The 115,343-nt window shown below is 45.2% G+C and carries 98 protein-coding genes and 5 pseudogenes (2 of these 103 cut by a window edge); 78 read left to right on the top strand and 25 right to left on the bottom strand.

Features of this window, described 5'->3' with window-relative positions; all coding sequences use genetic code 11:
• Window positions 1–1,888, bottom strand: the 5' portion of a protein-coding gene (locus IGJ05_RS10895; RefSeq protein WP_081116702.1) for a glycoside hydrolase family 65 protein. It extends 740 nt beyond the left edge of the window; only the first 1,888 of its 2,628 coding nucleotides appear in the window; its start codon is at window positions 1,886–1,888; its stop codon lies beyond the left edge, outside the window.
• Window positions 1,889–2,224: 336 nt separating this feature from the next.
• On the opposite strand from IGJ05_RS10895, the gene treP reads away from it, so the two are divergent.
• On the top strand, window positions 2,225–4,204 hold the full coding sequence (gene treP, locus IGJ05_RS10890) for a PTS system trehalose-specific EIIBC component (RefSeq protein ID WP_081116701.1): 1,980 nt from the start codon (window positions 2,225–2,227) through the stop codon (window positions 4,202–4,204).
• A gap of 120 nt (window positions 4,205–4,324) precedes the next feature.
• On the opposite strand, the gene IGJ05_RS10885 is transcribed toward treP, so the two are convergent.
• The gene (locus IGJ05_RS10885) at window positions 4,325–5,698 is read right to left on the bottom strand and encodes an MFS transporter (RefSeq protein ID WP_438725197.1); all 1,374 of its coding nucleotides are present in this window, start codon (window positions 5,696–5,698) and stop codon (window positions 4,325–4,327) included.
• A gap of 258 nt (window positions 5,699–5,956) precedes the next feature.
• Here IGJ05_RS10885 and IGJ05_RS10880 point away from each other — a divergent pair, with 258 nt between their 5' ends.
• Entirely contained in the window at window positions 5,957–6,442 is a 486-nt protein-coding gene (locus IGJ05_RS10880) for a DUF2798 domain-containing protein (protein WP_081116699.1), read from the top strand.
• A gap of 292 nt (window positions 6,443–6,734) precedes the next feature.
• On the opposite strand, the gene IGJ05_RS10875 is transcribed toward IGJ05_RS10880, so the two are convergent.
• Genes IGJ05_RS10875 through IGJ05_RS10865 form a run of 3 tightly spaced genes read right to left on the bottom strand, consistent with a single transcriptional unit; the run spans window position 6,735 to window position 7,799 of the window.
• Window positions 6,735–6,899, bottom strand: a complete 165-nt coding sequence (locus tag IGJ05_RS10875) for a hypothetical protein (RefSeq protein ID WP_005226470.1) — start codon at window positions 6,897–6,899, stop codon at window positions 6,735–6,737.
• The gene (locus IGJ05_RS10870; RefSeq protein ID WP_081117611.1) at window positions 6,896–7,486 is read right to left on the bottom strand and encodes a DUF1700 domain-containing protein; all 591 of its coding nucleotides are present in this window, start codon (window positions 7,484–7,486) and stop codon (window positions 6,896–6,898) included. The genes IGJ05_RS10875 and IGJ05_RS10870 overlap by 4 nt, the downstream gene beginning before the upstream one ends.
• On the bottom strand, window positions 7,473–7,799 hold the full coding sequence (locus IGJ05_RS10865; RefSeq protein WP_081116697.1) for a PadR family transcriptional regulator: 327 nt from the start codon (window positions 7,797–7,799) through the stop codon (window positions 7,473–7,475). The genes IGJ05_RS10870 and IGJ05_RS10865 overlap by 14 nt, the downstream gene beginning before the upstream one ends.
• A 319-nt stretch (window positions 7,800–8,118) precedes the next feature.
• Between IGJ05_RS10865 and IGJ05_RS10860 the strand changes: the two genes are divergently transcribed.
• From IGJ05_RS10860 to IGJ05_RS10805, 12 genes are all read left to right on the top strand, one after another.
• Complete coding sequence (locus IGJ05_RS10860) at window positions 8,119–8,733, top strand: TetR/AcrR family transcriptional regulator (protein WP_266166285.1); 615 nt, start codon at window positions 8,119–8,121, stop codon at window positions 8,731–8,733.
• Window positions 8,734–9,078: 345 nt separating this feature from the next.
• A complete protein-coding gene (gene pulA, locus IGJ05_RS10855) occupies window positions 9,079–11,100 on the top strand; it encodes a type I pullulanase (RefSeq protein WP_081116695.1) in 2,022 nt (673 codons plus the stop codon).
• Between the two features lie 117 nt (window positions 11,101–11,217).
• Window positions 11,218–12,225 (top strand): LacI family DNA-binding transcriptional regulator, encoded by a 1,008-nt coding sequence (locus tag IGJ05_RS10850; protein ID WP_016608965.1) that lies wholly within the window; start codon window positions 11,218–11,220, stop codon window positions 12,223–12,225.
• 169 nt (window positions 12,226–12,394) lie between these two features.
• The gene (locus IGJ05_RS10845) at window positions 12,395–12,682 is read left to right on the top strand and encodes a hypothetical protein (protein ID WP_010748502.1); all 288 of its coding nucleotides are present in this window, start codon (window positions 12,395–12,397) and stop codon (window positions 12,680–12,682) included.
• A 31-nt stretch (window positions 12,683–12,713) separates the two neighbouring features.
• The gene (locus IGJ05_RS10840; protein ID WP_081116693.1) at window positions 12,714–14,132 is read left to right on the top strand and encodes an L-fucose/L-arabinose isomerase family protein; all 1,419 of its coding nucleotides are present in this window, start codon (window positions 12,714–12,716) and stop codon (window positions 14,130–14,132) included.
• Window positions 14,123–14,959, top strand: a complete 837-nt coding sequence (locus IGJ05_RS10835; RefSeq protein WP_005231740.1) for a transketolase — start codon at window positions 14,123–14,125, stop codon at window positions 14,957–14,959. Before IGJ05_RS10840 ends, IGJ05_RS10835 begins: the two co-directional genes overlap by 10 nt.
• The gene (locus IGJ05_RS10830; RefSeq protein WP_438725196.1) at window positions 14,946–15,887 is read left to right on the top strand and encodes a transketolase family protein; all 942 of its coding nucleotides are present in this window, start codon (window positions 14,946–14,948) and stop codon (window positions 15,885–15,887) included. The genes IGJ05_RS10835 and IGJ05_RS10830 overlap by 14 nt, the downstream gene beginning before the upstream one ends.
• Before the next feature lies 1 nt (window position 15,888).
• Window positions 15,889–17,337, top strand: a complete 1,449-nt coding sequence (locus IGJ05_RS10825) for an FGGY-family carbohydrate kinase (RefSeq protein WP_081116691.1) — start codon at window positions 15,889–15,891, stop codon at window positions 17,335–17,337.
• A gap of 110 nt (window positions 17,338–17,447) precedes the next feature.
• Window positions 17,448–18,908: a DUF1593 domain-containing protein gene (locus IGJ05_RS10820; protein ID WP_081116690.1), complete on the top strand. Its 1,461-nt coding sequence runs from the start codon at window positions 17,448–17,450 to the stop codon at window positions 18,906–18,908.
• 18 nt (window positions 18,909–18,926) lie between these two features.
• Window positions 18,927–20,117, top strand: coding sequence for an MFS transporter (locus IGJ05_RS10815; RefSeq protein ID WP_081116689.1), 1,191 nt, complete (start codon window positions 18,927–18,929; stop codon window positions 20,115–20,117).
• Between the two features lie 35 nt (window positions 20,118–20,152).
• Complete coding sequence (locus tag IGJ05_RS10810; RefSeq protein WP_159161167.1) at window positions 20,153–21,058, top strand: ROK family protein; 906 nt, start codon at window positions 20,153–20,155, stop codon at window positions 21,056–21,058.
• Window positions 21,059–21,485: 427 nt separating this feature from the next.
• Window positions 21,486–22,928 (top strand): glycoside hydrolase family 1 protein, encoded by a 1,443-nt coding sequence (locus IGJ05_RS10805; RefSeq protein WP_266166283.1) that lies wholly within the window; start codon window positions 21,486–21,488, stop codon window positions 22,926–22,928.
• Between the two features lie 108 nt (window positions 22,929–23,036).
• Here IGJ05_RS10805 and IGJ05_RS10800 read toward each other — a convergent pair whose 3' ends face one another.
• Entirely contained in the window at window positions 23,037–23,393 is a 357-nt protein-coding gene (locus IGJ05_RS10800; RefSeq protein WP_010748512.1) for an MmcQ/YjbR family DNA-binding protein, read from the bottom strand.
• Window positions 23,394–23,648: 255 nt separating this feature from the next.
• Between IGJ05_RS10800 and IGJ05_RS10795 the strand changes: the two genes are divergently transcribed.
• The 5 genes and pseudogenes from IGJ05_RS10795 to IGJ05_RS10775 all read left to right on the top strand — a co-directional run bounded on the left by IGJ05_RS10795 (window position 23,649) and on the right by IGJ05_RS10775 (window position 28,074).
• The gene (locus IGJ05_RS10795) at window positions 23,649–23,978 is read left to right on the top strand and encodes an AbrB/MazE/SpoVT family DNA-binding domain-containing protein (protein ID WP_081116686.1); all 330 of its coding nucleotides are present in this window, start codon (window positions 23,649–23,651) and stop codon (window positions 23,976–23,978) included.
• A pseudogene (locus IGJ05_RS10790) lies at window positions 23,968–24,258 on the top strand (type II toxin-antitoxin system RelE/ParE family toxin). Before IGJ05_RS10795 ends, IGJ05_RS10790 begins: the two are co-directional and overlap by 11 nt.
• Before the next feature lie 149 nt (window positions 24,259–24,407).
• Window positions 24,408–25,214 carry a MurR/RpiR family transcriptional regulator gene (locus IGJ05_RS10785; protein ID WP_061053535.1) on the top strand — a complete coding sequence of 269 codons (807 nt, stop codon included), beginning with the start codon at window positions 24,408–24,410 and terminating at the stop codon, window positions 25,212–25,214.
• 110 nt (window positions 25,215–25,324) lie between these two features.
• A complete protein-coding gene (locus IGJ05_RS10780; protein ID WP_015508710.1) occupies window positions 25,325–26,596 on the top strand; it encodes a PTS sugar transporter subunit IIC in 1,272 nt (423 codons plus the stop codon).
• A 38-nt stretch (window positions 26,597–26,634) separates the two neighbouring features.
• Window positions 26,635–28,074: a glycoside hydrolase family 1 protein gene (locus IGJ05_RS10775; RefSeq protein WP_081116684.1), complete on the top strand. Its 1,440-nt coding sequence runs from the start codon at window positions 26,635–26,637 to the stop codon at window positions 28,072–28,074.
• Between the two features lie 78 nt (window positions 28,075–28,152).
• Here the strand turns inward: IGJ05_RS10775 and IGJ05_RS10770 are convergent, their stop codons facing one another.
• Together IGJ05_RS10770 and IGJ05_RS10765 are read right to left on the bottom strand one after the other, a co-directional pair.
• Window positions 28,153–28,905 carry an ABC transporter permease gene (locus tag IGJ05_RS10770; protein WP_086338870.1) on the bottom strand — a complete coding sequence of 251 codons (753 nt, stop codon included), beginning with the start codon at window positions 28,903–28,905 and terminating at the stop codon, window positions 28,153–28,155.
• Complete coding sequence (locus IGJ05_RS10765) at window positions 28,902–29,843, bottom strand: ABC transporter ATP-binding protein (RefSeq protein ID WP_015508713.1); 942 nt, start codon at window positions 29,841–29,843, stop codon at window positions 28,902–28,904. Before IGJ05_RS10765 ends, IGJ05_RS10770 begins: the two co-directional genes overlap by 4 nt.
• Window positions 29,844–29,938: 95 nt before the next feature.
• Here IGJ05_RS10765 and IGJ05_RS10760 point away from each other — a divergent pair, with 95 nt between their 5' ends.
• The 5 genes from IGJ05_RS10760 (at window position 29,939) to cydC (ending at window position 37,003) form a co-directional block, all read left to right on the top strand.
• The gene (locus IGJ05_RS10760) at window positions 29,939–30,898 is read left to right on the top strand and encodes a helix-turn-helix domain-containing protein (RefSeq protein ID WP_438725195.1); all 960 of its coding nucleotides are present in this window, start codon (window positions 29,939–29,941) and stop codon (window positions 30,896–30,898) included.
• 187 nt (window positions 30,899–31,085) lie between these two features.
• The gene (locus tag IGJ05_RS10755) at window positions 31,086–32,516 is read left to right on the top strand and encodes a cytochrome ubiquinol oxidase subunit I (protein ID WP_015508715.1); all 1,431 of its coding nucleotides are present in this window, start codon (window positions 31,086–31,088) and stop codon (window positions 32,514–32,516) included.
• A complete protein-coding gene (gene cydB / locus IGJ05_RS10750) occupies window positions 32,513–33,532 on the top strand; it encodes a cytochrome d ubiquinol oxidase subunit II (protein ID WP_005226530.1) in 1,020 nt (339 codons plus the stop codon). The genes IGJ05_RS10755 and cydB overlap by 4 nt, the downstream gene beginning before the upstream one ends.
• Entirely contained in the window at window positions 33,529–35,250 is a 1,722-nt protein-coding gene (gene cydD / locus IGJ05_RS10745) for a thiol reductant ABC exporter subunit CydD (RefSeq protein WP_225000671.1), read from the top strand. The genes cydB and cydD overlap by 4 nt, the downstream gene beginning before the upstream one ends.
• On the top strand, window positions 35,243–37,003 hold the full coding sequence (gene cydC, locus IGJ05_RS10740) for a thiol reductant ABC exporter subunit CydC (RefSeq protein ID WP_225000670.1): 1,761 nt from the start codon (window positions 35,243–35,245) through the stop codon (window positions 37,001–37,003). The genes cydD and cydC overlap by 8 nt, the downstream gene beginning before the upstream one ends.
• 54 nt (window positions 37,004–37,057) lie before the next feature.
• Here the strand turns inward: cydC and IGJ05_RS10735 are convergent, their stop codons facing one another.
• Window positions 37,058–38,038: a polyprenyl synthetase family protein gene (locus IGJ05_RS10735; RefSeq protein WP_005226544.1), complete on the bottom strand. Its 981-nt coding sequence runs from the start codon at window positions 38,036–38,038 to the stop codon at window positions 37,058–37,060.
• 93 nt (window positions 38,039–38,131) lie between these two features.
• On the opposite strand from IGJ05_RS10735, the gene IGJ05_RS10730 reads away from it, so the two are divergent.
• From IGJ05_RS10730 to IGJ05_RS10720, 3 genes are all read left to right on the top strand, one after another.
• Window positions 38,132–39,034 (top strand): prenyltransferase, encoded by a 903-nt coding sequence (locus IGJ05_RS10730; RefSeq protein ID WP_005226546.1) that lies wholly within the window; start codon window positions 38,132–38,134, stop codon window positions 39,032–39,034.
• A 31-nt stretch (window positions 39,035–39,065) separates the two neighbouring features.
• Window positions 39,066–40,274 (top strand): NAD(P)/FAD-dependent oxidoreductase, encoded by a 1,209-nt coding sequence (locus IGJ05_RS10725; protein WP_005226547.1) that lies wholly within the window; start codon window positions 39,066–39,068, stop codon window positions 40,272–40,274.
• A 136-nt stretch (window positions 40,275–40,410) separates the two neighbouring features.
• Entirely contained in the window at window positions 40,411–41,352 is a 942-nt protein-coding gene (locus IGJ05_RS10720; RefSeq protein WP_225000669.1) for an FAD:protein FMN transferase, read from the top strand.
• Window positions 41,353–41,413: 61 nt separating this feature from the next.
• On the opposite strand, the gene IGJ05_RS10715 is transcribed toward IGJ05_RS10720, so the two are convergent.
• Entirely contained in the window at window positions 41,414–42,328 is a 915-nt protein-coding gene (locus IGJ05_RS10715; protein ID WP_010748521.1) for a LysR family transcriptional regulator, read from the bottom strand.
• A 263-nt stretch (window positions 42,329–42,591) separates the two neighbouring features.
• Between IGJ05_RS10715 and IGJ05_RS10710 the strand changes: the two genes are divergently transcribed.
• The 7 genes from IGJ05_RS10710 (at window position 42,592) to IGJ05_RS10680 (ending at window position 51,570) form a co-directional block, all read left to right on the top strand.
• Window positions 42,592–43,197, top strand: coding sequence for an NADPH-dependent FMN reductase (locus IGJ05_RS10710; protein ID WP_005226550.1), 606 nt, complete (start codon window positions 42,592–42,594; stop codon window positions 43,195–43,197).
• An 18-nt stretch (window positions 43,198–43,215) separates the two neighbouring features.
• The gene (locus IGJ05_RS10705; RefSeq protein WP_225000668.1) at window positions 43,216–45,642 is read left to right on the top strand and encodes a flavocytochrome c; all 2,427 of its coding nucleotides are present in this window, start codon (window positions 43,216–43,218) and stop codon (window positions 45,640–45,642) included.
• Window positions 45,643–45,732: 90 nt separating this feature from the next.
• Window positions 45,733–46,962 (top strand): L-lactate MFS transporter, encoded by a 1,230-nt coding sequence (locus IGJ05_RS10700; RefSeq protein ID WP_005226552.1) that lies wholly within the window; start codon window positions 45,733–45,735, stop codon window positions 46,960–46,962.
• A gap of 221 nt (window positions 46,963–47,183) precedes the next feature.
• Window positions 47,184–49,286 carry an SH3 domain-containing protein gene (locus IGJ05_RS10695; protein ID WP_225000666.1) on the top strand — a complete coding sequence of 701 codons (2,103 nt, stop codon included), beginning with the start codon at window positions 47,184–47,186 and terminating at the stop codon, window positions 49,284–49,286.
• A gap of 241 nt (window positions 49,287–49,527) precedes the next feature.
• Window positions 49,528–50,031 (top strand): general stress protein, encoded by a 504-nt coding sequence (locus IGJ05_RS10690; protein WP_266166277.1) that lies wholly within the window; start codon window positions 49,528–49,530, stop codon window positions 50,029–50,031.
• Window positions 50,032–50,299: 268 nt separating this feature from the next.
• Entirely contained in the window at window positions 50,300–50,866 is a 567-nt protein-coding gene (locus IGJ05_RS10685) for a hypothetical protein (RefSeq protein ID WP_438725191.1), read from the top strand.
• Between the two features lie 290 nt (window positions 50,867–51,156).
• Window positions 51,157–51,570, top strand: coding sequence for a phosphate-starvation-inducible PsiE family protein (locus IGJ05_RS10680; RefSeq protein ID WP_195265596.1), 414 nt, complete (start codon window positions 51,157–51,159; stop codon window positions 51,568–51,570).
• Between the two features lie 33 nt (window positions 51,571–51,603).
• On the opposite strand, the gene IGJ05_RS10675 is transcribed toward IGJ05_RS10680, so the two are convergent.
• The 3 genes from IGJ05_RS10675 to IGJ05_RS10665 are packed head-to-tail and all read right to left on the bottom strand — an operon-like array spanning window position 51,604 to window position 54,931.
• Complete coding sequence (locus IGJ05_RS10675) at window positions 51,604–53,475, bottom strand: fructose-1,6-bisphosphatase (RefSeq protein WP_213356306.1); 1,872 nt, start codon at window positions 53,473–53,475, stop codon at window positions 51,604–51,606.
• Entirely contained in the window at window positions 53,465–54,283 is an 819-nt protein-coding gene (locus IGJ05_RS10670) for a pyruvate, water dikinase regulatory protein (protein WP_005226564.1), read from the bottom strand. The genes IGJ05_RS10675 and IGJ05_RS10670 overlap by 11 nt, the downstream gene beginning before the upstream one ends.
• A 12-nt stretch (window positions 54,284–54,295) precedes the next feature.
• Window positions 54,296–54,931, bottom strand: coding sequence for a helix-turn-helix transcriptional regulator (locus IGJ05_RS10665; protein WP_005232817.1), 636 nt, complete (start codon window positions 54,929–54,931; stop codon window positions 54,296–54,298).
• Between the two features lie 189 nt (window positions 54,932–55,120).
• Between IGJ05_RS10665 and ppdK the strand changes: the two genes are divergently transcribed.
• Window positions 55,121–57,754 carry a pyruvate, phosphate dikinase gene (gene ppdK, locus IGJ05_RS10660; protein ID WP_266166275.1) on the top strand — a complete coding sequence of 878 codons (2,634 nt, stop codon included), beginning with the start codon at window positions 55,121–55,123 and terminating at the stop codon, window positions 57,752–57,754.
• Between the two features lie 81 nt (window positions 57,755–57,835).
• Here ppdK and IGJ05_RS10655 read toward each other — a convergent pair whose 3' ends face one another.
• Window positions 57,836–58,228 carry a YbaN family protein gene (locus IGJ05_RS10655; protein ID WP_225000663.1) on the bottom strand — a complete coding sequence of 131 codons (393 nt, stop codon included), beginning with the start codon at window positions 58,226–58,228 and terminating at the stop codon, window positions 57,836–57,838.
• A gap of 172 nt (window positions 58,229–58,400) precedes the next feature.
• Here IGJ05_RS10655 and IGJ05_RS10650 point away from each other — a divergent pair.
• From IGJ05_RS10650 to IGJ05_RS10485, 34 genes and pseudogenes are all read left to right on the top strand, one after another.
• Window positions 58,401–59,208 (top strand): annotated as a pseudogene (locus IGJ05_RS10650) (aldo/keto reductase family protein).
• Window positions 59,209–59,492: 284 nt separating this feature from the next.
• Window positions 59,493–61,538 carry a methyl-accepting chemotaxis protein gene (locus tag IGJ05_RS10645; RefSeq protein WP_115231519.1) on the top strand — a complete coding sequence of 682 codons (2,046 nt, stop codon included), beginning with the start codon at window positions 59,493–59,495 and terminating at the stop codon, window positions 61,536–61,538.
• 116 nt (window positions 61,539–61,654) lie between these two features.
• A pseudogene (locus IGJ05_RS10640) lies at window positions 61,655–62,071 on the top strand (EscU/YscU/HrcU family type III secretion system export apparatus switch protein); the annotation flags it as partial.
• 19 nt (window positions 62,072–62,090) lie between these two features.
• On the top strand, window positions 62,091–64,166 hold the full coding sequence (gene flhA / locus IGJ05_RS10635; RefSeq protein WP_266166273.1) for a flagellar biosynthesis protein FlhA: 2,076 nt from the start codon (window positions 62,091–62,093) through the stop codon (window positions 64,164–64,166).
• Window positions 64,167–64,196: 30 nt separating this feature from the next.
• The gene (locus tag IGJ05_RS10630) at window positions 64,197–64,904 is read left to right on the top strand and encodes a sigma-70 family RNA polymerase sigma factor (RefSeq protein ID WP_015508736.1); all 708 of its coding nucleotides are present in this window, start codon (window positions 64,197–64,199) and stop codon (window positions 64,902–64,904) included.
• Window positions 64,901–65,602 carry a flagellar hook-basal body protein gene (locus tag IGJ05_RS10625; RefSeq protein ID WP_266166272.1) on the top strand — a complete coding sequence of 234 codons (702 nt, stop codon included), beginning with the start codon at window positions 64,901–64,903 and terminating at the stop codon, window positions 65,600–65,602. Before IGJ05_RS10630 ends, IGJ05_RS10625 begins: the two co-directional genes overlap by 4 nt.
• 10 nt (window positions 65,603–65,612) lie before the next feature.
• On the top strand, window positions 65,613–66,395 hold the full coding sequence (locus IGJ05_RS10620; RefSeq protein WP_005226625.1) for a flagellar hook-basal body protein: 783 nt from the start codon (window positions 65,613–65,615) through the stop codon (window positions 66,393–66,395).
• 12 nt (window positions 66,396–66,407) lie between these two features.
• Window positions 66,408–67,118 (top strand): annotated as a pseudogene (locus IGJ05_RS10615) (cell division ATP-binding protein FtsE).
• A 154-nt stretch (window positions 67,119–67,272) separates the two neighbouring features.
• Window positions 67,273–68,568, top strand: a complete 1,296-nt coding sequence (locus IGJ05_RS10610; RefSeq protein ID WP_005226627.1) for a methyl-accepting chemotaxis protein — start codon at window positions 67,273–67,275, stop codon at window positions 68,566–68,568.
• An 18-nt stretch (window positions 68,569–68,586) separates the two neighbouring features.
• The gene (locus IGJ05_RS10605; protein ID WP_081117656.1) at window positions 68,587–69,090 is read left to right on the top strand and encodes a chemotaxis protein CheW; all 504 of its coding nucleotides are present in this window, start codon (window positions 68,587–68,589) and stop codon (window positions 69,088–69,090) included.
• Window positions 69,062–69,571: a chemotaxis protein CheD gene (locus IGJ05_RS10600; RefSeq protein ID WP_005226629.1), complete on the top strand. Its 510-nt coding sequence runs from the start codon at window positions 69,062–69,064 to the stop codon at window positions 69,569–69,571. Before IGJ05_RS10605 ends, IGJ05_RS10600 begins: the two co-directional genes overlap by 29 nt.
• Before the next feature lie 15 nt (window positions 69,572–69,586).
• Entirely contained in the window at window positions 69,587–70,600 is a 1,014-nt protein-coding gene (cheB, locus tag IGJ05_RS10595) for a chemotaxis-specific protein-glutamate methyltransferase CheB (RefSeq protein ID WP_266166269.1), read from the top strand.
• Window positions 70,601–70,605: 5 nt separating this feature from the next.
• Window positions 70,606–71,379, top strand: a complete 774-nt coding sequence (locus IGJ05_RS10590) for a CheR family methyltransferase (RefSeq protein WP_225000658.1) — start codon at window positions 70,606–70,608, stop codon at window positions 71,377–71,379.
• Window positions 71,380–71,400: 21 nt separating this feature from the next.
• The gene (locus IGJ05_RS10585; protein ID WP_266166267.1) at window positions 71,401–73,452 is read left to right on the top strand and encodes a chemotaxis protein CheA; all 2,052 of its coding nucleotides are present in this window, start codon (window positions 71,401–71,403) and stop codon (window positions 73,450–73,452) included.
• Entirely contained in the window at window positions 73,449–74,036 is a 588-nt protein-coding gene (locus IGJ05_RS10580; protein WP_005226634.1) for a chemotaxis protein CheC, read from the top strand. The genes IGJ05_RS10585 and IGJ05_RS10580 overlap by 4 nt, the downstream gene beginning before the upstream one ends.
• Before the next feature lie 14 nt (window positions 74,037–74,050).
• Window positions 74,051–74,413, top strand: a complete 363-nt coding sequence (locus tag IGJ05_RS10575; RefSeq protein WP_266166266.1) for a response regulator — start codon at window positions 74,051–74,053, stop codon at window positions 74,411–74,413.
• A 19-nt stretch (window positions 74,414–74,432) separates the two neighbouring features.
• Window positions 74,433–74,822, top strand: coding sequence for a chemotaxis protein CheW (locus tag IGJ05_RS10570; RefSeq protein WP_005232757.1), 390 nt, complete (start codon window positions 74,433–74,435; stop codon window positions 74,820–74,822).
• 17 nt (window positions 74,823–74,839) lie between these two features.
• Window positions 74,840–75,850: a flagellar motor switch protein FliM gene (gene fliM, locus IGJ05_RS10565; protein ID WP_266166265.1), complete on the top strand. Its 1,011-nt coding sequence runs from the start codon at window positions 74,840–74,842 to the stop codon at window positions 75,848–75,850.
• Window positions 75,847–76,905, top strand: a complete 1,059-nt coding sequence (gene fliY / locus IGJ05_RS10560) for a flagellar motor switch phosphatase FliY (protein WP_266166264.1) — start codon at window positions 75,847–75,849, stop codon at window positions 76,903–76,905. The genes fliM and fliY overlap by 4 nt, the downstream gene beginning before the upstream one ends.
• Window positions 76,906–77,000: 95 nt before the next feature.
• Window positions 77,001–77,276, top strand: a complete 276-nt coding sequence (flgM, locus tag IGJ05_RS10555) for a flagellar biosynthesis anti-sigma factor FlgM (protein WP_266166263.1) — start codon at window positions 77,001–77,003, stop codon at window positions 77,274–77,276.
• Complete coding sequence (locus IGJ05_RS10550) at window positions 77,277–77,633, top strand: hypothetical protein (protein ID WP_016609029.1); 357 nt, start codon at window positions 77,277–77,279, stop codon at window positions 77,631–77,633.
• A gap of 11 nt (window positions 77,634–77,644) precedes the next feature.
• Window positions 77,645–79,168 carry a flagellar hook-associated protein FlgK gene (flgK, locus tag IGJ05_RS10545; RefSeq protein ID WP_266166262.1) on the top strand — a complete coding sequence of 508 codons (1,524 nt, stop codon included), beginning with the start codon at window positions 77,645–77,647 and terminating at the stop codon, window positions 79,166–79,168.
• A gap of 3 nt (window positions 79,169–79,171) precedes the next feature.
• Window positions 79,172–80,092, top strand: coding sequence for a flagellar hook-associated protein FlgL (gene flgL / locus IGJ05_RS10540; RefSeq protein WP_005226641.1), 921 nt, complete (start codon window positions 79,172–79,174; stop codon window positions 80,090–80,092).
• Between the two features lie 136 nt (window positions 80,093–80,228).
• On the top strand, window positions 80,229–81,311 hold the full coding sequence (locus IGJ05_RS10535; protein WP_005226642.1) for a flagellin: 1,083 nt from the start codon (window positions 80,229–80,231) through the stop codon (window positions 81,309–81,311).
• Window positions 81,312–81,413: 102 nt separating this feature from the next.
• On the top strand, window positions 81,414–81,827 hold the full coding sequence (locus IGJ05_RS10530; RefSeq protein WP_005226643.1) for a flagellar protein FlaG: 414 nt from the start codon (window positions 81,414–81,416) through the stop codon (window positions 81,825–81,827).
• Between the two features lie 4 nt (window positions 81,828–81,831).
• A complete protein-coding gene (gene fliD / locus IGJ05_RS10525) occupies window positions 81,832–83,253 on the top strand; it encodes a flagellar filament capping protein FliD (protein WP_438725186.1) in 1,422 nt (473 codons plus the stop codon).
• Between the two features lie 73 nt (window positions 83,254–83,326).
• Entirely contained in the window at window positions 83,327–83,656 is a 330-nt protein-coding gene (locus tag IGJ05_RS10520; protein ID WP_005226646.1) for a hypothetical protein, read from the top strand.
• 13 nt (window positions 83,657–83,669) lie between these two features.
• Window positions 83,670–84,038, top strand: a complete 369-nt coding sequence (gene fliS / locus IGJ05_RS10515; RefSeq protein ID WP_008376567.1) for a flagellar export chaperone FliS — start codon at window positions 83,670–83,672, stop codon at window positions 84,036–84,038.
• Between the two features lie 165 nt (window positions 84,039–84,203).
• Entirely contained in the window at window positions 84,204–85,955 is a 1,752-nt protein-coding gene (locus IGJ05_RS10510) for a hypothetical protein (protein WP_266166260.1), read from the top strand.
• A gap of 166 nt (window positions 85,956–86,121) precedes the next feature.
• Window positions 86,122–86,562 carry a MarR family winged helix-turn-helix transcriptional regulator gene (locus IGJ05_RS10505; RefSeq protein ID WP_010748552.1) on the top strand — a complete coding sequence of 147 codons (441 nt, stop codon included), beginning with the start codon at window positions 86,122–86,124 and terminating at the stop codon, window positions 86,560–86,562.
• The gene (locus IGJ05_RS10500; RefSeq protein ID WP_266166259.1) at window positions 86,559–88,301 is read left to right on the top strand and encodes an ABC transporter ATP-binding protein; all 1,743 of its coding nucleotides are present in this window, start codon (window positions 86,559–86,561) and stop codon (window positions 88,299–88,301) included. The genes IGJ05_RS10505 and IGJ05_RS10500 overlap by 4 nt, the downstream gene beginning before the upstream one ends.
• Window positions 88,267–90,033 carry an ABC transporter ATP-binding protein gene (locus IGJ05_RS10495; RefSeq protein WP_074934300.1) on the top strand — a complete coding sequence of 589 codons (1,767 nt, stop codon included), beginning with the start codon at window positions 88,267–88,269 and terminating at the stop codon, window positions 90,031–90,033. The genes IGJ05_RS10500 and IGJ05_RS10495 overlap by 35 nt, the downstream gene beginning before the upstream one ends.
• 167 nt (window positions 90,034–90,200) lie before the next feature.
• Window positions 90,201–91,637 (top strand): glycoside hydrolase family 1 protein, encoded by a 1,437-nt coding sequence (locus tag IGJ05_RS10490; RefSeq protein WP_005226667.1) that lies wholly within the window; start codon window positions 90,201–90,203, stop codon window positions 91,635–91,637.
• Between the two features lie 262 nt (window positions 91,638–91,899).
• Window positions 91,900–94,362 (top strand): heavy metal translocating P-type ATPase, encoded by a 2,463-nt coding sequence (locus IGJ05_RS10485; RefSeq protein ID WP_266166258.1) that lies wholly within the window; start codon window positions 91,900–91,902, stop codon window positions 94,360–94,362.
• A 73-nt stretch (window positions 94,363–94,435) separates the two neighbouring features.
• On the opposite strand, the gene IGJ05_RS10480 is transcribed toward IGJ05_RS10485, so the two are convergent.
• Both IGJ05_RS10480 and celB read right to left on the bottom strand, forming a co-directional pair.
• Window positions 94,436–95,152 carry a GntR family transcriptional regulator gene (locus IGJ05_RS10480; protein WP_005226669.1) on the bottom strand — a complete coding sequence of 239 codons (717 nt, stop codon included), beginning with the start codon at window positions 95,150–95,152 and terminating at the stop codon, window positions 94,436–94,438.
• A 108-nt stretch (window positions 95,153–95,260) separates the two neighbouring features.
• Window positions 95,261–96,532, bottom strand: a complete 1,272-nt coding sequence (celB, locus tag IGJ05_RS10475; RefSeq protein ID WP_266166256.1) for a PTS cellobiose transporter subunit IIC — start codon at window positions 96,530–96,532, stop codon at window positions 95,261–95,263.
• Between the two features lie 159 nt (window positions 96,533–96,691).
• Here celB and IGJ05_RS10470 point away from each other — a divergent pair, with 159 nt between their 5' ends.
• From IGJ05_RS10470 to IGJ05_RS10460, 3 genes are all read left to right on the top strand, one after another.
• Window positions 96,692–98,080, top strand: coding sequence for a glycoside hydrolase family 1 protein (locus IGJ05_RS10470; RefSeq protein WP_015508750.1), 1,389 nt, complete (start codon window positions 96,692–96,694; stop codon window positions 98,078–98,080).
• Between the two features lie 247 nt (window positions 98,081–98,327).
• Window positions 98,328–99,608, top strand: a complete 1,281-nt coding sequence (locus IGJ05_RS10465) for a PTS sugar transporter subunit IIC (protein WP_005232725.1) — start codon at window positions 98,328–98,330, stop codon at window positions 99,606–99,608.
• Window positions 99,609–99,799: 191 nt separating this feature from the next.
• Window positions 99,800–100,540 carry a GntR family transcriptional regulator gene (locus IGJ05_RS10460; protein ID WP_008376546.1) on the top strand — a complete coding sequence of 247 codons (741 nt, stop codon included), beginning with the start codon at window positions 99,800–99,802 and terminating at the stop codon, window positions 100,538–100,540.
• Window positions 100,541–100,614: 74 nt separating this feature from the next.
• On the opposite strand, the gene uvrC is transcribed toward IGJ05_RS10460, so the two are convergent.
• Both uvrC and IGJ05_RS10450 read right to left on the bottom strand, forming a co-directional pair.
• Window positions 100,615–102,405, bottom strand: a complete 1,791-nt coding sequence (uvrC, locus tag IGJ05_RS10455; RefSeq protein WP_266166255.1) for an excinuclease ABC subunit UvrC — start codon at window positions 102,403–102,405, stop codon at window positions 100,615–100,617.
• Window positions 102,406–102,637: 232 nt separating this feature from the next.
• Window positions 102,638–103,489: a LysR family transcriptional regulator gene (locus tag IGJ05_RS10450; protein WP_034870186.1), complete on the bottom strand. Its 852-nt coding sequence runs from the start codon at window positions 103,487–103,489 to the stop codon at window positions 102,638–102,640.
• Window positions 103,490–103,554: 65 nt separating this feature from the next.
• Here IGJ05_RS10450 and IGJ05_RS10445 point away from each other — a divergent pair, with 65 nt between their 5' ends.
• Complete coding sequence (locus IGJ05_RS10445; protein WP_266166254.1) at window positions 103,555–104,577, top strand: YeiH family protein; 1,023 nt, start codon at window positions 103,555–103,557, stop codon at window positions 104,575–104,577.
• Here IGJ05_RS10445 and IGJ05_RS10440 read toward each other — a convergent pair.
• From IGJ05_RS10440 to IGJ05_RS10410, 7 genes are all read right to left on the bottom strand, one after another.
• Window positions 104,503–105,060, bottom strand: coding sequence for a GNAT family N-acetyltransferase (locus tag IGJ05_RS10440; RefSeq protein WP_121260357.1), 558 nt, complete (start codon window positions 105,058–105,060; stop codon window positions 104,503–104,505). The genes IGJ05_RS10445 and IGJ05_RS10440 overlap by 75 nt on opposite strands.
• Window positions 105,061–105,265: 205 nt before the next feature.
• Window positions 105,266–106,705 (bottom strand): 6-phospho-beta-glucosidase, encoded by a 1,440-nt coding sequence (locus tag IGJ05_RS10435; RefSeq protein WP_306569459.1) that lies wholly within the window; start codon window positions 106,703–106,705, stop codon window positions 105,266–105,268.
• Window positions 106,706–106,737: 32 nt separating this feature from the next.
• Window positions 106,738–108,048 (bottom strand): PTS sugar transporter subunit IIC, encoded by a 1,311-nt coding sequence (locus IGJ05_RS10430; RefSeq protein ID WP_008376519.1) that lies wholly within the window; start codon window positions 108,046–108,048, stop codon window positions 106,738–106,740.
• Window positions 108,049–108,207: 159 nt separating this feature from the next.
• A complete protein-coding gene (locus tag IGJ05_RS10425) occupies window positions 108,208–108,966 on the bottom strand; it encodes a MurR/RpiR family transcriptional regulator (protein ID WP_010748570.1) in 759 nt (252 codons plus the stop codon).
• 57 nt (window positions 108,967–109,023) lie between these two features.
• Window positions 109,024–109,950, bottom strand: a complete 927-nt coding sequence (locus IGJ05_RS10420; RefSeq protein ID WP_015508756.1) for an ROK family protein — start codon at window positions 109,948–109,950, stop codon at window positions 109,024–109,026.
• Between the two features lie 75 nt (window positions 109,951–110,025).
• Entirely contained in the window at window positions 110,026–110,577 is a 552-nt protein-coding gene (locus IGJ05_RS10415) for a GNAT family N-acetyltransferase (RefSeq protein WP_266166252.1), read from the bottom strand.
• 166 nt (window positions 110,578–110,743) lie between these two features.
• Complete coding sequence (locus tag IGJ05_RS10410; RefSeq protein WP_015508761.1) at window positions 110,744–111,397, bottom strand: GntR family transcriptional regulator; 654 nt, start codon at window positions 111,395–111,397, stop codon at window positions 110,744–110,746.
• A 142-nt stretch (window positions 111,398–111,539) separates the two neighbouring features.
• Here IGJ05_RS10410 and IGJ05_RS10405 point away from each other — a divergent pair, with 142 nt between their 5' ends.
• From IGJ05_RS10405 to IGJ05_RS10385, 5 genes and pseudogenes are all read left to right on the top strand, one after another.
• On the top strand, window positions 111,540–112,460 hold the full coding sequence (locus tag IGJ05_RS10405; RefSeq protein WP_015508762.1) for a phosphate/phosphite/phosphonate ABC transporter substrate-binding protein: 921 nt from the start codon (window positions 111,540–111,542) through the stop codon (window positions 112,458–112,460).
• Between the two features lie 2 nt (window positions 112,461–112,462).
• Window positions 112,463–113,281, top strand: a pseudogene (gene phnC, locus IGJ05_RS10400) (phosphonate ABC transporter ATP-binding protein).
• Window positions 113,268–114,062 (top strand): phosphonate ABC transporter, permease protein PhnE, encoded by a 795-nt coding sequence (gene phnE, locus IGJ05_RS10395; protein ID WP_016609071.1) that lies wholly within the window; start codon window positions 113,268–113,270, stop codon window positions 114,060–114,062. The pseudogene phnC and the gene phnE overlap by 14 nt, the downstream one beginning before the upstream one ends.
• 15 nt (window positions 114,063–114,077) lie before the next feature.
• Entirely contained in the window at window positions 114,078–114,863 is a 786-nt protein-coding gene (locus IGJ05_RS10390) for a PhnE/PtxC family ABC transporter permease (RefSeq protein ID WP_266166250.1), read from the top strand.
• Between the two features lie 14 nt (window positions 114,864–114,877).
• Window positions 114,878–115,343: the 5' portion of a tyrosine-protein phosphatase gene (locus IGJ05_RS10385; protein WP_015508766.1), read on the top strand. Its footprint extends 251 nt past the window's final position; the window shows 466 of its 717 coding nt (coding positions 1–466); it begins with the start codon at window positions 114,878–114,880; its stop codon lies off the right edge, out of view.

The following is a 115,343-nucleotide window of genomic DNA, read 5'->3' as shown; positions in this document are numbered from 1 at the left end:
CTGCAGGGGTTAAAGCCGTTTTCTCTAATACCGCTTGGAAGCTCTCTGCTGAAAGTTGTTGTTGAAGGTTCTCGATCTCTTCAAACAACCATACTACCATCATATTGGTATAGGCGTTGTTTTTCAAGCCGCCTTGTTCACTATTTGGGTAGCTTTCATGAAATTCATCTGGTCCCATAACTTTATCGATAAAGTAACGTTGAGCAGCATCATCCCAGGTGGCAGCACTTTGCCAGAAATGAGCGACTTCTAACATCAATTCTAACCCATATTGTTCCATGAAGACTCGATCTTGCGTGTTGTGCCAGTATTGCCAAATGTTATAAGCGATCGCTAAGGAGACATGGCGTTGCAAGCGACTGTGATCTTCTTTCCATTCGCCGCTGATAGGGTTTAAATGCAGTTCTTGGGATTGCTCACTGCCATCCAATCCTGATTGCCATGGGAACATGGCGCCTTGGTAGCCAGCTTTTTGGGCATCTTTTTTGGCAGCAGCTAAGCGGCGGTAGCGATACAGCAGAATTTCTTTGGCGGTGTCAGGAAAATGTAGAATGTAAAACGGTAAGATAAACAGTTCATCCCAGAAAATATGACCGCGATAGGCTTCACCATGTAGGCCACGGGCAGTGATACTGGCATCTAAGGACTCCTGATAAGCATTCGGTGCTGCGGAGACCAGCAGATGATACGTATGCAGATTCAGCATTTTTTGCGACATTAAGTCACCAGTGACTTCGATGGCCGCTTTTGCCCATAATTCAGCCCAGGCTTGTTTTGAGGCGGTATACATCGTCGCAAAATCAGGTAATGCTAAGGAAGAAAACGTAAATGCCGGTTGCGGCTCTTCTTGGCGATAAGCGGCAACAGTGACTGATTTTTCGACCCGATAAGTTTGTCCTTCCGTCACCTCAAGGGTTACTTGCTGACGGACGACCTGGTCATTTGTTTCAGCTTGCAGCTCAGCCAATGGCAGGTCCTGTGAAAACAGTTGAGAGGATTGGACAACGGTAATCTGTGATTGGTTAGTGGTGACCACTAAATGCGCTTTGTTTTGTTCAGCTGCTGCCTCTTTCACGGTCAAATGCTGGTTAGTTAAACTACGGTAACGAGCGACGTTATAGTTATAGACCGATCCGTCGGCTTCACTGACGAAGGTAACGGTGCCAGAAAAGTTGAGCGGGGTAAACTGATAGACCAAGCTGTATTGGTGAACGTCTTGCATATTGGCGATCTTCTTCGTTTCGATTCGCAGACGCTTTTGTTTTTTGGTTTCAATTTCTGCCACTGATTGGAACAAGCCGGTCTTCAGATCCAATGTCCGTTTAAAGGAAAGGAGCTGATTGTTGGCGATATCGATCACTTCATCATCGATCTTTACGTACATTTTTTGCAGATTCGGTGCATTGACGAAGTCTTCATTGCTGATGGTATGACCAGAAACATCCGATTCCACCGTATTGTAAAGACTTGCTAAATACAGTCCTGGATAGTTCGCTTCACAAATGGTCATCTCAGGCGTTGTGCCTCGCAGCCCTAAATAGCCGTTACCGACGGTTAAAAGTGACTCCACCGAGTATTCATCTTTACCAGGGGTGTAGCCATAGTATTCGAGGCGCCAAGGAATTTCAGCACTTTTTTCTTCATACTGTTCTTTCGTAGTGCAAACAAAGGGACGATTCAATTTTTCTGTCAACCATTGGTCCAATGAAAAAGTCCCTTCTTCATTCGTAAACACCAGCGATTCAGAGACGATCCCGCCACCTTCCATTTGCTGCAGCTGCGCGGTCAGTGCGGCAACGCGCTCACTGTCAGTCCCAGAAAACGGATAGGTCGTACCAGTTTGATCCGTTAACAGCCATTGTTCCTTAGACAATATAATCGTATTCACAGTAGTTGTCCTCCTTTAAACTTGTCTATACATGCAAAATGATTATAACGTAAATTGTAAGCTATTTCAATTTATCTATCCTGTTTTTTTATTCTTTTTTGTCAAATAAACAGTAAATAAAGTTGTTGGCAATATTATTTTATATTAATGAAACATTTTAAAAAACGTTTATTTATAAAGGTTTTCATATGGTACCTTTGCTATTTGCTTGTATTGTTTATAGAAAAAGTGAAAAAAATTGGTTTGAAACGCTTGCAATATCAAAATTATCAAGTTATGATTAGTGCGTAATCAAAACATATATATACAAGTGGAGATGAAAGGGGTTTATTAATTATGGGAAAGTATCGTGATGATGCTGAGAAGCTGCTGGAATATGTTGGCGGCAAAGAAAATATCGCCGCAGTAACACATTGCGCGACACGGATGCGTTTTGTTTTGAACGATCAGTCAAAAGCAAACGAAAAGGCAATTGAAGAAATTCCAAGTGTCAAAGGAATGTTTACCAATGCGGGACAATTCCAAGTCATTATCGGCAATGATGTCTCAACGTTTTACAATGATTTTACCGATGTATCAGGAATAGAAGGTGTTTCTAAAGAACAAAGTAAAGCGATTGCAAAAAACAATCAAAATATCGTGCAACGAGCGATCGCTACGTTAGCTGAGATCTTTACCCCGTTATTACCAGCGATTATTGTCGGTGGTTTGATGCTAGGGCTGAGAAATTTCTTAGAAGGTGTACCGCTAGAAGCTCTAGGTGGACAAACCATTACGCAAGCTTCTACTTTTTGGAACGGTGTCAACGGCTTTTTATGGCTGCCCTGTGAAGCGATCTTTCACTTTCTACCAGTAGGGATTACTTGGAGTATTACACGTAAGATGGGAACCACGCAAATATTAGGGATTGTTTTAGGGATTACATTGGTTTCACCGCAATTATTAAATGCTTATTCAGTAAGTTCAACTTCTGCTGCAGAAATTGCTCAAAATTATACGTGGGACTTCGGGTTCTTCACTATTGATAAAATTGGGTATCAAGCACAAGTGATCCCAGCAATGCTGGCAGGTTTCTTATTGGTTTATCTTGAAAGATTCTTCCGGAAATGGATTCCAGAAGCGGTTTCAATGATCTTCGTTCCATTGTTCTCATTGCTGCCAACTATTTTAGCAGCCCACATGGTGTTAGGTCCAATCGGTTGGCAAATCGGATCAGGCATTTCTTGGGTCGTAAATGCTGGCTTGACCTCACCATTAAACTGGTTATTTGGTTTCATTTTCGGTGGCTTGTATGCGCCTTTGGTTATTACCGGATTGCATCATACAACGCTAGCGATCGACTCTCAATTAGTAGCAGATTTTGGGACAACCAACCTTTGGCCAATGATCATGCTGTCAAATATTGCACAAGGTACGGCAGTATTGGCGATTTGGTTCCTTCACCGTGGCAATAAAAAAGAAGAACAAGTCTCTGTTCCAGCAACGATTTCTGCTTACATGGGGGTTACTGAACCAGCGATGTTCGGGATTAATTTGAAATATGTTTACCCATTTGTCGCAGCAATGGTAGGTTCTGCCTTTGGTGGAATGCTGATCACTGCAACGAATACCCGTGCATTAGGTATTGGTGTAGGGGGACTGCCTGGTTTCTTATCATTTAAAATTGAAAACTATCCAATGGTCTTCATCTCAATGGCGGTGACGATTGCGATCACGTTTGTTTGCACCATCATCTTTAGAAAAGTTACCTTCTTAAATAAATTAGAACCGCAATTGGCTGCTGATACAGCTGCAGCAGCGGCTGTTGCACCAACGACGGCTGTACCGACACCTGCAGCCCCAGAAGCAGCACAAGTTTCAGAAGAAACCCTTTATGCTCCAGCTGATGGGAAAGTAGTTGCCATCACTGAAGTTTCTGATCCTGTCTTTTCTCAAAAAATGATGGGTGACGGCTTTGCTGTTCAGCCAACGAATGGAACGATTTATGCTCCTGTTGCAGGCACGATCTCTAGCATTTTTGAAACAAAGCATGCAATTGGGATTTTAACGCCTGGTGGCGCGGAAGTTCTTGTTCATATGGGCTTAGATACTGTGGAATTAAAAGGTGCGCCATTTGAGGTCCTTGTTTCTGAAGGTGACACGGTCACACCAGAAACGAAGATTGCAGTGATGGATCTAGAGGCTGTGACCGCAGCTGGCAAACAGACAGATGTTTTAACAGTCATCACGAATGCCGAAAAAGTGCGTCAGCTTTCATTGACGACCACAGGCACAGTGACAGCCAAAACAGCGGTTGGTTCCGCTGAATTAAACTAAAAAAATAATCCGTTTCCGAGAGCACCCTTTGACTAAGAAGGGGGATCGGAAGCGGATTTTTTTATGGCCGCCCTCAAGGGAGAGCGGCTTTTTCTTGGTTTTCAATGGGTAAAGCCGCAGTTAGCTGACGGCTTTTTTGTCGGTGCTTTTGCGGAAGTAGTTGATCGTTAATAGGAAAGTCAGTAAGACCAGGGCCCACAAAAAGAATAAGGCGATTTGAGAGCCGATGACCGTCCCTTGGGTGTAATCGGTCGCCGCATTTTGTGCCAAATTGATAATGGTCGCCACCACAGCCGTCGCCACTGCACCAGAAAATTGCTGTAGCGTATTAAAGATCGCATTACCGTCCGCGTACAATGCAGGAGTCAGCTTGTTTAAGCCGGTGGTCATCATATTGCTGTAGGCTAAGCCGATCCCGATCATGTAAAAGACATGTCCAGCAACTAGGCTCCAAATGAAAGGCGAACGCAAAACGAGGGCTAAGGCAAGCCAACCGATGGCAATCAACGTCAAACCAGACAGGATCGGTTTTTTCGGTCCAACTTTATCCAGCAACCGACCAGAGATCGGCGCAAGGATCGCCCCGATCGCCGCCCCAGGAAGCATAACTAATCCTGCAGTAAAGGCATCTTTTCCCAAGACGAGTTGGACAAAGTTCGGCAAGACAAAGGAAATGCCCAGTAAAAGGAACTGACAAACAAGAAAGCCAAACAGAAACAAACTGAAGCTACGGTTTTTCAAAACAGCCAAACGAATCAAAGGGTTCGGGCCTTTTGAGCGTTGATAAAACAAGCCAGCACCAATGAAACCGAAAAGCAGCGGCAGTAGACTCGCTAAGGTGCCTACTTGATTCAAGAACAATAAGAAGCCGCTGAACATCAAGACGATTCCTAATACACTCAGTAAATCCAGGGAAGTGTCTTTTGCCCCAGCCGTTTTAGGGATCGAGTAAAGGCCGAGTACTAGGGAGATCAGCAAGACTAGGATCAAGAAAAGAAAGATCGCATTCCAAGACCAATGGGCGGTCAATAAGCCCCCATATGTCGGTCCGATCGCTGGAGCGATGGAAGTGGTCAAATTCCCTAAGCCGATTGCCGCTCCCCGTTTTTCAAAGGGGGAGTAAGTCAAAATGATGTGGAACATCAAAGGCAGTGCGATCCCTGTGCTGGCACCTTGGAAAAAGCGGCCAATCAGCAAAATGGCAAACGTCGGCGATAAAAAGTCGATCACCAAGCCAACAAGGAAAAAGGCGTTGGCAGTTAGAAACAAGGTTCTCAATGAGAAGCGTTTCAAAAGGTAGGTCGATATTGGGACAATGATGGAGATGACCAGTAAGTAGATGGTCGTCACCCATTGAACATCGGATGTTGAAAGCGTAAATTGATCGATCAATGTCGGAAACGTTACATTCATGGCTGTTTCAATCAGCACACCTGCAAATGACATCAATCCGGTTGCGAGGATCGCCCCCACGAGTTTTTTGTTGTTTTCCATATTCTCACCTCTAAAAATTCGCAAAAAAAGAGACCGTTTCTATTCTCATAGAAACCGCCTCTCTCTCGACAAGCGAACCCGCTTGTTATCTGTACGATTTAATCTATCGCTATTCTACTGACTTCATAAGAAAGTGTCAAGAGAAGTGGATAAAAAAATAGCAAAAAACTTTTTTGAAAGTTTTCAAACTTTTACTTACACGAAAAATTTTCTTCTGCTAGAATAGTCGAGTACGAAAAAGAGAAAGGAAGTTGTTGCATGCCTATCAATAAAAAAGAAAGTTTGATCTATACGACACTTATGTGTATTTTCATGGTGTATTTTATGAGTGTTTATAACCTCATGTTTCAAGTCGGTGTTTCGGCATTGGCATTCCAATTGGCGTGGAATGAATTGCCCTTAGCCCTTTGTGTCGCCTTTATTTTGGATTGGTTCATTGTTTCGGGTCCGGCAAAAGGTTTGGCGTTTCGATTTTTGGACCATCAATCAGCTACTTGGAAAAAAATCGGGTTGATTTCTTCATTGATGATCGCCGGCATGGTGATCTGTATGTCACTCTTTGGTGCGTTGATGCACCCAAACCCTGATCAATCAGTGTTGGTCAATTGGCTAAGCAACATTGGGAAAAATGTGATCGTCGCATTGCCGTTGCAATTGTTCATTGCAGGTCCAATCGTTCGCCGAGTGTTTCGCGCCTTGTTTCCTATTGGCACTGTGCAAGAACAGCCAGTACTAGGGGAATAATCGATCATTAGAAAAAACGTACTGCAGACAGGTTCTGCCAAGGTTAGCTAAAACAGCTGGCTTGGCGATACCTGGACTTGCGGCACGTTTTTTTGCTTTTATAGACAGCAAAAAAACCCATAGGATGGTATGGGTTTTTCTGGTTACCCTATGAAATAGGATACAGGATGTACCTATATAGTAATATGGTTCCGTCAAAAAGAGAAGTTCAATTTTTTCACCGATGCATGAAATTAATGAAAATTGCTAGTTTTTCTGACGAAAAAATCAACTTATAATTATTTTCCGTCTGTTATTCCGTATAGAAACCAACGAGTTGATACCAGCGACGATGCTCAATATGGTAGGCATCAGGTGAGTAGCCTGACATTGAAAAACCGATAAAGGTGATGACCAGTCCGAGAATAATAAACAACAGACTGAGAAAAACGAAAAAGCGCTTATTGATTTTGATCATAGGACTGCCTTCTTTCGATAGTTTTGAACAAATGATTTCGGCCAAACGACAAGGGAGTGGGTAAGACGTGAAAAAGGTCGGCTCATACTATAAGTGGCGATCAGGCAAAGCAGCCCTAAACCAAATAAGAAAATCCCCACGCCTAACTGACTTAAAAAGAGATAGAAACCATCCGCCATCAGCATGGGACTTAAGACAACGCTGGCGATCCCACCGATAAACGTAGTGACACCAATCATGCCAGTGGTGAAAGGCACACACCAGATGATTATTAAAAAGCTTAGGATCAGCAAAGCGGCACTTAACAAGAGGCTGCCCCACAATGGGAAGCCCAGTACTAAAATCAAGAGCAAGAAGGGATGAAAGCGGCGGGGAATCTCTACTACGACCTCTTCCGTTTCGGTGACTGCTTGGATCAGTTCTTTTGGGGAGCCAAGGCGTGCCACGGCTTCTTCTTCGGTGTATCCTTCTTCCATCAAATCTTCGATCATCTCGTCATAATAGTTGATCAGCTGATGAATCTCGCTAGGTCTGACTTTTTCAGATAATTCCGCAGCCAATGCCTTGATAAAATCAACTCTGTTCATCTAATGTTCCTCCTTTAATAAATCGCTGGATCAATGTCAATTGGGGCCAGTCGTTGGTTAAAAAATCGTCGATCCGCTGTTTTCCGATTTTGGTCAAGCGGTAATATTTTCGGGTCCGTCCTTGATGGCTTTTAGTATAAGTCTCAACCGCTCGGCTGGCTTCTAAGCGCTTCAAGATAGGATAGAGCGTTGATTCTGAGATTGGCAGTAAAGAAGATATGTTTTTGACTAATTCATAGCCATAAGAGTCACCATGCTGCAAATAAGCCAAAACACAAATTTCCAATAATCCTTTTTTTAATTGGGCATCCAAAGGCTCTCCTCCTGTTCATATTCATACTATACATTACATAGTATCATTCCACAAGCAGCACCAGTCAAAATCAGCCTTAAGTCTGAGCACCATAAGACAACAAGAGTTTCTTTAATAAAATGGTCAAAAATGAAAAATAAAATTAAGAAAATCGGCGTAAAGTATAGGTTAACGTGCTCTTTTTTGTTAAAGTAGAAGTATAAAGATTACTTTCAGTAAGAAAATGGGCGTTGGTTGTGCTTCTAAAAGCTGCAAGTAGTCAAAGTGAATGAGACGAACATCAGCAAGAATTGGTGACGTCCAGAAAGGAAGGGGTATTATGAGAAAAGCAACGATTACGAAAAAATATTTGATCAATTGCTTAAAAAAATATCTGGTGGAATATCTTTATCGACCAATCACTGTCCGCGACATTGCTAAATATGCACGAACATCGACCCAACCGATCTATTTAAATTTTTCAAACATGCAAAATTATAAACAGGCGATGGTTGATGATGTGTTTCGCGACATTCACGAAACAAAAAAAGAGTCAGAAGAGACACTCGATTCCTTATACAGCTTTTGGCAGGACTATTACGTATTTGCCAGCCGCAATCGCAACCTCTTTTTCGCACTTTTTTTAAATGATATTGGCTGTGGTCCTTACATAAAAGAGCGTTCTTTTGCTTATTTTCAAGAAGCAATTGCTGAATCAGCTGTTTTTCAATGTGCGCATAAAAGCGATCTGAGAAAATATCATGAAGAAGCCTTGATCTTTTTTAATGGGTTGGTATTGCTGTTTATTCGTGAAGGAAATACGCAAGATAATGCTAATTTTTTGAAAGAGACACAAAATTATTGGCAGCGAGTCCTTCATGAACCAGTCGATTTTTATCAAGGTGATTTATCTAAAACCTTACTTGAATCAGGTCTAGCTGTAAGTGATCACTAGATAGCGAGAAAGAGAGGAAGAGATTTCAGAATATTGTGACAGCTATCATTGCCATTATTGATTTCTTCTTTTTCAACAATCCCCATCGGAGCAGTGATCTTAAAGATTAGAAGCAATAGCTATTCTTTAAGAGCCGTTCAACGAGTGGGGGTTTTTCTTTTGATAAAAAGAGGTGTGGAGTCGTTTAGCAAAATAAGAAAAGGGCTTGTCTGTAGTGTTAAAGCTTATTTTTAGGTCAAAGAAAAGGCGGCTTATTGTTGGCAATTTTCAAGAAATATGAGAAGGTAGAAATAGCAGAAAAGTAACTGGGTTTTATAGTTAGCAACGTTGAATGGAGGAATTTTGATGGGACAAAACACGCAGTATGGAGAAAAAAAGATTGCGATCGATCGCAGGATCGGTTTTTTAGAAGAACATACGTATCACGGGAATGATCTTGGTGTGACTTTTCAAGGACAGCAAACCACGTTCAAATGCTGGTCACCAGAAGCAGAGGCCGTTTCAGTATTGATTTATCAAAGCGGTGTCGCTGGGGCTGATGATCGCCTGCTGACGCTGCCAATGGTCCAAGAAGACAACTGTTGGCAAGTCACGACGGAAGAAACCGTCAAAGAGCTGTTTTATACGTTTGAATTTCAACGAGACGGTCAAAAAGTCGAAGCGGTGGATCTTTATGCCAAAGCAGTAGGGATCAACGGAAACCGTGGGGCCATCATTGATTTAAAGGAAACAGATCCTGAAGGCTGGCAGGAGACTCACGGCGTCAGTCAGCAATCGATCACAGATGCCTATATTTGGGAATTGCATGTCGAAGATTTCAGCGGCGCCGAAAACAGCGGGATTTCACCAGAAAATCGCGGGAAATATTTAGCCTTTACTGAAAAAAAGACCCATCTGACAGGGGATGAAAGTCAACCAACTGGTATGGCTTATTTAAAAGAGCTGGGGATCAATTATGTTCATCTGCTGCCGATCTTCGATTTTGACAATGATGAAACTTCGTCTGCCTACAACTGGGGCTATGATCCGAAAAATTACAATGTACCTGAAGGACGATACGCTTCTGATCCTAGTGATCCCAAGGCGCGGATTCGTGAATGCAAGCAAATGATCCAATCGCTGCATGAAGAAGCCATCGGCGTTGTAATGGATGTGGTCTTCAATCACACTGCGATCACAGAAGAATCGTGGTTTAATTTAACGGTGCCTGATTATTACTACCGCCAAGATGATGCGGGGAATTTTGCAGACGGTTCTGCTTGCGGCAATGAAGTGGCTTCTGAACGGAAAATGATGCGCAAATTTATCATTGATTCAGTTTTATATTGGGCGCAAGAATACAAAATCGACGGCTTTCGTTTTGATTTGATGGGCTTGATCGATGTGGAAACCATGAACCAATTGCGGCAACGCCTAGATGCTGCCGGCTTCAGCCATGTGATTTTATACGGCGAACCATGGGATGCCGGCAGCAATCAAATTATTCAGCCGAATATCCCAGCGAATAAAAGCAATGTTTGGGCACTGTCAGAAGGCGTTGCGGTTTTTAGCAATGATTTAAGAGACAGTATCAAAGGCGATGTCTTTGAAGAAACAGACGGCGCGTTTATTCAAGGAATGAATGGTCAACCGCAAGTCAAGCAAACCTTTTATGCGGCAAATTTGGCAACGGCGATTCAAGGAAATACGAAAGTTGCTGGACAAGAAGGCCCCGAGCGCTGGGCAAAATCGCCCCGTCAAGTGATCGCCTATGCTTCAGTCCATGATAATTTGACCTTGTGGGACAAACTGGTGGCAACCATGCAGGCTTCAGCGAAGGAAAGAAATTATGATTTTGAACCTGAGCTTTTAGCCCGTAACAAACTAGCAGCAGCCATTTTGTTTACTAGCCAAGGAGCCGTGTTGACTCAAGCTGGGGAAGAATTTGGCCGTACCAAAGAAGGCGATGAAAATTCCTTCCGTTCGCCACTGGCAGTCAATCAGCTGGATTGGGCACGTGCCAAAACCTTCAAAGAATTGCGCGAGCTGTATCGGGGCTTGTGGGCATTGCGGCAGTCCTATGCACCATTGAGAGATGCCACGACCCAAGCGGCTGAAAGCATGGTCTTTTATGAGACAAAGGATGAAAATCGCTTGGCGTATCAAGTACCCAATCGTGACGAACAGCATCCATGGCGTTCCTTGTTCGTTTTACTCAACAGCACGGAAGAAAGCTGGTCCTTTGACTTACCGACGGCAACAGAAAATACTTCTTGGCACCTCGTTGCTGACCCCAATGGAGCTGGGATCGCTTCTCGCGGCGTAGCAGCGCCAAGGATAACCATCGACCCATTGTCCTTCTGCATTTTGGCGGAACAAAGTAACTAATCAAAGTAGAAGCTAAAACAAACTAAAAATTTTAGTTTGTTTTAGCTTTTTTGGTAGTAAAAAAACAATTCTTTTGCTATACTTTTAACAGAATGAGAAGCAGAAAGCGGTGAGCAGATGAAAGTTGTGATCTCTGATATTGCCCGAAAAGCTGGCGTTTCCAGCGGAACAGTCTCTAATGCGATCAACAATCGTAAGGGGATCAGTGAACAAAAACGGCAAGCGATCTTGAAGATCGCTCGTGAGATGGGGTATTTTGATCAGCGAGAAATTAAAAAAACGGAAAGTCAAAAAATCAAATTTGTCGTAATGAACAAACAAGGAAATGTCGTAGGGGATACGCCTTTCTTTTCTGAATTGATCCGAGGAATCGAAATGGAGTGCAGTGCGTTAGGCTATGAACTGGTCATTTCCCATATCACACTGGCACCAGAAGAAGACCCGATCGAAAAGATCCGTCCAGAATTAGCAGATGGTTTGCTATTGTTAGGAACGGAATTGGAAAAACAAGATTTAGCAGTCTTTCGCCATTTGGAAGTACCGTTAGTGATTTTAGATACGGTATTTAATTCGCAGGACTTTGATTTTGTCGCCATCAATAATCGTGACAGTGCCTATGAGATCGTTGAAAAGATGATCGAAAAAGGCCACCGTGACATCGGCATCATCAATTCAACCTTTCAAATCAACAACTTCCGTGAACGCAAGCAAGGGTTCATCCAAGCGATCCAAGAGCATGATCTGATCCATTATGAAGAGACGGAAGCCTTAGTAGAACCCACCTTGGAGGGCTCCTATCAAGACATGAAGGTCTATTTGGAATCCTTGCGTGCCGATCAGCGACCGTTGCCAAGCGCCTTTTTTGCGGTCAATGACAATATCGCCATCGGTGCCATGAAAGCCATTCGCGAAGTGTTTCCCGATCATCCGTTGACCATTGTTGGGTTCGATGATATTCCTTTGGCGGAATTTTGCAACCCACCACTGACCACCGTCAAAGTAGATAAAGTGTACCTTGGTCGCCAAGCCGTGCGACGCTTGATCGAGAAAATCACGAGTGAAGATGAAAACCATCTGAAAATGCTGGTCGCCACGACGATCGTCGAACGCGAAAGCATCAATTAAGAGTAAAAATAATATGAAAAATAAGAAGAAGGACAAAACGTTTAGCAAGCGTTTTGTCCTTTTTTAGTTATTAAACAAAAATATTTATCTAAAACTATTGCAAAATATTTAGCTTGTGCTATATTTAAGGTGTAAAAAGTAAGGGATTACATTTTGAGGAAGTGAATAGATGACACAGATCGGTCTCTTTTGTGCCACTGGGCTCTCCAGTGCACTGCTCGTCAAAGCGCTCAAAGAGCAACTAGCGGATGAACAGCATTACCAAGTCAATTCCGCGCCTTTTTCAGAAATATTTATGGTGGGGAATGACTATGATTTTTTGATTTTAGCTCCTCAAACCCGCTTCAATCAAGCGAAAGTCGCCGCAGCCTTTCCTGATAAAAAAATCGTTTTACTGACGGATGAGGAATTTCTGAGCAAAAATGTAGCACGAATCGTCGAAGAAATAAAAATTTAGCTAAATATACTAAAACGCAAAGGGTGGTTTTATGGATAAAGTAACCATCGGGTTCGCCCCGACTAGAAGAAATTTGTTTAGTGCAGAAGCAGCCATTGAGTACGCCAATCTGACACGACAAAAAATGGACGAACTCGCCATTGATTATGTAGATATTTTAGATATCAACGAAGACGGCTTACTATACGATGATGAAGGGGTTGAAAAAATCGCCGAAAAATTCAAAGCAGCGAAGATCGACGGTCTTTTTCTAGCCAATGAAAACTTTGGTACGGAATATGCCTGTGCTCGTCTAGCCAAAAAACTAGATGTCCCCGTCTTACTGTGGGGACCTAAAGATGAGACGCCAGCCGCCGACGGTTCACGTTTGCGGGATACGCAATGCGGTCTTTTCGCTATTGGGAAAGTCTTGCGCCGTTTCAAGGTACCTTTCACCTATGTCAAAAATTCTGATATTGATTCACCAGAATTTGCCCGCGGCTTGCAAGACTTTATCAAAGTCTGCAATGTCGTCAAGACCTTCAAACAAACACGAATCTTGCAAGTTGGCCCACGCCCCTTTGATTTTTGGACTGTGATCTGCAACGAAGGCGAACTATTGGAGCGTTTCAATATTTCGCTATCACCAGTACCGATCCAAGAAGTGGTGCAAGAAATCAAGAAAGTCAAAGAACAGCAGCCAGATAAAGTGCAAGCAGTCATTGATTATTTCGAAACCAATACGGAAGTCCAAATTTCGGCGAAAGATTTGGAGATGGTGGCAGCCCTTAAAGTGGCCTTGCAAAACTTATGTGAAAGCTACGGCTGCAATGCAGGGGTCATCCAGTGTTGGACGGCCTTACAAGACGAAATCGGTATTTTACCGTATGCCTCCTTGTCGCTGTTACAAGAAAAAGGTTTGCCTTTTGTCTGTGAGACGGATGTCCATGGGGCGATCTCGGAACTGTTGGTCGAAGCCGCTTCGTTGGGGGAACACCGAGCAATCTTTGCGGATGTCAACTGCCGCCATCCAGAAAATGAGAATGGCGAATTGCTGCAGCACTTAGGAGTTTTTGCTTATTCCACCGCAGAGACCAAACCGATCTTGCCGCAACGACATTTTGTTTTTGACTATCCAGGATCAGTCGCTTTTCGGGCAATCAAAGACGAGTATACGCTGTGTCGCTTTGATGGGGACAACGGCGAGTACTCACTGCTGATGGGTACTGGTAAAGGGATCGATGGCCCATACAATCAAGGGACCTATCTCTATCTGGAATTTGCGAATTTGAATCGCTTGGAATTCAAACTCGTTGAGGGCCCTTATATTCATCACGTTGCGGCGGTCAGAAAAAATGTGGTGCCGATCTTGTATGAAGCGTGCAAATACATCGGTGTGCAGCCAGATTTTTATGATCCAATCGAAGAAGACGTCAAAGCATACTTGAGAGGGGATCAATCATGGAAATAAACGAGCTGGAGATGAAGGCTTTAACGATTCGAAAATCCGTGTTAGAGCTGATCTATCAAGCAAAAACGGGTCATACTGGTTCGGATCTTTCTTGTACCGATATTTTAGTGGCCTTGTATTATCGGATAATGAATGTCGATGCGAAAGATCCTCAAAAGCAAGATCGTGACCAGTATATCCAAAGTAAAGGACATGCGGCAGAAGTACTATGGGCCGTTTTAGCGGACAAAGGTTTTTTGCCGAAAGAAGAATTAGCCACCTTTTCACAATTTGGTTCACGACTGATCGGTCATCCAAACAATAAAGTAGCTGGTGTTGAAATGAATACTGGTTCGCTAGGCCACGGCTTACCTGTCGCAGTAGGGATCGCCTTGGCAGGCAAACTGGATCACCGCACGTATCAAACCTATACGTTGTTGGGAGATGGCGAATTAGCAGAAGGCTCGGTATGGGAAGGAGCCATGGCGGCTGCCAACTACCAGCTGGACAATTTGACCGCCATCATTGATCGCAACGGCTTGCAGATCACGGGCGCCTCGGAAGATGTGATGGCAGTGGAGCCGCTAGATGAAAAATGGCGTGCCTTTGGTTGGGATGTGCATATCGTTGATGGCAATGATATGGCTGCCTTGGTGGCTGCATTAGAAAAACCGCATCAGCCCAATCAACCGAAGCTGATCATTGCTAAAACCATCAAAGGCAAAGGCTATTCTGCAGCCGAAAATCAAGCGCAATGGCATCATAAAGTGCCAACGGCAGAAGAGCTTGCACAAGCTATTGCCGAACTTGATCAGCAAATGGAGGTTTTGACTCATGGGAAAAAATAATATTGCCAATCGCCAAGCGATGTGCGACGTATTGATTGAAGAAGGAAAAAAGAATCCTGCGATCACGGTGTTGACCAGTGATTCTCGTGGTTCCGCTTCGTTAGCAGCTTTTGCCAAGGAATTACCGACACAATTGGTGGAAGTAGGGATCGCAGAGCAAAACATCGTCAGTATTGCGGCCGGTTTGACCCATATGGGCAAACGCCCTTTCGTTGCCTCTCCAGCTTGTTTTCTCAGCATGCGCAGTATCGAGCAGATCAAAGTCGATGTCGCGTATTCGAATAAGAATGTCAAACTCGTAGGCATCAGCGGCGGTGTCAGTTATGGGGCATTAGGCATGAGTCATCATTCCTTGCAAGACATCGCAGTGGCACGAGCGATCCCTAATTTGCAAGTGCTGTTGCCAGCAGATCGCTTTGAAACGATCCAAATGTTTAAAGCCTTAGCGGCATCAAATCAACCGGCCTATATCCGTCTCGGTCGCAATCCTGTTGAAGATTGTTATGATTCTGCAGATTATCCTTTTGAGATCGGCAAAGCCATTGAGCTGAGAAGCGGCCAAGATGTCGCATTGATCGCCACCGGCGAAACCGTGCGCCAAGCGTTGGATGCTGCTGAGCTATTGGAAAAACAAGGTATCACTGCTACCGTTTTAAATGTTCATTCCTTGAAGCCCTTTGATTCAGAAACGGTCAAACGAGTGGCGAAAGAAACAGGCACCGTGATCACTGTGGAAGAACACAGCCAATACAACGGCTTAGGAGCTGCCGTGGCGGAAACACTGACAGAAGAAACGGACATTCGACAAAAAATTATTGCTTTTCCGGATGAAGCCTTGATTACTGGTTCTTCGTCAGAACTGTTTGCCCATTATGGCTTAGACGGTGCCTCCATAGCGAAAACAGCGGTTGCGTTTCTAGGAGCTTAAGATGGACAAGACCTATCAGCTGGTTTTAGATCAGAGTACATCCGGTACCAAGCTCTTACTGTTTCAAGAAGGGAAAATCCTGCAGCGTTACGATAAAAAACACCGCCAAATTTATCCAAAAGTCGGGTGGGTCGAACATGATCCCCTCGAGATTTGGCAAAATGTCCAAGAATTGCTGGCACAAGTGTTTCAAGAACAAGCGATCATTGCAGGTCAAATCGTTTCCTTGTCCTTGACCAATCAGCGAGAAACGATCGTTGCATGGGACCGATTGACTGGTAATCCCTTGTACAATGCGATCGTGTGGCAATGCAACCGCAGCGCCGCGATTTGTGAAGAATTGACGGCACAAGGCTGGGAAAGGACGATCAATCAAAAGACCGGTTTACGCTTAGACCCGTATTTTTCTGGCACCAAAGTGAAATGGCTGGCACAAGAATTATCGGCTATCAAGGAAAAGTCGGGAACTGGCGAGTTGGCGATCGGTACGATGGACAGCTGGCTGTTATGGAATTTAACGCAAGGGAAGGTATTTGCGACAGAAGCCAGCAACGCTTGCCGAACATTGTTTTACAATATTGAAGAGGGCCGTTGGGATGCAGAACTCGTCAAACTTTTTGGCATCCATTTAGCAGACTTGCCAGCGATCAAACCTGCTGATACGGTTTTCGGTAACTATCACGGAATCCCTATCAAAGGAATCTTAGCCGATTCACAAGCGGCATTATTCGGGGAAGGTTGTCAAAGCCTTGGGGATGTAAAAATCACGATGGGTACCGGTTGTTCGATCATGATGCAAGTGCAGCAGGAGCAGACGTTGCGAGATCGCCGCATTTTGACGACGGTCGGCTGGCAAACTAGCCAGGAAACAGCGTTTGCGCTAGAAGGCATCATCCGTTCCTGTGGTGACGCCATCAACTGGTTCAGTGAGCAAGTGGCTCCGCTACCAGATGTAGCTGAAATCTGTCAAGAAGTGCTGACCAATGACAGTCAAGAAGACATCTATTTTATCCCAGCATTGCAAGGAATGGGCGCCCCTTTTTGGGATAATACGATGACTGCCAGCTTTGTCGGCATGAAACGCACAACGACGACCCATGAGCTGTTGAAAGCCGTTTTAGAAAGCATCATTTTTCAAATCAAAGCAGTGATCGATGTGATGGAAGAAGTCGCTGAACGACTGATCAATCAGGTAATGATCGATGGCGGTGTTTCGAAAAACCGCGCCTTGATGAGCTTATTGGCGACTTTGATCAATAAACCCGTCATCGTCAGCGAAGTCGAAGAATTTTCAGCCATCGGCACGATGCTTGTTGCCAATCCAACCATGAATGAACCAGCTATTCATCAAACCACGATCGTTCCGCAAGCCGAACAGGCCGTGATCCGTTTGAAATATGAAAAATGGAAACGGTTCATTGAGAAATCAGCTACTTTTAGTGAAGGATAAAGGAAAATTATAGGAACAGGATGCCTCGTTTTGCTTTTTCGAAATGAACAGGATGGCTGAATTTTTAATAAAGCAAGACACTATTTTTGTAAGAAAAGGAGATGATAACAATGAATAACAAAGCCAGAACAATTATAACAACCGACGGTGAAGTCGATGATATGAATTCATTTTTACGCTATTTACTTTATAGCGACTGTTTTGATACCGAGGGGATTGTCCTGACAAGTTCAGTTTATCATTATGCGGGCGATCTAGCTAAAGACATTGAACCGTATCGGTGGACAGGAACTGAGTGGATCAATGAATTTATTGATCTTTATGCTAAGGTATATCCGAACTTGAAAATACACGCTGAGGATTATCCTTCTCCCGAATACTTGAAAAGTATTTACTATATCGGGAACATTGATTCACCGGGAGAAATGACCAAAGAAACCGAGGGCTCCAAATTCATTGAGGATTATTTGATGAATGATGAGGATCCACGGAAACTATACATTCAAACGTGGGGAGGAACGAATACAACGGCTAGGGCATTGAAGTCAATTGAGGAAAAATATGCCCATCAGCCAGATTGGCAGGCAATCAAAGAGCGAATTGAAAAAAAGGTGATTATTTATATCATTTTAGACCAGGATGTCACCTATAGCGAATACATTGAGAAAAATTGGTCGATTGAAGTCATTAATGATCGTTTCAATTTCTGGTATTTTGCCTATGCTTGGAAAATGGTGGAGTCTCAGTTAGCTACACGGTTACAGCCTAAATGGCAATTGAATCTAAGAGACAATCACGGTCCGCTATTAAAAAAATATGCATTGATCGGAGATGGCAATGTTTTAGAAGGCGAGCTTGAAGAAGAACAGCGTGGGATCGATCGCTATTTAGAAAAAAATCCAGACTATGCGCGCTTTGATTTTATCTCAGAAGGAGATTCCCCTTCTTACTTCTATTTCTTAAACAATGGGCTGCGAAATAGTGATGATCCCAGCTATGGCGGTTGGGGCGGCCGATTTGAAAAAGTGGCTGGTGCCCGTAAGTACATCAATAGTGCAATGGACTATAATCCTTATAACCAAAGGTATGAAGCACAATATACCTTAACGAGATGGTTCGATGACATTCAAGATGATTTTAAAGGTCGGGCAGCCTGGTGTGTTGCCGAAACGTATGATGAAGCGGCCCACTATCCGATTGTATCTATTAAAAAGGGGAACGATCAACAAGTTACTCCCGGAGAAACCGTCCAGATTCAAGCAAAAGCATTTGATCCAAATCAGCGAGATTTAGCGTTTAAATGGTGGCATTACTTTGAGGCATCAACCTATCAAACGGCACCTGTTCCCACAGGCGCTGAATTTGAATCAATGGGCTTATTGTTTGGCAAAGTATCTGAAAAGCTTGCTAAACCACCCGTTGATCCAATTAAGCTTGTTCGAGAAAACACAGAAACCGTCGAAGTGAAAATTCCAGAAAATATCCAATCTGGTCAAACAATTCATTTGATTTTAGAGGTAACGAATGGCACTTTGACAACGTATCAGCGAGTTATTTTAATCGCAAAATAAAATGATGGAGTGATAATTATGCAAACAAATAGAAAATCTGAACACTTCATGTTCAAAGTAGCCCTTCTTTCCTTATCATTGATGTTGACAACGAGTGGCGCAATTGCAGCAACTGTTAGCTTGATGCAAGAATCGTTTGTCGATCAAAGTGCAACGGCGGTAGAAGCATTAGTAACTGCCTCCAACTTCACAGTAATGATTTTCGTGTTGCTTAGTTCCTTTTTTGTTCGAATGATTGGGACACGAAAAACAGTGTTATTGGGATTGATTTTATCTTTTCTTGCAGGAATATTTCCTGTCTTTTCCAGCAGCTATTCATTGATCTATATCTCCCGTTTGGTCCTAGGTGCGGGCTTTGGTTTGTTCAATTCCCTAGCCGTTAGCTTGATTGGTGAATATTATGAAGGTGAAGAAAAAGCGCGCCTGATCGGCTTACAAAGTGCCGTTCAGAGTGCTGGACAAACAGCAGTTACCTTTTTGATCGGTATCCTGATGTTTAGCGGTTGGCAAATTGCTTTTGCTGCCAACTTTGTCGGAATCATTCCTTTAGTGCTTTATTTTATCTGGGGACCTCGAGATGATGAACCAAAACTTACTGATATCGTCGCGTCAGAGGAAGAAATTGGGAACAAAACAAAGCAATCCGTCAATTTACCAGTTATTTTACAAGCAATCGCATTACTGATCAGTTTTGCATTTTTGATGGTCTTTTTCCTAAAATCAAGTATCTTCGTCGCAGAAGAAAACTTTGCCAATCCCTCGTTCATTGGTATCGTCATGTCGATCTACACGTTTGTTTCGATCATTGCCAATCTGTTTTACAGTAAACTCGTCAAACATACAAAACATTTTTCTTTACCAATTAGCTATCTATTTCTGGGACTTGGGTTTATCTTTCTGAGTCAGACTACGAATTTTGTTACATTTACTCTGATCGTTGTTTTCTTAGGCTTTGGCGGATCCTTGCTACTGCCTTATTCATGGGGATTGATCATGAGTAAAGCACCAAAAGGATCGATCAATTTGGCGATTTCAATAGCAATGGTCGGCACAAATCTGGGTTCTTTTCTAGCCCCATATTTCGGTTCGTTACCGACGATCATGTTTGGCAATGAGCGTGCTGCTTTTGCTTTTATCTTTGCTGGAACTGTCATGCTGGTTTTTGCGGTGATTTATTTGCTGATTGGCAAACGGTTGACATTAGATTAATGAGTCGCGATTAAAACAGAAATTAGAGGAACGTAATGAAATATTTAAGTATAGATGTTGGGGGCACGTTTATTAAATATGGCGTTGTAGATGTTTCAGGGCAATTAACTGCTTGTGACAAACAAAAAACGCCTCAAAACTTGGCGGATTTTCTCGAAGAAATCCTAGCAATTATTAAACGATTCAAAACCGAAATTGCAGGTGTAGGTCTTAGTCTACCAGGAAAAGTGGATGCAGAAAAAGGAATCGTCTATTTTGGGGGTTCCTTGGGTTATCTCCATGAGGTCCCGATAAAAGCATTGATCGAAAAAGCTTGTGGCATTCAGTGTGAGCTGACAAATGATGGGAAAGCAGCTGCGCTTGCTGAGCAGTGGCTGGGAAATTTGCAAGGTGTAAAAAATGGTGCAGCGATCATTTTAGGGACTGGGGTTGGCGGTGGTTTGATTTTAAATCATACACTATTCGAAGGCAGTCATTTTCAAGCCGGTGAATTAAGCTTCATGATTCAGGCTCCTTCATTGATGAATGTCTCAGATGTGACTGGTTTTACGCATTCGGCGGTTGAATTTGTGAAGCAAGGTACCGCATTGTTAGGGCTTGAAGATGAAAATGACGGACCAGCTGTTTTTGAAGCAATCCAACAAGAAACTAATTGCGAATTAACACTGCTTTTTGAAAACTATTGTGAACGTATTGCAACGCTGATCATCAATCTGCAAGCAGTCATCGATATAGAAACCGTCGTGATTGGGGGAGGGATCAGTCGACAAAGTATTTTGATCGATCAAGTTCAATCGAAGTATCAGGAGTTGCGTGACCGAGTGGATTTGATCGATTTGATGTTAGCCCCACTGAAGATCAAAGGTTGTAAGTTTCAAAGTGAAGCGAATCTTCTAGGTGCAATCACGCCATTTCTCAGGAGGGGGAAGGAGGCTCTTTAAAAAAAAGAGCAGACAAAGCAATTGTATTTGCCATACGAGAAGGACAACCGACTTATGTCCTGACATCTAGATAGAAGAGCCTTACAAAATATAGAAACAACGATTGAGAAGAGTATGAATTCGATTAGGGTGATTATGTTTATTCTTACACCGTTGGTTCAAGTGTTAAATGAATACAAGGACCTTCAACGGGGGAAACGGTTTAAAAGAAACCGATTTTATGATGACAAGCCAACGAGTTAGTGCTATAGTTAAAGAAAGAAAACCCACGTGGATTGTTACTGACTCGATCAGGCAAGACCTAAATAAGAAAGCGCTCTTCTCGTTTTAGCAGCGGCTCTTATTTAGGTTTTTTGTTTTTTATCGGGGATTTTTCAGTAATCAGCTAGGTAGGTTTATCAAAAGAAAACAAAAGGAGAACGAGCAAATGGCAAAATTTCCAGAAAATTTCTTATGGGGCGGCGCGACCGCAGCGAATCAATTAGAAGGGGCGTTCGATCGCGATGGCAAAGGCTTGTCAGTGGCGGATGCAATGCCTGGCGGCAAACAGCGTTTAGCGATTTTAGGCAGTGATACGTTTGATTGGACGATCGATGAGGACAAATACACCTACCCAAATCATCGCGGGATCGACCATTATGACCGTTTCAAAGAAGACATTGCGTTGTTTGCAGAAATGGGCTTCAAGAGCTATCGTTTTTCTATCGCATGGACACGTATTTTTCCAAAAGGCGATGAAACGACACCAAACGAAGCTGGGCTAGTATTTTACGATGCGCTGATCGATGAATGTTTGAAATACGGGATCGAGCCAGTGGTTACGATCTCTCACTATGAAATGCCTTTGCATTTAGCCAAAGAATACGGTGGCTGGAAAAATCGAGCATTGATCGATTTCTATGAACGTTTTGCAAAAGTTGTCTTGGAACGGTTCCACAGCAAAGTCAAATACTGGATGACCTTCAATGAGATCAACTCTGCTTTCCATTTCTCCGCATTGAGTCAAGGAATGGTCAACAGCACGGGTGCCAGCGACTTTACAAACGTGATCCAAGCGTGGCACAACCAATTTGTTGCCAGCAGTAAAGCAGTCAAAATCGGCCATGAATTAAACCCAGAGCTACAGATCGGTTGTATGATCATTTATGCAACGACTTACAGCATTGATGCGAACCCAGTCAACCAAGTGGCGACGATGATCCATAATCAAGCCTTCAACTACTACTGTGCCGACGTGCAAGTACGTGGAAAATACCCATCCTTTACGGATCGTTTGTACAAAGAACACGGCGTCAATAAAAAGGATCTTGAGATTACCGAAGAAGACTTAGCCTTGATCGCTGAACATACTGTTGACTATGTTGGCTTCAGCTATTACATGTCTTCTGCCGTGGATATCACCACAGAAGAAGCCGATGAAGTGCAAGGAAACTTGTTGGGCGGCGTCCGCAATCCATTCTTAGAAGCAAGTGAATGGGGCTGGCAAATCGACCCAGAAGGGCTGCGCATCGCGTTGAATGAACTATATGATCGTTACCAAAAACCGTTGTTTATCGTGGAAAACGGCTTAGGAGCCATTGATACCTTTAACGAAGAAGGTAAGATCGAAGATGATTATCGTATCGATTACTTGCGCCGCCACATTGAAGCAATGGGCGAAGCGATCGCTGATGGCGTAGACTTGATCGGTTACACCCCATGGGGCTGTATCGACCTTGTCAGTGCTTCAACAGGCGAAATGAGCAAACGCTATGGCTTTATCTATGTTGACTTTGATGACGAAGGCAACGGCACGATGGATCGTTCTAAGAAAAAATCCTTCGATTGGTACAAACAAGTCATTGCAACAAACGGAGAAGAGTTGGCCTAAGTGTTTCGTTAGACTCACGGATAATACAGGATCCGTTATAAAAGAAAACCGATCGACGGTGCTCCTATATAGGCGCATCGTTGATCGGTTTTTTGGTGATATTTGGGTTTAACGGGTACGTTCATAGCTGTCTCGTAACAAAGATTGGAGTTGTTTTTCTGATACAGAGCCATCTAGTAATGCGGTGAGCCAATGGTTTTTATTCATGTGATAAGCGGGTAAATAGCCGCGACTTTGATTGATGATCGAAACCATTTCGGGCGCTGCTTTGACATCTAAAATTTCGATCATTTCCGTTCCTTCCAAGCCTAATTTTTGCTTTTCTACAGTCATCAGCAAGCCAAACCATTTGCCGCTTTTGCGGTGCCGCAAGACTTGGTACTCGGGAAACTTTGCAAATGGATGGTCGATCTGAACATCATTGAAGGTCTGAGCGAAGGCGATCAGCCGGTTTTTAAGATCCATGGGTATCCCTGCCTTTTTATTCAATCATATCCAGTATACCGTATTTTTGTTGAAATTTCGCTGGAAAAGGAGATTGGGCTCTTTGGTTTAATGAGCCGTATCACCTGCTTTATCGATAGTCATAAATAAGGCAAAGTAGCAGGCGGTTTATTTTCTCAATCTGACACACAGCTTTCGGCATTACTTATCATTACATTCGATTATGATATAATGTTCTTACAGAGTAATTACTAAAGCAGAGGGAGGGATGCAACGATGATTACGAAAACAAGAAAACAAGGGAATTCCATTATGTTGACGGTGCCCAAAGACTTTGGTATTCCCAATGGTGTGGAAGTAGAAGCAAAGCTAGTAGAAAATGGGATCTTGTATGAATTTATTGAACCGGTAAAGCCATTCGATGATTTCAGTGAAGATATCTTGACTGATATTATTAATGAGGGATACGAACACGAAGATATTTTATCCGAATTTAAAGCGCGTAAGAGTAAGCTGATTTCTTCATTTAAGACAATTGCAAAGGAGACTGCTACCGACGGGAAAGCAATGACCAAAGAGGAGTTGGCAACTGAAATTGGCTTATGAGGTGATTCCATCTAGACAAGTAGTGAACTATTTAAAAAAGTTGAAGGAGAAACCGCTGAAACAAAAGTTTCTTCATGTCATTTATGATGAAATAGCTGTCGAACCGTATAGCGGCGATCAAAAAACTGGCGATTTAGCTGGAATCTGGTCGAAGAGTTTTAAGTATGCAGGGACAACCTATCGTATTGCTTATGATGTGATCGATGACTAAGTGATTCCAGACTTGTTATGTGGCACCCATGAGAATTTTTATGGACAGTTAAAGCAGTTAATGAAATAACTGGGGACCTGAATCGAAGAGTTGCGCGTAGGCGGACTCTTTTTTTGCTTTCTATTAAAAGGTACGATAAGTGAAAGGTTCTAAGAAATGGATGCCTATGCTAAGATAGAAGAAACCAGCAGCGTAAATAAGCAAGTGAGGTGGTCGCTATGAAAACGACAAGTCAAGTATACATTCGTTTAAATGAACATCTATTTAAATGCAAAAAATACGATTTGAATTTTTTGATAACAAAACTTTTAATTGAGCGGATCGATGAATTTCCTGCGATCTATATTGAAGAAATCGCCTATGCGGCACAGACGACGCCTGCCAGTATCACTAAATTTTGTAAGAAACTTGGTTATGCTAGTTTTAAAGAAATGCGTAATGACCTCACGATTTATTTTGAACAAGAGTACCATTTGGCGAATACGATGTTTGAAGGGATGCTTGCGAATCTCGATACAAAGAGTGAAGTATCTGAAATGGTTGACCAATTTTTAGCCCGAGAGTACATGGTCCAAAAACAGATTTTTGACCAATTTGATCAACACCAATGCACACGGATCGCAGAAGAAATGAAACGAAAAAAACGAGTGGCGATCTTGGGTAACAGCTATTCTTTTTCGGTTGTTAATCTCCTGCGGGAACTGCTTAGTCAAATGGGCTATATCGTTTTTGAAGTGAACCGTAATGCGGAAGACCAGTTGATTGATCAAGTATTGCGGGAAACAGATATCTGTTTTGTGATCAATCTAACAGGCAGCTGGATCGACAAAAAGGCCTACTTGCTTGAAAAAAATACCTGTCAGAAAGTTTTATTGACGTTCAGCGAGCAAGCCGCTCAAAGCAGTCTCTTTGAAGAGCGTGTCTTGTTTAAAGAGGTCGTTCCATTGATGTCGTCGAATTATTACTCGCAAAAAGTGCTTCATCTATGGATGATTTTTATGATTATGAATATGAGAAAAGAGTAAACGTAAAAAGCTATTTTCCATTTTTGGAAAATAGCTTTTATTGTTTCCTTATGAGAAAGCGCTTATATTCAAGTTAAGATATATCTTAAAAAATTTAGGAGGATTTACTGATGGATAAATTAATGCAATTTATTGAAACCAAAGTGATGCCGCCAATGATGAAACTTTCTAATCAACGTCACTTGAGTGCTGTTCGCGATGGGTTGATCGCAACGATTCCAATCACAGTGATCGGATCGATCTTTTTATTGATTCCGTATATTCCATGGCCTCAATCGTATGTATCATTTATGGGCAATCATCCCGACTTAGTGGCAAAACTGATCATTCCCTTCAATATGAGCATGGGACTGCTTTCGATCTATGCAGCTTTTGGCATTGGCGCACGATTAGCGCAAAGCTACCAACTAGATAGTTTGGCAGGGGGCGTTTCTGCAATTTTTACCTTTTTTACTACATTGACCTTCACTTCTTTAGATGAAGGAACGTTTATCTCTACGCAATATCTTGGAGGAGAAGGCATGTTTGCTAGTATTTTGACAGCTATATTAGCAGTCGAGTGCATGCGCCTTTGTAAAAAATACAATATTGGGTTTAAACTGCCAGAGCAAGTCCCTACGAATGTCAGCAGCAGTTTTGAAGTGATTATTCCCGTGTTTTTTTCAATGACGATCGTTTGGATCATTGTTCACTTGATCGGCTTTGACATCAATGCCCTGATTGCAAGTTTGATCACACCATTGTTAAGTGTTTCTTCCAACTCGTTAGCAGCACCTTTGGTCTATGTAGGATTGACTTGTATCATGTGGCTATTCGGAATTCATCCGCAAATATTAGCGACGGTGATGTTGCCGATCTGGCTAGTCAATTCTGAAGCAAACATGGCAGCAGCACAAGCCGGACAAGCGATTCCCAATCTGGGGGTACAGCCGTTTATCTTTACTTTCTTATGGATCGGCGGTGGCGGAGGAACCTTAGCACTTTGCGCAATGATGTGTTTCTCCAAATCAAAATTTTTAAAACAGCTTGGTCGTCTCAGCTTTATTCCTGGGGTCTTCAACATCAATGAGCCGTTGTTGTTTGGGTTGCCGATCGTTTTGAATCCAGCACTGGCGATTCCCTTTGTCGTGGCACCAATCGTGACCACTTTCGTGACCTATTTCGCTTTTGTGTCCAACCTTGTTCCCGGAATGGCGTATCCATTAGCGGCTGTGTGGACGGTTCCGAGTATTTTTTCGGCAGTGATCGCAACAGCCAGCATTCGTGGTGCTGTCTTAGTAGTGGTGAATTTCTTGATTTATTTGGGCATTTATTATCCTTTCTTCAAGGCCTATGAGCGCAAATTAGTGCTTGAAGAAGGTCAAACCGAAGCATCAGTCTAAGAGGCGAGCAATCAAATTTTGAGAAGAGGAGCAATGACATGAAGAAAAATAAGAAGCAATTTCCTGCCGATTTTTATTGGGGAGGTGCAGTTGCCGCAAATCAATTAGAAGGGGCCTATCTTGAAGGGGGAAAAGGCTGGAGCGTGGCAGACATCAATCGCTTTCGTGATGATATCGATATAAAAAAGAAAAGCAACAAAGAAATAACGACGGCAGACGTAGAATTTGCTTTAAATGATCAAGAAGGGCGTTACCCGAAACGGGATGGGATCGATTTTTACCATACATTTCGTGAGGATCTGGCACTCTTGGCAGAAACAGGCATGAATTCGTTTCGAACATCTATTAGCTGGGCGAGGATTTTTCCAAAGGGAGACGAGCAAACGCCTAACGAAGAAGGGTTGCGCTTTTATGACGAATTGATCGATTGTATCCTTGAAAACGGCATGGAACCCTTGATCACCTTGTCTCATTATGAAATGCCGATCCATTTAGCGATGGCTTATGACGGCTGGTCAAATCGTAAACTGATTGATTTCTTTGTTCATTTTGCGCAAGTCGTATTCAAACGGTATCAAGGGAAGGTCAAATATTGGATCTTAGTCAATCAAATGAACTTGATTACCCACGAATCGTTTAACCACCTTGGTATTCCCGCTGACCGCGTCGACAATCTGAAGCAAGCTAAGTACCAAGGGGTTCACAATGAGTTGGTAGCATGTGCGAGAGCGATCAAAGTAGGCAAAGAAATTGATCCTTCTTTTCAAATTGGTATGATGTCTTATTATGGCAATGTTTATCCAGCTACTTGTAAACCGTTGGATGTTTTGAGTGCTCTCAAAAATAATCAAATGGAATATTATTATTCAGATGTACTTGCGCGGGGAACTTATCCGAATTATGCTTATCGATTTTTTGAAGAAAACGGCATCGAGATTCAATTTGGGGAAAACGATGAAGCGGACTTTAAGCATACGGTTGATTTTGTTTCTTTCTCCTATTACTACACGCGAATCATTCATAGTGAAAACTACGGGAAAGAAGATGCAGCTTCGCCTAACCCTTATTTAGAAGCAAATGATTGGGGCTGGGCAATTGATCCGATTGGGCTGCGGATCGCTTTGAATGAGTATTATGATCGGTACCAATTGCCGATCATGATCACAGAAAATGGTATGGGCTTTTATGAGACATTGAATGAAGAAGGGACGATCGATGATACGTATCGCATTGATTTTCTGAAACAGCACATTGAACAAATGAAAGAAGCAATCTATGATGGCGTAGAACTGATCGGCTACTATCCTTGGGGACCGATCGATCTTGTCAGCTGCTCCTCATCAGAAATGAGCAAGCGGTATGGGTTCATTTACGTAGATCTAGATGATTGGGGCAATGGTTCAGGAAAACGGTACAAAAAAGCCAGCTTTGACTGGTATAAGAAAGTGACGGCTTCTAACGGAGAAGTCCTCGATTAAAAAAAGCGGCAACGACGAAGCAGGAGCTTAGTCGTTGCCGTTTTTTTATAAGAGAGTCAAAAAAGGGAGCCAGCGCCATCAGCGTAACCGTTTCTGATAAAGCATTCGTGCCAAGAACCAGCTCACCACTACGATACCGCCGCACCAGCTAAAGGCACTGATCAAGGTGGTATCTTTTAAGTTTAACAAAAGCCCTCGCAAAGAATGGATGATCGGCGACATTGGTTGGTATTCAGCAAAAATGGCTAACGGACGCGGCATGGTTTCCGTAGGGACGAAACCAGAGCTTAAGTAGGGCAAAAGGGTGATCAAGACAGTAAACAAGGTCGCTGTCTCGGGGCTTTTGGCGATGAGACCAACTAGAACGGAGACCCAAGTAAAAGCGAAGGTGAAGCAAAAGATCAATAGGAAGGCGAGTCCCCAGCCAGTAACTGTGGCTTGGGGGCGAAAACCGATGATCATGGCGACGATCAACACGACCAAGGTGCTGATCAAGCTCCGAAGGGTCGCGGCGAAGACATGCCCGTTTAAAAAGGCTGAGTTAGAGATGTTCAAGGTCATCAGCCGTTCCACCATGCCGGATTTCAAATCTTCCGTCACCGTTACCCCAACGGAGGAGGCGCTTTGGGCGATACATTGGACGAGAACACCAGGAACGACAAAATCGACATAAGAGGTATCGCCGACGTTCATGGCTCCCCCGAAAACATAGACGAAGAGGATCATTAAAATCGCTGGGGTCAAAATCCCACTTAGCAAAGTCTCCATACTGCGAATCGATAGCAAGAGATTGCGTTTGAATAAGGTGTTGGTTTCTATAATTGCTTTCATTGGTTTCCTCCTTGGACAAGTGTTAGAAAAATATCTTCTAACGAAGCATTCTTTTGATTAAAACTGGTTATAGTGATCGGTAGTTGATTGAGTTCCTGCAACAGCGTGAAGGAATGCTGGAAGTCTTGACTGACGGGAAATGCCAGAGAGAGACTGGACTCATTGACTTGCAGCGGAAAATCAGACAGATGCTGACGCACGGTCTGCAAGTGTTCTTTCGTCAATACGCTGATTTCCATCGTTTGTGAAGGGTGTAGTGCTTTGACTTCCGTTGGTGTTCCTTGCAAGATGATTTTCCCTTCATGCAAGATGGCGACTTGGTCTGCTAAAAATTCTGCTTCTTCGAGGTATTGGGTCGTCAGGAAAATCGTTCGTCCTTGAGCGGCGATCTCTTTGATCATGTGCCATGTGGCTAAGCGGTTTTGCGGGTCTAACCCGGTCGTCGGTTCATCCAAAAAGAGCAGGTCAGGTTCGCCGATAAAACTCATGGCGATGTCTAAGCGTCGTCGCATGCCACCAGAATAATTTTTGACTAGTCGGTTGCTGGCATCCACCAAATCAAAACGCTCTAACAAATGTTGGACGATAAATTGTTTGTTTTTGACATGGCGCAAGGCAGCAATCATCAGCAAGTTTTCTCGTCCGGTCAGTTCTTGATCGACGGCGGAAAATTGCCCCGTCAGACTGATTTTCTCGCGAATCGCTGCTGGATCTTTGGTCAAGTCGATCCCGTCGATTAGCGCGGTTCCTTGGTCAAAAGGTAGGATAGTGGACAAAATTTTGACTAAAGTGGTTTTTCCAGCGCCGTTTGATCCTAGTAAGACAAATACTTCGCCAGGAGTGACGTCAAAAGTGACCTCTTTCAAAACGGTTTTGTCTTTGAAGCTTTTTTGTAAATGTTTCACGTGAAGCATTTTCTTTTTTATATGGGTATCCATAGCTTTTCCCTCGTTTCTATAAGATAATTCAACTATAAAGGCTCTTCGGGAAAAGCAACTGCTTATTTCAATATATTGAAAAAGAAGGTGAAAAAATGAACAATTATGGTGCGACAGTGAAAGAGCTTCGCAAAAGCAAAGGCTTGTTGTTGAAGGAATTAGTGGATGAACAATTGTCGATGTCTTTGTTATCGCAATTTGAAAATGGCAAAACGACGATTTCCTGCGAACGATTTCATCGTTTGCTAGATAAACTAGAAGTGAGTTTTGCCGAATTTCAGCTGCTGCATACGGGGGAGCATCATTCGGAGGCTCAAAAGCTAATGGTCGACTATGTCCGTTCGATGGGGATCGAATCCATTGATGAAGTACCTAAATTAAAAAAGAAATATCAAAAGCTGACCACGTACTTTCAACAGCATTACTCCTTGGAGCTGGACCACTTCTTACAACTGATCCGTTTTGACTACTTGATGAAAGAGGAGCTTTTTAAAAGGGTGCCCATCGAGGAGGCTTACCTGAAACACAATTACTGTTTGGACTCTGCCAAGCATTACTTGCTGAATACCGATACATGGGGTGTTTATGAGCTGCGGCTGTTTGCCCGCGCAGCAATTTCGATGGAGCCGGCTTTGCTTTGGCGCTGCTTGACGATCGCCATCAAAAAGAGTCAGCGCTTTGCAAAAATTCCTGGCAATGAAGATATTTTGTACAACACGTTTGAGACGGTATTTTCTGTCTTTGCTGTTTTCGACGAGGCGAATTATGCGGAAAAGACCTTTCATTTATGGCGAGATCATGTTTATGAAAAAGAGCACATTGAACAAGCGATCTTTATGCCGTTTTTTGAAGGCTGGACATGTCTATTAAAACAAAATAAGGCACAAGCAGCGGACTTGATGCAGCAAACGTTAGATCAGCTGGAAAGATTAGGGATGAAGAACACGTTTGCTATGTATCAATTATTAAGCACATCTGTATTGAAAGAAGAGTTTCCAGGGATTTTATTGAGTGATCCATTGCTTTCTGAAGGAACCCGCTTTGGCTGGGAGTAGCTAGAAAAAGCTGTTTCCCGCCGATGAAAGCGCCTTATGTTTAAGAATCGGAGAGGAAGTGATTAAAAATCAGTAAATGCAAGCAATTTGCTTCTTTTTTACTGATTAGAGGAGTATATTCGAAGTTGGAATTTTTCTTTATTTAGAATTATTTTAATGTACTTTTTATGAAATAGGAGGATGTAGGATGGATATTGTGACACTAGCGCGAATCCAGTTTGCGATGACGACGATTTTTCACTTTTTCTTTGTACCGTTTTCGATCGGAACTGGTGTCGTCGTTGCAATTATGGAGACACTTTATGTGATCAAAAAAGATGAAAAATATCGCCGGATGACGAAGTTTTGGGGAAATATTTTTCTATTGAGTTTTGCTGTCGGGGTCGTGACAGGGATCATTCAAGAATTTCAATTTGGGATGAACTGGTCAGACTATTCTCGTTTTGTCGGGGATATTTTTGGTGCGCCCTTGGCTTTAGAAGCTTTGTTGGCGTTCTTCTTAGAATCGACGTTCTTAGGACTGTGGATCTTTACATGGGATCGGGTCAGTCCCAAGCTGCACGCCACCTTTTTCTGGTTGGTGACGCTGGGTTCGATGCTATCGGCGTTTTGGATCTTAGCTGCCAATAGTTTTATGCAGCATCCAGTGGGGTATACCTTGAACAATGGCCGGGCAGAAATGACTGACTTCGGTGCATTATTGGCAAATCCACAGGTGTGGTATGAGTTTTTACACGTGATCACCGCTGCCATCACGATGGGTGGGATCATTGTTGCTGGTTTATCAGCCTTTCGTCTGTTGAAGAAAGACAAAGACATTGAACGTGATTTCTTCAAAAAATCAATGCGGATCGGTTTTGCGGTGGCATTGTTCGGTTCATTCACCGTCTTGCTAGCTGGGGATGAACAAATGAAATACTTGGTTGAAGAACAACCAATGAAATTTGCCGCAATGGAAGGGGCGTATGAAGATACTGGGAGTCCTGCGGCTTGGACCGTCGTTGCTTGGGCGAATGAAGCAGAACATCACCAAGTCTTCGGTGTTTCGATTCCATATATGTTGAGTATCTTAGCCTTCAATGAACCCTTCGGCTCCATCGACGGGATGGATACGGTCAATCAGCAATTGATTGAAACCTACGGCGATCGTAATTACTACCCGCCGGTCAACACACTCTTTTGGAGCTTCCGGATCATGGCTGGTTTTGGTGCCTTGATGCTGTTGGTTTCTGGTCTGGGGTTGTATTTTACGCGTAAGAAGAAACCGTGGCTCTTTGAAAAACGCTGGCTGCTTTGGGTAGTGGCGATCACTTTGTTCACCCCATTTATTGCCAATACAGCTGGTTGGCTGATCACGGAGTTAGGACGTTACCCATGGACGGTTTACGGCTTGTTTACGATCGAAGATAGTGTGTCACCAAACGTTTCCGTGACCTCACTCTTGATCTCAAACATCGTTTACTTCCTCTTGTTCTCTGGCTTAGGCGGAACGATGGTCTATCTGGTGAAACGGGAAATGGATCATGGACCTGAAAAAGAAGCCTTCGGCGAAATCAGCCAAGGAGACAACCAAGAAGGGTACGAAGACCCATTTGATAAGGAGGCGTTTGAAGGATGACCGGTCTGCAATTACTATGGTTCACGTTGATTGGGCTTTTATTTTCTGGCTTCTTCTTTTTAGAAGGGTTTGACTTTGGTGTGGGGATGTCTGTGCAGACATTGGCTCACAATGAAGAGGAAAAAGACCAGATCGTTAAAACGATCGGGCCTGTCTGGGATGGCAATGAAGTGTGGCTATTGACCGCTGGCGGAGCGATGTTCGCCTCGTTTCCATACTGGTATGCTTCTTTGTTCAGCGGTTTTTATTTGATTTTGTTATTGATCTTAGTCGGGTTGATCATTCGCGGTGTTTCCTTTGAGTTTCGAGCAAACTTCCCGAAAGAACACAAAAACATTTGGAACTGGACGTTGACGATCGGCAGTACGATCGTACCGTTTTTCTTCGGTCTGATGTTTGTCAGCATGATCCAAGGAATGCCTTTGGGTGAAGATGGCAACATGACGGCAACCTTTACGGATTACGTCAATCCCTTTTCAATCGTTGGCGGGATCGCGTTGACCTTGTTGTGCTACTTGCACGGATTAAACTATATCGCTTTGAAAACGGAAGGTCCGATTCGGGCACGGGCACGCAACTATGCAAGTATTTTTTATGGCATCTTATATGCAGGCTTAGTCGTCTTTGCTGTGATGCTTTACTTCCAAACGGATTTCTTCGAAAATCATTTTGCGACAACGCTTGGTTTGTTGCTCGTGATCGTTGTACTGACACTGATTGCAAATATCGGCGTCTTTAAAGGCAAAGAAATGATGGCTTTCATTGCGAGCGGCTTGACGTTGATCGCTTTGGTGGCATTGATCTTCACAGGGTTATTCCCAAGAGTCTTGATCAGTTCGATCGATTCAAGCTATGACCTGTTGATCGCTGATGCGTCTTCAAGCCGCTACACATTGAAGATCATGAGTTATCTCTCACTGACGATCTTGCCTTTCGTCTTGGCCTATACGGCTTGGAGTTACTATATCTTCCGTAAACGGATCAGTCATACGGAGGCGTTGGAGGGGTATAAATGATTGATAAACAAATCATGAAGCTCCCAGGAATGAAACAACTTTTAGGGCTGCTTGCGGGACTTTCGTTCCTGCAGGCGCTCTTCATTATTGGGCAGGCGTATGGATTGGCACGAGCCATCACTGGCTTATGGGAAGGACGACCATTAGAGGAACAGTGGGGCTGGATTCTGCTGTTCTTTTGTTCGTTTATCGCCCGACAAGCCGTTATCTATTTCCGTTCCAAAAGACTTGATGATTACAGTTACCAGCAAGCCGCCGATCTGCGGGATCAATTGTTGGAGAAATTGTTTCGGGTCGGTCCTCAGATCGCACAACAGCAAGGGACGGGGAATGTAACAACGATGGTCTTGGAAGGAATCAACCAAGTCGAAAACTACTTGAAATTGATTCTTGCCAAAATCATGAATATGTCGATCATTCCTTGGGTCATTTTGGCACTCGTTTTTTATCTGGATTGGGAATCCGGCTTGGTCTTGCTGTTGGTGTTCCCCTTGATCATCATTTTTATGATCATCTTGGGCTATGCCGCGCAAAGCAAAGCGGAAAAACAATACCGAACGTTTCAATTACTGTCCAATCATTTCATCGACTCCCTGCGAGGGATCGACACGCTGAAATTGTTTGGGGTCAGTAAAAAATATGGCAAGAGTATCTTTGCTTCCAGCGAACGGTTTCGGAAAGCGACGATGGCTTCATTAAAAGTCGGTATTTTATCGACCTTCGCCTTAGACTTTTTCACGACCTTATCGATTGCCGTCGTGGCAGTCTTGCTAGGCTTGCGGCTGATCAATGAAGGAATCTTGCTGTTTCCAGCGTTAACCATCTTGATTTTAGCACCAGAATACTTCTTGCCGATCCGCGACTTTTCCAGTGATTACCATGCAACCTTAGACGGGAAAAATGCGATGACTGCGGTGACGGAGATCTTGCATCAGCCCGAAGCCCAAGTACCGGCAGTAACGGTGCCTCGTTGGCAGGAAGACGCCCAGTTAACGATCGATCAGCTGGCGTTTTCCTACGAGGAAAAAGCGGCTTTGACGGATATCAACTTGAACGTGACTGGCTTCAAAAAGATCGGGATCATCGGTCTGAGCGGTTCTGGCAAGTCTACCTTGATCAATACTTTGAGTGGCTTTCTCGTGCCAGACAGTGGCGAGATCACTCTTGGAGGGGCGAAGACCACGGCCTTTCGCCAAGCAAGCTGGCAAGAACAGCTGATCTATATTCCGCAAAATCCTTATATCTATCGGTTGACCTTGCAGGAAAATGTCGCGTTTTATCAGCCGACAGCTACCAAAGAAGCCGTACTGAAAGCCATTGAAGTGGCAGGCTTGACTGAGCTTTTGGCGGAGCTGCCGCAAGGGTTGGACACGATGTTAGGTGAAGGGGAACGGCATCTAAGTGGCGGACAAGCCCAACGGATCGCTCTAGCCCGTGCCTTTTTAGACCAGCGACGAAAGATTCTTTTGTTTGATGAACCAACGGCTCATTTGGATATTGAAACCGAAGTTGCCTTAAAAGAACGGATGCTACCGCTGATGGAAAACCATTTAGTCTTTTTTGCAACCCATCGCTTGCACTGGATGGAAGAAATGGATGAAATCATCGTGATGGATCAAGGAAGAATCGTGGAACAAGGAACCTTGGCACAACTGCAGCAAAAGCAAGGTGCTTTTACAGAACTAGTCAATGGAATGAGGAGGGAACAGCTTGAATAAAATCGGCTTATTGCGCTCATTGAAAACTGATACGTGGGTCAAGCCTTTCTTGTCAAAATACAAAAACGTTTTGGCGCTGGCCTTATTCCTAGGCTTCTTGACCTTTTTCTGTGGTGGGGCACTGATGTTTAATTCTGGGTACCTGATCAGCCGCTCGGCATCGATCCCAGAAAACATTCTATTGGTTTACATCCCCATCGTACTGACCCGAGCGTTTGGGATCGGCCGTCCAGTCTTTCGCTATTTGGAACGGTTGACCAGTCATAGCTGGGTCTTGCGCATGACCTCTAATTTGCGATTGAAATTGTACAACGTAGTAGAAAAAGATGCGATCTTCTTTAAGCAAGCACATCGCACGGGGGATATCTTGGGCTTATTGGCAGAAGATATCAACCATATTCAAAACCTGTATTTGCGGACGATCTTTCCTACCGTGATCGCTTGGATCTTGTATGCGTTCTTGATCATTGGACTCGGCTATTTTTCTTGGTGGTTTGCTTTGGTGATGCTGCTGCTATTAGGAATCATCGTCTTTGTCTTGCCACTTTGGTCGGTGATCATCAACGGCGCGCGGCAAGAAAAGCAAAAACACATGAAAAACAACTTGTATACGACATTGACGGATAATGTATTAGGGGTTTCTGATTGGGTCTTCTCTCAAAGAGGCAGCGAGTACGTGGCTGCCCATAAGGAACTGGAAACGCAGTTGCGGGCGGTGGATGAACAGATGCTGTCCTTTGATCGCCGGCGTGATTTTCTTTTACAAAGCATCTTTGGAGTGATCGCTGTCGCATTGCTGCTTTGGACCAGCATTCGCTTTCCAGGTAACCACGGAGGAGCAGCCAACTGGATCGCTGCCTTTGTCCTGTGTGTCTTTCCTTTAGTTGATGCATTTGCGCCATTACCGTCAGCTGCTCAAGAAACCAATCGCTACAAAGACTCTATCGATCGCTTCAATGCATTGCCAGAAGAAAATCGCCAAGAGGTCTCCATGGAGCAACCGTCAGTACCTGAAGTGACGGGCCTCGTGTCGATCACAGTCAAGGACTTGCATTTTCAGTATCCTGAAGGCAAAGAAGTGCTTCATGGGTTGGATCTAACGATTCCTGCGCATCAAAAACTAGCGATCCTTGGTCGCAGCGGTTCTGGGAAAAGTACATTTGCCTCCTTGTTGCGAGGCGATCTGCAACCGACCCAAGGGTCGATCACCTTAAACGACCTACCTGTGACGGCATTGAGTGAGTCGATCTGTGACTTGATCGGTGTCATCAATCAAAGTCCCTATCTTTTCCATACGACCGTCTTGAATAATATTCGGCTAGGCAATGAGTCGGCTTCGGAAGAAGAAGTCTGGCGCGTACTGGAGCAAGTCGGGTTGAAAGAAATGGTGGCAGCTTTGCCTAACGGCTTGGCCACGATGGTGGATGAAGCCGGCTTGCGTTTTTCTGGTGGAGAACGGCATCGTTTGGCATTGGCGCGGATCTTGCTAAAAGACACTCCGATCATCTTATTGGATGAGCCAACCGTCGGCTTAGACCCGATCACGGAGCAAGGCGTGCTCGAAACCTTTTTCCAAGTGCTGGAGAACAAAACGATCATTTGGATCACCCACCACTTGCAAGGAATTTCGATGATGGACCGTGTGCTCTTTATTGAAGATGGTCAGTTGACCATGAGCGGAACACCTGCCGAATTGGCAGCAGAAAACAAACATTTTCAACACTTATTGGCCATTGACCAAGGACGACGATAAAAAAGAGCGTCCATCAATCAGTGATGGACGCTTTTCTTCTCATTGCTCTATGGCTCAGTAATTGCGCTGCAAGAGCAGTTCAGTTAATGAACGAATTTTGGCTTTGCTAGGTGCTTCGGGCAGCAGATCGATGTCGTCTAAGGCTTTTTGCGTGTAGGTGACCGCGAAAGCGCGCGCTTTTTCGACACCGCCGTAACGGACGACAAGATCCGCAACTTCTTGGGCTTCTGCCAAGGAGAGGGCTGCTTTTTTATTCAAATAAGGAGCGAATGCTGCAGGTGCCTGTTCTTTGGCAAATAGCAGCGGTAAGGTATAGACTCCTTGTGCCAAATCTTCTAGAATCGGTTTTTTCAAGGTGCCACTATCAGAGGTGTAGTCGAGAATATCGTCGAATACTTGAAAGGCGATCCCGATGTTGCGACCGATCTCACCCGCCCGCTCTTGGTTTTCTGTGTCGAGGCCGCCAAAATGAGCGCCTTCGAGACAAGCGAGCCAAAACAGTTCAGCGGTTTTGCCGTTGATGCTTTGCAGATAGTCGTCAATCGATTCATGGATGTTGTAGCGAGTGTGCATTTGATCAAGTTCACCTAAAAGGAGTCGTTTCATGGCTTGTGCGTTGGTTTTTAAAAACGGGGAGCCATTCATACTTTCGATCAAAAGCTCAAAAAATTGGGTGAACAAAAGATCACCCGTGTAGACCGCGATATCCTTGCCGTATTTGGCTTGAACAGTGACTTGACTGCGCCGCAGCGGCGAATCGTCAATGATGTCGTCGTGGATCAAAGTGGCCATGTGTAAAATTTCTAGAGAAGCAGCAATTTTTGTTAATTGGTCGGTTTTTTTATAATGGGGATCGCCTAAGTCAGCAAACAAAAAAAAGAGCGCTGGCCGCAGCATTTTTCCACCTGAATAAGTAAAGTCGATCAAAACATCTTGTATCTCTTTGTTACGAACAGTAACGTGTTCTTCAATGATGGAACATACGGTTTTCAATCGTTGTTCGATCGTCGGATAATCGATCCAAAAGTCAAACATAGTATAACCCTTTCTAACAGTCATTCAGCCCTTATTCTAGCGTAAAGGGGCGTGATTGACTAGTTTAATGCACTCGCTAAAGGAGGTGAAGTTGTGACGCTACCTGTATTTTTAGAACTTGTCGAATTTAAAGCAAAAACCGCCAGTATCTTGCCATTTTTCATTGGTGTCTGCTACAGCTGGTACAATTATCAAACGATTCATCTTGGCTATGTCCTATTGTATTTCATTGCCATGCTGATCTTCAATATGGCGGTGGATATTTTAGATAACTACAACGATTACCATCATGCCACAGAAGGGCATGATTACAAAGAAAAAACCAATATCATTGGTCGGGAACAGTTGTCTGTCAAATTGGTTTTTTGGTTGATGGTCTCCATGATCATCGTTTCCGCCGCCATGGGAATCGCCTTGGCAATGGTAGTTGGTTGGCCGCTCTTTTGGATGGGGCTGTATTGTTACCTAGTCGGGATCTTTTATTCCTCTGGTCCACGGCCGCTTTCTAGTTTGCCTTTAGGCGAGTTCTTTTCTGGCTTTACGATGGGCTTTATGATCTCATTGATCTGTGTCTACCTTAATGCCTATCAAACCTTTGAATGGAACATTGCCACGATCGGCAGTATTTTCTTGATCTCATTACCCAACACATTATGGATCGCCAACTTGATGCTGGCAAACAACATTTGTGATCTGGAAGAGGATGAAAAAAATGAGCGCTATACGCTGGTGCATTACCTTGGTAAAGCCCGTGCGTTGAAATTATTTATCACGATGAACGTCTTGGCGTTTGTTGCGATCATTGCCTCAGTTGCCCTCAACATTGCGCCTTGGTCACTGGTTCTGACCTTTTTCGCGGCGCCCTTTGTCTGGCAACAGACAAAACGATTTATGCAAAAACAAATCAAAAGAGAGACCTTCATTTGTGCCGTTCGGATCCTTGCGGTCGGAGCATGCGTACAAGTGCTGAGTTTTGCGATTGGTTTGATTTTATAATTTTTACAGCAAAGAAAGGAAGTAAGGAAACATGAAGGAAGTTGTCATTTTAGGAGCAGGGTATGCTGGATTGCGAGCATTGCACGTACTGCAAGGAGCAAAAGAAGCGTTTCACATCACATTGATCGACAAAAACGATTATCATTATGAGGCAACCGATCTTCATGAAGTTGCGGCCGGTACGCAACCAAGAGACCGCATTTGCTATCCCATCAATGATGTCGTTCGTCCCCAAAAGACCACCTTTGTTCAAAAGGAAGTGGCGTCGATCGATCGTAACCAGCAAGTGATCGTTTTTAAAGATCAATCCACGTGCACGTATGATTATTTGATCGTGGCGTTAGGCTTTGAATCAGAATCATTTGGGATCCCTGGGGTCGAGGAGCATGCGTTGGAAATGGTGGATGTCGACTCCGCAGAAAACATCTATCATCATTTGTTGAAACAAATGAAGGCATACAAAGAAACACAAAATCCTGACTACCTAAAAATCGTTGTCTGCGGTGCTGGTTTCACTGGAATCGAATTGCTAGGTTCATTGGTGGAAAACCGTAAAACCTTCGCGAAAGCAGCAGGTGTCAAACCAGAAGACATCAAACTGTACTGTGTCGAAGCAGTGACTCGTTTATTACCGATGTTTGATGAAAAACTATCGGATTACGGTATCAAAAATCTCGTTAAATGGGGCGTAAACTTCCTGACTGGTAAACCCATCAAAGCAATCAAACCAGGTGTCGTTGTCTATCAAAATGATGCCGATACAGGAGCAACAGCAGAATTATCAGCCAAAACCATCGTTTGGACCACAGGCGTCAGCGGCAGCCATGTGATGGCTGAATCAGACTTTTCTGCTCGTCGTGGTCGCGTGATGGTCAATCAAGACCTAACAGACCCTGATCATAGTAACGTCTATGTTGTCGGTGATGTTTCAGCAGTCATGGACCCAGCGACCAATCGCCCGTATCCAACAACGGCTCAAATCGCTTTGAAGATGGGGCAGCATGCGGGTAAAAATATCTTACGTCAAATGAACGGAGAAAAACCAGCAGATTTCCACTTTGAATCATTAGGTTCAGTGGCGTCGATCGGCAATACCCATGCCTTTGGCTTAGTAGGGAAAATGGGCATCAAAGGCTATCCCGCTTCCGTGGTGAAAAAAGCCATTATGGACCGTTCCTTGTACCAAACCGGTGGGGTCAAAGAAGTATTGGCGAAAGGCCGCTTCGACTTTTATCATTGAGCAATAGAAACAGCAGACTGCGAGGGTGACCTCGCAGTTTTTTTTCAAAAAAAGCAGCAGCGGTATCCCGCAGACTACTTTTTTCTCCCAGAAACTGCTATGATAGCCAAAAGAACAGAACAAAGGAGCAAGGACAATGCCAGAAGGCCAACGAGTGTTACAGGGAATGGGAACGGTGATCACGATTTGGGTGCAGCATGAAACCCCAGAAGTGATCTTAGAGGAAGCAGCCAAAAGAGCTGCGGCCTTTGAACAGCGTTTTAGTGCCAATGACCCGACGTCTGAGTTGATGCAGATCAATCAGCAGGCAGGACAAGGAGCGATCGCTGCCACACAGGAATTGTTTGAATTGATCGCACTAGGGAAAGCCCATAGCGTACCCAAAGATAGCTACTTAAATATTGCCATCGGTCCTTTGGTGCAGGAATGGCGGATCGGGTTCCAAGATGCTCATCTACCAACGCCTGAGAAAATCGCGGAGCTGCTGCCAAAGACTGATCCTGCCAAAATCGTTTTGGATGAAACGCTGCAGACCGTCGGGTTAGCTGCTGGCATGAAGCTTGATCTAGGGGCTGTGGCAAAAGGATATTTTGCTGATTTGTTGATGACCTATTTCAAACAGGTTGGTGTCACAGCCGCTTTGATCGATCTTGGGGGCAATGTGGTGACTTACGGCGATGCCCCGAGCCATCAAGATGGCTATTGGCGGATCGGGATCCAAAACCCTTTCTTACCAAGAGGGAATTTTGTTGCAGCGTTGAAGGTGCATAATCAATCAGTCGTTACATCAGGGATCTATGAACGAACCTATCAGGTAGCGGGCAAGACCTATCATCATATTTTTGATCGAGAAACGGGCTATCCGTTAGAGTCAGCCATTGCCAGTGTCACAATTCTCTCCGACCAATCGGTTGATGGAGAGATTTGGACGACCCGCTTATTCGGCAAAGAGCCACAAGCCATCTTGCAGGAGCTGGCGCCGTTAGAAGGGATCACTGGGTTAGTCATTACCAAACAAGGAGAACTGATCTATCCGCAAGAATTAGCCCGTTTGATCGAAACGCCAACAGCAGAATGAAAACAAGCAGCGATCACCTAGGAATATAGGTGGTGGCTGCTTGTTTTTTTGTAAAAAAAAGCTAGACGTGTTGCAAAAAGGTCTCGATCAAGTCCGCTTCGCTGTTTGACAATGCCCGTTCGGCTTGATGGGCAATAAAATAGGTGAGGGACAAAAGTTCCTCTGGCATCGGATAAAGATTAAAAGGAGTCGCGGTCGCTGCTTGCAGCACGCTTTCTGGTACGATCGCAATCCCAAGGTTGTTTTCTGCCAATGCTGCTGCTGTATAAATATTGCTGCTTTCTATGAGAACGGTCGCCTCTACTTTGTATTTTTGCAGCAATTGATCGATTTGACGCCGAATCGCCGAGCCGCTAGCGGTCAAAATCAACGGACTTTGCAACAAGTCTTTGACGGCCAATGAATCAGGTGCTAAATACCGCTTCTCTGGTTGATACAGGGGAGAACAAGGCGGAATGATCGCTAGATACCGTTCTTGATTGGTACTGTGGACTGTTAGATTCGGTGCGATCGTCTCAGGATTTTGTCCGATAAAAAAGTCCAGCTGCCCATTCAACAGTCGTTTTTCATTGTGTTTGGGCAGGTCTTCCCGCAAGAAAAAGTGCACGTTGGGATAGTGTTCATAATATGCAGGCAAAAAGAGTGGCAGCAGATAGGAACCAAGGCTGGGCAAGATGCCTAAGCGCAAAGAACGCTTCTCGGTCGCGGTATACCAAGACAGCCGACTTTTCAATTTGGCAGACTCTGTTTCCAAGGTTTCCAGATATTGATAATAGATTTTACCAGCTTCCGTCAGTTGAAAATGACCCGGCTGCCGATTGATGATGGGGGTCCCTAGCTCTTGTTCGGCACGTTTCACGGTTTGTGTCAAGTAAGGCTGTGAGATGTAGAGGTCTTTGGCGGCTTTGGTATAGTTGCTATGCTTTAACAAGGTATCGAGGTATTGCAGCATCAGATGGGAATCTTTAAGTGCCATTGCGTGGTCCTCCTAGTCATTTTTCTCATTATAACAAATTTGTTATCGATAGATAGTTAAATAAATATTTCACAAATAAAGAATTCAGTCGTACACTAAATGGGTACTTGGGGAAGATTTTTTTGTTTAGGAAGAAGCCTTTCATCTCAGTAGGTCTTAAAAACCAACTTGAGAAACGATTGAAAAAAGAAATCAAAGCCAATGGTCAAAAACTTTTTATTTATTGTTAAATGTTAAATTATTCACAATTAGGAGAGATGATAATGAAATTGATTGGAATCGTAGGAACCAACTCGACGCGTTCGACCAACCGTCGCTTACTGCAATTTATTCAAAGCCATTTTAGTGACCAAGCGGAGATCGAACTTTGCGAAATCAGTGATCTGCCAGCATTTAATGAACCAGAAGATCGGACGGCACCAGCGGCAGTCCAAGCCTTGTCAGAGAAGATCGAAGCAGCCGATGGGGTGATCATCAGTACACCAGAATACGATCACTCGATCCCAGCGGTGCTAAAAAGCATGATTGAATGGCTTTCTTATACGACGCGGCCTTTGATCGATAAACCAGTGATGATCACGGGTGCTTCTCTTGGTGCATTAGGTTCATCGAGAGCCCAAGCCCACTTGCGTCAGATCTTAGATGCACCAGAAGTAAAAGCTCGAATCATGCCGAGTGCGGAATTTTTATTAGGGCACTCCATGCAAGCCTTCGATGAACAAGGAAACTTGATCGATAGCGAAAAAGTTGCCGAACTAGAAGATTGTTTCAATGAATTTGTCTTGTTTGTCGAAATCACGAACCGTCTGGTCAGTGAATATTCAACGGCTAAAGAACGAGCAAAGAAATTTTCGTGGGAACAAGCATAAGAAAGAGAGGAACCAGTCATGAAATTTGTCGGCCTAATCGGAACGAACGCCAAAAAATCCACCAATCGCCAATTAGTGGCGTTTATGCAGCGAGAATTTGCTGCCCTAGCAGAAATTGAACTACTGGAAATCAAGGATGTCCCAATGTTCAATGAAACACAAGATCAAACCAATAGTGAAGTGATCCAACGGTTAAATAGCAAGATTTTAGCAGCCGATGGGGTGATCATTGCGACACCAGAGCATAACCATTCAATTCCTTCCGCATTGAAAAGCGTCTTGGAATGGCTCTCCTTCAATCTCCATCCCTTTGATGGCAAACCAGTGATGATCGTCGGTGCATCCTACGATGTACAAGGCTCTTCGCGAGCACAGCTTCATTTGCGCCAAATCCTTGATGCACCGGGTGTCAATGCGACAGTCATGCCAGGAAATGAGTTCTTGTTGGGACGTGCGCATCAAGCCTTTGATGAACAAGGCAATTTAAAAGATCAACGAACGGTCGATTTTTTGGAAAGCTGTTTCCGCAAGTTTGTTCGGTTTACGGAAGTCGCTAATTTGTTGAACGTACCAGAAGAAGTCGTTTATGAGCCTGGCGAATACACCGTCACAGCACCAGGACATAACGGGGATCTACCAATGGTCGTCAAATTGAGTGAAGAACGGATCGAAGCTATCGATATCGATACTTCTGGTGAATCCGAAGGGATCGCTGATGTCGTTTTCGTACGGATTCCTCAAGAGATCATTGAAGGGCAAACCTTAAATGTCGATGCGATCTCTGGTGCTTCGGTTACTAGTAACGGTGTCGTTGATGGTGTAGCAAAAGCTGTGAAAATGGCTGGTGCGAACCCAGATGTCTTGCGCAAACGGCCAAAAGCCGCCAGTGCGTTGCAAACAGAAGATGAAACGTATACCACCGATGTCGTTGTCGTAGGTGGCGGTGGCGCGGGTCTGAGTGCGGCTGCCAGTGTGCTACAAGCCAATAAAGATGTGATCTTAGTAGAAAAATTCCCAGCGATCGGTGGCAATACCGTACGTACTGGCGGACCGATGAATGCCGCGGATCCAAAATGGCAAAACGGCTTTTCCGCATTGCCTGGCGAACGCAGTGCTTTAGAAGAAGTGCTGACGATCGATGAGCAAGAGATCGATGCAGAATACTTACCAGACTTCAAAGCTTTGAAGGCACAAATCACTGTGTATCTTTCAGAAACGACGCCAGAAAAAGAATACTTGTTTGATTCTGCTTTGTGGCATCGAATTCAAACCTATTTAGGCGGAAAACGCAAAGATTTGAATGGTCAACCGATCTATGGGAAATACGAGCTAGTGAAGATCTTGACGGATCAAGCATTGGACTCAGTGAAATGGCTAGAAGAAATCGGCGTAGAATTTGATATGAACAATGTCGATATGCCAGTAGGAGCGAAATGGCGCCGAGGACATAAACCAGTCAAAAACGAAGGGTATGCCTTTGTCTCTGCTTTGCATCAATTCGTGAAAGAACATGGGGGAACGATCTTAACCGATACGCCTGTCAAAGAATTATTGATCGAAGATGGCAAGGTTACTGGAATCATCGGGGAAGGCCGTAACGGTCAAAAAGTAACGATCCATGCCAAAGCAGTGATTTTAGCTTCTGGTGGGTTCGGAGCGAATACGAAAATGTTGAAACAATACAATACCTATTGGACAGAGATCGAAGACGATATCAAAACGTCAAATTCACCAGCGATCACTGGTGACGGGATCAAACTAGGGGAAAGTGCTGGCGCGGACCTTGTTGGCATGGGCTTTTCGCAAATGATGCCCGTATCTGATCCAAACACAGGGGCTTTGTTCAGTGGCCTGCAAGTGCCACCTGCTAACTTTGTGATGGTCAATCAAAAGGGTGAACGCTTTGTCAATGAATACGAAAGTCGCGATGTATTGACCCAAGCGGCGATCGATAATGGCGGATTGTTCTATTTGATCGCGGATGAAGAGATCAAGAAAACCGCTTATAACACGAGCCAAGAAAAAATCGATAAGCAAGTAGCTGCTGGTACGCTGTTCCGCAGTGAGACCTTGGCTGGCCTGGCAGAGCAGATCAATGTTGATCCAGCCGTCTTAGAGGCGACCGTTGCGAAATACAACAGCTATGTGGATGCTGGGAAGGACCCAGAGTTTGGCAAAGATGTCTTCGACTTGAAAGTGGAAAAAGCACCTTTCTATGCCACACCAAGAAAACCAGCGGTTCACCACACGATGGGGGGATTGAAAATCGATCCGCAAACCCATGTGTTGACGAAGGAAGATCAAATCATTGAAGGGCTGTATGCAGCAGGGGAAGTTGCTGGAGGGATCCATGCTGGCAATCGCTTAGGCGGCAACTCGTTGACAGACATCTTTACTTTTGGCCGGATTGCTGGAAAAACAGCAGTCGCAGAACATCTCGAATAAAAAGCCTTGCGCGTTGTGTCTCGTCACGCGCGCTAGCTTTTGAAAAAACATGTGAATAAAGTAACATGATTAAAGCAAAGGAGAGAAAAAATGGAAACAAAAATCAATCGCTGGCTGATTCTGATCGCTTCGACCGCGGTATTGCTGTGTACAGGCGCTGTTTACGCCTTTAGTGTTTTTGCAGGACCTCTTAGTCAATTAAAAGGCTGGTCCATGGAAGAGATCATGTTAGCCTTTACCATCAATGCCGCAGTTGGCCCGATTACCATGATTTTGGGTGGTTTGCTGACAGACCGAGGAGCCGCTAGATGGGTCATCGCTGGTGGAGGCGTGTTGTTCGGAGCGGGCTTCTTCCTGACGGGATTGGTCAACTCACCCGCCATGCTGTACCTGACTTATGGAGTCTTTGCTGGTTTAGGGCAAGGCTTTGCCTATTCGGCTTGTTTAAGCAATACGATTCGGCTATTCCCAGATAAACGGGGACTGGCTTCTGGCTTGATCACAGCAGGTATGGGTGGGGCAGCGATTATTGCCGCACCGATTGCAAATCGTTTGATCGAATCACAAGATGTACTAGCAGCGTTTCGGATTTTAGGGATCGCCTATATCGTGATCGTCTTAGTGGCTAGTCTGTTTATTCGCAAGGCACCAGAAGATTATCGCCCAGCAGGTTGGCAACCAGCGGCGCAAGGAAAAAATGGCCCACAAATCAATCTGAATTGGTTGGACATGCTAAAGACACCAACCTTCTACTTGATTATCGTTATGTTAGGGGCAGGGGCTTTCTCAGGTTTGATGATTGCTTCTAACGCATCGGTGATCGGGCAAAGTATGTTCGGTTTGACGGCAGCCGCCGCTGCCTTTTATGTCAGCTTGTACTCATTGAGCAACTGTTTTGGTCGGGTCCTTTGGGGCACCGTTTCTGATAAAATTGGTCGGACGAATACGTTGATGATCATCTATGGCGTGGTGGCATTGTCCTTATTCCTATTGACACTTGGTCAGACAACCGTGATCTTCACTGTCGGGATCATCGGTTTAGGACTGTGCTTCGGGGGCGTGATGGGGGTTTTCCCATCGATCGTTATGGAAAATTACGGACCGATCAATCAAGGAGTCAACTATGGAATCGTCTTTATTGGTTATTCTACGGCGGCATTCTTTGGGCCTAGAGTGGCAGCAGCAATCGCTGAAAGCAACCAAGGAGATTATACAAAAGCCTTTTATACGGCAATTTTCTTGGCGGTTTTTGGGCTCGTTCTCAACATTGGCTATGCGATGCTGAAAAAAGCCAAAAAGCCTGCACCTGTTATTAAATAACAATTCACCCAAAGCAGTCTTTTTGATAAAGGCTGCTTTTTTGGTGCCAAAACCACTCTTTTTTCTTTTTTTAAAACAGAGGATTGGCGGATGAAGCAAAAGAGAAAACTGTTTCATAGCAAGAAATTATCTCGTTGATTTCACTGTTTTTTCATCTTAACCCCCCATTTTTTAATAAATCGTGTTACAATAAAAAAAGGCTAATACGACGGAGGGATTAAATGACAATTCGTAAAGAACGACGCCGCTTAGAAAAGCGCTTGAAGCGCACACAATATACCCAAAAAAGTATTACGATGGCTACTACTTTAGTAGCGGGATCAACGTTTATCCCGACCTTAGGGCATGCGGCTGAAACGGCAACGACAGAAACTAGCAATGACCTCAAGGTCGTTGAACAAACAACAAACACTACACCAGAAACCGATAGCACACCGGTTGAGGAAACCACAGAATCGACGACAGCACCTGTTGTGACCGAAGAAACTTCGGAAACGACGGAGGAGTCAGGGACTAACGCAGTCACTGAGGGATCAGAAACAGCGACGACAGAAAGCACAACAGTCGCTAGTGATGAAGCCTTAGAAGCAGATGAAGTACCATCAGCCCTTTCGGATTTGACCAGTCGGGCATTATTTTCACGGGCAACGATCGATCCGGCTGCCTTTATCAGTCAGATTTGCGGCTATGCAACGGAAGTAGCGGCAGCAAACGATCTGTATGCCTCTGTCATGATGGCACAAGCGATTTTGGAATCTGGCTGGGGCGCATCAACTTTGACGACCACGGCCAACAATATGTTTGGGATCAAAGGTAGCTATAATGGTCAATACGTGACGATGGATACCTATGAAGATGATGGTTCAGGCAATTATTATTTGATCAGCGCCAAGTTTCGGAAATACCCATCATTAAAAGAGTCTTTTGAAGACAATGCGTATGTGTTGCGCAACACGAGTTTTTCTAGCGGCAACTACTATTACAGCGGTGCGTGGAAAAGCAATACGACCTCTTACACGCAAGCGACCGCTTGGCTGCAAGGGCGGTATGCAACCGATACTTCTTATGCCAGCAAATTAAACAATTTGATCAGTACGTATAATTTAACGCAATATGACACTGGCAGCTCAAATGCAGGCGGCGGCAATAGCAATGAAACGATCGTCAGTGATGAAACAGCGATCAATCAGCAAATGAAAACCACGTCATCCATGAATATTCGTTCGGATGCCTCCACCAGTGCCTCTATTACTGGTTCGTTAGCAGCCAATACGACGTTTACGGCAACGGCGACCAAAACGGGCACCAGCGTCAACGGCAACACCACGTGGTATAAAATTTCTGGCAAAGGCTGGGTCAGCGGTGCATATTTGACGAAGGTTTCGACCGATGATTCAAATAACAATAGCGGATCAGGCAACACCGGTTCTGACAATAGCAATTCTGGCACGACGATCAACAAAAAAATGAAGACGACGGAAGCGATGAATATTCGTTCCAGCGCTTCTACTAGCGGATCAGTGGTAGGATCACTTAGCAAAGGCACGACCTTTACAGCCTCTTCTATGAAAACCGGCACATCAGTCAACGGCAACAAAAATTGGTACTATGTCTCTGGCAAAGGTTGGGTCAGCGGTGCCTACCTTACTGAAGTGACCAACAATAATGCTTCTGAAGCAGAAAAAGAAGACAACAGTTCAAGCATCAATCAAAAAATGAAGACGACGGCCGCATTGAATGTCCGCTCGGATGCTTCTACCAGCAGCCGTGTCGTGACGACGCTTGGTCAAGGGGTGACCGTTACCGTGACAGCGAAAAAGAACGGCACTTCAGTGGAAGGCAATAAAACGTGGTACTACGTTTCTGGCAAAGGTTGGGTCAGTGGTGCCTACTTGACAACAACCAGCAGTTCTTCCAATAACAGCGGTTCAACGACGACAAATCAGAAAATGAAAACCACCGAGATTTTAAATGTTCGTTCCGACGCTTCTACCAGCAGCAGTATTACTGGTTCTTTAAGTAAAGGGGCAACCGTCACGGTTACCGCAACAAAAACCGGGACGACCGTCAATGTCACGAACAAATGGTATTATGTTTCTGGCAAAGGCTGGGTCAGCGGTGCCTACTTGACAGCTGCTAGCAGTGGGTCTTCTAATACGAATACCAGCAGTAGTTCAACGAAGACGCACACGGTGAAATCAGGTGACAGCCTATGGTCACTGGCACAAAAATACAACACCAGTATCAGCCAAATCGCATCATGGAACAAGATCAACAGCAGCTATACGATCTATGTCGGGCAAAAGTTGATCGTTTCTAAATAATAAGCAAAAGCAACCGCGTGTATGCCATTGGCTCACGCGGTTTTTTATGCTGGATCAAGCGTTCACTAAGCTGCTAGCGGTTTATCAAGAAACTACTTGTTTTTCGTAAGCGCAATCAAACTATTTGGTCAATCAGGGAACCCTGCGTTAGAATGAAAGAAGCAATAGAAATTGCTAGTTTTAAAAGAATTGCTTCAGAACCAGAACAATCGAAGCGTACACAAAATAAGGAGGATTTCACATGCACAACAGAAACCTAACGATTATTGGCAGTTACGACACTCGAACAGAAGTATTACCGGTTATTGAGCAATTGACAAACGAAGGCTATGGCAAAGACGATATCGTGCTGTATGCGAATCAAACAGGCATCGATCAATTTGGGTTAGAATCCATCGATGATGTGGAAGTGGAGCATGCTGCTAGTGAAGACGAAGATCGTTCGCTTTGGGAAAAAATCAAAGATGCGTTTTCTTTTGGCGATTCAGATCACAGAGACGATGAACATGATCCATTATACGGCTACCGAGATGACATCGAACGAGACAAACTCGTTGTCGGCGTCTACGATTATCAGCCGATGGACAAAATAACGGATCGTGATGCAGATACTGGGCCAATCATCGATCAACCGTTACCAGGTGAAACAGCGATGCCCGATGAGTCCGTTCATCCAACACCGCGCATGGGAGACAGTGATATTGAAGCACCGATCCATGACCCGAATCATCTGCGAAACTTATAAGTAAAAGAATTTCTTAAGTAAAGGAACCATTAAAGCCAGAGGAACGAGCATCCGTCGCACCTGCCAACCCTTAGTGAAGGGATGGGCCCGCAGGTGATCGACCGTCGCCCTCGGGCTTTTTTTGTTGCGCAACGGGCATCCATGTCTTTGTCATCTTTGAAAATAAAACTTAATTTGTTGACGATTGCTTTTTTTTGTATAATATAAGAATGAGATAGATCATTGACGGAAGGTCCAACCATATTTTTGGGAAAGGATGGGGAGTGCGATGAAATTCAAGTTCAATATGCAGTCGGCATTAGTCAGTTGTTTTGTTGCGGTTTTTTTGAGTGTGGCGATCAATCAAGATGCCAATGCCTTTGTTGCCGCGCCCTTTGTTCGAGATTCTTCCAGTAGTTCCTCCGAGCCACCTTACCAGACCGCAAGCAGCAGTATCGAAGAAACCTCTGATTCCAGTCAGATTTTTTATGAAGCCAGTGTTAGTTCGTATACACCGTCTTCAACGACTAGTCGCTCGATCGAAGCGTCGACAAATGAAGGCACGTCTGTTTCTGTAAGCGAAATAGAGACAGAGCCTAGCGTCAGTACTTCTGCAAGTAACGAAAGCAGTTCGAGTACCGCGCCGAGTGGCGGCTCAACGACCACCAGCGATACCTCCAGCAGTAGCGCTAGCAGCAGTTCTTCAAGCTCTTCGTCTACGAGTTCGACCAGTACTACAACAAGCAGCTCCAGCAGTGAAACGACTGAACCGTCTTCGGAAACCTCCAATAGCGATGACGAAGCTGCGGAAGATACGAGTGAAAACGTTGATCTAACAGTCGAAGGGCTCAACTGATCCCAGTTTATAAGGAAAACCAGTCCAATCCAAAGGCACCATTTCAGCTAGGCTTTATGCCTAGCTTTTTTATTTGCTTGTGTGAAGGAGTCACGCCCGGCCATTGCCATAAACAGGCTTTTTCGTGGCTGCGTCCCCATAAAGCAGCTATCCCTTTTGACTAGTGAAAAAAGCGACTACCCTCAGTCCTGCGTGTTTATTTCCTTCCTTCCTAAAAAAAGCTGCACTTGCAAGCATATCGTAAAGTGATTTTGAACAGTTTCGCTATAATAAGTGTGAGGAGGGGTGTTATGGGAAAGTATTTTAAGCACTTCGAAAAAATGATTAGTGTGATTGTTGATATTATGTTAGGACTGTTGGTTCTGTTGGTTTTGGTGGTGATGGCGGAAGCGATCTACAAAATCGTCATCCATGTGATCCCGCTGCATGAAGTCAGTGATCTTTCCTTATTGATCGAAGAGATCGCGACATTGTTTATTTTACTGGAAATTATTTTGATGTTATTGCGTTACGTAAAAGAAGGTCACCATATTCCGGTGCGTTACTTGATTTTGATCAGTATTACAGCAATTTTAAGAGAGCTGCTTTTGGCACAAGGAAAAGGGTTAGAAACGCTCTTTTTGGCCTTAGCGATCTTGGTCTTGATCATTGTGCTGCAGGCGTTGGAAAAACTCAAAGCCTTTCATAGTTCTAAAGGACTGTAAAAAAAATCATCCGATTGGTTGACGAATGACTCGTCAAGGGATCGGATGATTTTTTAATTCTTCAAAAAGCACGCGGCTTTCTTGCTGCAGCCGCTTGCCGATATCTGTTTGCCCTACCGTTGTTCTTTCCGTTTGCCGCACGACGATTTTTTTCTGAGTGACGATGTCACGTCGCTGCTGGATGGCTTGCTGGCGATCTGTAAAGGGTTGATGGGCTGCTAAGGTCATGCCGAAGGAATTTGACAACAGCGTGTAACCGGCAATGCCTGTGACGGATTGATAGGAGCGAGAGAGTCCGCCATCGATCACCAATAAACGACCATTTGCCTTGATGGGCGTCTCGCCTTTACGCACTTTGACAGGGGTATGGCCATTGATGATGTGACCTGTCGGCGGCAGACCGAAGGCAGCTAGGACACGGCAGCAGAAGTCTTCGTTTTCCCTTAAAGAATAATAGGCATTTTTTTGTTCCATATGGGTGTTGCGATCTGCTATAAAGTAGCGCTCAAAGGTTTTCATGGCTTTTTTGCCGAAGAGGGAAGAGCCTTCGCCGCACCAAAGATACCAGATCATATCGGTGGCAAGGTCTGTTTGCTTTTCTGGGTGGGCAAAGCTTTCCTGCAAACATTGCTGAAAAAAGTCCATCAACGCTTTGCCTGCTAAGGGCTGCTGCTGGAAAGTAAAGGCCAGGAAATCGCCGTTTTCCTGACAAGGCAGGCAGCCGTGATACAGCAGGTTGTCGTTGAAGCGCTGGTACAAGGTGCCATGCTCAACTAAAAAGCGCATATGCGCAGCTAAGCGGGGCGAGCGTTGAAATTGGCTCAGCAAATCTTGCAGTACCTCATGTTCTTCTGCTGTCAAACGGTAAGGATCATCGGGATCTACTAGTTGAAAACAGCCGTTGATCAAAGGATAGGTCTGGTCTAGCTGGATTTGTTGCCGATCTTGAGACAAGCGATGCAACAAGCAGCGCTCTGCCATCGCAAATGCTGGTCGCCGCTGGATCACGGCTGCTTCGACTTTGAATTGGATGATGGCAAACGCCTGTTGCAAAAGCATGGCGGCTTTTTTTTGCTGGCTTGATAAAGGGTCCACTGTTTTTTGCGGATAAAAGCCTTCATTTTCTGTGTAATATTTTTGGCTAAAAGCCAGTGCTTTTGATAGATCGATCCCATAACCATCTTGTAATAATGCCAGATTGCCGTAGCGAGCAGCGATGCGGATCGTATTGGCCAAACAGGGCAGCGAGCCGCAAAAGCTGCCGATCCACAAGATATCATGGTTGCCTAGCTGAATATCCAGTGAGGGCAAAGTCATCAAGCGATCGACGATTTTGTCTGGCGCTGGTCCGCGATCATAAATATCGCCTAAGACGTGGAGATGATCCACTACGAAGCGCTGAATCAAGTACGCCAGTTCTTGGCAAAAAAGCGGGGCTGCCTCTAATTCAATGATCTTATCAAAAATCGCCCGATAGTAAGCTTCTTTATTGAAGTCAGCATCATATTGGTACAACAGTTCTTCTAAGATATAAGCAAAAGAAGACGGCAGTGCTTTGCGTACCTTGGAGCGTGTGTATTTACTGGAAGTAAAGCGGGCAACTTTTACTAGCTGTGCCATCTTTAAGCGCCAATCGGCAGGGGTCCAGGCCTGTTCTTGTAATAGCTCCTCTGGATAATAAATGACAAAACAAAGTTCGGTCTGTTCTTCTTTCGTCAAGACGCCAGTAAACAAAATCTCGACTTTTTCTCGGATACTGCCAGAACCATTCCGCAAAATATGGTCAAAGGCATCGTATTCGCCATGCAGATCGCTGACAAAGTGCTCGGTGGCTTTCGGCAGCTGCTGGATGGCTTCCAAGTTGATGATCTCGGTCAGGTTTGCCAAGGCGTCTTTATTGAACATGGGCCTGTTCTTTGGCTTGTTCTTCAATCAGCATCGCGCTTTCTTCAATGGAGCGTTTGCTGACATCGATCACCGGAATGTTCAGCTTTTTGAACCATTCATTCGCGTAAGCTAATTCTGCTTCGATTCGTTCACAATTGGTGTAATGGGTCTCTTCTTTTAAGCCCAATGAATGCATTCGGGATCGCCGAATCTCGGTCAGAGATTCTGGATTCGTGGTCAAACCGACCATTTTTCGCGGGTCGACTTGGTGCACTTCGGCTGGCAAAGCAACTTCAGGAATCAAAGGCAGATTTGCCACTTTGTAGCCGCGGTTTGCCATGTATAAACTCAATGGTGTCTTCGAGGTTCGCGAAACCCCTAAGAGGACAAAGTCAGCATCGAGAAATCCCCGTGGGTCTTTGCCGTCGTCGTATTTCACCGCAAATTCCATCGCTGCCACCCGGCTGAAATATGCTTGGTTCAAGCGATGCAAGGCACCAGGCTCTTGGACGGCTTCTACACCGAATGTTTTTTCCAGCATCGTGGTCAAGGGCGACATAAAGTCGACATACTGCAAACCAGTCCGCTTGGCAAAGGCATCAACAAAGGCGACTAACTCTTTATTGACTAAGGTGGTAACGACGATCGATTTGTCTAGCAAGGCATCTTTGAGGATCTCGCCTAAGCTCTCTTCATCATTAGTAAAGGGAAAGAGCTGGATGTCTGAAAGGTCGATCGTGGGAAACTGCGCGGAAACGGCTGCGATCAGCTTTTGTGCCGTTTCGCCTACGGAATCTGAAATCAAATATATTCGAACGTTCTTCATTGTTTTTGCCCCCTAAAAGTGTGTGTTGTCACTGTCATTGCCTGCTTGAATAAAGTAATTCATCAGCCGTGTCTTCGTGATTTTGCCGATGACTTTTTTTGGTTCCTGCGGATCGACCACAGGCAAGGTATCGACTTCATGTCGCCCTAACAACGTACCAGCCGTCAAAATCGTTTCTTCGGGTGTGATGGTCACGATGTTTGGCATGCGAGTCATGATCATCGCTACAGGTGTTTTTTCTGGTGCGGCATTGCTGATCGCAAAGCGCAGTAGGTCTTTGCGGGAGAGGACCCCAATCAGCTCGTCTTGGTCATTTTTGACATAGAGGGAACCGACATCGTACATAAACAAAGTCGTGACCGCTTCATAAACGGAGACCGTTTGTGAGATCAGCAACGGCGGGATCATGACTTCTGCAACTTTGGTATGATAGAGTTTTTCGAAAAGCAAAGGCTCAACGGTTTGTCCTGTATAGAAATAGCCGACTTTCGGTCGGGCGTCTAATAAACCGGTCATGGTCAAAATCGATAAGTCATTCCGCAAGGTTGCGCGGCTCAAGCCCAACTGCTTCGCAATGGTCTCCCCACTGATCGGCTGATGCTCTTTGACGATCTCAATGATTTTCATTTGTCTTTGGCTTAATTCCAATGTGTCACCTTCTTTCTTTTATGTGCTATGCTATTGATTATATGATTTTCCGAATAAAAAGGCAATCCTTCTCTTTTAAAAAGGATAAATCCCTTAAAAGTTATCTTTTTCAGCTTGACGATTAAATATGTCATACTATATACTGCTAATTAATCGAAATAGTATATAACATTTAAAAGGAGGAACATGATGGAAAAAGCAGTCGTATGGTTTTCAGAAGGCACAAAAGAGCAAAAAGCACTATTAGGCGGGAAAGGGGCAAATCTTGCGGAGATGACCAATTTGGGTTTGCCTGTTCCCCAGGGATTTATCGTCCCTGCGACTATTTGCCTGACCTATTTAGAAGAACAGGTTCTTCCTGAGGCGATCATCAAGCAAGTCAAAGCTGCCATCGAAGAATTGGCAGTCCGCAGGAACAAAACATTTGGCGGACTGCAATCGCCGTTGTTGGTTTCTGTCCGCAGTGGGGCTAAGTTTTCCATGCCAGGGATGATGGATACGATCTTAAACCTTGGGTTGAATGATGAAACCGTCCAAGGCTTGGCTCAGCAGACGGGGGACCCCGTTTTTGCTTATGATTGTTACCGCCGCTTGATCCAAATGTATGGGGATGTGGTGAAAGGTGTAGCAAAAGAGCACTTTGAAGCCTACTTGACAGATTATAAGAAACAGCAGAATTATGCGTCAGACCAAATGATGACCGGCAATGATTGGCAAATGATCTGCCGCGTGTTTCAAAGTATTTATATGGAACATACTCAAGAAGCGTTTCCGCAAGACCCGTTTCAGCAATTGTTGGCAGCTATCACGGCGGTTTTTCGCTCATGGAACAACCCACGGGCAAAGACCTACCGATCTCTCCATCGCATCCCTGACGATCTAGGGACTGCCGTAACGATTCAAGAAATGGTGTTTGGTAACAGCGGGATAAATAGTGGGACGGGTGTCGCCTTCACCCGCAATCCAGCAACCGGGGAACTGGGACTTTTCGGCGAATTTTTAGTGTGTGCCCAAGGGGAAGATGTGGTTGCAGGGATTCGTACACCGCAACCGATCCAAGCGTTGGCACAGCAGCATCCCATGATCTATCAGGAATTAAAGCAACTGGCTGAGCGTTTGGAGGATCACTATCAAGACATGCAAGACATTGAGTTTACCATCGATGACGGTCAGCTGTTTGTCTTGCAAACAAGAAACGGCAAACGAACCGCCGCTGCCGCAGCGCAAATCGCAACGGATATGGTCGCAGAAGGTCGGATCACTATCAGGCAGGCACTAGATCGCATCACACCAGAAATGATCGATCAATTGCTGCACCCGTTATTTGCCCCCGAAGCCTTACAGCAAGCCAAAGCCTTTACGCAGGGCTTGCCGGCTAGTCCAGGAGCAGCTTCAGGACATGTCTATTTCACTGCAGAGGCGGCGGAAAAAGCCAACCGCGCAGGAGAAAAAGTCCTGCTGCTGCGACAAGAAACCTCACCTGAAGATATTGAAGGCATGGTGGTGAGTGAAGCGATCATTACCGCTCGTGGGGGGATGACTTCGCATGCGGCGGTGGTCGCCCGTGGTCTGGGGGTCTGCTGTGTGGTAGGGTGCGAGGCATTAAGTGTCGATGTATTTTTGAAGCAGGCTCGCTGCGGCGAGCTGCTGATTGAAGAAGGTGACGTGCTTTCGGTAGACGGCAGCACTGGCAAACTGTATCAAGGGCAGCTGCCTATGACCAGTGTCCAGGAGCGGGTCTTGCTGGATCAGCTTTTGACGTGGGCACAAGCCCAGGCAGATCTAAAGGTTTACGCAAATGCGGAAACGAAAAATGACATTGAGGCTGCGCTGGCCTTTGGGGCAGCGGGCATCGGCTTAGCACGGACGGAGCATATGTTTTTTGGGGAAGAGCGTTTGTGGAAAATGCGGGAAGTCATTTTGGCAGAAACGAAGGCGGAACGATTGAAGGCGTTGGCTGAGATCAAGGCGTATCAAAAAGCCGATTTCCAAGAAATGCTGCAGGCCGCGCAAGGAAAGAAGTGCACGATTCGTTTATTAGATCCACCACTTCATGAATTTTTGCCCCATGAGCATGAACGCCTTGAAATGGCTCGCCGTAGTCAAAAATCATTGGCAGTGATCGAGCGGCGAATTGACGAGCTGCAAGAGGTCAATCCCATGATGGGGCATCGCGGCAGCCGTTTAGGACTGAGCTATCCAGAAATTTATGAAATGCAAACAGCGGCGATTTGTGAAGCGGCTGTGGAATTGCGGCAGCAAGGAGTCGAGGTAGAGGCGGCGATCTTATTGCCCCTGATCAGTTTGCCCGCAGAGCTGCAGGTGTTGAAAGCGACGTTGACACAGGTGATCGCTCAAGCAGAAGCAACCCTGCAGCAACCATTGCACATCGAGATCGGCATGATGATCGAGACACCTAGAGCGTGCTTGATCGCTGGGGAGTGTGCTGAAGATGCTGCGTTCTTTAGTTTTGGTACCAATGACTTGACCCAAATGACCTTTGGCTTTTCGCGGGATGATGCAGGCAGCTTTATTCAAGCCTATTTGCAGTCGGGGATCTTACAAGAAGATCCTTACCAGCACTTAGATCAGGCGGGTGTTGGTACCTTGATGCGCCAAGCGATCACTGGCGTAAGAGATCGTCAGCCAGAGCACTCGATCGGTGTTTGTGGCGAAGTCGGTAGTGATCCCTATTCCATTGCATTTTTGCGAGAGATCGGCATCGACTATGTTTCTTGCTCCCCATACCGAATCCCTGCTGCCTGGTTAGCGATCGCCCAATCCGCCCCCATCATCGAAGAGGCGTCAGTGGGCTCCCACTAAAATAGGAGAAAAAAATACACCGCAGTCCACTAGCAAGGTTCGCTTGCTTGCTGGATTACGGTGTGTTCGTGCAGCTTCACCTTACAGTGGCTGATCCGTTTTTTGGATCACGGGTTTGCGTCCTTTTAAATACCAAGTGATCCCAATGACATGGGCAAGGTAGATGGCAGCGAGGACGAAACGTACCAGCAGATTAGGGATCAATACTGCAGGAATGGCAAAGACTACCAGCATCATGGCAAACATCCGAACCATTCCCTTGGTACTCAGCTGTTTTTGTACGAGTGGTTTTTCAATGTATTTTTGATAATTTTCTGATTGAACCAAGCGTTGATAATAGGTATCGGAACTCCGCAGCCAGAAATAAGCCGTCAGCAAGTAAAAGACCGTTGTAGGTAAGAAAGGCAAGAAGATTCCTAAAGTACCTAGACCGAATGTCAGTGATCCACAAAGAAAAAATAGTGTTTTTTTCAAAAGTAACCCTCCTTATTTGGGTGTTTCGTGTCTTACCCTCAGTATAACGGAGGAGGGGCAGCTTGAACATGCGTTTTGTGCTTTTCTCCGTTTTTTAGCGGCAATAAGAGTTTTTCTTCCCCTTACTCCTGCTTTTTTGATAGACTAGAAACAACACAAAGGGGGAAGCAGCATGGAAACGATTGAATTGAGTACCGGCATTCAGATTCCAGTGATCGGCAGTGGGACGAATACATTTGGGAAAGAAAACCGAGAATACCAAGGTGCGATCAATGATGATACGACAGAGCTGTTGACTGCTATCAAGTGGGTATCGGCATTTTGATACGGCGATTTCTTACCGCAACGAAGCCGTAGTAGGCAAAGCCATCAAGGAGAGCGGGATCGACCGCAGCGAATTTTTCCTGACTTCTAAGATTCCTGGCAAACCAGAGCATACGCAAGATGCAGCTGCCGTGAAAGCGTCTGTCGAAGCGAGTTTAGCAGCCCTGCAGACGGAATCGATCGATCTTTATTTGATCCATCATCCGTGGGACAACTTGGCAGAGATCGCCGCTGTCTGGGCGGTTCTTGAGGCTTATGTCGATAAAGGAGTCTTAAAAGCGATCGGGGTGTCCAATTTCCAAGAAGAAGAACTTAGCTATTTATTGGCAAACAGTCGCATCAAACCAGCGGTCAATCAAATCGAATCGCATCCAGGCAAGTGGAACGACGCGATCATCGCCTATTCCTTAGCCAATCAGGTAGTTCCAGAAGCCTGGGGGCCACTTTCACGAATTTCAGAAGCGGCTCGGGAAACCTTGACCCAAATCGGTGAAGCGTATCAAAAAACCTGGAGCCAAGTGGTCTTGCGTTACCAAATCGAGCGTGGGGTGATCGTGATTCCGAAATCCCATTCAGAAAAACATCAAGCCGAAAATTTAGCGCTCTTTGATTTCGCTTTGACTGCGGAAGAAAAAGCCGTCATCAAAGAATTATAGGCAATAAAAAGTAGTCCCATTAAAGGGAACCTACAGCCAGTGCGGAAACTTCCGTGCTGGCTATTTTTATGCAGTCGCAACGCTCCTTCATGACTGAGGAGCTTTTCTATTCGTTAGATCAGCAACCGTAAGCCTTAGCAAAAAAGAAAATGCGCTGGCAGCCGTTTCTGCCAATGAACCCTCTTAATCATTCAAAGAAATAACCGATTATCCTTACTAAGGGTCGTCTACGGACGAGTCTTCATTGGATCGTGTGAAATTGGAAATGAAGGAGTGGCACAGTTGTGAAAAAAAGAAAAAAGACGATAGGAATTTATGTGATGATCACCTTGATGCTGGTTGCGGGGATCCCGATCATTGTCATGCTGACAAGTTCCTATTTAACCACCAAGAACTTATTGATTGAACGAAATGATTTGAACAAAGAAAGTGCCGTCAATTTGATCTTGGCGGAAGAAAAGAGTTTGCGCCGATCGACGGAAAGCAAATTGAAATCAATGGCTGAACTGCCAGCGATGAAAACAGAATTCAGCATGGGGCGCATCCGTTCAGATCTTTCTTTAGCGATTGCTGGGAGCAACAGCTTCTTAGCGGTGACTTTTGGGACAGAAGATGATGAGTATGTGACCTTCAATCCCTTACCAGATGATTATAAGCCTACGATTCGGCCATGGTACAAAGGGGCCGTAAAAGCCGAAGGAGAAGTGTATTGGACAGCACCTTATTTAGATACAGTGTCGAATCAATTTGTGACGTCGGCTTCGATCAGGGTCAAAAACTCCCATAATCAAGTGGGGGTTTTAAGCGTCGATGTTTCTTATGAAAGCATTCAAAACATCTTGTCTTCCTTTACCGTAGGGCGGACTGGGAATGTCACCTTAGTTTCAGAATCTGGGGTCATCGTGACCTCAAAAAACACCAAACAAATCGGTAAGAATATCAAAGAAGAAGAAGTATTCCAAAAAATCAAAGAAGCTAAAAACCCGACAGGCATGGTTGGTTTAGGCGACTCGAATAAAGTCAACGATGTGTTGTATGACAAGTCTGCTGATTCCAATGTTTGGGCGTACTCCGAAGTCAAAGCTAGTGATCTAGACAAAGAGCTAGGAGCGTTAGTCCGCACCACCATTATCGTTACGATCTTGATGCTGCTCTTTGTAGGACTGGTTTCTTATGCCGCGATCAAAGTAGTCGCAGCGATCATCGATTGCTTCAATCGTTACTTTAGAAAAGTCGGTGAAGGCAAACTAGAGAAGATGAGCAAAACCAAAAGAGCCAAAGGCGAAAAATGGACATGGGAGCAATTGGCACGCCGAGTTGTATATCCAGACAAAGCAGGCAATGAGATCCAGCAAATGGCGGACAATTACAATGTGATGATCGAAGGCACGGGTGCATTGATCCAAAAAGTACAAAAAGAAAGCAACAGTGTCGCAGGAATGTCAGATTCTTTATTAGAATTGTCAAAACAAACCAATATTGCGACAGAAGAAGTCTCTCAAACCATTACGGGGATTGCTGAAGTGACCGGTGCGCAAGCCCAAGAAACAGAATACAGCGTGTCACAAATGCAAAACCTGTCGCAGGTCGTGAAAGAATTACGAGAAAATGTTGGCGGCATGAGCAGCAAGTCGCAAGAATCTACGAAGATCAATCAAGAAAACTTAACGATCATGGATCAAGTCGATGACAGCTGGCGACAAGAGTTGGCACAGATGGAGCGTTTGATGTCGAACATGACGGGAATGAATGATAGTATCCAAAACATCAACTCGATCATTGGGGTCATCAACGATATTTCTTACCAAACCAACTTGCTAGCCTTGAATGCATCGATCGAAGCCGCAAGTGCAGGTGAGTCGGGCAAAGGCTTTGCCGTCGTGGCAGCTGAGATCCGTAAATTGGCGGAACAAAGCAAGGCTTCTACCAAAGAGATCGAAGCGATCATTGAAGAAATTCGTGAGCAGTCTAGTCAAATGGTCAAACAAACGTCGGCATCTGTCAAAGGCGGCGTTCGCCAAACCAACTTGATCAAAGAAGCGATCTCGTCTTCAAAAGAAGTTTTCCAACGCAGCAGCTATATGATCGAAGGCATCCATCATATTGAAGCAGCCAGTGCCCGTATCGAAAACATTCAAAACAGTGTACTGGAAAACTTAGAAAACATTTCCGCATCAACGGAAGAAAATGCCGCTGGTACACAAGAAGTTTCCGCAAATGCAGAAGAAGTCTTGGCAACCATGGATGAATTTACCAACCATGTGGCAGACCTCAGAGACATTGCAGAAGAGTTGAAGCGATTGACCAATCGTTTTGAAGTGGAAAAATAAACCAAGCAAAAAAATCACTCATCAGCTATTCGCAAGAATGGCTCGTGGGTGATTTTTGTTTAGTGAATAGGAGACTGCAATAAAGCCAAGACGGATATTGGTCGTCTTGGCTTTTCATGATGATGAGCAAGCAGGAAGTCAAAGAAGAGTTCAAGCAAATGGAAGGTGATCCGCAAGTCAAAGCACAGCGCAAAGCGAAGTACCGTGCGATGACCCAAAATGCCATCGCCAACGTCAAAGAAGCGACGGTTTTGATCACCAATCCGACCCATTTCGCCATTGCGATTCGTTACGATGCCAGTAGTGAAGGGGTGCCGCGGGTCTTGGCCAAAGGGGCAGATCAGCTGGCGCAGCGGATGAAAGCAGAAGCACTGAAAGAAAATATTCCACAGATCGAAAACCGTGAAGTGGCACGAGCCCTTTATCGCCAAGTAGAACCCGGGGATCTGATCCCTGTTGAGATGTATGAAGCCATTGCCGAAATCATCGCTTTGGTCTATCAGTTAGAAGAAAGCCAACGCGGCAAGATTTAAGGAAACAGGAGGAACAAAAATGAATGAGGCTGCCTCAAAACCGAAAAAAGGCATTGGTCTGGCGGATATCTTAATCTCGGTGATCGTCCTAGCTATTATTGGTTTGATTATTATTCCATTACCGAGTGCACTATTAGATATTCTGATCATTATCAATTTGACGATCGCGATCAACATTTTACTGATCACCCTGTTTACCAAATCAGTGTTGGAATTCACTACGTTTCCAACCTTGCTGCTGATCACAACGATGTTTCGTTTAGGTTTGAACCTATCTTCCACACGGTTGATCTTGACCCAAGGAAATGGCGGACACGTGATCGATGCCTTCGCCAATGTCGTTGCCGGCAGCAATTACATCGTGGGGATCATTTTGTTCGTGATCATCATGGTGGTTCAGCTAGTCGTCGTGACCAATGGTGCAGGGCGTGTCTCAGAAGTGACTGCTCGCTTCACATTGGATGCGATGCCCGGCAAGCAAATGGCGATCGATTCCGACCTAAATGCCGGTTTGATCACGGAAGCGGATGCCCGCAAACGACGAAAAGATCTGCAGCGAGAAGCTGATTTCTTTGGTTCGATGGATGGTGCCAGCAAGTTTGTCAAAGGGGATGCGATCGCAGGGATCTTGATCACTGTCATCAATTTAGTCGGCGGGGCGATCATTTTCTCCATGGGGGAACAAATGACCGTCATGGAAGCCTTCGCCCAATTCGGGAAACTGGCAATCGGGGATGGCTTGGTCAGCTCGATTCCCTCTTTATTGATTTCGATTGCTTCTGGGGTGATCGTGACTCGTTCTGATAACGATAGTTCCTTTGGTTTAGATATTGCGGCAGATGTGATGCGTAATCCCCAACTGTTTCGGATCGTGGGGGCGATTCTCTTCGTCTTAGCCTTAGTTCCTGGGTTTCCTTTTGTCCCTTTTGTGTTGATTGGTTTAGGCCTTTTCTCAGCCAGCTTTCTGGTGACGCAAAAAGAAGAAAAGCAGCGAGTGGAACAAAAACAATGGGAACAAAAATTGGCACTGGAACGCAAAAAAGAAGCACAGGAAGAAGACGATTCCGTGGCTTCCTTCCAAGTGGAACCAATCTCAGTGGAAATTGGTTATGGTCTGATCCCTATCGTGGATCGTTCGATCGACAACAGCTTGATGAACCGCATCGTGGCGATCCGTAAACAGAGTGCTAGAGAATTAGGGATCTTAGTCAGTCCCGTTCGTATTCGCGACAATCTCTATTTGGATGCCAACGATTACGTGATCAAGATCCGCGGCAACGAAGTCGGCCGCGGCGATATTTACCCGAATAAAGTCATGGTGATCAGTCCGAATGAAGAGCCGTTTCCTTTTCAAGGAATCGCAACAAAAGAACCAGCCTTTCATCTGGATGCTATGTGGATCGATGAATCCGATAAGGAGATGGCGGATCTGCAAGGGTTTACGATTATCGAGCCGTTGACCGTGATCGCAACACACTTAAAAGAAATCATCTATGCCCATGCACCAGAGCTGTTAGGTCGCCAAGAAGTCAAGAAATTATTGGAGGGCATCAAAGAGCAGTACAATGTCGTGATCGATGAATTGATCCCCGATATTTTACGGCTCGGCGAGGTCCAAAAAGTTTTACAAAATTTATTGGATGAGCAAATTCCCATCAATGACTTAGCAACGATCTTAGAAACTTTAGCCGATTACGGCGTTGTCACGAAAGACGTAGAAGTTTTGACAGAATATGTCCGCCAAGCATTGAAACGGACGATCGCTGCCAAGTATGCCAATGAGAACCACGAGCTGCAAGTGGCGGTGATCCAGCCGAAACTAGAAGAAATCATCGCTCAAAGTATCCAAAAAACCGCAACTGGCTCGTACCCAGTCTTAAAACCAGATACCGTGACCAAGCTGTTGGATTCCATCAGTGGGATCCAACATGCGGCGATCGCTCAAAATATCAATTTCGTGATTCTGGCATCGCCTAAGATCCGGTTAGCATTCAAAAAAATGATCGTTTTTAATTTTCCAGATATCGCCGTTCTTTCTCTAAATGAGATTCCCAATGAAATTGCGATCGAAACGGTGGGCAGTATTGACATTTAAGCAGAATTTTCTTAGGAAGGGGCATCGCCGATGTATGAAGTCGATCGAGAAGCGGAGATCATCAAGTATCTGCCGCTAGTGGAACGGGTGGTTCAGCGCCTGTCTATCAAAACCGCCGATTATGAATCAGGCGATCTCTATAATATTGGGGTGATTGGGCTGATGGATGCCTTGCGGAAATTCGATCCCTCAAAAAAAGTTCCTTTTGAAAGCTATGCAGCGATTCGTATCAAAGGGGCAATTATTGATGAAGTACGCAAGCACGCCAAAATCTCCCGATACAAAATGGCGGCAGTCAATCAGTTTTATCAAGCACGGCAAGAGTTGGAGCAAAGCCTCAAAAGAGAAGCGACCGACACCGAGATCTGCAAACAGCTGGGAATCAACCAAAGTCAACTAGCGGATATTTATGAGAGTCTGCACTACTTAGCCAGCGTTTCTTTGGAAGATACCTTGTTTGCTTACCAAGAAGAAGGCATGACCTTAAAAGATATGGTTCGGGATCCAGCCGAAAATGTCGAAGATACCTTGGTCGCTGAAGAAAAACGCACCGCCTTGGTGGCGTGCATCAAAAAATTAGGGGAACGAGAACAATTGATTTTAAGTTTGTACTATACCGAGGAACTGACGTTAAAAGAAATCGCTGAAATCTTAGAAGTCTCGATTCCACGAGTTTCACAAATTCACGGCAAAACGATTGCCAAATTGCGCACATTGATTGAGGAGGAACTGGCATGATTCGAGGATTGGATGTCTTATCACGGAACATTTCATTATTACAAAAGCGACAAGAGACGACGAGCGGCAATATTGCCAATGTCAATACAACAGGGTATCAAGCAAAAACTTTGTTCCAGTCGGCGCTAGATGAAGTGGCGCTGCATAATTACCAAAGCGGGCCCAATGCGGATACCCGCCATGATATCGGTGGATTGTCTTTAGGAACCCAATTGGCAGGCAGTACCATCAGTCAAGACCAAGGCGCTGTCAAACAGATGGGACAAGCCAGCGATTTTGCACTGCTTTCCGAAGGCTACTTTGTCGTTCAAAACAATGTGGGGCAGCGGTTGTATACGAGAAATGGCGACTTTACCGTCAATCAGCAGAATCAATACGTGACACAAGAAGGCTATCTTGTCTTAAGTGCCAATGGACAAGCAGTCAGCGCCTTGGGATCAGCGAACTTTCAGATCCAAACATTCCCCCCAGAAGCATTGACTACAGCTGGTCAAAACTATGTGACTAGCAACGCAGCAGGAACCACGGTGAATGCACCCGTGATCCAGCAAGGTGCCTTAGAACAAGCCAACGTAGCGGTTGCCGATGAAATGGTAGCGATGATCCAGACTTCTCGCGAATTTGAAGCCAATCAGAAAGCCTTGAGTTCAACGAATCAGACATTGCAAAAAGCGGTCAACGAATTAGGAAAGATTTGAGGATGAGTCAATGAATATCAGTGGATTATTAGGAATCAGCCGTTCTGGGTTGAATCATTTGCAGACAAACTTAGACACGACAGCCAACAACATCGCCAACGTCAATACCAATGGCTATCAAGCACAAACGACCCATTTTCAAGCATTGATGGAAAATGCCATCGGTGCAGAAGAAACGCTATTTAATGGCAACGCCGCCCAATATGGTGCGTCAATGGGGGCAAAAGCGACTACGACTACCAGTTTTGCCCAAGGCAATCTGGCGGGCACCGCTCAGCCATTAGATCTCGCGATCCAAGGCAACGGCTTTTTCGGGGTCCGGGACCAAACTGGTCAATTGCTGCTGAGTCGAGCAGGCAATTTTCATTTAAGTGAGAACAAGCAATTAGTCAATAGTGAAGGGTACCCTGTGGCAATGACCACAAACGTACCGACCCCTCAGTGGCCAGATGCGCAGCAAATCGCAATAGATGCCAGCGGTCAGCTGACGACGGAAGAAAATGGTCAGACTCGCGTGTTGGGACAGCTGACCCTTTATCAGCCGACGAATACAGAAAACATCACGCCAGTGGGCAACCAACTGTACCGTGCCGGTGATCAAGCGTTGCTTACTTCGCAAACCAATCCAGCAGCCTTTGGCAGCGTCTTGCAAGGACAGTTAGAACAGTCGACGGTGGATCTAGCGACGTCCATGACAGACTTGTTAACGACCCAGCGTGCGTATGGATTGAACACGAAAGCCATGCAGACAGCCGATGAGATGTGGTCCGTGATCAATCGTTTTACAGATTAGAGGAGAAAGAACATGATTCGCTTAACCAAGGTCAGTAAAAAATTCAGCAATGGCACGTTGGCATTGGCCGATATTTCTGTTGCGATCCCTCAAGGAGAATTTATCTATGTGGTGGGTCCCAGCGGTGCGGGCAAATCGACCTTATTCAAATTGCTCTTGAAAGAAGAAGAGCTTTCGGCTGGTTCTATCCAAGTCGGCAATGTCTTGTTGGAACAACTCAAAGACCGTCATCTCTATATGGTTCGACGACAAGTCGGTATCGTCGGACAAGAGGACCTTTTGCTTCCTTATCTGACGGTTGCTAAAAACGTCGATTATGCGCTGCAAGTACTAGGCACTCCCCGCAAGCTGCGTCAGGAAAAAACCGCCAAAGCGCTGCAACTGGTGGGCATGTTTTCTCAAAAGGATCACTATCCTGAGGAGCTTTCCGTGGGACAGCGCAAAAAAGTAGCGATCGCGCGGGCGATCGTCACAGAGCCAGCAGTCTTGATCGCCGATGAGCCCACCGCCAATCTGGATGCCAAATCAGCCGTCGAAGTCATGAAACTGCTCTTGCGGATCAATCAAGTCGGTGCCACGATCCTCTTGGCGACCCACGACAGTACGATGGTCAATACGGTCCGTAATCGAGTAGTCGAGCTGTAAAACGGTCGTTTGGTTCGTGATGAATACCAAGGCGGCTATACGCGCTTTGCTGATCCAAAAGATACATATGTCTGGTGAAGATGCTTAACTTTTCTAGCAAAAGATCCGATTAAAGAACTAGAAGATTGTTTTCATAATCGGATAAAGAAGGAGTGACTCAACGATTATCAAGTGAAGAGCGAATCTTGATAAACAGCACGACTGATCATTTTGCATAGGAAAGGATACTGTTATGAAGAAGAAGGTACAAGCTATCATCAAAAAAATCCGCTTGGCGGCGTTGATTCCGCTAGGATTTACCCTGATCGTATTATTAGGATGCTATTTCTTCGTGATCCGCACCCACGGAGACGGACAAGCAGCAAAAAGTTTCTTTATTTTTTCAGTAATCGTACTGCTGCTAGAAATCGCAGTGTTAGTAGGAATGACCTATTTGGTAAAAAAAGAGACCCACTCGGGCATGGATACGTTATTGACAGAACTAGAAGCAGTTGGTTCTGGCGATCTGTCGCATATCGATGAGATCGGCAGCAGTGACCAGACTTCTCTTTTTGGGCAAGTTCAAAATCGTTTTCAAGGGGTTTTAAACACCTTCAAAGCGGTAATCGTTGGCATGCACGAAGAAAGCAGCCGAATGGAAAAAATGGTAGGCGGCCTAACGACAACCTCAAAAAATGCCAAAAATTCAATTGAAAATGTGCGTCAGACGATGAATGCCATCGCAGATGCCACTAGTTCACAAGCCTCCGAAGCGGAACAAACCTCCTTTGATATGGACGAGCTAGCCTTAAGTATCGAAGAGATCCACAAAGAGATCGAATTGATGAATGGCTATGTCGGTCAATCCCAAAGCAGCAATGTCCACAATTCGGAAATGATGTTCCATGTATTTGAAAGCTGGGAGATCGAACGGCAAAACCAAGCAGAATTAGTAGAAAGCATGAACGACATGAACGAAGATGTCCAAAGCATCGGTAAGATCGTTCAGCTGATCAATGACATTTCTGATCAGACCAACTTACTGGCATTGAATGCATCCATCGAAGCAGCTCGAGCTGGAGAAGCAGGCCGAGGGTTTGCCATCGTTGCGGAAGAAGTCCGCAGCTTGGCGGAACAAAGCAGTCAATCAACGAAAAGCATTCGTTCGATCATTGAAACGATCCGCAAAAAATCGGAAAAAGTGGTCTCTGCAGTGACGGATTCCTTTGAAAGCGGCGAAAAACAAACCAACAATATCAACAAAGCGATCGAATCAGCCAATGAGATCTCTGATATTGTTGAAAAATTGGTTTCAAGTATTCAAGCCGTGGAAGCCCATATTACCGGGATCGTTGAGAAAAAAGACATGGTTCAAGTTTCCGTCAGCAACATTTCGGCTGCTGTTTCGGAAACCTCTGCCGGCACCCAAGAAGTAACGGCAAACTTAGAAGACTTCTACTTAGTCATCGAAGACTTTGAACGGAATGTGCAAGAGATCGAAACGATCGCCACTATCCTTAAATTCCAAGTGGATAGTTTCAAATTCTAAAAAGGAGCAGTGACGCCAATGGAACAATACGTTGTATTTAAAAGTCATCAACAACTCTTTGCCTTGCGAATCGACTATGTGGTACGGGTCATTGAGGCTGCTCCTTTTACCCAGCTGCCAGAAGTGGCGGATTTCGTGCTGGGGATCCAGCCTTTTGAAGAGGCGATGGTGCCGATCATTGACATCCGCAAAAAGCTGTTTGATGAATTTACACCGGAAACTGGGCAAAATGTGGTCTTGTTGTGTCACTGGCAAGAGCAGGCGATCGGCCTTTACGTGGAAGAGATCGTCGGCATTTTACCGCTCGTTGAAAGTCCTAGCAATGCGGAACTAAATACATCAGGACTCAAGCAAAACTATATCGAAGCCTTTCTGAAAAAAGACGATGAACTTGTGCTGGCATTGGAGCTGCCGTTTCTCTTCAGCTATGAACAAGCCGCTGAGATGACGGCGGAGTTAGACGCCTATCAGACAGAGGAATTGGCAGCCGCCAATGACCATGACAATGATGACCGTGAATGAGGAACTGCATGTGGGGATCTCGGAGTATAAGATCGCCCAAGCGCCGACGCGTTTGATCACGGTGGGTTTAGGTTCTTGCATCGGCACGATCATTTACGATGAAGCCAGTCATATCGGCGGCTTGAGTCATATTATGCTGCCAGATAGTCAGCCTTTTTTGCACAAGCGGGAAATCAAGCCCGAGAAGTTTGCGGACTTGGCATTGCCAGCGATGGTGGCTGAGCTGGAACAAAAGATCCGTCGGCCTCGCTTTCAAGCGAAAATCGTTGGCGGCGCCAATATGTTTCAGTTCCAGACGCTTAACGCTGCCAGCAATATTGGTCAGCGCAATATTGAAGCCGTCGAGGAAGTCTTGGCTCGGCTAAACATTCCGATCGTAGCCAAACATGTTGGCGGCAGCGCTGGTCGAACGATGATCGTGGATCTTCAGGATTTCAAGACCATGGTTCGGCAAGTCAAACAAGAAATCGTTTATTTGTAAAAGGAGTACAGGGACATGAAAAAAGTAATGATCGTCGATGATTCGGCATTCATGCGGAAAGTAGTGACAGATTTATTGAATCAGCTGCCTGATATCGAGGTGACCGTCGCTGCCCGCAATGGCAAACAAGCATTGGACTATCTGACCAAAGAAGCGATCGATTTGGTAGTAATGGATGTGGAGATGCCAGTGATGAACGGATTAGAGACCTTGCGGAGGATGAAACAGCAATCAGCCATTCCCGTCATCATGCTTAGTTCATTAACCAATCAAGAAACCACGATTGAGGCTTTGGCGCTTGGCGCCCGAGATTTTGTGGAAAAACCCGTCAGTCTATCGATGATCGAAAAAGAATGGATCGCTGAATTTCATCAAAAGATTTTGGCGATGGATCATGAAGTCGGTACGGTTCACCCGCCAGTGCCAACGATTGCCCAGCCCACTAAGCTGACACAAAACAGCTTGCCGGTATCACTTGATGCGCTAGTCATTGGTGCTTCAACAGGCGGACCACGTGCCTTACTGGGAATTATTCGCCGTTTGCCTGCACGTTTGCGTTGCCCGATTTTGATCGTTCAGCATATGCCAGCGGGCTTCACGGCTTCCTTTGCAAAACGCTTCTTAGACACAGAGACAACCGTCCGAGTACAAGAAGCAGTCGACGGCATGCGGATCGAAAATCAAGTGTATCTTTGTCCAGGGGATTACCACATGACGGTCCAACAAGGGCACCTGCAGTTGGACCAGCGAGAAAAACGGCATGGGACGCGGCCAACCGTCGATTATCTTTTTTCCTCAGCAGCTGACTACTATGGCCCGCAACTAGCGGCAGTGGTTTTGACGGGGATGGGAAAAGACGGCACCGCTGGCTTACGACAGATCCAAGCGGCTGGGGGCTATACGATCGTTCAAGACAAAGAAACGTGTACAGTCTTTGGGATGCCGCGGTATGCCATTGAACAAGGAGTCGTGGATGAAGTCCTGCCATTGCAGGGCATTGAAGCAAAAATTGCACAGATGGTCAGGTGAAGAAGATGGAAGAAGAATTTGCCTTATTTAATGCGTGGGTGGATCGCCGATTAGGGATTCCCTTAGCCGCATACAAAGAAAATCAAATGCAGCGCCGCATCCTTACGATCATGGAAAACAGCGGGGCAAAAACGTTGAGGGAGTACCAGCAATTGATCGAAGGCGATGACGGGGTGCGGGCGGCTTTTTTAGCCCATATCACCATTAACGTAACGGAATTTTATCGCAACAAAGAACTGTTTGACGCCTTTGAACGCGTCTTGACAACCATTGTTCTCCCGAAAACCACGCTGCCCAAAATTTGGAGTGCCGCATGTTCGATTGGGGCAGAACCCTATACGATCGCGATGCTGCTAGAAAAAAACCAAATTGCCGCAGCCAATGTCTTGGCTACCGATATCGATACGCAAATTTTGGCAAAAGCCAAGCAAGGACTCTATCGAGACCACGAATTGCGGAATGTCTCAGCGGCAGAACGTGCCCGTTTTTTTGATGCAAAAGAAAAGAACCAGTTTCAGATCAAACCGGAAATCAAACGGCGGGTTCATTTTAAGCAACACGATCTTTTGAAAGACCCGTACAATGGGCCTTTTGATGTGATCGTTTGCCGCAATGTGACGATTTATTTCAAAAGCGATGCTCGGGATGCCGTCTATCAAAAATTCAGCGATGCATTGGTCCCAGGGGGCATTTTGTTTACGGGAGCGACAGAAACGATCAATTTTGCGGAACAATTCGGTCTCAAGAAAATCGATTCGTTTATCTATCAAAAAGTATAATTTTGTAAAGGAGGGACCCATTTGGATGACAATAGTGTCTATCGTACCCTTTTCTTTGAAGAAACAGACGATCATTTAGCGCAGTTGAATGATCATGTCTTGCAATTGGAAAACGATCCAAAAGATAGCGCCTTGCTGAATGATATTTTCCGTTCTGCCCATACCCTTAAAGGGATGGCGGCAACGATGGGCTATGACGTCATGACGCAGCTGACCCATAAAATGGAAAATATTTTTGAGTTATTTAAAACTGGGACCTTGCAAGTGACCCAGCAATCGATCTCATTGATTTTCAAATGTCTGGATCGCCTGTCAGAACTTGTGGAGGACTTGCGGGAAGAACGCGACCTGCAGCCAGCTCAAATTGCCGATTTATTGGCCGAACTTGACCAAACGGAACATTCTGGCGGTATATCAACCGAGACAGAAGCAAGCCAAAACCCCACCGCAGTGGGCGCGTTAACCCCACAGCTTCAACAGATCGATCCTTCTGATCTGTATGTGATCGAGCAAGCGGCTGGAGATGGCTATCAAGCGGTCCAAATTGCTGTTCGCTTAGATGCCCAATCTATGTTAAAAGGTGCTCGTGCCTTCTTGATCATGGAAAAGCTTGGCCAAGCAGGGGATGTTCTTTATACAGAACCAGATGCCCAAACACTCGAAGAAGGCACCTTTGAATCAGATTTTTCACTGCTGTATTTGACGCAGCAAACACTGGCTGATGTCGAGCAAAACATCGCCAGCAACAGTGAGATCGAAGCCTTCGTGGTGGCACCGTTTGATCCTTCAGCGGCTGTGTTGGAGGAGGCAGAAGAGCTGCTCCAACCAGTGCCGACCCCAGAGTCAGAGACTTCTGCTCTTCAGCAAGCGACAACAGAAACGAAAGAAAAATCGCCGACGCCCGTGCATCATGCGTCCGCCCAAAATCAATCGATCCGAGTCGACTTGAATCGCTTAGATTCATTCTTGGATCTCGTGTCCGAATTGGTGGTCTATCGCAATCAATTGGAAGATGTCAGTGAGCGGGAAAACATCGAAGCAGTCAAAGACCCCTTAGAGCAAGTCTCACGATTGACCTCTGAGCTGCAAGATTTGGTCTTGCGGATCCGCATGCAGCAAGTCAATGTCGTCTTTAGTCGCTTTCCACGAATGGTTCGGGACTTATCCAATGAACTGCAAAAGGAAATGGAACTTGTCATTTTTGGGGAAGAAACGGAATTGGATAAAACAGTGGTTTCTGAGTTGAGCGAACCTCTGGTCCATCTGTTACGTAATTCTGTCGATCACGGCATCGAAGCACCCGATGTTCGGGAAAAACTGGGCAAACCGCGCAAGGGCACGATTCGCTTGGCGGCCTATCAAGAAGGCAATCGCGTGATCATTACTTTAGAGGATGATGGCAAAGGCCTTGATCCGCAAGTAATCAAAGCAAGTGCTGAAAAGAAAGGCTTAGCAACGGAAGGTCTTTCCGATGAAGCGTTGCAGCAGCTGATTTTCCATCCTGGTTTTTCAACTGCGCAAGAAGTGACTAACATTTCTGGGCGCGGTGTCGGGATGGATGCCGTGCAATCCAAGATCACCCAACTAGGGGGCACGATCGAAATGAAGAGCCAGCCAAATAAAGGCACGCAGTTTGTGATCAAATTGCCATTGACTCTATCGATCATTCAAGCGTTGATGGTTCGCGTCGGAGCAGAAACCTTTGCGATCCCACTAAATCTCGTCGAACGCGTGGTGATGGTCAAAGAAGAAGAGATCATCCAGACGGTCTCAGATGAGGTCTATCGTTTTCAAGAGGAGTTGATTCCCTTGGTTCGGACCGATCAACTCTTAGCGATCGAAGGCGATCCATCTGAGAAAAAATTCGCCATCATCGTCAACAATGACCAACAATTTCACGGCATTTTGGCAGATGAGCTGATCGGCCAGCAAGAAATCGTCATCAAGAAAATCGATCCGCTGCTGCAAAAGCTGAATCGCTATCAAGGAGCAACGATTATGGGCAACGGCTCGATCGCACTGATCCTAGACATTCATGCCATCTGTCAGGAAAAAAAGGATGACCGCTTATGAGCTATACAGCGCTGCAGATCGATGGCCTAAAAGAACTGATCAATATCGGCGGTGGTCACGCTGCGACTAGTTTATCAAAGCTCGTCCAACAACCGATCGATATGCGGGTACCGGAAGTCGAGATTCTAGCTTATGAGGACCTGTATCAGCAGATCATGGCGGAAGACAAAGAAGTTCATGTGGTGATGAGCCAGATCGAAGGGGCATTTCGAGGGATCTTCTTGTTTGTCTTAACGGATGAATCCGCCGCAAAATTGCGTCAGTTGATGATCCAAGAAAGCGATCCGTCTGAAGAATTGAAGCAATCGGTCATCAACGAGTTGACCAACATCCTTACCAATTCTTTTTTGATCGCGATCGGGCAACTGTTGGAAACCCAGCTGAGTGCGTCTTTACCAAGCGCCAGCTATGATTTCTTTGGCGCAGCGATCAGCTCCATCTATTTGGCGATGGCCCAGTATGATGAGCAGGTGATGGTGATCCGTAATGAGTTCGTCTACGCCAAAGAAACATTAGAGGCATCGTTATTTTTGATTCCAGAAATCGGTGTACTAGAAAACATATTTGATTCATTAGGAATTTGAAAGGGGCAAATACAATGTCAAAAAAAGTATTGATCGTGGATGATGCGGTATTTATGCGCATGAAATTAAAGGATATTTTAGAAAAAAACGGCTATAAAGTCGTGGGGGAAGCCCAAAATGGCCAAGAGGCTTTTGAAAAATACCAAGCAACGACACCAGACTTAGTGACCATGGATATCACGATGCCAGAAGTGGATGGCTTAGAGGCATTAAAAATGATCCGCACGTTTGATGCGCAGGCCAAAGTCGTAATGTGCAGTGCCATGGGACAACAAGGAATGGTGATGGATGCGATTCGCGCCGGTGCGGTGGACTTTATCGTGAAGCCCTTTGACACGGACCGCGTAATCACTGCCATCGACAAAGCCTTTGCCTAATGCCTAGGAGGATAGCGACATGCAGATGATTCTTTTCAAAATGGCTCAGCAGTACTATTTGATCTCGGCGGACTCGGTGGACGAGGTCATTGATGCCCCTTCTTTTACGAAGGTGCCCTTAGCACCAGAGTGGGTGGAAGGGTTGATCAATCTGCGGGGGTCTGTCGTAACGGTGATTCGTTTGGCAAAATTGATTCCCATCATGGAACCAGCCTACGAAAAAAACATATTGATCATGAAGAAGCAAGAGGAGACCAAAGGGGTCCTCGTAGAAGAAGTAATTGAAGTTCTTGATATCACCGAAGACGATATCCAACTGGGCAATCAAGAGACAGAACATGCCGTTGGGGTCGTGACGATCGGTGAAAAAGTAGCCAGTGTGATTCAAATCGATCACATGATTTTTTAAAAAAATGGGGGATTAGTGTGGATCAGGTATTGACGCAGCAAGAGATTGATTTATTGTTGAATGCGATGAGCAGCGGAGAGATCGATCAAGAAATTATTGAGATAGAAGACAAACAAGCCAAAGTGAAAGCCTACGATTTTCGCCGACCAACAAAGCTGTCGAAAGAATACGTCAATACCCTGCACATGATCTTCGAGGATTTCTCGAAGATGAGCAGTAGCATGCTTTCTACCCAACTGCGGACCAATGTTTCTTTGCAGTTGGCAGCTATCGAACAAGTCAGTTATGACGAATTTATCCATTCGATACCAAAATTTACTTTGTTGGGGCTCTTTCATTCGCAGCCTTTGAGCGGGATCCAAATGATCGAGATGAACCCACAACTGTGTATGATGTTGGTGGAATTGTTGTGCGGCGGCTTGGATGTCTATCAAAACAAGCCGATCGAAATGGATTTTAGCGAGAAAAAAAGTTTTACTGATATTGAAACAGCAATCTTGGAAGAAGTGGTGGCACAATTTGTCCGGGTCTACCAAAATGTATGGAAGGACATCGTTGCCTTGGATTCGGTTTTGGATGGAATCGATACGAATCCGCAATTGATGCAAAACATGTCGCCCAACGAACCCGTCGTGTTAGTGACCTTTACTATCAAAATTTTTGAAGTGAAACATTTTATCAATCTATGTATCCCTTATGTCTTCTTTGAAGGGATCATTGATAAATTAAGTTTCCGCAATTGGTTTGATAGCAATCAGCCAGTCAACCAAGACGATAGCCACGAGTTGCAAAAAAGTTTGAATGGCGTCGGTTTGAATTTAGAAGTTCTGCTGGGCCATGCTCAAATGAGTCTTTCTGAGTTTCTCCACTTAGAAGAAGGCGATGTCATCAAACTAGACAAAAAAATTACTGAACCATTGGAGACCTTCATCGATGGAAAACCTTGCTTCCGAGCAAAACCTGGGAAGCAAGAGGACCGTTTAGCCATTGAATTATTAGACAAGTTAGAAGAGGAGCAAGAACTATGAGTGAACGTTTATCCCAAGCAGAAATCGATGCATTGTTGAATCAAAGTGCCCCAGCCCAGCCGCAAGGATTAGAAGAGCAAGTCAAAGTCGACATTATCGGCGAAGTTGGCAATATCTCCATGTCGCAAGCGGCGACGACGTTGTCTTCCATTCTTGATCGTCGGGTCAGCATCACGACTCCCCGAGTGTCTAAAATCAAATTTGGTGAGATCTTAAACGACCTCGTTGCACCAAAAGTAGCGACGACAGTTGAATGTAAAGAAGGCCTTTTAGGCAGTAATTTGATGCTGTTAGAAGTCAAAGATGCCATCGTGATCGCCGATTTGATGATGGGTGGAACTGGTGAAACCAGCAACACTCAATTTACGGAATTAGAGCTAAGTGCTGTGGCAGAAGCTATGAACCAAATGATTGGGACTGCCTCGACTTCGATGGCAACGATGATCAGCCGCAAAGTGGATATCTTGCCGCCGATCGTCAAACTATGGGAGACACCAGAAAACATTGAGTATAGCGGGATCGAGGCAGAGGAAGAGATTTACTGTATCTCATTTTCTTTGCGCGTCGAAGGTTTGATCGAAAGCAAAATCATGCAGATCTTTACGGATCCTGTGGTCAACGATATCGCCAGTGCAATGCTGTCCGATGAAGCGACTGTCGTTACTCGGGAAACACCAACACCGCAGCCAACGGCACCCGTTGCTGCGCCTACGCCAGAACCAGCGGCTGCATCAAAGCCCGTGGAAGTCAGCAAACCTGCGTTTCAAACATTAGCCTCCAGCGGAGTGAGCGATGGGGATAATTTGGACTTGATTCTTGATGTGCCATTGGATCTAAGTGTCGTGTTAGGCCGCAGCAAAAAAACTATTAAGGACATTTTATCTTTCAATACGGGGTCCGTCATCGAGCTGGAAAAACTGACGGATGAACCGCTAGAGATTTTGTTGAACGGCAAGCTGATCGCCACTGGGGAAGTCGTGGTCATCAATGAAAACTTCGGTGTGCGGATCACCAACATTCTTTCGCAAAAACAACGCATCCACAATTTGCATTAATTTGAAGAAATCGCAAAAAGTTAAACATATGGGTTTAACTTTTTTGTGATTTGACCGATAGTAGAGGGTAGAAGAATGAGAACGGAGGAGAACCTATGAAAATCGAAAGCGGTTACGCAGAATACAGCGACAAGGCCATCAAACGTGAAGCGGTCAAACAAGAAAAGCCAACTGCTGCTCAGACAGAAAAAACCGTCGATGTTCAATTATCCGAAACAGCTCAAGCCATTCAAAAGAGTGCCAATCAAACAGCCAGTCGTAGTGAGCGAGTGGCAGAATTGAAACGAGCGATCAAAGAAGGCACCTACCAAGTATCTGCCGAAACGATCGCAGATAAAATGCTGCAACAAGATGAAAAGCAGGTCGACTAGATGACAGAACGGGAATTTGAGCGTCAGCTTCAGCAGTTCTTGCGGTTGCTGCAAAAAGAAAAGACCTGCTTGATCAAAAATCAAGCAGAAAAATTACCAGAACTCGTCGAGAAAAAAACCGCCTTCGTACCCGTTTTTTCCACGTATGAAGGAACTCTTTCAGTGGCGATCAAAGAACTCATCCGCCAAATCCAAGTGCAGCAAGCCGAAAATCTCCTGCTGACGGAGCAAGCCATTAGTTTCCAAACTGTTTTGATGGATGCAGTCAAAGAAAATATCAAGACACCGGCAAATACGTATTCGAAATACCAAGAAAAACAAGCTGTCTCAACAGCGATCATCGATCAAAAAATGTAAGGAGTACTTCTATGACAGGACTATTTGGTTCATTAGGCACCGCAACCCGGGGCATGACCGCCAATCAAGCAGCGTTGCAAACCAGCAGCCATAACATTGCAAATACCAATACAGACGGCTACTCAAGACAACGAGTCAACTTGCAAGCCGAAGCGTCTTATCATTTAGCGGGTGTCGGCAGCATCGGTATGGGTGTGAAAGTCGGCAGTGTCGAACGGATCGTCGATGATTTTGTCATTGGACAAGTACGCAATGCCAATTCTACCTATACATATTATGAACAAAAAGCAGACATATTAGGACAGCTGGAAAGTTTAATGAATGAGCCTTCTGACAACGGACTGTCCAAACAGCTGGCAACGATGTTTGATTCTTGGACCGCATTAGCCAACAATCCTGAACTGGATACGTCTAAGACCCTTGTGCTGGAAAACAGCAGTACGTTTGCCGATACCATCAACCAAATGGGCAAACAAATGACGCAGTTGCAAAGCGATACGCTGGATACCATCGAAAAATCCGCGCTGGACTTCAATGAGAAGGTCAAACAGCTGCAATCCTTGAATGAACAGATCTATGGGTTGACGACGAGTGGTGAGACACCGAATGATCTTTTGGATCGTCGAGACAGTCTGTTGAAAGATCTCTCGGGTCTAGCAGGGATCGAAACCAAGACCGATCAGTATGGCCGTGGGTTTGTATCCATGAGCGGACAGACGATTTTAAGTGCGGAGGAACGCAATACCCTTAGTGTGGTGGTGGGACAAACCGACACAGGCGTCTTGGTTTCCAAAGACGGCAACGCCTTGAATCCTGTCGAAACCATTACAGGGTCTTATCCAGCTGGAACCGTCTTGTTGACGAAAACCACCGACAATGGCGAAACCGCCTATACAGAATTGCCGATCAAAGAAGGCGCGATCGGAGGCCTGCAAGCATCATCTGGGGAGATCGGCAGTCGCCTGACGGAATTGAACAACTTTACGACGACGATCGCGCAAGCCATGAACATGGTCTTTACCGGCGGCGCTTCTCCTACTAGCGGTCTATTTGAGATCGGCCAAGATGATACTGGTACAGCGACGACGATTCGGGTCAGCCAAGCACTGTTAGATAACCCAAGTCTGGTGACCGGCGGAACGAGCAATGCAGCAGGAGATGGTTCAAGAGCTGCTGCAATGGCGAAACTCAGCAGTGCCAAATTGGACTTCCCGTTGTCAGAAAAGACGATCGCTTCTTTTGATTCTGAGACATTGACGTTTGCGAATGCAGCATCTGGCATGAGTGTCAGCAGCTATTTTAACAGCATCGTCACCAAAAACGGGATCTCAAAACAGCAAGCCGACAATACAGTCAGTGCCCAATTGTCGCTGCTGAATCAACTAGAATACAAAAATCAATCGGTGTCTGGGGTTTCATTAAATGAAGAAATGTCAGATGTGATTCGTTTCCAACAAGGATTTCAGGCCAATGCCCGCATATTATCGGTCGTTTCTGAAATGTTAGACACATTGATCAATCGAACAGGAGTGTAGACCATGCGTATTTCCAATTCAATCACCTACAATGATTTTTTACGAAATCTAGGAACCAACGCCTCCAAAGTCCAATCCACGTTGAATCAGCTATCAAGTTTGAAAGAAGTCAGCAAGTCCTCGGATAATCCGCTGCTGGTTTCAAAAATCATGGATCTCAATGTGTCGTTAAATCAAAACAAAACTTACAACAATACGATCAAAGACAGTATTTCTTGGACAAAAGCCCAAGATTCTGCTCTAGAAAGCGTCAGTACTTCGATGCTGCGGATTCGCTCGTTGGTTCAATCTTCTGCCAATGCGACAGCTGGCAGTGAGGAATTAGGGGCAAATCGTTCAGAGATCGAGCAAGAGATCGAAGGCATCGTTGAATCATTAAACACCAACTTTGATGGCCGCTATCTATTTAGCGGAACGAATACGACGACGGCGCCTTTTGAGATCGTCAAAGAAAATGACGCCATCGTCGGTATCAAATACAATGGCACCAGCGAAGACTTGCCGCGAGAAATCGCAAATGGGGTCTCGGTGGATCTGTTAGCCAGCGGTGATCGTCTGATGAACGAGACGGGCACAGCTGCGGATCCCCAAAATTTAAGCACCTATTTCAATGATTTGTTGTCTGCGTTGCGCAGTGATGATAAAGATGCCTTAGGTGGCGAGCTTTTAACCGCTCATGACCAGCATGCCACTAATGTGGTGAATGTACGGGCGCAGATCGGCACCCTCTACAATCGCTTGGAGGCGGCAGCTGATCGAAATGAGACGGAAAAGCTGAACTTGACCGAAACACTGTCCAACAAACAAGACGTCGATATTGCGGAAAAGTATATGGAATATCAAAATCAAATGACTGCCTACCGTTCAACACTAGCGATGGGAACAAAGATCATGCAGATGTCCATTCTAGATTATTTAAATTAACCCAAAAACTTTTGTTCTTTTCTGAGAGCAAAAGTTTTTTATTTTTTTTAGAAAAAAGGCTTAACCCTGAACGGTTTCTTCCGATAAATAGTAGCAGAGGGAAACCTTAGCGAATAAAAATTAGGAGGAACTACACATGAGAATCAATACAAACGTTTCAGCATTGAATACTTACTCACGCCTAACGGCAGCAAATGCTTCTAAAAGCAATTCTTTGTCTAAATTATCTTCAGGCTTACGCATCAACAAAGCTGGGGACGACGCAGCTGGCTTAGCAATTTCTGAAAAAATGAAAGGCCAAATCGGCGGTTTGTCACAAGCAAAAAGCAACGCACAAGATGGTATTTCATTGATCCAAACAGCAGAAGGTGCATTAAATGAAACCCACAGCATCTTAGGCCGTATGCGTGATCTTGCGGTTCAAAGTTCAAATGGTACGTTAAGTGATGACGACCGCAGTGCGATCAACAAAGAATACACCGCATTGTCTGATGAAATCGACCGTATCAGCAATACCACTGAATTCAATACAAAAAGCTTGTTAACTGGTGAAGGCGATGATGCGAAATCATTCACTTTCCAAATCGGTGCCAACGCAAACCAAACAATGAGCGTTTCAATCAACAACATGAGCTCATCTGCATTGAAAGTAAAAGGCTTAGATTTAACACAAGCCATTGATACAAGCGATGCTAAAGCTGTTGCTGCAGCAAAAGATAAAGCAGTAGCGACTGCCTTCAAAGCAGATGCTACAACAAAATATGCAGCGGACGGCACAGTTGATGCGGCTGCTGGTAAAACAGTTGCTGAATTACAAACAGCCATCGATACAGCAGCGGATGATACAGCAAAAGCAACAGCTCAAAAAACATACGATGATGCTTTAGCAACATTTACCGCTTCTGATGAAGGCAAAGCAGCAGCGGCAACTGTCAGCGTTGAAAACAACCCAATCACAAAAATCGATGAAGCGATCAAAGCAGTTTCTGCACAACGTGCGGATCTTGGTGCGGCGCAAAACCGTCTAGAACACACAATCAACAACTTAGGTACAACGCAAGAAAACCTATCTGAAGCAAACTCACGTATCCGTGACGTTGATATGGCGCAAGAAATGATGAGCTTTACGAAGAGCAACATCCTTTCTCAAGCAGCAACTTCAATGTTGGCACAAGCAAACTCAATGCCTAACAGCGTATTGAGCTTGTTACAAGGATAATTTTTGATCAAGTGAACCACTGACACAAGGACTGCCTAGGGGAAGCGCAGTTCTTGTGTTTTACATAGCAGCACAAAAACGCTTAGAAATGAGGAAGCTCTGATGGATATTCAGCCAATGTCAGGAATACACCCGATCGAAGCCGTTGCGTCGGTCGCTAAAGCACGTCCGATCGAATCCCTAGATCAAGAGAACGCCAACCTTCAGCCGCAACACCAAGAGGGGAAACTGGCGGAGAAAAAGGAACAGACAGTGGCCACTGAACCGCCGATCCACTATTTTTCAGTAGCCGATCAGCACAAGATCGCAGCCTCCGTGGAGGAAGTGAATCAGCGACTACTTGGCAAAGATATGAAATTGGCTTATGAAGTACATGAGCGCACGGGGCGTACGATGGTGCGTTTAGTGGATATGCAGACCAACGAAGTGATCAAAGAGATCCCGCCCGCCAACATGCTAGACGTGATTGGGAAAATATGGGATGACATGGGCATCGCGGTCGATCGAAAGGGATGAAAACATGGCAAGTGTAACCAGCAGTTCAGGAATCAGTACAACGCTAGGGAGTTATTCTGGCGTGACTTCAGAAGATATTGAAAAATTATTGGCGGCAGATGCGATCAACAAGACCCGCGCTGAGAATAAAATCACGTCGCTAAAAGCACAAAAAACGGCGTGGAGTGATATCAGCACTCGCTTGACTAACTTTTTGTCAAAAGTCGATGCATTACAAAAAGATGATGCTTATCAAACGAAAAAAGCGACGACCACCAATAGCAGTATCGCTTCAATTGCAGGAACAACGGAAGCTCCAGAAGGCACCTATGATCTAAAAGTCAACCAACTAGCAACAGCCACGAAGGTGACGGGGAGTCAATTAGCTCAAAGCAGCAAAACGGCCCTAAATGTCAGTGGTCAGCTGTCATTGACCAGTTCGGAAGTCGATGAAGATGGCAAACCGATCACCGCTTCGATCGAGATCACGGTCGAAGATAGCTTAAAAGATGTGGCAGCCAAGATCAATAGCCAAAGCAAGACGACCTTCGTCGCGGCGAGCATCGTGGATAACCGTTTGATTTTAACAAATACCAAAATGGGCGACAAAAATTTCTTGATCGACGGCAATGCCGCCGAAGGGTTAGGGATCGGTTCAACTGCGACAACGACGCAAGGCCAACCGGCTATTTTTGAGCTAGACGGCATGAAGATCACTCGCGACAGCAACAGTGTGACGGATGTTATCGATGGTGTCACGCTGACGTTAGCGAAAAAAAGCGAGGAGCATGTGACGCTTTCTTTAGCCAATGATACCTCGAAAGTCGTTGATGCAGTGCAAGGATTAGTGGATCAATACAATAGCTTGATGAGTTTTATCGGCGACAATTTGACCGTGGGAGATCCTAGTAGTGAAAACAACAAGACGGGGACCTTGGTGGGAGACAGTGCGTTGACCCGTCTACAGACCCAATTGCGAAATTTGATCACCATTCCAGCCGTCAGCGGCTCAAAGCTGACCGCCAATAAGCTAGGCATCTCCACCGTTGATAATGATGGTACATTGGGACTGGATACGACAAAGTTAAAAGAAGCCTTAGCGGAAGATCCCGCTGCTGTGAAGTCTTTCTTTTATGCAAGTACGAAAACCAAAGAAGCTGATGGCACTGCGAGCACGAAAGAGACTGGCTATACACTAGCCCTAAAAGAATTAGCCAACAGCTATGTCGTCAATACTTCAGCCAATAAAGGGATCATTGCCACCAAATCTGCGACCTATGACAGTACCATCAAGGATTTAAACAAGCAGATCACACGGTTTGATGATATTTTAGCAATGAAAAAAGAGCGTTACATCACAATGTTTACCAAGTTAGACTCCGTGATGATGGAGGCTGAAAATCAGCTGAGCTACCTAAGCAATCAGTTTGCCAATACGTCAAACTAGGCAGGATAGCCGATTAAAGCAGTCATTTTTCATTCGCATAAGAAACCCTCGTCAACATGAAAGGAAACAACCTATGGAGCCACACGTATCATTAGATGAACGTTTGAATCAGATTTTAACTGGTTTTGCCCAATGGCGCGGCGACAGCGAAGAAGCCAGTCGTTTGATGGCAGCCAATGCAGCGGTCATAGCAGCCATGCAAGCAGAAGCACAGAGCCATAGTCCACAAACCAGTGTATTGGCGCAACAAGTGATCCAAGCGTATCAAGCGTTCTTAGACCAGGTCAAAGCCCAGCAGCAAGAGATCAAACAAGAATTGGGGCGTTTGAACCGCAAAAACAATCTTGTCAAAACGTATTTGCAGCAAGAAGACAGTGCCGCCTTCGTCGAATTTGATTTATAGTGAGGAAAAAAAGATGAATTATCAAAAAATGCAAAACAACTATTTGCAGAACCAAGTAATGAGTGCCTCCCCCAACAAACTGATTGAAATGCTGTTGCAAGCAGCGATCAAAAATATCAAATTAGCAGTGATCGCATTGGAAAAAGAAGAGTTGAGCCAAGCTCATCAGCAATTTGTCAAGGCGCAGAATATTTTATTGGAATTACGGGTCTCTTTAGACCGTGAGCAAGGCGGCGCTATTGCTGAAGATCTCGATCAGCTGTATGGCTATATGTACGATCAGCTAGTCAGTGCCAATGTCCAAAAAGAGGCAGCCCCTGCAGAAACGGTCGTCCCACTTTTAAGCGAACTACTGGAAAGTTGGCAAACGATCACCCAATAAATTTGAGAAAAAGCAAAGAAACGACCACCTAAAACCTAGAAAAGTTTAGTAATTGGTTAAATTTTTACCATGTATCCCTTTTCACTAAGCTTTCTTTTTCCCCTCCTCGTCCCTATCTGGTACTCTTTTTATGAGCGTACCGAAAAGGTGCAAGGAGGTTTTTTTTTGAAACAAAAAATAGTACAAAAGCCGCTTTTCTGGCAAGTGGTGATTCTAATTGCAATGAGTGGTGTTTTTTTATTACCGCAGATCTTAGGCCAAGGCATGATTTTGGGCTCTGATGTGGTCTTTCACTTCAATCGTTTTTATGAGACCAGCCAGCAGATCAAAGAGGGCAATTTTCAATATTTTCTTTCTATCTACGGGTTTCAGCAATCTGCTCGTATCGTCAATGCATTATACGGGCCCTTTTTTGCCTATTTCCAAGGATTGCTGGTCTTGCTGAGTCCTTCGTGGTTTTCCTACCAGCTGCTCGCCAACGGGCTGCTCTATTTGTTAGCAGGGTTTTCGATGTTTGGCTTATTAAAGAAATTACGAGTCAATGGTTGGCTGTCAGTGGGGATGAGCGTCCTGTTTATGGCGACCTATTCTGTCCAGTATTGGATTGAGCGGCAGGGCTTTTCTGCTTGGGGGGCGGCTGTGCTGCCACTGTGCCTGATCCCACTGATCGCACTAGGGGAACATAAACGGTTACGGCCTTTTGCGGTAGGGGTTTCCGTGGCGGTCTTATTTCAAATCCATGTGTTTTCAAGCATCTTGTTAGTGTTCTTATACGTACCCTTTTTCTTACGCGCCTTTTTTGTTGGGACTTCTGGCGAAGAAAAACGACAATTGGTGCTGCGCTTAGCAGGAGCGATCGGGATCTTCTTGCTACTGACCGCCAATATTTGGTTAGGGATGTTGGATCTTTATACGAGTAACACGTTGATCGCGCCTTTTGTGAATCGCAACATGCAGAACAACACCATTACTGGAACCAGCAGCTATTGGTGGACGACTCCGTACCTGCTGCCCATCTTATGTGCCTTGTTCTTTTGCGGTGCGATCCGTGTGTGGTCACGTCTATCTGGCGGCTTCAAATTGATGACGGCAGCTGCAGCAGTCTTTTTCGGTTTATCATCGAACGCTGTTCCTTGGCAATGGCTAGGCAGTCTGGACAATGGTGTGATCAATTTACTGCAATTTCCTTTTCGGTTCTTTGTTCCTGCCACGATTTTGATCTTAGTCGGTTTGTGCCTGCTAGTTCCTTATTATCGGGGCAAGCCATTGGCAAATCCGCGTTGGTTTGTCCTCGTTTTAGTCTTGAGTGTTGGTCAAATCCTGATCCAAAACACGGTCAAAATGCAGGACTGGCACTCCGATGAAGCTGCGGTTTCACTGCGAAACCACACCTATCTCTCGGCGGAATCTGAAGCGCAATTGAAGGAAGCCTATTTTAGTAAAGACAAGTCCTTAGCATTAGCGCTGTATCAACGTTCTACGCCAGATTATCTGCCCCTCTATCAAGAGACCAAGAAGAACAAGTACAATTTGTACGGGGAAGAAATCATTGAAAAGAATGATACCGTGGCAAAAACCGTAGAAAACGGGAAGCTTACTTTACGTTGGCAAGGTGATCAAGAGACGTGGAAGGCGTTACCGATCATCAATTACCGATATACTGAATTGACCCTCAATCAGCAGCCACTAACTGAAAAAGATGTCTCTTTGAGTGCCATTGGTGCCGTTTCTGTCCAACAGCAAGCAGGGGAGAATGTCTTAGTCGTTGATTACGACGCACCTTGGTTTTTCGACGGAGCTTTATGGCTGACGATCATTTCTTGGCTCGCTTTACTCATCGGCTTTATCAGCTGGAAAACCAGACAGCTGTACCGTCGTCGTAAGGTCGTACAAGCTTTATTGAAAGAATCTGAATAAAATGAATCAGAAAAGAGCTTCAGCGAGAGGGCTGAAGTTCTTTTTTTGCTGATCAACAACAGTGTACCTGTTGCTTTTCGTCAGAAACAATAATCGTTGCGCACGCAACGATTATTCCTTATAATAGATTAGACACTTTGAAGAACTAAGAAAGGCAGGAGTGCTCATGGAAGCCATTATCCGCTCAATCAATCATATTGCCCGTCTCGCCACCCTTTATCGGGAAAAAGAATTGAAAAAATTTGGTTTAGGTGGGATGCATCATACCTATATCTTAAACATTTGTCGCCAACCGGGGATCAGTCAAGAAGCCTTAGCCAAGAAGATTTTTGTGAATAAAAGCAATGTTGCCCGTCAACTAGCAATCCTAGAAGAACGAGGATTTGTCACTAGAACCAGCAGTCCCACCGACAAACGACAATTACTGGTTTATCCAACCGAAAAAGCACTCGCCGTCCAACCAGCGATCCAACAGCTGCTTCAAAGCTGGAATGAACAAGTCGTAGCAGGTTTTTCTGCTGCCCAACAGCAGCAGTTGATCGCCGATCTGGAAATCGTCAAAGAAAATTCCCAGCGGCTTTTAGCGAAAGATGAGGCGATGGAATGAATCTTTTGACTCAATATTTAAAACCCTATATCGGCCGCATCTCCCTTGGCGTCAGCATCAAATTCTTCGGCTCCCTGATGGACTTGCTATTGCCTTGGATTTTGGCGTACATCATCGATTCTGTGATCCCCACGAAGCAGGTATCTGCGATTTTTGCTTGGGGTGGGGCGATGGTGGTCTGCTCCATCATCGCAGTCGTCACCAATATCATCGCCAATCGGATGGCCTCCAGTGTTGCTCGCGATACCACTGGTAGTATACGCCATGATTTATTTGAAAAAGTTTCCTATCTGTCGATTCCGCAAGTCGAAGAAGTCGGGATCCCTTCTTTGGTGTCTCGTTTGACGACAGACACTTACAACATCCATCAAACGGTAGGCATGATCCAACGGATGGGGATTCGTGCCCCGATTCTATTATTAGGAGGGATCATGATCACTGCCACATTAGATCCCGTGTTGACGCTTGTCTTAGTGGGCGTCTTGCCCTTCACTTTAGTGGCGGCAGTCACGATCTCGAAACGGGGGATCCCCTTGTTTGCCTCATTACAAAAGCAAGTGGATGTGTTGGTGCGAACTGTCCGTGAAAATGTGACTGGGGCTCGGGTGATCAAGGCCTTGTCCAAAGCAGATTACGAGAAAAAGCGCTTTGACCACGTCAACCAAGACGTAGTAGCTGCGGAAACTACCGCTAATCGAACGATGGCTGCGACACCACCCCTGATGGACCTATTTTTGAATATCGGACTGACGCTAGTGATCGTCGTCAGTGCCTTTCGCGTCAATCAAGGATTTACCCAACCAGGCGTCATCATCGCCTTTTTGACTTATTTTACGATCATTTTGAATGCCATGCTCAGTATCACGCGCATCTTTGTGATCGTGTCGAAGGGGCTGGCTTCTGCCGATCGAATCCAATCCGTCTTGCGCCTGCCGCAAAATATGCAAGTCATTGAGGCGCCTGTCAAAGAAGAGTCTGCGCATATCGTTTTTGAAAAAGTTTCCTTCACCTATCCTAACGGTACCCAGGTGCTGAAAGACATCGATTTTTCCTTGCAGCCGGGAGAAACCTTAGGGATTATCGGTGCGACTGGTAGTGGAAAATCAACGATCGTCAAACTACTGCTGCGGCTCTATGACCCAACGAAGGGCATGATTCGCATCGCTGGTCGCGACATTCGCTCCATCGATCCGACGGAGCTGCATCAGTTATTCGGTGTCGTCTTACAAAAAGACGTGCTTTTTGCGGAAACGATCGAAGAAAATATCGCTTTTGGTCGGCGGTTTTCCAAAGAACAGATCGAAGAAGCGGCGGCTCGCGCCCAAGCCAAGGAGTTTATCAATCAACTACCCAAGCGCTTAGCTCATCCACTGCATGCTAAAGGCAGCAATTTAAGCGGGGGTCAAAAGCAGCGGGTCTTGTTATCGCGGGCCTTGGCGGGGGATCCAGAGATTTTGATTTTGGATGATTCTGCCAGTGCGCTGGATTATCGGACCGACGCTCAGTTGCGCAAGGTCCTGAGACAGCAGTTTCAACAGACGACGACGGTCTTGATCGCGCAGCGGATCAGCTCGATCCAGCATGCCGACAAAATTTTGGTACTGGAAAACGGGCAAATGAACGGCTTTGGCAGTCACCAAGAATTACTAGCAGAAAATGCGATCTACCAAGCCATTTATCAAGGTCAGACAGGAGGTACCGACGATGCCGAAGAAAAAAACGGAAAAACCGCAGGATAGTAAGAAAACACTACGGCGTTTGTGGGGCTATCTCTACGAGTACAAAGGTCTCCTGCTGGCAGCCGCTGTATTGATGATGGCCAGCAACATTTTCGCCTTGGTGGGACCGTTGCTTTCAGGGTACGCCATTGATGCCATTCAACCGGGTCCCGGCAAGGTCATTTTTGACCGAGTCTTCTTTTATTGTGGGCTGATGCTGCTGTTTTATCTTGCGTCTTCCCTTCTTAGTTATCTGATTTCGCTCATGATGATCCGCTTGAGTCAGCGGGTGGTGGCAGCGATGCGCAAGGCGATTTTTGATAAAATCACCGAACTGCCGGTTGGGTATTTTGACCGAGTCGCCACTGGGGATATCATCAGTCGCATCAGTTATGATGTCGATACCATCAATACGTCATTGGCCAGCGATGCCATTCAAGTCCTCAGCAGTCTTGTGACGATCATTGGTTCGTTTGTGATGATGGTTTTGATTTCGCCGCTGCTGGTGCTGATTTTTGTCGTAACGGTTCCCGCTTCGATCTTTTTGACCCGCTTTTTGATGAGCAAATTTCAACCATTGTTTCGCCGTCGTTCTCGCAAATTAGGCGAACTGAACGGCTTTGTGGAAGAGATTATTTCTGGTCAGCAAACGATCAAGCTGTATAACCAAGAAGAAGCGATCATCAGCCGTTTTGACGAAAAAAACCAAGAAGCGGTGGATGCCTATTACAATGCCGAGTACTACGGCAGTATGACTGGTCCCTCCATCAACTTTATCAACAATCTGTCATTGTCCTTGATCAGTATGTTTGGCGCCTTGCTGTTTTTGTTCGGTCATCTGACATTAGGAAATGTTTCTTCCTTTGTTCTTTACTCCAGAAAATTCTCAGGACCAATCAATGAGTTAGCCAACATCTTCAGCGATTTGCAATCAGCATTGGCGGCGGCAGAACGGATCTTCCGTTTGCTGGATGAAGAACCTGAAGTTTCTGATGTTCCTGGAGCCTACGAATACCACGAGGTGTCTGGTGATGTCGCTTTTGACCATGTGACCTTCGGCTATCAAGCACAGCAGCCCATCATCAAAGACCTTTCGCTACAAGTACCAGCTGGCAGCTTGGTCGCGATCGTCGGACCGACCGGAGCGGGGAAAACCACCATCGTGAACCTCTTGATGCGGTTTTATGACCCTGACCAAGGAGCGATTCGGTTAGACGGTAAAAATATCCGCCAAGCGACACGTCGCAGCCTACGGCAAAGCTATGCGATGGTGCTGCAAGATACCTGGTTGTTCACGGGAACGGTTTTCGACAATTTGGCCTACGGCAAGGCGAATGCGACGTTGGCAGAAGTCCAAGCTGCTGCACAAGCCGCCCATATCCATGACTTTATTATGAGCCTGCCAAAAGGCTATGATACTTTAATCTCAGAAGACGGAACCGGTATCTCACAAGGGCAAAAACAGCTGTTGACGATTGCACGAGCAATGCTGTTGGATGCCGATCTGTTGATTCTTGATGAAGCCACATCGAATGTCGACACGCAAACAGAGCTGCTGATCCAAGCAGCGATGACCAAATTGATGAAAGGCAAAACCTCCTTTGTGATCGCCCATCGTTTGTCCACGATTCGACATGCCGACACGATCCTCGTAGTGGAACAGGGGAATATCGTAGAGCAAGGGACCCACGAAGAGTTATTAGCCAAAGAGGGGCGTTACGCCGCACTCTATCAGGCACAATTTGATGCATGATCCATAGCTAGTCCACATCCTTGCAAGGAGAACGCCACTGCTTGCAAGGATGTTTTTTGCGTGCCATCGGCTTTCTTGGCATAGGTACAAAATCTTCTTATGACAAATCAGGCAATTATCGGTATACTTAAGAAAGGGGTATCATCAAACAGAAAGAAGGGAAACAATTGGATCATAAACAACTAAAAGAATTCCCCAACGATTTCTTATGGGGTTCAGCATCAGCAGCCTATCAAGTAGAAGGCGCATGGCAAGAAGACGGCAAAGGCGCTTCGGTTTGGGACGATTTTGTCCGCATTCCAGGAAAAACCTTTAAAGCAACTAACGGAGATGTCGCAGTCGACCATTACCACCGCTTCAAAGAAGATGTTGCCTTGATGAAAGAACAAGGATTGAAAACCTATCGTTTTTCCATTGCTTGGACACGGATTTTTCCAGAAGGACGAGGAGAAGTCAATCAAGCAGGGTTAGACTTTTATTTAGCATTGATCGATGAACTGATAAAAGCAGGGATCGAACCGATGGTGACCTTGTACCATTGGGATCTGCCACGAGCCTTGCAAGAAGAATACGGTGGCTGGGAATCTCGCAAAATCATTGAAGATTTCACCAACTATGCAGCCGTATTGTTTGAAGCCTTTCGCGGCAAAGTCCACTATTGGGTCAGCTTGAATGAACAAAATATCTTTACTTCTTTAGGTTATCTTTTAGCTGCCCATCCACCAGGAGTGACCGATCCTAAACGGATGTATGAAGTCAATCATATCGCTAACTTGGCGAATGCTTCGGTGATCAACAAGTTCCATGAGATGAAAATCCCAGGGAAAATCGGACCAAGTTTCGCCTACTCACCAAACTACCCAATCAACAGCGACCCGAAAAATATTTTGGCAGCTGAAAACGCGGAAGACTTGATGGCGCATTATTGGTTAGACGTCTATCTATGGGGCGAATACCCGATTGCGGCAATGAATTACTTGAAAGAGCAAGGGATCGCACCAACGATCGAACCAGGAGATATGGACTTGCTGCGTTCAGCAAAACCAGATTTCTTAGGGATCAACTATTACCAAACAGCAACAAATGCCTACAATCCATTAGATGGTGTCGGTGCGGGGAAAATGAACACCACTGGGAAAAAAGGCAGCTCCGAAGAAACCGGGACACCAGGAATGTTCAAAAAAGCCGAAAATCCATTTGTGGAACGGACGAATTGGGATTGGGAGATCGATCCTCAAGGGCTGCGGATCGCTTTACGACGAATCACTAGCCGTTATCGGGTGCCTGTGATCATTACGGAAAACGGACTTGGTGAATACGACAAACTAACCGACGATCATCAAATCCATGACCAATACCGCATCGATTATTTAGCAGGGCATGTCCATGCCATCAAAGAAGCGATCAGCGACGGCGCGGAAGTTCTTGGCTATTGCACCTGGTCCTTCACTGATTTGCTAAGCTGGTTGAACGGCTACCAAAAACGCTATGGCTTTGTCTATGTCGACCAAGATGAAACGCAAGAAGGATCTTTGGCACGCTACAAGAAAGACAGCTTCTACTGGTACCAAGAGCTGATCAAAACCAACGGGCAAGAGTGCTAGCCTCCTAAAACCAATACCTGAATAAGCGAAACGACCCCTGCAACGGCAGTGATCGTTTCTTAGAAAAAAGTACGTTCCACCGGTAGCGACCGCCCAAAGGTAGACCAAAAGTCTCGCGTTTTGGGCCGCTTCAAAGGAGAACGTCCTTTTTTTGAGTATTATCGTTGACAAGTGTAAACGATAATTGTAAAGTAGAAGAAGATTACAACTGTAAACATAAAAGGTTAATGGGTTTGCATAGCAAGCAAGGAGGAAGGAAACAATGATCGAAAAGAATTATGGGGTAAAAGGGATGACCTGTGCGTCTTGTTCCCAGACCGTCGAAAAAACAGTCAGCAAGCTGGCGGGGGTCGACCAAGCAGCTGTCAATTTGGCTACTGAAAAATTACATATTCGTTATGATGAGCAGCAGCTCACCGAAGAAACACTCGCTGCGGCCATCAAAGCAGCGGGCTATCAACTGATCGGCTCCCAAAGACAAGAGACCTTTGCCATCTCGGGCATGACCTGTGCGTCTTGTGCCCAAACAGTAGAAAAAGCTGTCCAAAAATTAGCGGGTGTGGAGCAAGCCTCCGTCAATCTGGCAACAGAAAAACTGACGGTCAGCTATCAACAAGATCAAGTGACCGCCGCGAAGATCGCAGCTGCCGTGAAAGAGGCGGGCTATGATGCACAGCTGCCGACCGCTTCTGCCGACAAGGTGGATTCAAAACAGGCAGAGATTCGTGCTCTATGGCAACGGTTTTGGCTTTCAGCGCTCTTTACGATCCCCTTGTTCTATTTGACGATGGGGGAAATGATCGGTTTGCCGATCCCTGGCTTTTTAGATCCGATGGCCTATCCAGTCAATTTCGTTACCACTCAATTGCTTTTGGTATTACCGGTGATGGTCCTCGGTCGCGCCTTTTACATTGCTGGTTTCAAAGCACTTTGGAAAGGCCATCCCAATATGGATTCCCTCGTCGCATTGGGAACCAGTGCTGCCTTCTTTTATAGTATTTATGGGACCGTGATGGTCTACCTGGGCACGACCCACTATGCGATGCACTTGTACTATGAAACGGCCGCCGTTATTTTGGCATTAGTTACTTTAGGAAAATACCTTGAGTCGGTCTCGAAGGGCAAAACCTCCGAAGCTATCAAGAAGTTGATGGATCTCGCACCGAAAAAAGCCCGCGTGCTCCGCGGCAGCGGGAATCAAGCCGAAGAAGTCGAAGTGGGTATTGAAGAAGTCGCAGCTGGCGATATCTTAATCGTACGACCTGGTGAGAAGATTCCTGTGGATGGGATCGTTACCCAAGGCCGCTCTGCCATCGATGAATCAATGATTACTGGAGAAAGCTTACCTATCGAAAAACAAGTCGGTGATCGGGTGATCGGCGCCAGCATCAACAAAAACGGCTCCTTTCAATATGAAGCCACCAATGTGGGAGAAGATTCAACGTTAGCGCAAATCATTCAGTTAGTAGAAAATGCCCAAGGCTCCAAAGCGCCGATTGCCCGCATGGCTGACAAAGTTTCGGGTGTGTTTGTCCCGATCGTCATGGTCTTGGCGGTTTTTGCAGGACTTGCCTGGTTTTTCTTAGGACAAGAAACCTGGATCTTCTCATTGACCATTACGATCTCTGTATTAGTGATTGCCTGTCCGTGTGCCTTAGGATTAGCGACACCGACCGCCATCATGGTGGGTGCGGGCAAAGGGGCAGAAAATGGCGTCTTGATCAAAAGCGGCGATGCGTTAGAAACAGCTAGAAACGTGACGACGATCGTTTTTGATAAAACCGGCACGATCACAGAAGGCAAACCAGTCGTAACCGATCTCCTACCTGCAGGCAATCACACGCCGACGGAATTGCTGCAGCTGGCGGCTTCTGTTGAAAAAGGCTCAGAACATCCATTAGGCGAAGCCATTGTGATCGAAGCCCGCACGCAAGCTCTCGCCCTACAAGAAGTTGACGGGTTTGAAGCGATCCCAGGGCATGGGATTCAAGGAACGATCGCTGGCAGTCCAGTCCTATTAGGCAACCAGAAATGGTTGGAAAAACAAAACGTTGCCATCGATGGCCTGATCGAGCAAGCCCAACAATTGGCTCACGAAGGGAAAACACCGATGTATGTTGCCAAAGACGGCGAAGCGATCGGGATCATCGCTGTGGCAGATACTATCAAAGAAAGCAGTCGAAAAGCCATTGAACGGTTGCATCAAATGGGCTTGTACGTAGCAATGATCACGGGCGACAATGCCCGAACGGCCCAAGCCATCGCCAAACAAGTCGGTATCGATGAAGTGATCAGTGACGTCTTGCCAGAAGATAAAGCCGCCAAAGTAGCTGGCCTGCAAGCCAAAGGCCAAAAGGTTGCGATGGTAGGTGACGGGATCAATGATGCGCCCGCGTTAGCCCAAGCCGATGTAGGGATCGCGATCGGCTCTGGTACCGATGTCGCCATCGAATCGGCAGACATCGTACTGATGCGCAGCGATCTGATGGACGTCCCATCAGCGATCGAGTTAAGTCGGGCAACCATCAAAAACATCAAAGAAAATCTTTTCTGGGCTTTTGCTTATAACGTCTTAGGCATCCCTGTCGCAATGGGTGTGCTGCATCTTTTCGGTGGCCCCTTGCTCAATCCAATGATCGCTGGGGCGGCCATGAGCTTCAGCTCGGTATCCGTTTTATTAAATGCCTTGCGGCTGAAACGATTCCAACCCTCAGCGAAAAAATAAGCGAAGCAACGAATGCACCAACAAAAAGACCTGCCCACGGTTTTCTTCCATAAGAAATCGTGGGTAGGTCTTTTTAGTGCTGGACATCTAAATAAGAGTAGGCCCGCACGTCATAACGGTTGCGACTACGGGAAAATTCGATGGGTGAGCCATTTTTCTGATAGACGATCTGTTCGATCTCTAAGACCGGATCATCGGCTTTACAGTCCAAATACTGTTGATCGTACGCGGTACTTTTATCAGCGGCGATGGTGCGGTAGGCGCCAGCAAACTGGACCCCTAGTTCCTCTTTGACATAACGGTAGATAGAACTTTCTAAATGGCCACGAGTTAAATTGGGCACCAAATGGACGGGCATATAGGTATATTCTAAAATAAACGGTTGGTCTTCAAGAATCCGCAAGCGGACAATACTATAGATCGGCTGTTCTTCCGTTAACATCAACTTTTCTTGGATCGTTTGGTCAGGAAATTCGACTTGAAAATCGATGACCTGACTGACTAGCTTGCGGCCAGCTTTGCCCATTTCCGTTGACAAGCCTTCATAGACCGTTAAAGCAGTGGTGTCTTTTTTTAAGAATGGGTGGTTCAATATTTTTGTTCCAGCGCCCCGCTGAGAATAAACCAGTCCTTCCATGGCTAAAATACCGATGGCTTTTTTGACGGTCATCCGGCTGACTCCGAATTCCTCGACTAAATCAGTTTGATTCGGCAGTAAGCTGTCAGGCGGATACGTTTTGTTTTTGATACGTGTGCGTAAAATATTGGCAATTTCTTGGTATTTTGGCATCTGATCACCTCGCAAGAAGTATAGCTGAAAAAAGCGGTTTCGACAATCAAACCTTGGTTTTTTTATAAAAAGAACGGCTGACTGAAAAAATTCAGCCAGCCGTTGCGCTTAATCGATTGATGGTTCTGCTTGACGATCTAACACACGTAAGAATGGATACCAGATCAAGCCGACGATCACCACGTCAATGACTTGCAGCAAACCACCTAACCAAGAGTTGGTTGCTAAGACACCACTGAAGACCACTGGAACGGTCCAAGGGACAGAAACACCAGTTGGTGCAGGAACAAGTCCAGCCGCCATCACTAAGTAATTGAAGGTCGTTACCACAAGAGGTGCTACGACCCAAGGAATCAGGATCGTCGCATTCAAGACGATCGGCATACCGAAGATGGCTGGTTCGTTAACGTTAAAGATCCCTGGTGCTAAAGCCAAACGACCCACATCGCGGTATTGTTTTTTCTTCAATACGAAAGCCATCAAGATAACAACGGCTAACGTCATACCAGAACCGCCTAATCCAACAGTAAAGGTTTCCATAAATGGTTTTGTGACGATATGCGGCAGTGCATCCCCATTTTGATACGCTTCTAAGTTGTCTAACATCAATGTATTCCAAATCGGGTCCATCACAGAGTTGACGATGATTTGACCATGTAGACCGAAGAACCAAAGGAATTGAACAAAGAACAAAGCCAATAGAGTTGCTGGCAAGCTGCTGCCTAGTCCAGTCAATGGTTTTTGGATCAATTCATAAACCAAGTCATGCAAGTTGGCATTGAAGACACCCGTCATGATGGCATTGATCACTAAGAATACCGTTAAGGTGATAATTGCTGGAATCAAAGCGGCAAAAGATTTAGAAACTGCTGGTGGCACCCCATCAGGCATTTTGATCTGCCAGCCGCGTTTTGTGATGCGGCAATAGATTTCAGCTGCCAAAAATGCTGCGATCATCCCGATAAACATCCCTTTTGCGCCAAGACGATTAAGAGACAGCACACCGGAGATCGTTTCGCCAGATTCAGTAGTCATAAAGAAAGGAGTCAAGATCAAAAAGCTGGCAAACGAAACGGCACCACCAAAAATCCCTTCCACATCATATGATTTTGATAAATAATAGCCAATACCGAAAGTAACGAAAACAGTCATGATACTCATTGTTGCATTTTGCCCATTGCCAAACAGTGTTCCTAATGTTCCTTTAGTGGCATCACTGAAGAAGGGCAGGTTGTTTAAAACGACCACGATCGATCCAAACATAGTGATTGGAAACGAAAGCATAAACGCGTCCCGCAAGACGGTCAGGTAGCGATTTTGTCCTAAGGTATTCGCCAAGGGCAAAATCTTTTCAGATAACTTGTCCATAAAACCATTCATTATTATTTCACTCCTTAAATTTCTTTTTGCAATCGATTACATTGATAATGTATCATGTTTTATTTTAAATGTCTATACATTTATTTTAAAAAAGATTGATTTTTGTAACTGCTTCCTTTATGATTAGGGCAGCAAAGAAAAAATGAGGAGTGAATGAAGATGGATTATCAATTTCCAGCAGGCTTTTGGTGGGGGTCAGCCGCTAGTGGCCCACAAACAGAAGGTGTATTTGAAGGCGATGGCAAAGGGGCAAGCATCTGGGATTACTGGTATCAGCAGGAACCAGAGAAATTTTTCAATGAGGTAGGTCCTGAAAAAACCTCGCAAGTCTACACACGCTATCAAGAAGATATTCAACTAATGAAAGAAACCGGCCATACGACGTTTCGGACGTCGATCCAATGGAGTCGTCTCTTCCCGCAAGGCAAAGGAGAAGTCAATCAAAAAGCCGTTGATTTTTACAACGCCTACATTGATGAGCTGATCGCCAACGGGATCGAACCTTTCATGAACCTTTACCACTTCGATATGCCGATGGCGCTGCAAGAAAAAGGCGGCTGGTTGAACCGAGAAACCGTGGATGCCTATGTCGCATTTGCGCAAACCTGCTTTACATTATTTGGTGATCGTGTCAAGAAATGGTTCACTCATAATGAACCGATCGTCCCTGTTGAAGGCGGCTATCTTTACCAATTCCATTATCCAAATGAGATCAACATGAAACATGCAGTCCAAGTTGGGTTCCACGAAACGTTGGCGAGTGCTAAAGCCATCAAAGTCTATCATGAGATGAACCTTGATGGGGAGATCGGCATCATCTTGAACTTGACGCCAAGCTATCCAAGAGATGAGAACGATCCAGAGGATGTCAAAGCAGCACAAATCGCGGATGCCTTCTTTAATCGTTCTTTCTTAGACCCTGCGGTCAAAGGCACGTTCCCAGAAGAATTAGTGACTATCGTCAAGGAATTGGATATGGTACCAGCGATGGAAGCCGATGATCTACAAACGATTCGCGAAAATACGATCGACTTGTTGGGGATCAATTATTACCAACCTCGTCGTATCATGAAGAAAGAATCACCGATCGATGAAGCGAAAAGTCCAATGCCTGATGATTACTTTGATAACTATGATATGCCGAACAAGAAAATGAACCCGTATCGTGGATGGGAAATCTATGAAAAAGGGATCTATGATATTTTGACGAACACGCGAGAAAACTATGGCAATATCAAGTGCTACATTTCTGAAAATGGCATGGGTGTCGAAGGAGAAGAACGTTTCGTCAATGCTGATGGCGTGATCGAAGATGATTACCGCATCGAATTTGTCTCTGACCACTTGAAGTACGTCCACCAAGCGATCCAAGAAGGAACCAATTGTGTTGGCTACCATATGTGGACCTGCATGGACAACTGGTCATGGACCAATGCTTACAAGAACCGTTACGGATTTATCTCCGTTGACTTAGCAAATGATGCTAAACGAACGGTGAAAAAATCAGGTCGTTGGTTTAAAGAAGTTTCAGATAATAACGGCTTTTAATAACAATGAAAAAAGCAATGCTGTAGGAATCAGCATTGCTTTTTTTGTGTAAAATCGCGGATTTTTTCTGGCTGATTTCAAAGGGGGGATTCTATTAAAAAACCACCTGTTTTTGTAAATGATAAGCTGGGTTAAATAAAAGCACAGTTTTGATAAAGAAAAGACTAGACATGGAAACGTTCTCGTGGTATTCTTTAGTAGAAATCGGTTTCATTATTTTGTTTAGGGTTTGAAAGGAGAAAAAACAATGGATAAATTTATTGGATTTATGGAGAAGCACTTTATTCCGATCGCTTCTAAAATAGGCTCTCAAAGACATCTAGTGGCCATTCGTGACGGATTTATCGTAACGATGCCGTTGATGATCTTAGGCTCTTTTGGGGTATTGATCAACAACTTACCAATCCCTGCCTATATTGATTTTATGAATGGCATTTTTGGTGAAGGAACATGGCAAGCCTTTGGGAACAACTTGTCAGCAGGTACTTTTTCAATACTTGGTCTGTTAATCGCTTTCACAGTAGCGTATAATTTAGCTAAAAGCTACAATCAAGACGCATTAGGTGCTGGGGCGATCTCAGTTGCAAGTTTCTTCGCATTAGGTGCAATGGCGACAGGCCCAGATGGTTTGTTAACAGCTGCCGGACTTGGTTCTCAAGGATTATTTTTAGCATTAATCGTATCGATCATTTCTACTGAGATCTTCCGTCGTCTAGCTGGCAACCCACGCTTAGTCATCAACATGCCTGATGGAGTACCACCAGCAGTTTCACGTTCATTTGCTGCATTATTCCCAGCAATGATCACCGTATCGATCTTTGCTTTGTTTACAGCAATTTTCCAAGCATTTGGTGTGACAAGTATCGTATTGTCCTTCTATGAATTGGTGCAACAACCATTCATGGGCTTGGCAAACTCTTACCCAGCTGCTTTGCTATTAGGTTTTATCTCTGCATTCTTATGGTTCTTTGGTTTACATGGTGCCAACATCATCGACCCGTTCATGCAAACGATCAATGTGCCAGCGATCGAAGCAAACGCACGAGCATTAGAAGCAGGAACAGATTTGCCTTATATCGTGAACAAACCATTCTTTGATTCTTTCGTGAACATCGGCGGAACAGGTGCGACACTAGGTCTTTTGATTGCGATCTTTTTAGTTGCTCGTCATCATAAAGCGTATATGACTGTCGCAAAACTATCCGTTGCACCAGGTGTGTTCATGATCAATGAACCAGTGATGTTTGGGTTACCAGTTGTCTTGAACCCAATCTTGTTCATCCCATATGTGTTGACCCCACTTGTTTTAGTAACGACTGCTTATTTTGCAACCGCAACTGGCTTAGTTCCTGCAAGTACCGTCATCGCACCATGGACGACGCCACCAATCATCGGCGGTATTTTGTCGACACAAAGTATTGCTGGCGGAATCTTGGCAGCTGTTAACTTGATCTTGTCAATCGTTATCTACTTGCCGTTCGTGAAAATGGCGCAAATTCAAGAAACACGCCGTTTAAAAAATGCGTAATGTCTGATCGAGTCGATTAGAAACAAGCGCCAAACGTAATAGACCTTATCCGGCCGCGATCAGAGTGCAATACCCCTTATCACACTGCTTCATTGGAAGGTGCAGTGGTGTGATGACACTCTTTTCGTTTGGCCGGTTCTTTTCTCGTTTTTCAATCAATACAATACAACACACGTTTTGGAGGTGGCAAAATGCCCAAATATATGGAGATCGCAGATGTTCTGCGTAAAAGAATCAAGGACGGAACTTATCCGAAAGACAGTCTTTTACCTTATCAAACAGAGTTAGTGGAAGAGTTTGGCGTCAGCCGAATGACGATTAAAAATGCGGTGAATATCCTGATTATGGAAGGTTTGCTGCTGACAAAGCGCGGCTTAGGGACCAAAGTTTTGAATCATTCCTTTTGGGGCAAAGATACCTCATCGGTGACAGAATACAAAGGCCTGAGCTATCAGATGAAACAAGAAAAACGGACATTGACTAGCCAAGTCATCACCTTTGAAGTCTGTTTTCCTACAACAAGAATTCAAGAGATGCTTCAGATCACTGCCGAACAACCAATCTATCATGTGATCCGTTTGCGGATCTTAGAAGGCAATCCATACATACTCGAGCATTCCTATATGCCGTTGGATCTGGTCAGCGGTTTGACGAAAGAGATCTTGGAAGAATCCGTCTATGACTATCTACTGCAAGATTTAGGCTACAAATTTGCTGGCGCTTATCGGACCTTTCAGGCTGCCAAAAGCGATGAATACGATCAAACCTATTTAGCGTGCCAAGCAGATGACCCAGTATTGGAATTAGAACAGATCATCTATTTAGAATCGGGACGTCCAGTGGACTATTCCTGCAGCCGCAATCGGTATGATGTTCGGGGCTATTCCATGTTAGACATGAAGCCTGATCTGTTACAGCACCGCAAAAAGTAACGGCTTACAAAATGCTTCTTCAACGAAAAAACGCTTCATAGCTACTGTTGGCTATGGAGCGTTTTTGTTTTGACTTAAGAAGTGGGTTGGTTTTGATCACCTAGTTTGGCTAAGATAGTTTCCGCAACGGCTTTGGGGATGCCAGCTTGCTGGATCTCTTCCACGGAAGCTGCTTGGATGTTTTTTAACGACTTGAAGGTTTTCATCAGCTGTTGCTTGCGTTTTGGTCCTAAGCCAGGAATTTCATCCAGTTTGGAAGAAAAGCTGTTTTTACTGCGCAGTTGGCGATGGAAGGTGATCGCAAAACGATGGACCTCATCTTGGATCCGTTGCAGCAAAAAGAATTCTACAGAATTGCGTTCCAGTTGGATCGGATCTAAAAATTCCCCGAAAATCAACTCGCTGGTTTTGTGTTTGTTGTTCTTCACTAAACCGGCAACGGGAATATCCAAACCTAGCTGGTTATGCAGCACTTCTTGGGCAGCACCGACTTGGGCTTTCCCACCATCGATGATGATCAGATCAGGAAAAGGCAGGTTTTCTTTTAGGACACGAGAGTATCGGCGATAGATGACTTCTTGCATAGAGCCATAATCGTCGCCGCCTTGTGCAGTCCGAATCTTATATTTCCGATAATCATCTTTAAACGGCTTCCCGTCGACAAAAACCACCATTGCAGAAACCGGATCGGTCCCCATGATGTGGGAGTTATCGAAGGCTTCGATCCGATAAGGTGTCGCGATCCCCATGGCTTCGCCTAGACGATCCACTGCACCGATCGTCCGTTCTTCAGTACGCTCGATCAACGCAAATTTTTGTGCCAAGGCAATGCGGGCATTTTTATTGGCCAAATCGACCAATTTCTTTTTGTCGCCTCGTTGGAGCTGCAGGACTTTGGTTTCCAGCAGCGCTTCTAACGGTGCGGCATCGACATTTTGCGGAACAAAGACTTCTTTGGGAATGAAGTGTTCATTCTTTTGGTAAAACTGGCCGACGAAGGTCAAGAAATCTTCATCCGCTTCATTGTAGAAAGGAAACAAAGAGACTTCTCGTTCGATCAGCTTTCCTTGACGGATAAAGAAGACTTGGACACACATCCAGCCTTTGTCGACACTGTAGCCAAAGACATCACGGTCCATCAGATCGGTCAGAGTCATTTTTTGTCGCGTCATGACGGTATCGATTGCTTGGATCTGATCCCGCAGCTCAGCCGCTCGTTCAAACTCTAACGTTTCAATGGCTTCGCCCATCTTCTCTTTCAGGTCTTTCAAAATATCGACGTGACCGCCGTGGAAAAAGTGTTTGACTTGATCAACGATCTTCTGATAATCCTTGGGATCTACATTGTTGACATAAGGACAGACGCATTGACCCAAATGATAATAAAGACAAGGCCGCTTTTGAGAAGGACCGCATTTTCGCAATGGAAAGAGGCGATCCAGCACCCGTTTGGTTTCGTTGGCTGCTCGTGCATCAGGATAAGGGCCAAAATATAAAGCTCCGTCTTTTAAAACTTTACGAGTGATGATCAGACGCGGATAGCGCTCTTTGGTCACTTTAATAAAAGGATACGACTTGTCGTCCTTTAACATGATATTGTATTTTGGTTTGTTTTTTTGAATCAAATTGATTTCCAGCAATAAGGCTTCCGTATTTGATTCGGTAACGACGTACTCAAAATCATTGATTTCTTGAACGAGCCGTTCGGTTTTCGTATCGTGACTGCCGGTAAAGTACGAACGGACACGATTTTTTAAAATTTTGGCTTTCCCAACATAGATGATTTTGTTATTTTTATCTTTCATTAAATAACAACCGGGTTGGTCAGGAAGCAGCGCTAATTTGTTCTTGATTTGTTCGTTCATTTCAAGATCCTTTCTTACTGGTTTGCTCACGAACTGTAAAGGTAGTCAAAAGGCGGTCTAAGCTCTCCTTAAAAAGGGGAACATTAGAGCCCATAGCCAGTACTCTTCATTTTAGCACAAATTTCTTAAGAAACAATCAAACGGACCAGATCGGCAGCGAGGAAGCGTAATCGTAAGAAAAGGTTAAGAAATCCCACGAGGCGGTGGTTTCCTCCCTTAAAAACAAGTGAATTTATTTGCTTTCTGCTTGTGAGGAATCCTCTTGCGACCACTCCTGAATGAAGGTCCGCAATCCCTCGATGGCTGGTTCTGTGACGGCTTTGCGCTGGATGAGGTAAAATTGCCGCTCAAAATTTTTATCCAGCAGTTGATAGCCAATGCCGTGGGCGGCTCGCTTGGAAAGGATCGAACAGCCGAAGCCTTGTTTCAGTAAAGCGACGATCAATTCATTGCTGGCGATCTCAATGATCGGTCCTTGAATATTTTGTTCCTCTAGATAGCGCTTAGTGTAATAGTAGACACCAGAACTCGCTTCTCGAACAAGCCAAGGACCGACTTGGGGATCACCAGCTAAGACGAGCTGATCTTTCAAAATCGGGAAACGCAAAATACTTGGTGCAGATAAGGGTTTTTCAATGATCCCTAAATCTAGTTGATGTTGCTCAAGCGCTGTTAAGACTTCAGCGGAGTTCATCATCGATACCCGAAAACGCACCGTGGGAAAGGCGTTGTATAAAGCAATCATCAAGTCAGGCATCAAGGCCATCGCATAGGTATGAGAGATGCCTAGGGCACAGTGGCTTTGATGCTGCGTGTTGGTATGGATCTCGCTGGCGATCGTCGACCACTCATCCAATAAATTCAGTGCCTTTTCGTAAAGGTACTCTGCTTGGGGCGTGGCGATCACGTTTTTGCGACCATTGCGTAAAAAAAGCGGTGTATCCAGGTCTTGTTCCAACTGCTTGATCTGAGCAGAAACCGTGGGCTGCGAAATAAACAGCAATTCGGCAGCTTTCGAAAAATTTTTTGTTTCATAGACCATCTTGAAGGTCTCCAGTAATTTTAACATTGCAATCCCTTCCATTAGAAAATTCAATCATAACTATTATACCAATAAATCCTACTGATCGGTCAATCTGTGTATAATGGATGTTATATGAAAGGATGAAAGCAATGAAGCAACGACAAACAGCTTTGATACTTCCCGGTTTGTTCCTATCCTTTTCGGTAGCCGTCATCGCCCGAATCATGGCTTTGGCTGTACCAAAATTAGGGGGAGCAACCCTTGCTATTTTATTAGGAATCATTTTAGGAAATACACTGTTCAAGCAAGAACGCTATCAAGTCGGAACGAAGGTTGCGGAAAGTCGACTCTTGGAATATTCGGTGGTTTTGCTGGGCTTTACCGTCACTTTCCAGACCATCAGTGAAATGGGCCTTCGGGGCTTTCTCTTTATATTGCTGATGATGAGCTTGGTCATTACCGCTGCTTATTTGATAGGGAAAAAAATGGGCTTTAATCAAAAGATGAGCCTGATGATGGCAGGCGGCAATGCTGTCTGCGGATCCTCTGCGATTGCGGCGATCGCACCAGCCATTGATGCCGATGATGAAGAAAAAGGGCAGATCATCACCTTGGTCAATCTTTTAGGAACAGTGATGATGCTGACGCTGCCGTTTTTAGGCTTGGCCTTATACGGCGATGATCTGTTGCAAAAAAGCGCCTTACTTGGTGGCACGCTGCAATCCGTCGGACAAGTCGTGGCGGGGGCTAGTTTGATTGATACCGACACCGTCAAATACGCGATGCTCTTTAAAATCGCACGCATCATCATGTTGGCAGTCGTCGTCATTGTTTTTGAACGAATGACGACAAAGACCCCCACCAAAACCAAAGCCAAAGGCAAGCTGGGGCTGCCGATCCCTTGGTATGTGTTGGGCTTCTTGACCATCTGTATCTTGAACAGCTTCTTGCCGCTGCCTAGCTGGTTGAATGAGGGCGCTCATTTTATCAGTACGTGGTTTGAAACGACGGCGTTGGCAGCCATTGGTTTGCGTTTGGATTTCCGCAAGTTTTTAAAAGAAGGCCCGCGCTTTTTATTCTATGGTCTTTCCGTTGGTGCTGTCCAAACCGTGGGTGCTGTTGCATTGATTTGGTTGCTGCGGCTCTAATGTTTTCACATAAAAGCGATCCATCGTGGTATGCTGTGCTGCCAATAGTGGCTGGCACAATGCGCGATAGCCGGCTTTTTGATAGACATGCAAGGCTGCTTCTAAAGAATGATGGGATTCTAAATAGAGTTGCCGGTAACCTAGTTCAACAGCTTTGGCCTCGATCTTCGCCAGCAAGGGATAGCTGAGGCGCTGCCCTTTGGCAGCATCACTGAGATAAAATTTTTGCAGCTCGGCGATTTTCCCTTCTGAATCATAAGCGGCAAGACCACCGCCGCCTAAAAGGGTACCCGATTCATTAGTGACGACAAAATAATGGCGGCTAGCAGGATCTGCGGCATAAAATTCACTTAAGTGGTCTAACTCTGGATCAAAATAGGCAGTCCCTGGAACCGCCAACTGGTGGTCGGTCAAGCTTTTGCGAATGATAGCGGCTAAGGGCGCATCATCTTGAGATTGGATCGAACGAAATATCGGCTTCATGCAGCTCCTCCTTAAAGTGAAAGTAAATGAATAGCTATAGTGTACCACAGCATTGAGGTAGTGTTTAGTGATGATAAGAAAAGCCATCCTCGCAATGGCGCCCCTCTTTAATAAGAAAACCGCCCCTCGTTGCCGAGCTCCTAATGTGAAAAGGAGTATGGCGCAACGAGGAGCGGTTTTTGTACGTTAGTCATGGAAGCAGTAATTAGAGCGTTTCACCATTAGAGGCGATCACTTGCTGGTACCACGCAAAGGAATCTTTTTTCAAACGATTCAAGGTTCCTTTGCCAGTATTGTCTTTGTCGACATAGATCATGCCATAGCGTTTCTCCATTTCGCCGCTGCCGAAGCTGACGATATCGATGATCCCCCAAGGCGTATAGCCTAATAACGGTACACCATCTTCAACCACCGCTTTTTCCATCTGTTCGATGTGCTCTTTCAGGTAAGTGATGCGGTAGTCATCATGGACTTGCTGCTTATCAGTTAGTTGATCGTAAGCACCAAAGCCATTTTCCACGATAAATAGCGGCAAGTCATAGCGTTGATAGATGGTATTTAACACATAACGCAACCCGACTGGGTCAATAGGCCAGCCCCAATCAGAAGCACTGATATAAGGATTACTCACGATTTTTGCTCCTGGGATATCCTCAGTTGGTGTGCCAGCCACCTCATCAAGGGTTGAGATCGTTCCTGACATGTAATAGCTGAACCCAATATAATCAACGGTTCCCGCTTTTAATAGCGCTTGTTCCTCGGGCGTGATCTCAATCGTGATGCCTTTTTTCGCCCAATATTTTTGCACATAGGTTGGGATCTTGCCTCGTACGTGGACGTCGCTGTAAAAATAGCGCCGTTCATTGGCTTTGACGGATGCCATCAAATCAGCGGGTGCGCAAGAGTAGGGGTAGACTGGGACATAGGCCATCATACAACCAATCTGAAACTCTGGATTGATTTTTTTGCCTTCGATCACGGCTGCCGCACTGGCAATCAACTCATTGACGCCCGCTTGAAAGACGAGTGCTTCTTTTTGACTGTCATCCTCGATGATCATGGCAGAGTTGGTCCAAACGTGCAGCGGCTCTTGCCCATCTGCTTGATTATTGATCTCATTGAAGGTCATCCAATACGTTACTTTGTCACGATACCGTTGAAAAACGGTCTTAGCGAATTTGACAAAGAGGGGAATCACTTCTTTGTTAGCAAACCCACCAAATTCTTCATAGAGGGCATAAGGCATTTCAAAGTGGGACAAAGTGATCACGGGTTCGATGCCGTTTGCCTGCAATTCGTCGAAAAGATCATCGTAGTATTGGAGACCGGCTTCATTTGGTTCTTCTTCTGTTCCAGTTGGATAGATCCGACTCCAAGAAATCGATGTCCGTAGACATTTCAAGCCCAGCTCTTTGAATAACTGGATATCTTCTTTGTACCGGTGATAAAAGTCAATGGCTTCATGGTTCGGGTAATACTCTCCTTCAATGACGCCTTTGGTGATTTTACGGGGAATACCGTTGCCGCCGGCCGTCATAACATCAGCGGTACTCATTCCACGGCCAGCAACATTCCAAGCGCCTTCCGCTTGATGGGCAGCGATCGCGCCGCCCCATAAAAAATCTTTTGGCATTTTTGCGGACATAAATTTCATTCCTCCTCGACTCATTCGTTTGCTTATAATTCTACTTTTTGGGAACGGTTAGAGGCGATCACGAATGGCAAATAGATCAAGACCGAAATCGCAAGACAAACGACACCGACAACTGCAGCGATCGCATTTCCTCCAGTTCCTAAAAAGAGATTAATGATTCCTGGGGTCGTCCATGGTACCCCAATCGCTGGGGTCGGCATGATCGGCCAGACAACAGTGACAAAATAACCCACCAAAATATTGACCATAGGCGTCAAAATAAACGGAATGATCATGATTGGGTTCAAGACGATCGGTAGACCGAAGATCATCGGCTCATTGATTTGGAAAATCCCTGGAACTAAAGACATCTTAGCGATCTCACGTTGTTCTGGACGTTTTGAAGCGATGAAGATCGCAATGATCAAGCCCAATGTCATACCAGTTCCGCCCATATTTGCGAACATATCATTTAAAACGCCCCAAGTTTCTTTGTAAGGAACGTCCCACAAGGAGCCGCCTTGGTTGATAAAGTCTAGGTTAGCTAGGTCCTGTTCGGTAAAAATCGCTGAACGAACCGCATTCAAAGTATTTGGTCCATGGATCCCGATCGCAAACAACGTGGTTTGCAAGAACGCCAAGATCAAGACACCGACGACATTGCCCCCTAGATCCCGCAATGGACTTTGGATCCCATTATAAATCAGTTCATTGATACCTTCTGGTGCGATCATCAAAACTAAGAAATTGATCAAAGCAGTGACTGCCACGATGATCACGATCGGAATCATGCCAGAAAAGGAACGAGAAACTGCTGGTGGTACCATTTCAGGCATTTTGATCTGCAGTCGTTTGACTTTGAAAAGCTTCGGCAAGAATTCACCGACCAAACAAGCCACGATCATAGCTACAAACAACCCTTGGGCGCCTAAATATTGTGTGGAAATCACATTGACATCATCTACTGCAAAGGAGGTCGGGTACAAGATCATAAAGGCAGCGACACTTGTCAAACCAACTAGCGTAGCATCTGCTTGGAAATGCTTGGCTAAAAGCTGAGCAACAAGAAACGCGATAAATAAACTCATAATGTTGATGGTCCCGTTCGCCACGGAAGCTAGGACTTGCTGGGCACTTTCCAGATTCGGGAAAAGTCGATTCAGTTGAAATAATTGCACGATGAAACTCTCATTGGAAAATAAAATATTGTTGACCAAAATAACGAGAGAAGAAGCGATGGTCAGTGGGAAAATCAGCATGAACGCATCTCGAATCGCTGCTACGTGGCGTTGATTGTTCAACTTTGTTGCGATTGGTACCAACGAGCGGTCTAACAGGTCATTGAATTTTTGCATAATAATAACACCTTTCATTAATTGATGCCATCATTATAGCGAATGAAAACGACTAAAAGTAAGCGGATACGGATTCCGTACATATCTCTCAAGAAATGAAAAAAATTCCGCAGCTGGAACACAGTGTTACAAAAAAAGATGGTTCAGTAAACTGAACCATCAAGAATGGGTACGATAATCTTGCAAATAGCCGATCAGCGTTTCTAAAATCGCTACTGAAGGCAATTGACTAGTCAAATCAAGAAAGATGTCTTTGCGTTCCTCTTTGATCGCATACTCGATCGAATAATCGCACAGGCGTGCCAACGTACTTTCCCGATTTGGGGTAATGCAGTACTTCTGCACGATCGCCTGATTGTCTAAACCGGTAATGACTTCGATCAGTTCTTTGGTTTCACCAGAGACACTCAAAAAAACCAAAACATTCTTTTGATCTTTTCGCAAAAAGCTTTTGATCGGGTAGGTCAGCTCATCAATGCTGATGCTAAAGTAACCGAGGCTGGCTAGTTTGCGGGCAACGTATTGCGCGATCGCACCGGATGCCCCCATCCCCATAAATAAGATCAAATCGGCATCACGCATCGCTTCGGCGAGTTTTCGTATTTGGTATTCCGCATCAGGGTGGAAGATCTGCATATTCAAGCCTTTGATGCGCGCTTCTAAACCTAAGTGTTCAGGATGCGCATCAAAATGGGCTTTTTCTAAATGATTTTTGATATAGAAGCGAAATTCTGGAAACGACTGAAAGCCGACTTTTTGAATAAAACGAAAGACCGAAGTCGAAGAGACATGGGCATCATCGGCAATGTCGCGCACGCGCATATACGGGATCTTTTCTAAGTGATTGACGATAAAACGGTAGATTTCTTGTTCTACCGCAGAGAGCTTGTTCAAGTTTAATTGTTCAAAAAGCGCCATGCTGGTTCCTCGCTGTCCTAGATAATCAATTTACACCAGTATAGCATATCCGAACTTTTAACGGTGCAGCTGTTGATGGATCTGATAGACTGCGCCGATCAAGCCGGCATCGTTTTTCAGCTTCGCTGGACGAACAGGTGCGATGGTTTGTCCGCGCAAATAATTGATCGCTTCATGCCGTGTTTCCGTGATCGTCAAGCGAGCCTGCAATCGTTCCCAGAAATAAGGATTGGCACTGATGCCGCCGCCGATCAATACCAATTCTGGGTCAAAGCAGCTGATCAAATTGATCAGCCCTACAGACAGATCCGTCAGAAATTGGTCCGTCAGCTTCAGCGCCAACGCTTCGCCTTGCTGCGCGCGGTCAAAAATCTCTTTGGCGTCTTGGGTGGGTTCAAAGCCAGGAACTGCTGCCCCCGCTAAATTGTAGAGGCGAATCAAGCCGCCCACGACGGCAGTTTTTTTATTGATGGAACTTTCCTCGATATTGCCTTCTTCTGGCAGCTGATCGATCACCATCCAGCCAAATTCACCAGCCATGCCATGAGCACCTCGGTAGACTTGATTATTGATCACGATCCCACCGCCTACACCAGTGCCTAGGACAAGACACAAATAGTTGGCAGCCTCTTGCGCATTGCCGATCCATTTTTCAGCGATCGCTGCTGCATTGGCATCATTTTCCACCGCCACAGGCAACCCTGTACGCGCTTCCAAGACTGCTTTGAAATTTTCGCCATATAACGATTTGATGGCGCCCGCAGTTAACATAAAGCCGTCTTTTTGAACGATCCCGGGGGCGCTGATCCCAATGCCATCAATCGTGTGGCGGCTCTGGGCATCTTCGATGATCGTGAGTAGATCCTGATAAAACTGGGCTGGTTCATAGCTAGTAGGGATCGCAGATTTTTCAAGGATCGCTCCGGTTTCATCCAAAACACCATATTTAATACTTGTTCCGCCAATATCAAATCCTACGTACATTCTTCTTCCTCACCTTCTAAAACATTGTTGCCTTAAGTGTACCATCTGGCAGGAGGAATTTTTTTCTTTTTTTAGCTATTTTTTGCCTGCCGTTTCCGCTGCATCCAAATAAAACAAAATGTCACTTTTGCCTTCCTGATTGGTTCCTTTGTACACCTCCGTATCCAGACCTCCGATACGAAAGCCTGCTCGCAAGTAGAACAGACAGGCAGAAGGATTGTTGTCCTGCGCTTGCGTGTAGATGCCGCGATAGCCATTGGCAAGGGCCGTTTTCAGTGCCTGGTGGATCAGTAGTTGACCGATTCCTTGCTTACGGTAGTCTGTGTTGACCTTTAAGTCATAGAGGTACAGATATTTGAAAAAAGCGTCTTGAACGATCGCTAAGCCGATGCATTTTCCATCATCATAAGCACCGATAAACAGACTGTTTCGGCTCATTTCATCATAGCAATAATTTTCATCTGGGAAACGCATCGTCTGAATGTCTTCGGATGCAAATTTACAGATCGTGTACTGCCAGCTGCCCTCATTATAAGACGGCAGCATTTTCCCCCATAAGGAGAAGGGTTCGTTTTTTAAGCGGATGTCAGCTTGATGTTTTTGATCGATCAGTTTGATTTCTAGCATGGGGCACCTCGTTATCTTTTTTAGAAGCAGTTGTTTGGTTTGATGTGGTTGTGAGTATTGTACATGCCAATGTCTCGCTACTAGGGGAACATTGTCATGCACTTGTTAACCATTTTAAAGTGGATTTCAATCGATATCGTTAGTATAAAGTATAGAAGTTTCGATTTTACAAATACCCATAATAAAGAATCTGGTGATTGGCATATTGCTGGTAGTCTTTTAGGCAGCGAATCGCTTGGCTATAATCTTCTGCTCGGAGATGGTCGATGTAGGTTTGGAAAAATTGAACCGTCGACAGTGTTTTTTTGGGCGAATTTTTAGGATTCGCCATTTTTTTATAGATTGAGGCACTAATGACACGGCTGCTCAACCATTGGTAGGTGCTGACCAGAAGATCATTGGGGCTGGCTGCCATGATCGCCATGTAGACTTCTGGCATCTTGTTCATATAATTGACGTAATCCATCTGCTGTCGGTACGTTTTGGCTTCATTCAGCAGCTGTTGAATGTCGTCAATCGCAAAACTCCCCAAGCCATCAGCAACCTGCTCAGTAGTTAAAATCAGCCAATTGACACAGATTTGCGTGATATCGGCCAGTTCTTTGATTGAAGCTTCCCGCAAAACGACCCCGCGGTTTTTCTTATAAGTGACCAATTTTTCGTGTTCCAGCTGTTTTAAAGCAGAGCGGATCGGGCTGCGGCTATAGCCGGTCGATTTGGACAAAGAAGCTTCCGAAAATGCTTCGCCGACTTTGATATTTCCTGTGAGGATCTCACTTTTTATTTTTTTATAGACAATGGTTTCGATGGTTTCTTCCAACGTCGTTTCCTCCATTTGTGGGTTTACAAGACCTTTACGTAGTTTTTACCCGTTCTTGATGACGCCTTTGTTTCAATCAAAGTATACTACATATTGTTAGTAGTATACTACTAAACAAAACGAAAAGTGAGGATTTTTTATTATGAATAAAAAACAGTGGGCTTTGGTTGGTCTCATTCACATTTTTGCACTAGGTATGCTGGCAGGCTGCGGGAAATCAGCAGCATCGGCGGATGCTAAGGATGGACAGTCAGTTGATAAACTGACGATCGTTCAAATACAAGATGAAACAAATCCAGACTCTGGTCAGAAAAATGAGCAGTTCCGTTCAGACATGTCAGAGGCGTTAGGAATTGAAGTGGAAGAATTAGAAGGTGCTGACTATTCAGTCGGGATCGAAGCCTTGAAAGCAGGGAAGCTGGATGTTTTACTGGTTAGTCCAATGAGTTATTATCAAGCAAAAAAAATCGCTGGTGCAGAACCACTAGTGACAACGACTTCAATGGGCCAAGAAGAATACAAAACGCTTTTCGTTGTTGGAAAAGACGATACCACGACGCAGTCATTGGCTGATTTAAAAGGAAAAAGCTTTGCCTTTGTTGATCCTGCTTCTTCTTCTGGCTATATGTATCCCAAGGCGAAATTAGTCAAAGAGTTGTCATTGGACCCAAATCAATTAGAAAATCCCGGCTATTTTTTTGATACTGTTGCCTATTCAGGCAAGCACGATTCCAGTTTGATGGGGGTAGCCAAAGGAGATTACGATGCCGCAGCAGTGGCTGGACAAGTCATCACCTCACTAGTAGATGCTGGGATGATCCAAGAAGACGATATCCGAGTGATTGGAGAAACAGAGACGATCCCGAATGCCCTCTTCGTCGTTCGCTCCGATTTGCCAGCAGAAACCAAAGCGGCATTGAAAGACTTTTACCTTACCTATGAAAACGAAGAGTATTTTGAGACCTTCTATGGCAGCAAAGAGGTTCGTTTTACCGAAGCAAAAGATGAAGATTATGAAGTGGTACAAGAAATGGTCGAGATCCTTAACTTAGAGGAGGAATAGTCATGGCGAATAACTTATTAGAAATCAAGCAGTTGAGCAAAACCTATGATGGAAAAAAATACGCGTTGTCGCAAATTGATTTAACGGTGACAGAAGGGGAATTTATCGTCGTGATCGGTCCATCGGGTGCTGGGAAATCGACCTTTATCCGCTCAATCAACCGCATGATCGAACCTTCTGAGGGGCAAGTGATTTTTGCGGGGACGGACATCACCCGTGCGAAGAAAAAGCAGCTGCGACAGATTCGTTCAGAAATCGGCATGATTTTTCAACATTACAATCTGATTGGCCGTACCAATGTGCTTAAGAATGTCCTGCATGGGCGTTTAGGGAAAATTCCTTTTCGCAAAACGGCTTTCGGGCTGTATCCTGAAAAAGACAAACAAGAGGCGGTCCAACTATTAGAAAAAGTCGGTCTACAAGAGCAGATGTACCAGCGAGCTAATGCTTTGTCTGGGGGATAGATGCAACGAGTTGGTATATGTCGCGCCATCATGCAGCAGCCGAAGCTGATCTTGGCGGATGAACCAATCGCTTCTTTAGACCCTAACGCTGCGAAAGTCGTCATGAAACAGTTGCAAGAGATCACCCAAGAACGCCAGATCACCTGCATCGTCAATTTGCATCAAGTTGATTTTGCCAAGGCGTATGCCACTCGGATCATCGGCGTCAAAGAAGGGAAGATCGTCTTTGATGGAAAGCCCCAAGAATTGACAGAAGCGATGATCGCACATATCTATCAAGGAAAAGAAGAACAGCAGAGGTTAACGCAAGCAACGATTCCCGTAGGAAAGGAGCAGTTGACCTATGGAGAAGCCTAGATTTGTGATTCCGTTGAGGGTTGAGTCAAACAAAGGACGAGTCTTGAACGGCTTATTGGTAGTAGTAGCTGTTCTATTGTCGTTTGCCTATTTGCAAATCAATGTGGTGGAAGCCTTTCGGTCACTTCCAGCATTTGTGGGATTTTTTGTGCAAAACTTTTTCCCAGCAAATTTTGCAAATATCCGTAGTTACTTGCCTTTGGTGGCAGAGACCGTCTTGTTTGCGATCGTTGGCACCTATCTCTCGGCTTTTTTGGCTTTTGTCTGCGGGTTGCTGATGTCAGAGCAGACAAATCCCTATCCTTTCGTGCGGACGAGCGTCCGCATGGTGATCTCTTTTCTGAGAAATATCCCAGTACTGGTTTGGGCATCGCTGTTCGTTTATATTTTCGGCATTGGGAATATGGTGGGACTTTTGGCATTGACCGTTGCGACCTTAGGTTTTCTGGCTCGTTCTTATGCGGATTCGATCGATGAGATCGGCAGCAGTAAATTAGAAGCGCTGCGAGCAGCAGGTGCCTCTTATTGGCAGATTCTTTTTCATGGATTGATTCCTGAATTTATTCCTTCTTGGATCAATTGGACCTTGTTTTCTTTCGAAATCAATATTCGTGCGTCTTCCATTTTAGGAATGGTAGGGGCAGGAGGAATGGGGATCATGATTCAGACCAATATTCGTTTGTTTAAATACCGCGAAGCGTTTGCCCTAATTATTCTTTTAGTTTTGTTGGTGCTATTGACTGAATTTGCAGTCAATCAGCTTAGAAAACGAATTGCCTGATTGAAGGAGGAAGCGATGACAACAAAAATTGCATTATCTACGAAAAAAGAACGACTGCTGACTTTAGGCACGATTTGTGGCCTCATCTTGTTGCTGATCACAAGTGTGGCTTTGCTGGACTTGGAGGTCGCGCGCTTTTTAAGCCGTTGGCAAGATGCTGGGACGATTTTGGCAAAATTTATGACCCTCGACTTTTCAAAAATCATTCCAGCGTTGGGCCAATTGTTTGTGTCCTTGTGTATGGCGATCTGCGGCTTATTCATCGGGTGGCTCATTGCACTGGTATTAAGCTTTCTTGGAGCAGCCAACACCACACCGCATCTTTTCCTTTCAATGCTTATCAAGGGCAGTGTAGCGGTAGTACGGGCCGTTCCAACCCTAGTGTGGATCTTGATCGTGGTGGCTAGTTTAGGATTTGGGAATACCTCGGGGGTTTTGGGACTGGTTTTCCCGACGGTGGGGTATTTAACAAAATCCTTTATCAGTTCGATCGAAGAACAAGACGCGGCAATCATTGAAACGATGCAAGCCACCGGTGCCGGCTGGCTGCAAATGATTACAGAAGGCCTGCTGCCTAACTTGAGCAGCCGCTTTCTAGCCTGGACGTCGATTCGTCTGGAAGGCAACATCGCTGAGTCGATCTCACTTGGAATGGTAGGCGCCGGCGGGATCGGCATGCTCTTGACGCGGGCGATCGGTCAATACAATTATGGTGAAATTTCGATGCTGATTTTGCTGATCTTTTTCACGATGATCAGTGTCGAATTAGGGATCGGACAAGTCAAAAAACGAATGAGATAAGGAGACGATCAAGAATGTACACACGATTGCCATTAAAAGGAACCTATAATACAAGAGATTTAGGCGGTTATGCCGCAAAAGACGGAGCAACTGCCTGGAAGCGTTTCTTAAGAAGCGACAGTCTAGCCAATCTACATCCAGAAGATATCGCTTTTTTACAAAGGTATCAGCTGACGACCATCATTGATCTACGGACGACCTTAGAGATCGAAAAGGAGCCAACACCTGTGATCGACGGTGTGGAGAACTGGCCGATCTCCTTGATTTCAGAAACGATGGGGGATGTGACCCAACTGGAGCAGCCGCTGATTTTCAATATGGCGGAGCTGTATATCCAGATGATCGAAGACCGTAAAGAGCAAATCAAGCAGATCATGGAAACGATGGCGGCTGCCGAAGGTTGTGTGCTGTTTCATTGTGCGGCGGGCAAAGATCGGACGGGTGTGATCGCTATGCTGCTGCTTCAACTGGCAGATGTCG

This window comes from Enterococcus sp. AZ167 (assembly GCF_051714025.1).
GTDB classification, from domain to species: domain Bacteria; phylum Bacillota; class Bacilli; order Lactobacillales; family Enterococcaceae; genus Enterococcus_D; species Enterococcus_D casseliflavus.
The sequence above is the reverse complement of the archived record's forward strand: the minus strand, read 5'-3'. Positions and strand labels throughout refer to the sequence as shown.

What these genes read in the sequence shown, in the direction of transcription:
- treP (WP_081116701.1), top strand. Translation starts at nt 2,225, where the DNA reads ATGGGAAAGTATCGTGATGATGCTGAGAAGCTGCTGGAATATGTTGGC.
- IGJ05_RS10885 (WP_438725197.1), bottom strand. Translation starts at nt 5,698, where the DNA reads ATGGAAAACAACAAAAAACTCGTGGGGGCGATCCTCGCAACCGGATTG.
- IGJ05_RS10880 (WP_081116699.1), top strand. Translation starts at nt 5,957, where the DNA reads ATGCCTATCAATAAAAAAGAAAGTTTGATCTATACGACACTTATGTGT.
- IGJ05_RS10875 (WP_005226470.1), bottom strand. Translation starts at nt 6,899, where the DNA reads ATGATCAAAATCAATAAGCGCTTTTTCGTTTTTCTCAGTCTGTTGTTT.
- IGJ05_RS10870 (WP_081117611.1), bottom strand. Translation starts at nt 7,486, where the DNA reads ATGAACAGAGTTGATTTTATCAAGGCATTGGCTGCGGAATTATCTGAA.
- IGJ05_RS10860 (WP_266166285.1), top strand. Translation starts at nt 8,119, where the DNA reads ATGAGAAAAGCAACGATTACGAAAAAATATTTGATCAATTGCTTAAAA.
- pulA (WP_081116695.1), top strand. Translation starts at nt 9,079, where the DNA reads ATGGGACAAAACACGCAGTATGGAGAAAAAAAGATTGCGATCGATCGC.
- IGJ05_RS10850 (WP_016608965.1), top strand. Translation starts at nt 11,218, where the DNA reads ATGAAAGTTGTGATCTCTGATATTGCCCGAAAAGCTGGCGTTTCCAGC.
- IGJ05_RS10845 (WP_010748502.1), top strand. Translation starts at nt 12,395, where the DNA reads ATGACACAGATCGGTCTCTTTTGTGCCACTGGGCTCTCCAGTGCACTG.
- IGJ05_RS10840 (WP_081116693.1), top strand. Translation starts at nt 12,714, where the DNA reads ATGGATAAAGTAACCATCGGGTTCGCCCCGACTAGAAGAAATTTGTTT.
- IGJ05_RS10835 (WP_005231740.1), top strand. Translation starts at nt 14,123, where the DNA reads ATGGAAATAAACGAGCTGGAGATGAAGGCTTTAACGATTCGAAAATCC.
- IGJ05_RS10830 (WP_438725196.1), top strand. Translation starts at nt 14,946, where the DNA reads ATGGGAAAAAATAATATTGCCAATCGCCAAGCGATGTGCGACGTATTG.
- IGJ05_RS10825 (WP_081116691.1), top strand. Translation starts at nt 15,889, where the DNA reads ATGGACAAGACCTATCAGCTGGTTTTAGATCAGAGTACATCCGGTACC.
- IGJ05_RS10820 (WP_081116690.1), top strand. Translation starts at nt 17,448, where the DNA reads ATGAATAACAAAGCCAGAACAATTATAACAACCGACGGTGAAGTCGAT.
- IGJ05_RS10815 (WP_081116689.1), top strand. Translation starts at nt 18,927, where the DNA reads ATGCAAACAAATAGAAAATCTGAACACTTCATGTTCAAAGTAGCCCTT.
- IGJ05_RS10810 (WP_159161167.1), top strand. Translation starts at nt 20,153, where the DNA reads ATGAAATATTTAAGTATAGATGTTGGGGGCACGTTTATTAAATATGGC.
- IGJ05_RS10805 (WP_266166283.1), top strand. Translation starts at nt 21,486, where the DNA reads ATGGCAAAATTTCCAGAAAATTTCTTATGGGGCGGCGCGACCGCAGCG.
- IGJ05_RS10800 (WP_010748512.1), bottom strand. Translation starts at nt 23,393, where the DNA reads ATGGATCTTAAAAACCGGCTGATCGCCTTCGCTCAGACCTTCAATGAT.
- IGJ05_RS10795 (WP_081116686.1), top strand. Translation starts at nt 23,649, where the DNA reads ATGATTACGAAAACAAGAAAACAAGGGAATTCCATTATGTTGACGGTG.
- IGJ05_RS10785 (WP_061053535.1), top strand. Translation starts at nt 24,408, where the DNA reads ATGAAAACGACAAGTCAAGTATACATTCGTTTAAATGAACATCTATTT.
- IGJ05_RS10780 (WP_015508710.1), top strand. Translation starts at nt 25,325, where the DNA reads ATGGATAAATTAATGCAATTTATTGAAACCAAAGTGATGCCGCCAATG.
- IGJ05_RS10775 (WP_081116684.1), top strand. Translation starts at nt 26,635, where the DNA reads ATGAAGAAAAATAAGAAGCAATTTCCTGCCGATTTTTATTGGGGAGGT.
- IGJ05_RS10770 (WP_086338870.1), bottom strand. Translation starts at nt 28,905, where the DNA reads ATGAAAGCAATTATAGAAACCAACACCTTATTCAAACGCAATCTCTTG.
- IGJ05_RS10765 (WP_015508713.1), bottom strand. Translation starts at nt 29,843, where the DNA reads ATGGATACCCATATAAAAAAGAAAATGCTTCACGTGAAACATTTACAA.
- IGJ05_RS10760 (WP_438725195.1), top strand. Translation starts at nt 29,939, where the DNA reads ATGAACAATTATGGTGCGACAGTGAAAGAGCTTCGCAAAAGCAAAGGC.
- IGJ05_RS10755 (WP_015508715.1), top strand. Translation starts at nt 31,086, where the DNA reads ATGGATATTGTGACACTAGCGCGAATCCAGTTTGCGATGACGACGATT.
- cydB (WP_005226530.1), top strand. Translation starts at nt 32,513, where the DNA reads ATGACCGGTCTGCAATTACTATGGTTCACGTTGATTGGGCTTTTATTT.
- cydD (WP_225000671.1), top strand. Translation starts at nt 33,529, where the DNA reads ATGATTGATAAACAAATCATGAAGCTCCCAGGAATGAAACAACTTTTA.
- IGJ05_RS10735 (WP_005226544.1), bottom strand. Translation starts at nt 38,038, where the DNA reads ATGTTTGACTTTTGGATCGATTATCCGACGATCGAACAACGATTGAAA.
- IGJ05_RS10725 (WP_005226547.1), top strand. Translation starts at nt 39,066, where the DNA reads ATGAAGGAAGTTGTCATTTTAGGAGCAGGGTATGCTGGATTGCGAGCA.
- IGJ05_RS10720 (WP_225000669.1), top strand. Translation starts at nt 40,411, where the DNA reads ATGCCAGAAGGCCAACGAGTGTTACAGGGAATGGGAACGGTGATCACG.
- IGJ05_RS10715 (WP_010748521.1), bottom strand. Translation starts at nt 42,328, where the DNA reads ATGGCACTTAAAGATTCCCATCTGATGCTGCAATACCTCGATACCTTG.
- IGJ05_RS10710 (WP_005226550.1), top strand. Translation starts at nt 42,592, where the DNA reads ATGAAATTGATTGGAATCGTAGGAACCAACTCGACGCGTTCGACCAAC.
- IGJ05_RS10705 (WP_225000668.1), top strand. Translation starts at nt 43,216, where the DNA reads ATGAAATTTGTCGGCCTAATCGGAACGAACGCCAAAAAATCCACCAAT.
- IGJ05_RS10700 (WP_005226552.1), top strand. Translation starts at nt 45,733, where the DNA reads ATGGAAACAAAAATCAATCGCTGGCTGATTCTGATCGCTTCGACCGCG.
- IGJ05_RS10695 (WP_225000666.1), top strand. Translation starts at nt 47,184, where the DNA reads ATGACAATTCGTAAAGAACGACGCCGCTTAGAAAAGCGCTTGAAGCGC.
- IGJ05_RS10690 (WP_266166277.1), top strand. Translation starts at nt 49,528, where the DNA reads ATGCACAACAGAAACCTAACGATTATTGGCAGTTACGACACTCGAACA.
- IGJ05_RS10685 (WP_438725191.1), top strand. Translation starts at nt 50,300, where the DNA reads ATGAAATTCAAGTTCAATATGCAGTCGGCATTAGTCAGTTGTTTTGTT.
- IGJ05_RS10680 (WP_195265596.1), top strand. Translation starts at nt 51,157, where the DNA reads ATGGGAAAGTATTTTAAGCACTTCGAAAAAATGATTAGTGTGATTGTT.
- IGJ05_RS10675 (WP_213356306.1), bottom strand. Translation starts at nt 53,475, where the DNA reads ATGTTCAATAAAGACGCCTTGGCAAACCTGACCGAGATCATCAACTTG.
- IGJ05_RS10670 (WP_005226564.1), bottom strand. Translation starts at nt 54,283, where the DNA reads ATGAAGAACGTTCGAATATATTTGATTTCAGATTCCGTAGGCGAAACG.
- ppdK (WP_266166275.1), top strand. Translation starts at nt 55,121, where the DNA reads ATGGAAAAAGCAGTCGTATGGTTTTCAGAAGGCACAAAAGAGCAAAAA.
- flhA (WP_266166273.1), top strand. Translation starts at nt 62,091, where the DNA reads ATGAATGAGGCTGCCTCAAAACCGAAAAAAGGCATTGGTCTGGCGGAT.
- IGJ05_RS10630 (WP_015508736.1), top strand. Translation starts at nt 64,197, where the DNA reads ATGTATGAAGTCGATCGAGAAGCGGAGATCATCAAGTATCTGCCGCTA.
- IGJ05_RS10625 (WP_266166272.1), top strand. Translation starts at nt 64,901, where the DNA reads ATGATTCGAGGATTGGATGTCTTATCACGGAACATTTCATTATTACAA.
- IGJ05_RS10620 (WP_005226625.1), top strand. Translation starts at nt 65,613, where the DNA reads ATGAATATCAGTGGATTATTAGGAATCAGCCGTTCTGGGTTGAATCAT.
- IGJ05_RS10610 (WP_005226627.1), top strand. Translation starts at nt 67,273, where the DNA reads ATGAAGAAGAAGGTACAAGCTATCATCAAAAAAATCCGCTTGGCGGCG.
- IGJ05_RS10605 (WP_081117656.1), top strand. Translation starts at nt 68,587, where the DNA reads ATGGAACAATACGTTGTATTTAAAAGTCATCAACAACTCTTTGCCTTG.
- IGJ05_RS10600 (WP_005226629.1), top strand. Translation starts at nt 69,062, where the DNA reads ATGACCATGACAATGATGACCGTGAATGAGGAACTGCATGTGGGGATC.
- cheB (WP_266166269.1), top strand. Translation starts at nt 69,587, where the DNA reads ATGAAAAAAGTAATGATCGTCGATGATTCGGCATTCATGCGGAAAGTA.
- IGJ05_RS10590 (WP_225000658.1), top strand. Translation starts at nt 70,606, where the DNA reads ATGGAAGAAGAATTTGCCTTATTTAATGCGTGGGTGGATCGCCGATTA.
- IGJ05_RS10580 (WP_005226634.1), top strand. Translation starts at nt 73,449, where the DNA reads ATGAGCTATACAGCGCTGCAGATCGATGGCCTAAAAGAACTGATCAAT.
- IGJ05_RS10575 (WP_266166266.1), top strand. Translation starts at nt 74,051, where the DNA reads ATGTCAAAAAAAGTATTGATCGTGGATGATGCGGTATTTATGCGCATG.
- IGJ05_RS10570 (WP_005232757.1), top strand. Translation starts at nt 74,433, where the DNA reads ATGCAGATGATTCTTTTCAAAATGGCTCAGCAGTACTATTTGATCTCG.
- fliY (WP_266166264.1), top strand. Translation starts at nt 75,847, where the DNA reads ATGAGTGAACGTTTATCCCAAGCAGAAATCGATGCATTGTTGAATCAA.
- flgM (WP_266166263.1), top strand. Translation starts at nt 77,001, where the DNA reads ATGAAAATCGAAAGCGGTTACGCAGAATACAGCGACAAGGCCATCAAA.
- IGJ05_RS10550 (WP_016609029.1), top strand. Translation starts at nt 77,277, where the DNA reads ATGACAGAACGGGAATTTGAGCGTCAGCTTCAGCAGTTCTTGCGGTTG.
- flgK (WP_266166262.1), top strand. Translation starts at nt 77,645, where the DNA reads ATGACAGGACTATTTGGTTCATTAGGCACCGCAACCCGGGGCATGACC.
- flgL (WP_005226641.1), top strand. Translation starts at nt 79,172, where the DNA reads ATGCGTATTTCCAATTCAATCACCTACAATGATTTTTTACGAAATCTA.
- IGJ05_RS10535 (WP_005226642.1), top strand. Translation starts at nt 80,229, where the DNA reads ATGAGAATCAATACAAACGTTTCAGCATTGAATACTTACTCACGCCTA.
- IGJ05_RS10530 (WP_005226643.1), top strand. Translation starts at nt 81,414, where the DNA reads ATGGATATTCAGCCAATGTCAGGAATACACCCGATCGAAGCCGTTGCG.
- fliD (WP_438725186.1), top strand. Translation starts at nt 81,832, where the DNA reads ATGGCAAGTGTAACCAGCAGTTCAGGAATCAGTACAACGCTAGGGAGT.
- IGJ05_RS10520 (WP_005226646.1), top strand. Translation starts at nt 83,327, where the DNA reads ATGGAGCCACACGTATCATTAGATGAACGTTTGAATCAGATTTTAACT.
- fliS (WP_008376567.1), top strand. Translation starts at nt 83,670, where the DNA reads ATGAATTATCAAAAAATGCAAAACAACTATTTGCAGAACCAAGTAATG.
- IGJ05_RS10505 (WP_010748552.1), top strand. Translation starts at nt 86,122, where the DNA reads ATGGAAGCCATTATCCGCTCAATCAATCATATTGCCCGTCTCGCCACC.
- IGJ05_RS10500 (WP_266166259.1), top strand. Translation starts at nt 86,559, where the DNA reads ATGAATCTTTTGACTCAATATTTAAAACCCTATATCGGCCGCATCTCC.
- IGJ05_RS10495 (WP_074934300.1), top strand. Translation starts at nt 88,267, where the DNA reads ATGCCGAAGAAAAAAACGGAAAAACCGCAGGATAGTAAGAAAACACTA.
- IGJ05_RS10485 (WP_266166258.1), top strand. Translation starts at nt 91,900, where the DNA reads ATGATCGAAAAGAATTATGGGGTAAAAGGGATGACCTGTGCGTCTTGT.
- IGJ05_RS10480 (WP_005226669.1), bottom strand. Translation starts at nt 95,152, where the DNA reads ATGCCAAAATACCAAGAAATTGCCAATATTTTACGCACACGTATCAAA.
- celB (WP_266166256.1), bottom strand. Translation starts at nt 96,532, where the DNA reads ATGAATGGTTTTATGGACAAGTTATCTGAAAAGATTTTGCCCTTGGCG.
- IGJ05_RS10470 (WP_015508750.1), top strand. Translation starts at nt 96,692, where the DNA reads ATGGATTATCAATTTCCAGCAGGCTTTTGGTGGGGGTCAGCCGCTAGT.
- IGJ05_RS10465 (WP_005232725.1), top strand. Translation starts at nt 98,328, where the DNA reads ATGGATAAATTTATTGGATTTATGGAGAAGCACTTTATTCCGATCGCT.
- IGJ05_RS10460 (WP_008376546.1), top strand. Translation starts at nt 99,800, where the DNA reads ATGCCCAAATATATGGAGATCGCAGATGTTCTGCGTAAAAGAATCAAG.
- uvrC (WP_266166255.1), bottom strand. Translation starts at nt 102,405, where the DNA reads ATGAACGAACAAATCAAGAACAAATTAGCGCTGCTTCCTGACCAACCC.
- IGJ05_RS10450 (WP_034870186.1), bottom strand. Translation starts at nt 103,489, where the DNA reads ATGGAAGGGATTGCAATGTTAAAATTACTGGAGACCTTCAAGATGGTC.
- IGJ05_RS10445 (WP_266166254.1), top strand. Translation starts at nt 103,555, where the DNA reads ATGTTATATGAAAGGATGAAAGCAATGAAGCAACGACAAACAGCTTTG.
- IGJ05_RS10440 (WP_121260357.1), bottom strand. Translation starts at nt 105,060, where the DNA reads ATGAAGCCGATATTTCGTTCGATCCAATCTCAAGATGATGCGCCCTTA.
- IGJ05_RS10435 (WP_306569459.1), bottom strand. Translation starts at nt 106,705, where the DNA reads ATGTCCGCAAAAATGCCAAAAGATTTTTTATGGGGCGGCGCGATCGCT.
- IGJ05_RS10430 (WP_008376519.1), bottom strand. Translation starts at nt 108,048, where the DNA reads ATGCAAAAATTCAATGACCTGTTAGACCGCTCGTTGGTACCAATCGCA.
- IGJ05_RS10425 (WP_010748570.1), bottom strand. Translation starts at nt 108,966, where the DNA reads ATGGCGCTTTTTGAACAATTAAACTTGAACAAGCTCTCTGCGGTAGAA.
- IGJ05_RS10420 (WP_015508756.1), bottom strand. Translation starts at nt 109,950, where the DNA reads ATGTACGTAGGATTTGATATTGGCGGAACAAGTATTAAATATGGTGTT.
- IGJ05_RS10415 (WP_266166252.1), bottom strand. Translation starts at nt 110,577, where the DNA reads ATGCTAGAAATCAAACTGATCGATCAAAAACATCAAGCTGACATCCGC.
- IGJ05_RS10405 (WP_015508762.1), top strand. Translation starts at nt 111,540, where the DNA reads ATGAATAAAAAACAGTGGGCTTTGGTTGGTCTCATTCACATTTTTGCA.
- phnE (WP_016609071.1), top strand. Translation starts at nt 113,268, where the DNA reads ATGGAGAAGCCTAGATTTGTGATTCCGTTGAGGGTTGAGTCAAACAAA.
- IGJ05_RS10390 (WP_266166250.1), top strand. Translation starts at nt 114,078, where the DNA reads ATGACAACAAAAATTGCATTATCTACGAAAAAAGAACGACTGCTGACT.